This window comes from Gordonia sp. LMA167 (assembly GCF_058130025.1).
Window position 1 is genome coordinate 917471 of the sequence record NZ_CM176708.1, and the last position, 114687, is coordinate 1032157.

A 114687-nucleotide genomic window follows, 5' to 3' on the forward strand; every position below is an offset into this window, starting at 1 on the left:
GACGATCGGTTTGATCGCCAGCCCGATGATCGGGAACGCCACGAATGTGAACGACAGGATCGTCAGGTGCAGCCGCCAGTGCTTGAGGCCCTCGAGCGCCTCCCGCGGGTGCAGGCGGGTGCCGTACAGGAAGAACAGCAGCGCGATGGCGATGACGACGACCCAGTCGAGCACGTCGGCGGCATCACCGCGGGCGGGCAGGAATGCGGCGACGATGACCGCGGTCAGGATGGCGAGGATGAAGCCGTCGATCGGGGAGCGGTTGAGGAGGTCGCGAGCGACCTTCAGCGGTGACGACACAGAGGCTCAGGCCTGGGCCGATTCGGCCGAGCACACGCCACGGAGGGTGCATGCGCCGCAGCTCGAGGTCCCGCAGTCGGCGGCATGGTCGGCGTCGGTGGCCTTCGCTGCGGCGGTGTCGCCGGCGGGATCTGCCGCGCTCTCGTGTGAGGAACAGCACACACAGCCGTCGTCCTCGGCGGGGACGGCTGCGGCGGCACGGACGCCGTAGGCGCTGACCAGGCCGACGACGAACACCGCGGCGACGAGCGCGACACCAGCGAACACCAGGGACCACAATCCGTCGATGCCCAGCGTCAGGATTCCGCCCAGGACCAGCAGGGCGGCAGCGGTCAGCAGACCGGGTGCGGCGACCCGGTTGGCGACGGTGAATGCCTGCTCAGAGCGCATGGACTCGTCGGCGCGGACACCGAGGAAACGGTTGCGGCGCAGTCGACCGGTGATGCCGAGCAGCCCGACCACCAGCCACATCGCAGCCAGCACGAAGACGATCACGGCGGCGACAACAGGCAGGACGTTCACATCGACAACCATACGACCGACCGTCGTAGCTGCAGAATTCACCGGTCGGCGCTCACTCGTGGCGACCACCCGTTGGCTCGTGGTTCACGCCACGATTTACGCTGGTCGGGTGACTTCAGCTGATTCTGCCCGTACCGCGACGGCCCCCGGCGCGGTCGGCGTGCCCGGCCACCGCTACACCGCCGAGCTCGCCGGTGAGATCGAAGCCCGGTGGCAGCGCAACTGGGCAGACCAGCACGCCTACGAGGCGCCCAACCCGGTCGGACCGCTGGCCGGCGACCTCTCTGCATTCGGCGGGGCAGGCGCCGACGCCGACGACAAGCTCTTCATCCAGGACATGTTCCCGTACCCGTCGGGCGCGGGACTGCATGTCGGACATCCCCTCGGCTTCATCGCCAGTGACGTCTTCGCCCGCTACCAGCGGATGACCGGCAAGAACGTTCTGCACACCATGGGCTTCGACTCCTTCGGTCTGCCCGCCGAGCAGTACGCGGTCCAGACCGGTACGCACCCGCGCACCACCACCGAGGCGAACATCGAGCGCTACCTCGGCCAGATCCGACGGCTCGGGCTGGGACACGACGAGCGGCGACGGGTCGCGACCACCGATGTCGAGTTCTATCGGTGGACGCAGTGGATCTTCCTGCAGATCTTCAATGCCTGGTACGACGCCGATCAGGGCAAGGCGCGTCCCATCGCCGAGCTGATCGGCGAGTTCGACTCGGGCACGCGGACGCTCGACGGCGACGAGAAATTCGCCGGGCGCGACTGGTCGTCGCTGACCAGAACAGAACGCAACGCGGTGATCGACTCCCACCGGCTGGTGTATCAGAGCGACTCGCTGGTCAACTGGTGCCCGGGGCTGGGCACCGTGCTCGCCAACGAAGAGGTCACCACGGACGGCCGCAGCGATCGCGGCAACTTCCCGGTGTACCGCAAGCATCTGCGGCAGTGGATGATGCGCATCACCGCCTACTCCGACCGTCTGCTGGACGACCTGGATCTGTTGGACTGGCCGGACAAGGTCAAGACGATGCAGCGCAACTGGATCGGACGCTCGCGCGGCGCGCAGGTGGCCTTCCCGGTGCCGGGAGCGGGCCGAACAGACACGGCCGCGGGCGGACACGCCATCGAGGTCTTCACCACCCGACCCGACACCCTGTTCGGCGCCACCTACATGGTGTTGGCTCCCGAGCACGAGCTGGTCGACTCGCTCACGGCCGAGGCCTGGCCGGACGGTACCGACGATCGGTGGACCGGCGGCGCCGGGAGTCCGGCCGAGGCGATCAAGGTGTATCGCGCACAGATCGCGGCGAAGTCGGATCTGGAGCGGCAGGAGAACAAGGAGAAGACCGGTGTCTTCACCGGTTCCTTCGCCACCAATCCGGTGAACGGCGAGCAGATCCCGGTGTTCATCGCGGACTACGTGCTGATGGGCTACGGCACCGGCGCGATCATGGCGGTGCCCGCCCACGACCTGCGCGACTACGAGTTCGCGACCGTGTTCGGGCTGCCCATCCGCGAGGTGATCGGTTCCGAGCAGGGCATCGAGACCGAGGCCTACATCGGCGACGGTCCCGCGGTGAACTCCGGCTTCCTCGACGGTCTGGCGGTCGAGGAGGCCAAGGCCGCCATGATCGAGTGGCTCGAGGCCCAGGGAGCGGGCACCGGCACCATCCAGTACAAGCTGCGCGACTGGCTGTTCGCGCGTCAGCGATATTGGGGCGAACCGTTCCCGATCGTGTACGACGCCGACGGTGAGGCCCACGCTCTGCCGGAATCGATGTTGCCGGTGGAACTTCCGGAGGTCGACGATTACGCGCCGGTCTCCTTCGACCCGGAGGACGCGGACAGCGAGCCGTCGCCGCCGTTGGCGAAGGCCACCGACTGGATGACCGTCGAACTGGACCTGGGCGACGGGTTGCAGACCTACACCCGGGACGCCAACGTGATGCCGCAGTGGGCGGGCAGCTCGTGGTATCAGCTGCGCTACATCGACCCCACCAACTCGGACACGTTCTGCGCCAAGGAGAACGAGGCCTACTGGATGGGTCCGCGGCCGAAGCTGCACGGTCCGGACGATCCGGGTGGCCTCGACCTGTACATCGGCGGCGTCGAGCATGCGGTGCTGCACCTGCTGTACTCGCGCTTCTGGCACAAGGTGCTCTTCGACCTCGGCTATGTGACCAGCCGCGAGCCGTACCGAAAGCTGTTCAACCAGGGCATGATCCAGGCCTACGCGTATACCGACTCGCGGGGTGTCTATGTGCCGGCCGAGGGTGTCGAGGAGCGCGACGGCGGGTATTTCTACGACGGCGAGCCGGTCACCCAGGAATACGGGAAGATGGGCAAGTCGCTCAAGAACTCGGTGACGCCCGACGACATCTGCCGCGACTACGGGGCCGACACCCTGCGTGTCTACGAGATGTTCATGGGTCCGCTGGATCAGTCGCGCCCGTGGGCGACCAAGGACGTCGTCGGCTCCCAGCGGTTCCTGCAGCGGATCTGGCGCCTGGTGGTCGACGAGGAGACCGGGGCGTCCCGCTGCACCGACGCCGAGCTCGACGACGACACGAACCGCCTGTTGCACAAGACGATCGCCGGTGTCCGCGAGGACTATGCCGAGCTGCGCAACAACACCGCGGTGGCGAAGCTGACGGTGCTGACCAATCACCTGACCAAGAACTTCGAACGCTCGGGCGCACCCCGCGCGGCCGTGGAGCCGCTGGTCGTGATGCTGGCCCCGCTGGCGCCGCACATCGCCGAGGAATTGTGGCACCGGCTCGGCAAGCAGTCACTGCTGGCGCGCGGTCCGTTCCCGGAAGCCGACGCGAAGTGGCTCGTCGAGGACACCATCGAGATCCCGATCCAGGTGAAGGGCAAGGTGCGCAGCCGGATCGTCGTCGCCGCGGATGCCGACGAGGCGACCGTGCGCGCCGTCGCTCTGGCCGACGAGAAGATCGTGCCCCTGCTCGACGGTGAACCCCGCAAGGTGATCGTGGTGCCCGGGCGGATGGTCAACGTCGTCCCGTAGCGATCGGGACCGGGTCTCGGTACGCAGGCTCGCCCCGGGGGCTCGCTCGCTACTCGACGAGCGGGGGTGAATCCTGCCGAGCGTCCAGTGGTGGGTGACTCCCGCCTGGACTCGCTGATCTAGGTTCCGAGCTCCGGGCGAGGGGCCGTGTCGAGATCTACTTCGGCGGCAGCTTCCGGGCGTAGTCGGAGCCGATGGTGACCCATCGCTGCAGCTGGCGTTCGGTGCGGATGCCGTCGTCGGAGACGCGCAACCAGCCGCGGGCCTCGCGGCCCGACATGACCATGGGCGCGGTGTGGTCGAACTCGAGGAGCACCTCGGTCTGATCGGGCGGGACTCGCACCATGAGGCCGCCCTGCCCGCTGGCCGCGATGGCCATGTTGCCGTTGATGAGGAAGGCCAGACCCCCGAACATGGACTTCTCGTCCACACCGCACTCGGCTGCCAGCATGCCGCGAATCCGGTAGGCGAGATCGTCGTCGTAGGTCACCGGTTCAGGGTATGTCCTCAACGGGGGTTGGAAAAGAACTTACCGCTGAGTAAGGTAGGGTCATGGCGATCAACCTGGAGCTGCCGAAGAAGTTCGATTCGACCCTCGAGCGAACCCACCTGGCGGCCGAGCACATCTTCCGGCCGATCTCGCGCAAGTACGACAAGGCCGAGCACGAATACCCGGTGGAGCTCGACGAGCTGGGCAAGCTGGCCAAGAAGTCGCGTGACCAGGAACGATCCTCCGATACCGACGAGCCCGCCTCCGACGTCGTCAACGGTCCCAACATGCGCTCGCTCATCTCCGCGAGCGAGATGAGCTGGGGCGACGTCGGCCTCCTGCTCTCGATCCCCGGTCAGGGCCTGGGCAACGCCGCCATCTCCGCTGTCGCCAACGACGAACAGCTCGAGAAGTTCTCCGGTGTGTGGGCGGCGATGGCGATCACCGAACCCAGCTTCGGCTCCGACTCGGCAGCGGTGTCGACGACGGCTACCCGGGACGGCGACGACTACCTGATCAACGGCGAGAAGATCTTTGTCACCGCCGGCTCGCGGGCCGACCACGTCGTGGTGTGGGCCACCGTCGACCGTAGCGCCGGGCGGGCGGCGATCAAGAGCTTCGTGGTGCCGATGACCACCGAGGGTGTGACCGTCGCGCGGCTCGAGCACAAGCTCGGCATCAAGGCGTCGGACACCGCGGTCATCCGTTTCGAGAACGCCCGCGTGCCCGCCGACAACCTCCTCGGCTCGCCCGAGGTGGACACCCGCAAGGCGTTCGCCGGGGTCATGCAGACCTTCGACAACACGCGCCCGTTCGTCGCGGCCATGGCCATCGGACTCGGGCGGGCCGCGCTCGAGGAACTGCGGCGCATGCTCGAAGAAGCCGGACACACGATCGACTACGACAGGCCCGCCGCCGCCCAGCACGCGACGGTCTGCGAGTTCATCCGTCTCGAATCCGACTGGGAGGCATCGTGGTTGCACACGGTGCGGGCGGCATGGATGGCCGACAACAAAGAGCCGAACTCCAGCGAGGCGTCCATGTCGAAGGCCAAGGCCGGTCGCATGGTCACCGACGTCACCAACAAGGCCGTCGAAGTCGGTGCCACCGCAGGCTTCTCGGAGACCATGCTGCTGGAGAAGTGGGCGCGTGATGCCAAGATCCTCGACATCTTCGAGGGCACTCAGCAGATCCAGCAGCTCATCATCGCGCGTCGGGTGCTGGGGAAGTCGAGTGCGGATCTGAAGTAGATCAGTCCCGCTTCACCTCATAGCGCAGCAGGACGATGCCGCCCGGAAAGGTGCGATTCTCCACCAGTGACATGGAGATCCACGACGGCAGCGTCGGGAAGAACCGAAGGCCACCGCCCACGGCGGTGGGTGAGACCACCATCCGGAACTCGTCCACCAACCCGGCCTGCACGATCGGCGCGGCCAGCGTCGCGCCGGCCACCTCCATCTGGCCGTCCGTCTCGGCTTTCAGCTTCGTCACCACCTCGACCGGGTCGCCGCGTTCGAGGCGGGAGTTCCAGTCAACGGACTCCAGGGTCTGCGAGAACACGACCTTGGGCATGTCTCGCCAGACCTGTGCGAAGTCGACGATGATCGGACCCGCGTCCGGGTCCTGGTCGGCGGTCGGCCAATACTCCGACATCAGTTCGTAGAGTCGTCGCCCGTACAACGACAAGGCGGTGTTTCGCTCGAAATCGTTCCAGTACTGATGCAGTTCGTCGCTCGGTTCGGACCAGTCGAAGTTGCCCTGCGCGTCGGCGATGTACCCGTCCACCGACACGTTGAAGCCATAGATGAGTTTGCCCATGTAGGTCAGACTGCACCCGCGGGCAGAACTCATCGCGACTTTCAGCGGAACCGCCGCGCCACCCGCACATCGACGTCGTCGACCTCGGCTCCCGACGTTGTCCGCACATCGACGGTCACCGACTCCCCGGTGGCGTTGTCGCTCAACCGCAACGGCGCGCCGTCGGGCTGTAGATACCGGTTGCCCCACTGCATCAGGCCGACGACCACGGGCATGAGATCGCGACCCATCTGGGTCAGCCGGTATTCATACCGAACCCGCTGGCCGGGCTCCTGGTAGGGCACCTTCTCGAATACGCCGGCCTCGGTCAGCTCTTTCAGTCGCGCCGATGCCACGGCGTCGGTGATGCCGACCCGTCGGGCGAACTGGTCGAACCGGGTCGCCCCGTAGAACGCCTCGCGCAGGATCAGGATCGCCGACCGCGTGCCGATGATGTCGAAGGCCTTCGCGATCGAGCATCCGGTTGCCTGCCAGGAGTCCCGGTCGGCCAACGCACCCGTCAACGTCATCATGTGAACCATCCTACATCTGACTTGACAGGACCATAGTCAGCGGCGTATCACGTGACTATGGCCGACAAAAGTCAGCCCTGACTTGGAGGTAGTTCCATGACGAATGCAGTCATCGTCGACGCGGTCCGCACGCCGATCGGAAAGGGTAAGGCCAGCGGCGCGCTGCATGACGTCCACGCCGTAGACCTGCTGGCGCACAGCCTGTCCGCCTTGGTCGACCGCACCGGAATCGATCCGGGGCTCATCGACGACGTCGTCACCGGTGTGGTCAGTCAGGTCGGGGAGCAGAGCTTCAACATCGCCCGCAGAGCGCTACTCGCGGCCGGGTATCCCGAGTCGGTCCCCGGCGTGTCTGTCGACCGCCAGTGCGGTAGCGGGCAGCAGGCCATCGCGTTTGCTGCGCAAGGCGTCCTCTCCGGGGCCTATGACGTGGTGGTGGCCGCCGGCGTGGAGTCGATGTCGCGCATACCCATGGGGTCGGCCGTCGCGGGTACCAGCGATCTCAACGGTGTCGCATTCGACGAACGCTATCCGGAGGGTCTTGTCGGACAGGGCATCTCCGCCGAGCTGATCGCGGCCAAGTGGGGCATCTCGCGCGCGGAGATCGACGAGTTCTCCCTGCGGTCGCATGACCGCGCGGCCGTCGCGACGAAGAACGGTCTGTTCGAGAACGAGATCGCGCCGATCGCGGGACTGACTGCCGATGAGGGCATCCGTGTGGGCAGCACCCTCGAGGACCTCGCCCGGCTGCGCCCCGCGTACTACGACGAGGCGATGGCGGCACGCTTCCCGCAGATCGGCTGGAACATCACCGCAGCCAACGCCAGCCAGATCAGCGACGGATCCGCCGCTCTGCTCATCATGTCGGAGGACAAGGCGCGTGAACTGGGTCTGCAGCCGCGGGCGCGGGTCCATTCGTTCGCGGTTGCGGGCGACGACCCGCTGCTGATGCTGACCGCGATCATCCCTGCCACACGCAAGATCCTCACCCGCAGCGGACTCGATCTCGGCGACATCGGGCTGTTCGAGGTAAATGAGGCGTTCGCGCCCGTGGTGCTGGCGTGGGCCAAGGAACTGGGCGTCGACCTCGACCGCGTCAACGTCAACGGCGGCGCCATCGCGCTCGGCCACCCGCTCGGTGCCAGCGGCGCGCGGCTGGCGACGACCGCGGTCAACGCGCTCGAGCAGCGGGATGAGCGGTTCGCCCTGCAGACGATGTGCGAAGCCGGCGGTCTGGCCAACGCCACCATCTACGAGCGGGTCGATGCCTGACGGTGCTACCGTCTCGAAATAGAACACGTTCTACTTCGACGAAAGGCGCATGATGACGGTGGAGCAGGGAACCCTCAGCGAGAAGATCAACGCGACGGTCGACGCATATGTCGATCTCCTGAACTCGGGCACGGCCGAGCAGATCGCCGATCTGTACGCACCGGACGCGACCGTCGAGGACCCGATCGGCGCAGACCTGCGCACCACCCGTGAGCAGCTGATCGAGTTCTACTCGGTCATCACCGGGATGGACGAGCGTACGGCGACGCTCAAGTGGCGCAAGATCGCGGGCGATACCGCGGTCTTCGAGTTCACCCTGGTCACCGGGACGTCGGGGATGAAGTTCGAGATCACCCCGATCGACATCATGGTGTTCAACGCCGACGGCAAGGTGTCGTCGATGCGTGCGGTGTGGGAGCAGTCGGACTTGAAGCAGCTGTAGCGCGTCACCCGCGCCCCGTCGGCCGCAGCACGATCTCCTCGGGATGTGCGTCGGCCGACGTGGTGATGGCGTGCACCACGGCCGCGGCCACCGTCGACGTCTTCAGGAACTTGGACGGGTCGTACTCGTTGCCCTCGATCGCGACGAGGTCGCGCTGCATGTCGGTGTCGATGCGGCCGGGGAACACCGACGTCACACGTAGCGTGGGTTCTTCGGCACGCAGTGCGTCGGCAAGGGCGCGCAGGCCGAACTTGCTCGCCGCATACGGTGCCCAGCGCGGATTCGCACGGCGGCCGGCGCCGGAGTTGATGAACACCACGTGCCCGTGCGCCTCGCGCAGTGCGGGGAGCAACAGTCGTGTCAGTTCGGCCGCCGCCACCAGATTGACCTCGAGGACCTGATGCCATTCCTCGACCGGGGTGTCGGCGATGGTCTCGAGGCTGCTCCCGACGCCGGCGTTGTGTACCAGGACGTCGAGCGAGGAGATGGCCTCGACCGCCGCCTCCACCTCCTCATAGTCGGTGAGCTCGACTCCGAATGTGCTGGCACCGTCGAGCTCGGTGGCCAGTGCGTCCAGTTCGGCCGACGGGCGACCGCCGAGCAGCAGGTCATGGGTTCCGGCGAGTTGGCGGGCGATCTCCGCGCCGAGGCCGCGGCTGGCCCCGGTTATCAAAGCAGTCGACACACCGCCAGGCTACAAGGGCGTCATCCTCGCACACTCGGTGCGCGACGACGTCGTCAGCAGGGCAGAATCGACGCGTGGCACGGTATGGATTCACCCCGACGCAGTTGTCAGCCCGAGCGGCGTACCTGCTGCGCGGCAATGACCTGGGCACGATGACCAGCGCCGCACCCAAGCTGTACCCCCACATGTGGAGCTGGGACGCCGCGTTCGTGACCGTCGGGCTGGCGCCGCTGTCGGTGGAGCGGGCGGTCATCGAGATGGATACGCTGCTGTCGGCGCAGTGGGCGAACGGCATGATCCCGCACATCGTGTTCGCCAACGGTCGCGACGGCTACTTCCCGGGTCCGGCGCGATGGGAATGTGCGCGGCTGGCCAATTGCGCCCCGGATGCCCCGGACACCTCCGGCATCACCCAGCCCCCGGTGCATGCGATCGCGGTCCAGCGCATCCTCGACCATTCCCGCCGTCACGGGCGCACGACGCGCGCGGTCGCCAACGAGTTCATCGACCGGCGCTGGGCGTCGCTGGTGCGGTGGCATCGATGGCTCGCCCACGCCCGTGATCCGCACGGCAACGGCCGCGTCACCATCTTCCACGGCTGGGAATCCGGAATGGACAACTCGCCGCGCTGGGACCGCCCGTACGCGAACGTGGTGCCCGGCGCCGATCTGCCGTCCTACGTCCGCGCCGACCTCGATCACGTGGGCGGCGATCTGTCGATGCGGCCGTCGAACCTCGAATACGACCGGTACCTGTGGCTCGTCGAACAGATGAAGCGGGCCAACTACGACGACGATCTGTTGCCGAAGGTGATGGACTTCGCGGTCGAGGACGTCTTCGTCAGCGCGATCTTCGCCGTCGCGTGCGATGTGCTCGCCACCATCGGCGAGGACTACTCGAAGCCTCGTTCCGATGTGCGTGACCTCCGTGCGTGGGCGGATCGTTTCCGCGCCGGCGTGGTGGCCTCGGCAAACGAACGCAACGGTGCCGCACGGGATTACGACCTACGGACGGATTCCTGGATCAATACCGAGACCATCGCGGTCTTCGCGCCGCTGATCTGCGGTGGGCTCTCCCGGGAACGTGAACGCGCGCTGCTGCGGCTGTTCGACGGCCCACGCTTCTGCGGTCATCCCGACCTGCGCTACGCGGTTCCACCGTCGACGTCGCCGATCTCCATGGACTTCCGTCCGCGCGAGTACTGGCGCGGGCCGGTGTGGCCGGTGATGACCTGGCTGTTCAGCTGGGCGTTCGCGCGCCGCGGCTGGACCGAACGGTCCGCGCGGCTGCGTGAGGAAGGGCTGCGGCAGGCCACCGACGGTGCCTTCGCGGAGTACTACGAACCGTTCACCGGCGAACCGCTGGGCAGCATGCAGCAGAGCTGGACCGCGGCATCGGTGCTGGACTGGCTGGACTGACTCGGGCTGGACTGACTCAGGCTGGACTGACTCAGGCTGGACTGACTCAGGCGGGACTGACTCAGGTTGGCCTGACTCAGGCGGCCCGGCGCCACTCGCTCGGGCTCTGTCCGAATCGCTGCCGGAACCACCGGGAGAAGTTGCCGGGGGAGGAGAACCCGAGGAGGTCGGCGATCTCGGTCAGCGAATGGCGATCGCTGCCGACCATGTGACGGGCCAACCCGACCCGGGTCGAGTCGAGGACCGACGAGAACGTCTCGCCCTCGGCACGCAGCCGCCGGTGGACGGTGCGGCGATCCACGCCGAGACTTCGGGCGACCTGATCGACCGAGCAGCGTCCCGTCGGTAGCAGTAGTTCGATGAGTTCACGCACCCGATACGCGGTGTCGGGCTCGGGGGAGGCTGCGAAGTCGTCGAGGAGTTCCTGCGTGTAACGGTGCAGCTCCGGATCCGCCATCGCGTTGGGGATATCGAGATCCTTTGTGTACAAGGTGATCCCGTTGAAGTCCTGATCGAACCGGACAGTGGTGCCGAAGAACTGATCGTGCGCGCGGGGATCGTCGGGCGCAGTGTGGGTGAACGCGACGCCCAGCGGACGCCACTGCGGGGAGATGAATCCCTGCAGCAGCCCGAACAGGACGGCGACGGCGAGCTCCACCGATTGCCGGACGTCACCGCTACCGCCGACATCGACGGTGGTGGCGAGTGTGGCGACACCGCCCACTTCGCTCAGGCGCGTTCGCAGCGCCTCGTTGTACATGTGCTGATGCCTGATCAACACCCGCAGCGCACTCCGTACATCGGGCTCCTCGCGGATGACGAGGCTCAACGGACCCAGGTTGCCGAGGCGGCGATACCGGGCCAGCGCGAGACCGAAGTCGGCACGGCCCGAGGCGGCGGCGGATCGTTCGAGTAGTTCGGCGATCGCCTCGGCGGGCACCCACCGATCTTGCAACGCCAGACTCGCGGGATCGAGTCCGACGTCCCGCACGAGCTGTGCCGGATCGAGACCCAACGAGTGCCCGAGTTCCACGTAGTTGTTCAGTGCGGCGTAGCGGGCGAGGGGTTTCACAACCGCCAGTGTATGTCCCGAAATGCACAGCGGGGTGTCCCTTGAGGAAAAGCAATGGCGGTCGAACTCTCGTAATGTTGTCTCCATCACAGTGAGCGGTCGGACGAAATGGCCGCCACAAGATGGGCCCCGATCAAGGCGTTCCAACCAGACGCGTTCGAACGATGAGGGCCGAGAGGAGAAGAGAAAACATGGCGAAGGCCGTACGCTTCCACGAGGTCGGCGGACCCGACGTATTGCGCTGGGAGACAGTCGAGGTCGGAACACCGGGCCCCGGTGAGGTCCGCATCGCCCACGAGGCGGTGGGCCTGAACTTCGCCGATACCTACTTCCGTACCGGGCTGTACCCGGCGCCGCTGCCGGCCGGAATGGGTGTGGAGGCTGCCGGCGTGGTGCAGGAGGTCGGTTCGGGAGTCACGTCGGTGTCCGCCGGCGATCGGGTCACCTACACCGGAAGCCCCCTCGGGGCCTACAGCACCGAACGGGTCATGCCGGCCGAGCATCTGATCCCGTTGCCCGACGACGTCGCTTTCGACACCGCCGCGGCGATGACCATGCGCGGACTGACCACCGGGTACCTGCTGCGCCGCATCTGGCCGCTGGCCGCCGGTGACACGGTGCTGCTGCACGCCGCTGCCGGCGGAGTAGGACTGATCTTCACCCAGTGGGCGAAACTGTTGGGGCTGAGGGTGATCGGGACCGTCTCCAGCGAGGAGAAAGCTGCCGTTGCCCGCGAGCACGGGTGCGACGAGACCATCATCTACACCCGCGAGGACGTCGCCGGCCGGGTCCGGGAGCTGACCGACGGTGCCGGTGTCCCGGTCGTGTTCGACAGTATCGGCGCCACCACCTTCGAGTCATCCCTCAAATCGGTTGCGCGACGCGGACTCCTCGTCTGCTTCGGCACCGCATCGGGCCCGATCCCGCCGATCGACGCGATGCAGCTGGCCGTCAACGGCTCGGTGTTCGTCACCCGGCCGGCGCTCGCCGACTACATCGCCGATCCGGCCGAGCGGGCCGCACTCGCCGGCGAACTGTTCTCCCATGTCGGCGCCGGACGAATCACCATCGACATCAACCAGCGCTACGACCTCGCCGACGCCGTGACCGCACATCGCGATCTGGAAGCCGGCCGCAGTGTCGGGTCGTCGGTCTTCACCCTCTGATACTCACCAGCCAATTCGCCTGAACCGAAAGGACGAATCATGACAACCGCACTCCGTGAGTCGGTCGAGACCCCGTTTCGGGTCCAACCGCTCACCTGCTCCCTCGGGGCGGAGGTGTTCGACATCGACCTCGGCGAGGTCTCCCGCGACGACACTCAGTTCGACCGGCTCCGCTCGCTGCTGCTCGAACACAAGGTGCTCTTCTTCCGCGACCAGGACATCACCCGCGCCGAGCATGTCGCACTCGCCGAGCGGTTCGGGCCGCTCGAGGATCATCCGGTCCTGGGCAGCGACCCCGACCATCCCGGTCTGGTTCGCATCTACAAGGACCTCGACAGTCCGCCAGAGCATTTCGAGAACGCCTTCCACTGCGACGCCACCTGGCGGGAGAACCCGCCGTTCGGATCGGTGTTGCGCTGTGTCGAGGCGCCGCCGGTCGGTGGCGACACGATCTGGGTCAACATGGTGGAGGCCTACCGCCGGTTGCCGGCGGCGGTGAAGCACCAGATCGCCGGGTTGCGTGCACGGCACAGCATCGAGGCCAGCTTCGGCGCCCGGATGCCGATCGAGCAGCGACACGCGCTGCACAGCCGATTCCCGGACGCCGAACAACCGGTCGTCCGTACGCATCCGGAGACCGGCGACCCGATTCTGTTCGTCAACTCGTTCACGACGCATCTGGTCAACTACCACACCTCCGACCACGTTCGCTTCGGCATCGACTACGCCCCCGGGGCGGGAAATCTGTTGCAGTACCTGATGAGTCAGGCAACGATCCCGGAATACCAGGTGCGCTGGCGCTGGACCGAGAACAGCATCGCCATCTGGGACAACCGCTGCACCCAGCATTACGCCGTCCAGGACTACTGGCCGGCCGTCCGCAAGATGGAACGCGCCGGGATCGTCGGCGACCGACCGTTCTGACACGTCCTCCCCAAACCCCCAAACAACCACCTCCATAACCTGATCCAAGGAGAAACCAATGCATTTCCACGACGACGCCCTCTTCCCCGAAACCCAGGAGAAGCTGGTCATCACCGCAGCGCCCTACGGCCCGGAATGGGAGCTCGACGACTTCCGTGAGGATCTGCCGCTGACCATGGATGAGCACGTCCAGAAGGCGGTCGACTGCTACGAGGCCGGCGCCACCGTGCTGCACATCCACGTGCGTGAGCTCGACGGCAAGGGCAGCAAGCGGATGTCGAAGTTCAACGAGTTGCTGGCCGGACTGCGCGAAGCGGTGCCGGACATGATCCTGCAGGTCGGCGGATCGATCTCGTTCGCCCCCGAAGGTGATGGCGCGGATGCCAAGTGGCTCTCCGACGACACCCGCCACATGCTGGCCGAGCTCGACCCGGCGCCCGACCAGGTCACCATCGCCATCAACACCAGCCAGATGAACATCATGGAACTGATGACCGACGACGACATCGCCGGCACCTCGCTGCAGCGGCCGGAACTGTCGGCCACCTACCGCGAGATGACGGTGCCGGCCGGACCGGAATGGGTCGAGGAGCACCTGCGCCGCCTGCAGGCCGCGGGCATCCAGCCGCACTTCCAGCTGTCCAGCATCCCGCAGCTGGAAACCGTCGAACGCCTCATCCGCCGTGGCGTCTACACCGGTCCGCTGAATCTCACCTGGGTCGGCATCGGAGGCGGCTTCGACGGCCCGAATCCGTACAACATCATGAACTTCATCCAGCGGGTCCCCGACGGTGCCTGCCTGACGCTGGAGACGCTGATGCGGTCGGTGCTCCCGGTCAACACCATGGCCATGGCGATGGGCCTGCACACCCGGTGCGGTAACGAGGACACCATCTGGGGCCGCGTCGGCCAGAAGTTCACCTCGGTCGAGCAGATCCAGCAGCTGGTCCGCATCGCCGGTGAACTCGGACGCGAGGTGGCCACCGGCAAGGAGGCCCGCGAGATCTACCGCATCGGCGACACCTACCGCGACGCCGACGAGACGTTGGCCAAGCTCGGCTACGCCCCCAACCGCCGCCCCGGCCAGGTCGGCTTCACCCAGCACGGCTGACCCGGCCTCTCTCCCAGCCCACCCCAGGAGCACCCCATGACCACCCCCGCCACCGTCACCGACCAGGTCGACGACGCCACCCCGGCGCCGGCCTCGTCCCGATCCCGGAAGTACCCGTGGATCGTCTTCGCGCTCACGTTCGGACTGTTGCTGTCGGACTACATGTCCCGGCAGGTGCTCAGCGCCGTCTTCCCGTTTCTCAAAGAGACATGGTCCCTCGCGGATTCCCAACTCGCATCGCTGACCAGCATCGTCGCCCTCATGGTGGGTCTGTTGACCTTGCCGTTGTCGCTGCTGGCCGACCGATGGGGTCGGGTCCGGAGCCTGGTGGTGATGGCAGCGTTGTGGTCGGTGGCCACGGTGCTCTGTGCGGTCGCCGCCAACTACGAGCAGATGCTGGGTGCACGGTTCCTCGTCGGGGTCGGTGAGGCCGCGTACGGCAGTGTCGGTATCGCGGTGGTGCTCAGCGTGTTCGCGCCGCGTGTGCACGCCACGCTCAGCGGTTCGTTCATGGCCGGCGGCTCGTTCGGCTCCGTGCTCGGCGTCGCGCTCGGCGGAGTGATCGCCGTTCACCTGGGCTGGCGCTGGTCGTTCATGGCGATGGCCATCCTGGGACTGATCCTGGTGGCGCTCTTCCGTGCACTGGTCACCGAAGACAAACTGGCTCGCCATGCCGCCGACGACCCGGTGGCCGGGACGTCCGCGGCACCGCCCAAAGGCTTCCGTGCACCTGTGTCCAGCCTGTTCACCAATCCCGCCGTGCTGTGCGCCTACATCGGCGGCGGTCTGCAGATGTTCACGGCCGCAATCCTGCTGGCCTGGATGCCGAGCTTCTTCAATCGGTACTACGGTCTCGCGCCGGACAAGGCCGGAGTCGCGGCCGCGGCGGTGATCCTGCTGATCGGCAGCGGCATGATCGTCTGCGGCATCGTGACCGACCGGATCGGCCGCGATGACATCACCCGCAAATGGTTCGCCGCCATCGGCTTCTGCACCATCTCACTGATCTGTCTCACCGTCGGTTTCGGTATGGCCAGCGGTACAGCGCAACTCGTGTTCGTCGGCATCGGAGCGTTCTTCTCCGCCGGATCGTCGGGGCCAACCGCGGCGATGGTCGCCAACCTGACCCACTCTTCGGTGCGGGCCTCGGCCATGGGCACGCTGACCGTCGCGAACAATCTGCTCGGACTCGCGCTGGGCCCGTTCATCGTCGGCGTCCTCGCCGATCGCCTCGGATTGATCGGGGCGCTGCAAGTGGCTCCGTTCGTCTACGTCATCGCGATCGCCGCGCTCGTCCTCGGACGACGACTGCATCCGCTGGGCCTGCGGAAGCTCGCAGCAATCGGCGGTGCCGCGTGAACGCGAAGCAGCCGACCGTGGTCATCGTGCCGGGACTGCGTGACCATGTCGCCGATCACTGGCAGACGCACCTCGCCGCCGAGCTCGACGACGTGCTGACCGTACCGCCGCTGGAGCGTGACAAGCTCAGCCGCGCCGCACGTGTGACTGCGCTCGACGACGTCCTCCAGCAGGTCGATGGGCCGGTGTTGCTCGTGGCACACAGCGCCGGCGTGCTGACCACCGTCCATTGGGCCCAACGACCCAGCCGACGCATCCAGGGGGCACTGCTCGTGACCCCGGCTGACCTGGAACTCCCACTGCCCGAGGGCTATCCGACACTCGCCGACATCGAACTCGGTGGATGGCCACCGATCCCGCGTCGGCGGCTACCGTTCCCGAGCATCGTGGCCGCGAGCCGCAACGACGCACTCGGCGGATACCGGCGGGTCACCGGCATGGCCGAGACCTGGGGGAGCAGGCTGGTCGACCTCGGGGAGGTGGGCCACCTCAACCCAGCAGCCGGCTACGGTCGCTGGCCACGTGCGGTGGAGTTGGTACAGGAATTGATCGAGCACAGCACGGCCGAAGTTCCTGCGTGACATGGCGGAGCCGGGCATCGTCGAGCAAATGAAGGCCGACGGCACGTGGAACGAGCTGTGGACAGGATTGGACGAACTCGATCCCGCGTGGACCGAGAACTACATGACGTCGGTGATGGAGCCCTACGAGAGCGGGGTGCTGTCGCCCCGGGAGGTTCAGTTGCTCTGCATCGCCGTCGACGCCGCGTGCACCCACCTGTACGCGCCGGGCCTGCGTCGCCACATCCGAGCCGCACTCGATCTCGGCGTCACCCGGCGGGAGGTCCTGGAGGTGCTGAAGTTGGCGACCACGGTCGGCATCCATTCGCTCAACGTCGGACTGCCGATCCTTCTCGACGAGAGCGAGTAGGCAGCGGGAGGCCGACGATCAGTAGTCCTACTGATCGTCGGCCTCCCGTCGTCTGCGGTTGCGTATCCGTTCTTGTCGTCTGCGGTTGTGTTTGGCTGCCAGTCGGGTGATCGGTCGGGTGGGTGGGGTTGGTGGTGGGGTCGGGTGGTCCGCCGATGCCGCGGGTGCGCCGGGTGGGTTGGGTGTGGCGAATCCGATGCGGAGTAGGCCGGGGAACAACGGTTCCATGGTGTGGGGGTCGCCCTCGATGATCAGGCCTTCGGGGGTGGTGAACTCGGTGCGTAGCCGGCCACACCGGTCGCGGTACTGGTCATCGATCCAGGTGCCGAACGTTTTGATGAGGTGGAAGAACCTGTCTTTGATGTTCAGATTCTCCGGCCTGGTTTGCCCGCCGGCGGCGGGGTGGGTGTGGTCGTATTCGGCGACATGCTCCACATCAGCCCCCGGGGCGAAGGAGGGGGTGTCGTTGCCGGGGACCACGCTGTAGCCATCCCGGATCCGGATGTAGGTGTCCAGCGCGGTTGAGGGCCGGTACGGGTTCGACGGTAGATGTGCGGGCAGGGTGTAGGTGCCGTCCGGATTCTGCGGGGTGCCCGTGGGCACCAGATGTTTGACGATCGCGTCCGGGCGGGCCGCCAACTCGCGGACGTGCTCATCGGAGATGACTCCGTGCCCGGCCATCCACCCGGCATGCGCGGCGTCACCGGTGAGGGTGGATTCGTCGCAGACGACGTGGATGACGATCGTGGCGTCCACCGGCGGCACCATAGCCCGGCTCGGGGATCTGCGCGGCACAGTCCTCACGCCCACACCGGCATTCGAACCGGGTTCCGGACAGCAACGCGAACATCGCATCCGAGGCGCGTTGCTGTGTGGTGCGCGGATCGTGCGCACAGGCGGCCGCGGCGAGCGCGGTGACGGCGGCGGCGGCGATGCGCACATTCTCCGCCGCCATCGAGGCGGTGATGGTTGCCATGCCGTCGGGTTGGGGGGTGGTCCACATACGCCGCTGGGCCAGGGCGCGGCGGCGGTGTTCGCGGACCGCGTCGGGGTCGTGGCGGAACACGATCCGATCGACCATGTCGCGCAGCCGTTCGGCCGACCAGGCGCCGCGGTGCAGGTCGAGTTCGGCGGCGATCTCGGCATCCACGTCGGGCATGGCGTCATGGCCGGTGAGGAGGTCGGTGCGGGCGATGATCGAGGCCACCCGCGCCGGCGAGATCTGGCCCTGGCGCAGCCGGTCGGCCACCTGGGGGAGCCGATCACGCAGGGCCAGTGCCTCACGCACCAGCTGTTCGGCTGTCGTCTGGGAGATGCTCAACGCCAACGCGATCCGGGCGGCGCAGTCGGCGAACCCGTCGACCACCAACAGATCCTCGGGGCGCGGCTGTTCACCGACCACACGCTGGTGTAGTTCGGCGGCCAGCTGATAGTTGTGCCAGGCCAGATACGCCACACCCCGCTGGGTGGCGGCCATCGACCCCAACAGGTCGTTGGTGTCGGCGGCGGCGATGTCCTCGGCGTGCAGACGGCCGGTGAAGATCGGCGCGAGGTCGGGCCAGGGGGAGGCCTCACCCCACCACGACGACAACGCCCAATCCGAACCCGACACCGCACAACACCTTTCAGAGAGATGGACACGGCGAAACCACACGTCCCACATATCTCTGAAAAGTGACCGACCCCCTACAGGGCCGATCCGGCATCACATCACTGCTTCGATTTCGCTGGTTGCCAATCTACGACACCGGTCCGACAAGAATGATCGACGCAGCTCAGGAGGGTCGGAGGGTTCAGTACTCCTCGGCCCCGATCAGCGCGGCCTGCTCGTCGACCTCATGGCTGTCGGCGGCTTGGCTGCGGACGAAGCTGACGGCCGCGACAGCGACCACACAGTAGGCGGCGGCGAACCAGAACGGCGCGGCGACCGAGCCGAACCAGTCGGCGAGGTGGGCGACGAGCACCGCGGACACGGCCGCACCGCCCCAGCGCAGGAAACTGTAGCCGGCGCTCGACACGGAGCGTGGGGTCGAGGCGTCGCCCGACGACATCGCGACGCCGGTGAAGAGTGTGTTGAGCACACCGGACGGCAAGCCGGACAGGATCACGGCCAGCCCGATCAACCAGACGTGGCCGGCGAGAACGCCGATCGCGGCCAGCGACATCACGACCGCATAGACCGCGATCGCCGACATCACGCCGCCCTTCTGGCCGATCCGGTCGGCGAGTCGAGGTGCGATGAACACCCCGGCGAGTGCGGTCAACAGACCCCAGCCGAAGAAGACGAGGCCGGCGTAGATCGGCCGCAGACCCATGGCGATCGGCGCCCAGGCGATGACGGTGAACAGGGCTCCCGTGTAAAACGCCGAACCGATGGAGGTGATCAGCAGGGTGCGGTTACGTAAAGCCTTGAGCGGGTCGACGATCCGTACGGGGACGCGGTTGGTCCGTGGTCCATCCGACGGGAGCATCACGGCACACAGGATGGCGCCGATGAGCATGAGGATCGCCGTGCCTGCGAACGGTGCACGCCAACTCCATTCGCCCAGTACGGCTCCCAGCAGCGGGCCGACGGCGAGGCCGACGCCCAGGGCCGCCTCGTAGAGCATGATGGCGCCGTGCTGGCTGCCCTTGGCCGCCGACACGATGAAGGCGAGAGCGGTCGCGATGAACAACGCGTTGCCCAGGCCCCACAGCACCCGGTAGATGATGAGCTGATCGATGCCGCTCGCGAAGGCCGAGACACAAGCGGCGATCACGATGAACGTCAGACCGACGCTCAGAGTCCGCTTGGGCCCGAATCGATAAGCGGCCCAACCGGTCAGCAGCATGGCCACGCACTGGACGCCGACATAGACACCGAACAGCAGGGTCAGCTTCTCCGGCGGCGCATTGAGCGCTTCAGCGATGGAGTTGAGGATCGGGTCGACGAGACCGATTCCCATGAAGGCGATGACAGCGGCGAACGCGGTCACCCAGACCGTGCGCGGTTGCTGACGAAAGGTCTCCATCAGGGATGGCTCGTGGTGTTCGGCCGGTGGTGTCGGTGACACCCCACGGTTGTCGATGACTGTCATGTGTTCCTCTGGATCATTCGGTCGATGTCGTCGCTCCGGCGTGTGCCGGGAGGGCATCGAGTTGTTCGCGGAGTGCTGCCAGCGCGGGGGCGGCGGCGGCCAGCGCCGCGCGGTCGGCGTCGCTGAGCTCGGCGAGGGCAGCGGTCAGGATGCTGTCGCGACGTCCGCGCACCTGGTCGAGAACAGCGCGGCCATGGTCGGTCAGATCGACGATGACGGCGCGGCGGTCGGCGGGGTCGGGACGACGTTCGACGAGTCCGTTGCGGGTGAGACCGTCGATCAGCGCGGTGGCGGTCGGCATGCGGATCGACTCGCGTTCGGCGAGTGCTCCCATGCGCATCGGTCCGTCGTCGAGCAGAACGGACAGCGCGGACGCCTGCGCGGCGGAATACTCCTGGATGGGAGTGCGACGTCGCAGGGACAGGTAGAGCCTGGTCACTGTCGGTCGCAGTGCGACCGCCAACGCGGAGACCTCGGAATCAGACACATTCGCAAGCCTAATACTTAGGCTCTCGAAATAAAAGCGACGACTACTGTGAAGTGCATGACAGGTCCGAAGAAGCGGTTCTCCGAGCTCCCGCCCCGTTCGCGCGCGTTGATCATCGTCGGCGCAATCGTGCAGTTCGCCTTGCAGGGCGCGGCCCTGCGCGATCTCAAGCGTCGCCCGGCAGCGCAGGTCAAGGGCCCGAAACCGCTGTGGGTGGGCCTGAGCTTCGTGAACTACTTCGGGCCGATCGCTTACTTCGTCATCGGGCGCAAGGGCGACTGAGCCAAGTCTGACCGAGGGTTGCCCTTCGTGACGCATCCTCGCAGGCTCGGAGGCTCCTCAGGGATCGGGTGGTGACGCATCCTCGCAGGCTCGGAGGCTCCTCAGGGATCGGGTGGTGACGCACGGTGGTTCAGGCTCCGGTCACACCCCGATCGGGGTGCCGCCGTCGCGCCACACCGCCACCACTGCGGGACGTGGCTGCGTGGTGCCGCCGTCCGGCCAATGCGACCCCGGGTTGTCTGCGGAATGGTCGTCGAGTTCGCCGGGATGCTGCACGCAGACCATCACGCGATCCTGATCGACGATCGGGCCGCAGGTCTCCGCGCCGATCGGCACGGTCAGGAACTGCTTGGTCATGCCACGCTGCTCACCGTCGAGAGCCACCGCGAAGAGGCCGTCGTTCGTGTCGAGCGCATTGCCGTCGGTGGAGATCCACAGGTTGCCGTGCGGATCGAAAGCGACGTTGTCGGGGCAGGAGATCGGGCTGACCTTCGTCTTGTCGAACCCACCGAAATACGTGTCCGCCTCGGCCGGGTCGCCGCACACCAGCAGTAGGTCCCAGGTGAAGTCGGTGCCGGCGTGGTTGTCGGTGATCTCGATGATCTGGCCGTTCTTGTTCTCGTTGCGAGGGTTGGCCGAGTCGGCGGCGGCCTCGCCGTCGGTGCCGCGCTTGGAGTTGTTGGTCAGTGCGCAATAGACCTTGCCGGTCCGGGGGTGCGGTTCGATGTCCTCGGGGCGGTCCATCTTGGTGGCACCGGCCTTGTCGGCAGCCATCCGGGTGAAGACGGCCACCTCGGTGGGGCTCATGCCGGCGACATGCGAACGTGCCGAACCGTCGGCGTTGACGGTCAGCAACGGATGCCACGTGCCACTGCCCGCGAAGGAGCCGCTGGGTGGGAGGCTCCCGCTGCCGTCGATGGCGGCCGGGTCGTTGCCGGTGAACGACGCCACGTACAACGTTCCCTCGTCGAGGATGCCGAGGTTGTGCGACCGTGCCGCCGCAGACAGGCCGGTCTTCATCTTCCGGCCGGAGACGAACTTGTAGATGTACTCGAACCTCTCGTCGTCGCCGCTGTAGGCGACCACCGTGCCTTCCTCGGGCCCGGAGCCCACGACGTGGATCGTCGCCGATTCGTGCTTGAGACGGCCCAGCGCGCTGTGCTTCACCGGCGTCGAGGCGGGGTCGTGGGGATCGACCTCGACGACGTAGCCGAAGCGGTTGGCCTCATTGGGTTCCTGGGCGAGATCGAACCGGCTGTCGAAACGACCCCACTGGTGGTAGTCGGCGTCGTCGGTGAAGGAGTAGCGGTCGAGGCGCTCCTTGGTGGTGGCATCGGTCACCGCGGAGACGTTGCTGAAATAGTTGTTGAAGTTCTCCTCGCCCGAGAGCATGGTGCCCCACGGAGTGAGTCCGCCCGAGCAGTTGGCGATGGTGCCGAGGACCGTCGTACCGGTGGGATCCGCGGCTGTCCGCGTGTACTCGCTGCCGGCGGCCGGGCCGGTCAGTCGGATCGGCGTCGTCGCCGTGATACGCCGATTACGTTGTCCGACAACCGGAGTCAATGCTCCGCCGCCTGGCGTGGCGGCGACCTCGACCACCGTGACGCCGTGCGCGGCCATCGAGGTGCGGGCCTGCTGTTCGGTGGGTTCGCCCGTGTAGCCGGGGAACATGAATTCCTCGGTCGTGTATTCCTGGTTGCAGACGAGGTAGTGGTGTCCCGAGACGCCGTCGACGGGGATCAGGCCGGCGAAGTCGTTGTTGTAGCCGAACTGCATCGCCTGGGCCTCGGGCGTCTGGTTCGCGACGTCGAACGCGGGCGCGCCGGGGAGCACCGGGTCGCCCCAGGCGATGACGACCTGCTGTCGGTACCCGTCGGGAATAATCAGGGCATCCTTGGTGTTCGGTTGCACCGGTGTGAAATTCATTCCCGGGGGTGCGGACGTGTCTGCCGGCGACGACGAGGTCGGCGAGGTGTCCGACGAGTCGCCTGCACCACATGCGGCGAGCACGGATGTGGCGCCGACAGCGACGGCCGCACCGGCCGACGATCGCAGCACTGCTCGACGAGATGCGCTGGCGCGCAGCATGTTCCGAAAGTATGGATTGTCGCTGGTGTTGCCCGGCTCATGCCAGCACGCCTCGCCGCACTTGTAGCGACAGGTGGCCCGCGCACGCGCGGAGCGGCCGACCTGTTCCCCTGATGATGCGAACAACTGCAACGGAATACGCACGATAGAGCCTTCCCGGGCGCTTTCTGTAGGCTGGACGAGACTGCCCGAACGTTAGGTATGCGAGTGAAACGCACGGGCAGGTGCGCATGAACCTGAAGCAAACAGGGCGTGGCGGGAGACCGCCGCACCCCGGGTTCAACCAAGCGCAATCAGGAAACACCGACCGTCAACGGAAAGGACGGTGTTCTGTGAGTACATATATGACGGCCAATCCCACCACCGGCACGACCGAGCGCGAATTCGCGGGCCTGCCCGACAACGAGGTCCACGCCGTCGCGGAACGTTCGCTCGCCGCGTACGCCGACTGGAGTCAGACCCCGGTTGCCGACCGGGCCGCCGCGCTCACGCGCACAGCCGAGCTGTACGAGAAGCGCGCCGACGAACTCGCCGCGACGATCACGACCGAGATGGGCAAACCTGCCGCACAGGCGGCCGGCGAGGTGCAACTCGCCGCCGACATCTACCGGTGGTACGCCGAGCATGGACCAGAACTGCTCGACGATGAGCAACTCGATCCGCAGGGAGCACAGGAATCGCTGGTACAGCGACGTCCCGTCGGCCCGCTCGTCGGCGTGATGCCATGGAACTACCCCTACTATCAGGTCGCGCGGTTCGTGGCGCCGAACCTGTTGCTGGGCAACACCATCATTCTGAAGCACGCGTCCATCTGCGCCGCCTCCTCCCAGCTGATGGCCGACGTCCTGCACGACGCCGGCGTACCCGAGGACGCCTACGTCAACGTCTACGCATCGAGTGACCAGATCGCCGAGCTACTGGGCGATCCGGCTGTTCGCGGTGTCTCGCTGACGGGCAGCGAGGCGGCCGGAGCTGCGGTGGCGAAGGTTGCCGCGGAGCACCTCAAGAAGTCCGTGCTGGAGCTGGGCGGGTCGGATCCGTTCGTGGTCCTCGACACGGAGGACATGTCGCGGACGGCGAAAATAGCTGCGGCGGCGCGTCTTTCGAATGCCGGACAGGCGTGCAACTCACCCAAGCGCTTCATCGTGCTCGACGAGTTCTACGACGACTTCGTCGAGGCGCTCGTCGCCCGGTTCGAGTCCGCGACCGTGGGCGATCCGTCGGATCCGGACTCCGACATGGGGCCGCTCTCGTCGATCTCCGCCCGTGACACCATCGCCGACCAGGTCAGCAACGCCGTCGAGCAAGGGGCGACCCTGCGGACCGGCGGACGGCCGGTCGAGGGTGACGGTGCGTTCTTCCAGCCGACCGTGCTCACCGACATCACGCCCGACATGGATGCCTACGCCGAGGAGATCTTCGGTCCGGTCGGCATGGTCTACCGGGTGTCGTCGGTCGACGAGGCGGTGGCGTTGGCCAACGACGTCGGGTTCGGACTGAGCGGATCGGTGTGGAGCACGGATCTCGATAAGGCCAAGCAGGTGGCCGACCGCCTCGACGTCGGGATGGCCTTTGTGAACGAGCACGGGACCACGTTGCCCGGCCTTCCGTTCGGCGGGGTCAAGCGCTCCGGCTACGGACGTGAGCTGGGCCGTTGGGGCCTGGGCGAGTTCGTCAACACACGGCTGCGCCGCACCTCGCGGCGGTAGCCGACCGTCAGAACCGCCCGCCGACCCCGATCCGGCCGGACGAGCCTGACCCACCGAACGAGCCGGGGCTGCGGCCACCGCTGCCGTAGCCCCCGCCGAAGCCGCCCCCGCCCCAGCCGCGTCCGCCGCCCCCGAGAGTGCCGCGCAGGAAGCTGTCGACGAGGATGCCTCCCAGGACGGCGCCGCCGACCGACGGTCCCGACTGGTGCGGGGTCTGGCTCTGCTGCCACTGTGCGACGTCACCCTGGGCCGCCATCAACGCCTGGTCGGCGAGAGAGCCCGCCCGGCGTGCGGTGGCGGCCGCGCCTGCCGGGTCGGTGGCGGCGGTGTCGGTGGCCACCCCGAGCAGGCGCTGCGCCTCGGCGAGCCGGGTACGGGCCACGGATTGGATGGCGCCGCGCCGGGTCGCGATGAAATCGCTTGCGGCCGAGACCCTGGCCTCCGCCGAGGTGATGGCCGCGTTCAGCCGCTCGGTACGCCGCTGCCGCTCCGCCGAGGCCGACCGTGCGGCGTCGAGTGCATCGTCGAGATCCGCGTCGGCATCGGCCAGGGCGGTGAAGGTGCCCAGCGGATCGTCGTGAAACCTGTCACGGGCATTGGCCAGTGCGGTCGTCGCGGTCGACACCGCGGTCGCCAGATCCGGCCCGCCATCGGTGGTGAGCGCGGCCGCCTCGGCGAGCTCGCCGTCGACCTCCTCGATCAGCGCGGGCATCCGGGTGTGCGCGGCAGCGATGTTGCGATCGGCGTTGTCGATGGCGTCGAGCAGCTTGTTCGCCTGGTCGATGGCTCCTTCGGCCGAGCGGATGGCGGCCACCGCCGGCCCCTGCTCGCCCGCAGGCGCAGCGGCCGCCTCGCGTCCCTGGTCGGCACTGTGCTCGGCGAAGTCCACTTCCTCACGGGCCAGCGCGACATTGTGCTCGATCGAGGCCAGCACCGTCTCGCCGTGTTTGGCGATCAGCTCGTCGAGCCTGGTCTGCGACGTCTCGATCCGTGCGCGGACCGCGACGAGCTTCTGTGTCAGCTCGGCGAGTCGGCTGTCGGCGTTGATCAGCAGGTTGCGCATGGCGTCGAAGCTCTCCACCTCGGCGTCGAGTCCGGCGTCGACGTCGGTGCAGGTGGTGATGATCTGTACGAGCATGGCGCGCTGTTCGTCCGGTGTCTCGGGGATCGCGTCGTCGAGGCGCTGGCGCACCGCGAACGAATCCGCCAGACCCTTCTTGGCCTCGGCGAGTGCCGCCGAGAACGGAGCGGTCTCGGCCTCACCGAACTCACCGATCGCGAGCGCCAGCTCCTCCTCGCTGGTGCGGATCGCGTTGTCGGTGTCGGTCAGGACCTCCCGGGACCACGGGTCGAGTACCTCGAGCGGCTGTTCGACGAGCTGGTCGCCGGTGAGTTCCTGTTCCCGCATGGCCTCGACACCGGCGTCGATGCGCCGCTGTCTGCGACGGCGGGTGTACAGCAGCGCCCCCGCTCCGCCGACGATCGCGACCCCGCCGACGGTTGCCGCAGTGATGAGTCCGGTGTGCGAGGGTGTCATGGCCGACGAGATCCCGGTCACGGCAGCCTCGCCGGCACCGGCCCAGTTGTTGTCCTTGAGCGCGGGGACGATGTCGCCGCGGGCGATGTCGTCGAGCGCGTTCTGGTCGAGTTCGTCGATGGCCTCGGCCGAGTTGAAGTAGTAGGCGCGATCGTCGGTTGCCACCGCCAACAGAACGTCACGGTCGCCGAGATCGCTTGTGGCTGCGGTCTGTTGCGCCCACTGCTCGGCCGACATTCCCTCGAAGTTGCGCACGTACACAACCCAGAGTTGCACCTCGTGGTCGGTGTAGAGCTGATCGATCGAGTTCTGCAGGTGGTTGCGTTGCGCGGTGGTGAGCACGTTCGCCGAGTCGACCACCTGTGTGGGTAACCGGGTGGGCGGTTCGGCGTGCGCAGGGACGGAAGCGAACAGACCGGGGGTGATCAGGGCGACAAGACCGAGGACGACGAGGGTCAGGCCCAGCCGACGGATGAGCGTGGCAGAGGCAGGCATGCGTACCAATCTATCGGCCGGACATGACAGGCTCGGACCCCCGTCATCCGGTCGCGCTACCCGTTCTGCGAATCGCGCCACTTGCAGACGGCCTCGAGTGCCGACAGGTCGTAGTCGGGTCCGGACGACCCGACGGTGATCAGCGAGATCCCGGCGTTGACGAGTTCATCGGCCTCCCGAACCGCATCGTCGGCGGTGCGTGCTCGGACACCGGCGGAATGTTCGATGGCCGAGGGGTCGCGGCCGACGGCCGCGCAGTGCTCATCGAGGATCGCGGACTTGCGCTCATAGGTCGGCACGTCGACGAAGTAGTGCCAGATGTTCGCGTACTCGGCGACGTGCCGCAACGTCTTCTTCTCGCCACCGCCACCGATCAGCACCGGGATGTCGCGCGTCGGCTTCGGATTGAGTTTGCCGAAACGGTCGGCGATCCGCGGCAGTGACTCACCCAGGTCGTTCAGGCGACTTCCGGCGGTCCCGAACTCGTAGCCGTATTCGTCGTAGTCCTTCTGGAACCAGCCTGACCCGATGCCCAGGATGAGGCGGCCACCGGACATGTGGTCGACTGTGCGCGCCATGTCGGCGAGCAACTCCGGGTTGCGATAGGAGTTGCACGTGACCAGGGCGCCGATCTCGACGCGACTGGTCTGCTCGGCCCACGCGCCCAGCATGGTCCAGCATTCGAAGTGCTCGCCGTCGGGAGCGCCGTACAGCGGATAGAAGTGATCCCAGTTGAAGGCGATGTCGACGCCCATGTCCTCGGCGCGGCGCACGGCGTCACGGATCATCGAGTACTCGGGAGCGTGCTGCGGCTGCAGCTGGAGGCCGATACGGACGGGGAAATCACGTGCGGTGAAGGTCATGTGCCCAGTCTGCCCAAAGTCGGCGGACCCGTCACTGTCCGATTCGGGTGGGAGTGCGCGATCGCCGGTGGTAAGCAGGGACTGGTGACGAGAGCAACGGTGACACCCGAACTCGCCGAGTTGCGACGGCGCAGAAGCGCGAAATGGCGGACCTACTCCGACGACGTGATCCCGATGTTCGTCGCGGAGATGGACTTTGCGCTCGCCCCTGTGGTCGCCGACGCGATGACGGCGCAGATACGAACATCCGACGTCGGTTATTGCGGCGGCACCGGCGAGGTGGGGACGGCGTTCAGCGGTTTCGCCAGACGTCGCTGGGACTGGCACGTCGAACCCGCCGACGTGCGGCTGACCACCGACGTCAGCGTGGTGATCGTGGAGGCGCTACGTGTGGCGATCGAGTCGGGAGATCCGGTCATCATCACTCCGCCCGTCTATCCACCGTTCTTCGAACTGATCCCCGAGGCGGGCGGCCAGTTGTGCGAGGTGCCGCTGTGCTTCGACGCGGACGGGGAAGATGCTGCCCGCTGGCACCTGGATCTACCGGGGATCGAGCAGGCGTTGCACGCCGGTGCGCGGGCGGTGCTGTTGTGTCATCCGCACAATCCGCTGGGCCTGATTCATCCGCCCGACGACCTCGCGCGGCTGGCAGATCTGGCCGCCGAGTACGACGCCGTCGTGGTCAGCGACGAGATCCACGCCCCGTTGGTCCACCCGGGCACCGAGTACACGCCGTTCCTCGCGGTGAGTGACGTGGCGCGCGACGTCGGCGTCGCGGCGCATTCGGCGAGCAAGGGATTCAACATCGCGGGCGCCAAGTGCGCCTTGACGGTGACGGCGTCCGAACGCGCCCGGGCACTGATCGACCGGCAGCCGGAGGAGGTCGGGTTCAGAACCAGCATCATCGGCCGCGCAGGTAGCGAGGCGGCATTCGCCGAGGGCGACGACTGGCTCGACGACACCCTCGACGTCATCGTCGGCAATCTGGACCTTCTCGAGGAACACATCGCGCGGCATCTGCCCGGTGTGCTGCTGCACCGTCCGTCGGCCTCCTACCTCGCGTGGCTGGATCTGCGCGCGACCGGGCTCGGCGACGACCCTGCGACCGCCATTCCTCGAGCGCGGCCGCGTCGCGCTGCATTCGGGACCGGCGTTCGGCAGCCAGGGACGCGGGTTCGCGCGGCTCAACGTCGGGTGCTCACCGGAGTTGCTCACCAAGGCGCTGGAACGGATCACGTCGGTCGTCGCGCCACGATCACGCCTCTGACCAGCGCGTAGGTCTGGTTGCAACGTTGCGTACGTCGCTGCAACGCAGGTGCAACCACCCCGCTCCTAGTGTGTGCACCAGATCACATGAGGGTCCGCTCGTGGCCCGTGTGACAACCCGTCACCTCAACTCGGAACACACTGAGGAGCACAACAGATGACCGTCTACACAAAGCCCGGAACCGATGGATCGGTGATGAGCTACGAGTCCCGCTACGACAACTGGATCGGTGGTCAGTGGACCCCGCCGGTGAAGGGACAGTATTTCGAGAACCCCTCCCCGGTGGACGGCAAGACGTTCTGCGAGGTCGCCCGCTCGACCGCCGAGGACATCGAACTCGCCCTCGACGCCGCTCACAAGGCCGCACCCCAGTGGGGCAAGGTCTCGGTTGCCGAGCGCTCGCTGGTGCTGCTCCGAATCGCTGATCGCATGGAGGCCAATCTCGAGAAGATCGCCGTCGCCGAGACCTGGGACAACGGCAAGGCCGTCCGCGAGACCCTGGCCGCCGACATCCCGCTGGCGATCGACCACTTCCGCTACTTCGCCGGTGCGCTGCGCGCCCAGGAGGGCTCGATCTCCGAGGTCGACGAGGACACGGTCGCGTATCACTTCCACGAGCCGCTGGGCGTCGTCGGCCAGATCATCCCCTGGAACTTCCCGATCCTCATGGCCGTGTGGAAGCTGGCCCCCGCGCTCGCCGCCGGAAACGCGGTCGTGCTCAAGCCCGCCGAGCAGACGCCCGCGTCGATCCTCTACCTGATCAGCCTCATCTCGGACCTGCTGCCTGCCGGCGTCCTCAACGTCGTCAACGGGTTCGGCGTGGAGGCCGGCAAGCCGCTGGCATCGAGCAACCGAATCCGCAAGATCGCATTCACCGGTGAGACCACCACCGGCCGCCTGATCATGCAGTACGCGTCGGAGAACCTCATCCCGGTCACGCTGGAGCTGGGCGGCAAGAGCCCCAACATCTTCTTCGACGACGTGATGAGCAGCGACGACGGTTTCCTCGACCGTGCGCTGGAAGGCTTCTCGATGTTCGCGCTCAACCAGGGCGAGGTCTGCACCTGCCCCAGCCGCGCGCTCATCCAGGAGAACATCTACGACGAGTTCATCGCCAAGGCAGTCGATCGGGTCAGTCAGATCAAGCAGGGCGATCCGCTCGACACCGAGACGATGATGGGTGCCCAGGCGTCCAACGACCAGTTCGAGAAGATCAGCTCCTACCTCGCGATCGGCAAGGAGGAAGGTGCCAAGGTCCTCATCGGTGGTGAGCCGGCCGACCTCGGTGGCCACCTGTCGGGCGGCTACTACATCAAGCCGACCGTGTTCGACGGGCACAACAAGATGCGGATCTTCCAGGAGGAGATCTTCGGCCCGGTGCTCGCGGTGACGACGTTCAAGGATTACGCCGACGCCATCCACATCGCCAACGACACCCTCTACGGTCTCGGTGCCGGTGTGTGGAGCCGCGACGGTGCGACCGCATACCGCGCGGGCCGCGAGATCCAGGCCGGTCGCGTGTGGACGAACACCTACCACGACTACCCGGCCCACGCCGCATTCGGTGGCTACAAGCAGTCCGGCATCGGTCGCGAGACCCACCTCATGATGCTCGAGCACTACCAGCAGACCAAGAACCTGCTGGTCGGATATGCGCAGAATGCGAAGGGCTTCTTCTGATCCGAGACTCACCCGGTCCCTGAGCAGCGAGCTTGGGAGGATGCGCTGCCCCGGTCCCTGAGGAGCCTCCGAGCTTGCGAGGATGCGTCACGAAGGGCCCTTCGTGACGGTCCTGCGCTAGCGCAGCGCTAGCGCTCCGGACCTCCTCAGGGATCGGTTGGGGGAGCTTGCGCGGGCAGCCCCACGGTCCCTGAGGAGCGAGGCGCCAGCCGAGCGTCACGAAGGGCCGCAACGTGACAGAAAGCAGAGGTTTGATCCCCGTGTCAGAACAGAACGGTCCTGATCGGGTGGTCGCCACAGACGCCGCCGTGCAGCTCCTGACGAAATTGTCGGAGCTGCACGGCGGACTCATGATCCATCAGTCCGGTGGGTGCTGTGACGGCTCTGCCCCGATGTGTTATCCCGCAGGCGAATACCGTGTCGGGCAACGGGATGTGCTCGTCGGCGAGATCGAACTCGCCGAGCCGATCCCCGATGTCCGGGTCTGGATCAACGGCGACCAGTTCGAGCTGTGGAAGCACACCCAGATGATCATCGACGTGACCAAAGGGCGCGGCGCCGGCTTCAGTCTCGAAGCGCCGGAAGGCGTTCGGTTCCTTGCCCGTTCGCGGGTGTTCGATGAGACGGAGAATGCCTGGCTCGAGGCGTGCCCGCCGCGACGGGGTGCCGATCTGAGCTAACCGGTCGGAACGTCGTCGAGCCACCAGCCCCGCACCATGCCGGGTGGCCGGCCGGGTTCGATGTAATGCTCGGTGCCGAATCCGATCGGGAAGGCCTCGACCGGAATGGCCAGGATCTGTTTGACGTCGCTCTGACTGGCGTGGCAGGCGAGCGCCTCGCGTTTGGTCATCACGTCATCGCCGAGGTCGACGGCCCAGTGCAATTCGGCCTCGGGTGTGCCGATCGGATTGCCGTCGTCGCCGGCGGTGTCGGGGTCGAATCCCTCCATGCCCATCTCGGTGGTGAGGATGAAGAGCTGTCGCATGAGATCCCGGTTCATCGTGACCTCGAGGTAGCGGGGTCGCTTCGCCGCGAGTTCCACCGCGGCACGCGTGGTGTGGTGCAGCATGATGTGGTCGGGATGGCCGTAGCCGCCGTGCCAGTCATAGCCGACGACGACGTCGGCGCGCTCGTCGTCGAAGAGGTCGGCCAGACGTTGCGCTGCCTCGTCGATGTCCGCGCGCGCGAAGACCCCGTCCGTGTTGTTCTGGGCCCAGCCCGTCATCCCTGAGTCGGCGTAGCCCAGCCACTCCACCCGTGCCGTGCCGGTGATGGCCGCCGAGGCCTCTGCCTCACCGCGTCGTCGGCTGGCCACCGTCTCGCCGGGCGCGAGATCGTCGGGGACGTCGCCCGGATCACCGTCGGTGCAGTAGATGACGACCACCCGGTGACCCTCGCGCGACGCTCGGATCATGCTGCCTGCGGTGCCCGTGCCCTCATCGTCGGGATGGGCATGGACGAAGACGATTGTGCTCACGGCTCGATCATTCCACCCGTGCCTTTTGTTCCCGGGGTCGGTCGGGCGGACGATCGGTCGCGTGAACGATGCCGCTGCCGCGCCGCCGCCGCTACGGTCATTCCCAGATGATCGGCGGTCCGCCGGTATCCGGCATGCATCATCCAAGATGCCTCTGCCGCAATACTTCTGAATCGAAGAGGTGGCTCAGGGTGACTCGTCGTGTGTGGGTGGTCGTACTCCTGTTCGTGGGTCTGCTGTGTTCCGGTGCGCCGACGGTCGCGGCCGTCGCGGATGCCGCGCCGTCTGCGTCGTGTGCCCAGCAGGGGCAGTCGTTGGCGGCACGCATACAGGCGCACAACGCGCGGCCGCACGTTTTCCGCATACCGCAGCAGCAGGCGCAGTCAGATGCCTACAACGCGGAAGCCGCCGCGCTGCGGGCCGAACAGGCGAGATGGCGGGCCCGGTGCATGGCGCTACCGCCGGCCAAGCATCGTCCGGCGCTACCGCCGGCCGCGCCCAAGCAGATCACCGGCTACACCGAACACGGTCAGCAGAACCGACTCGGTCGCGACGGTCACGGTGTCAACGACGCCGCACTCCGCGATGCGGTCCGTCATCCACAGCGGGTCGTGCGGCAAGGCGGCCGACACGGAACGACCTTTCGGTACATCGGCCGCAATGCGACGGTGGTGCTGAACAATCACGGCCAGGTCGTGACATGCTGGCCCCGCAACCGGGCGGGATGGAGGCACTGATGCGGTTTCTGGAACCTTTCACCGATGACCAGCGGGCACGTATCCGCACGAGTGTTCTCGCACACGCAGGTCCGGACGCCGTCGCCGAATTGGAGTCCCGGGCCGACCCTGACCAGCGGTACGCCGAACACATCATCGACCTGCTCGGGGAGGACGTTCACGTGCAGGCGGACGGTGCGCCGGACGCTGACGCCGATGCCATCATCGCGGTGATCGAGGCGATCACGGAGCACTGGACGTGAGCGTCTCCGGCGTTACAGACGGCAGCAACTGATGCAGGCGGCGCAGGTACGGTTGGCTCAGGTGTGTGGTTTCGGTTGTCCTGTCGCGCATTTCTCCACAGGCGGTCGCGGATGGGCCGAGCGGACCGATCTTGTCGGTGGGTGCCGATAACTTGGTGTCATGCAATCGAGCGCACCGGTGTTGGCCCAGATGGCCGACGATGAGCAGCACTCGGCCACGGAGTTGGTCGAGGTGCTCCATCACAGCAACGCCGTGCGCGCGGCCGCCGATTACCGTATGTTGCAGGCCGCCAGCCTCATCCACGACGAACGCGAACAAGATCACCTCGTGCGGCTCGCGGCAGGGCTCGGTGAGGGGTCGACCTCACTCGCCAACCTCGAGCGCCTCGCCCAGCGGGCTGCTGCCGGGGAGAACCCCCGCGCCCGTTTCGGTCCCACTGGGCTCGAGGCGGCGATCGCCGAGGTCGGCGCCGCACTGACCGTGCCACCGGCGCGGGCGCGGGAACTCATCGAAGCCGGTAGCGTACTGCGCCACCAGCTGCCGTTCATCGGTGGCACTCTCGGCGCCGGCCGCATCGACCTCACCCGCTTTCTGGCAGTCGTGCGTCGCACCGCGCTGTGCGACCCGGAGAAACTCGAGGTGCTCGACAAGATCATCGCCGCCGACATCGAAACCCGCGAACCGATGTCGATGACGCGGTTCCTGGCGATGATCGACAAACACATCGCCACCCACGATCCCGCCGCCACCCGTCGGCGCCGTGACCTGGTGGACTCCGACCGCAACATCAGTGTGCGCCCGGACCGCCACACCCCCGGGCAATCGCGCATCGGCGGTGCCCTACCCGCCGAGCAGGCAGCCGCCGTCGACGCTCGCTTGAGCGCGATGGCTGCTTCCGTGCACCCCGACGATCCCCGCAGCGCCGGCCAACGCCGCGCCGATGCGCTGGTCGCACTGGCGAATGGTGCTGCCACTCTCGCCTGCCGGTGCAAGGCGTGCACGCCCGACAACGAGAACACCGCCCCTGACAGCGACTCGGGGGCCGACACCGGCACCGATAGTGGCTCGGACACCGACACCGGCGCCGGCACGAGTATCGAGACAGGCGCTGAGGCCCAGACCGAAGCCGAAGCGGCCGACGCACATCCGCCTGCCGCGTCTGACTCCGGGGCCGATCCGGCTGATTGTGCTGTGGCACCGCGCCCGGCTTTTCACATCGTGGTCAACTTGAGCACCTTGCTCGGCCACGATGACGACCCCGCGTTTCTCGACGGTCACGGGGTGATCGACGCCGATACCGCCCGCGCGCTGCTGGCCGAGGCGCGGCGTTCCTATGTTGCGCCCGGTCTGACATCGGATGTGGTGCAGATCGATCGGTATGCCCCGAGCAAGAAGGTCGCCGACGTGATTCGATCCGGCGAACTGTGCTGCAGTTTCCCCGGCTGCAACAACCCCGCCTTCCACACCGACGTCGACCACGACATACCCTTCGCCGACGGCGGGCGGACTGAACCTCGAAACCTCAAGCCGCTGTGCCGATTTCATCACCGAATGAAAACGTTCGCGGTCGGATGGCGGGACTACCACGATCCCCTCGGCGAGGTGTTCTTCCAATCACCCACCGGTCACACCTACCTGGGCAACGCCTTCACCGGAGCCGACCTGTTCGCGTCCCTGTCCCGCAAGCCCCGACCGCCGGATGACCCGGCCCGTCAACGCATCGACGCCATCCGCTCCCAACGCGCAGCGAAGATCAAGCGTGCGGAGAAACGTGAAATGGACCGCTGGAACAAAGAGAACCCACCACCGTTCTGAGTTCCGGGGTCAGCTCAATGGGTTTCTCACTGCCCGTACGTGTATCGCAGGGTGGCGTTGATCAGGGTGCCGATGCGCTGACACAAGTGGCGGAACTGGCGATCGTCAGGAACCGGAGGTTCGACGAGCAACGTCCACCGCAGGTCCGTGCCACCACGGTTCTCACTCAGGTCGAACACAACTTGCGCATCAAGCCGCATCGTCCACAGCGACGACCACACCACATGCGAGGGTCGTTCTGAACCCAGCACGACAGGAGGGATCTCGTCATCGAGCAGATGCAACCAGTGCCGACTCGGCTGCCTGTTCGGTGAGATCAGGTCGTCGAACACCACGGCCGGCGGCGCAGGCTGGTTACGTTGCTTCGAAGCGATCGCATCCATCCAACGGACCTTAGCTGGAAGTCCTTTGGCTGGAGATCATTGTGGTGCGCGAGCATCCCCGCCGGCGATCGCCAATCCGAACCCGATCACCGCGAGCACTCCCACATACGCCGCGACGCCCGCCCACCCGAATGCCGAGAACGCCAGTCCGCCAAGCGCACCCACCACGGAGCTGCCGAGGTAGTAGTGGAAGAGGTAGAGCGATGACGCCTCGGCGCGATGCTCGGTGGCCCGCGCGGACACCCACCCGCTGGCGACCGAGTGGGCGCCGAAGAAGCCTGCGGTGAACAGGAGCATCCCGACCAGCACCAGCGAAAGATGATCCGGCACGGTGAGCGCGAGACCGCCGAGCATGGTGGCGACCGAGACGATCAGGACCTGCCGCCGACCGAGGCGATCGGCCATTCGTCCGGCGTACGTCGACGAGAACGTACCCGCGAGATACATGAAGAAAACCGCGGCGACGACCCCCTGGCTGAGGTCGAAGGGTGCCCGCAGCAGGCGATAGCCCAGAAAGTTGTAGACCGTCACGAATCCGCCCATCAGCACAAAGCCCAGGACGAACAGCGGCAGCAGGCCGGGGTCGCGCAGGTGGGTAGCGAGGTTACGTAAGGTCGACTTCGGGGAAACCGGCTGTGGGGTGAAGAACCGCGACGCGGGCACGGTGCGCCAGAAGGCCAGGGCGAATCCGAGCGATACCAAGCACGCGATCTCCAGTGCCCATTGCCAGGAGACGATGTCGGCGGCGAAACCCGGAATGAGTCGGCCGGTCAATCCGCCGATGGTGGTGCCGGCGACGTAGCGGCCCATCGCTGTGCCGAGCGCCGCGCCGTCGACCTCTTCGGCGAGATAGGCCATTGCGACCGCCGGAACCCCGGCGCACAGGGCACCCTGCAGGGCACGTCCGGTCAGGAGCACCTCCATCGTCGGTGACCACGGCAGGGCGATCCCGATGACCGACGCGGCCAGCGCCGAGGTCACCATCACCCGCACCCGGCCGTACCGTTCGGACAACACGCTGGCCGGGATGATCGCGACGGCCAGGAATCCGGTGGTCAGCGACACGGCGAGTGCTGAACTTGTTGGTGAGACGCCGAAATGATCCGACAACTCCGGCAACAGTGCCTGTACGTAGTAGAGCGCCATGAATGTCGTCATCCCGGCGGCGAACAGTGCGATGGTGGCGCGACGGTATCCCGTTGACCCGAGTGCGTGCCGGGTGGTCGGGTGCTGAACAGAGGCGGTAGTGGTCATCGAGATCCAGCGTCACACCGACCGGCTGTTGCTCAAAATGAATCGATGGTGCTCAGTTCATTCATATCTGAATAGCAGCAGGTAGCATCGCTGGATGCACGACGAACTGGACTGGTTCATCGCGATCGCCGAGGCGGAGAACCTGACCGCCGCCGGCGAGCAGATCCACGTGTCGCAGCCGACGCTGTCCCGGTTCGTCGGCCGCCTCGAACGTGACGTCGGGGTCGCGTTGTTCGATCGGCACGGGCGCCGCCTCGTGCTCAACCGCTTCGGCCAGATCTACCTCGAGCGCACGCGCCGCGCCCGAGTGCAGTTGGACACGGCGCGACGAGAGATCGACGACCTCCGCACGCCCGCCCACGGTGCGGTGCGGCTGGCATTCCTGCATTCGTTCGGGATCGCACTCGTGCCGGACCTGATCAAGCGCTTCCGCGACACCAATCCGCGGGCGCGGTTCACCCTCACCCAGGATGCGGCGGCGACGGTCGTCGATCATGTGGCCGGCGGCGATGCCGACCTGGCGATCGTGTCGCCCAGACCGATGCGCACCGACATGGCGTGGTTTGCGATCGCCCAGCAGAAGCTGGCCCTCGTCGTCCCCCGGGGCCATCGCTTCGCCGATCGGGTGGGCATCGGACTCGCCGAGGCCGCCGGTGAGGAATTCATCGTCATGCAACGCGGATACGGCATGCGGCGCATCTTCGACGAGCTCTGCGCCGCCGCCGACATCGCGCCGACGATCACGTTCGAGTCGGCCGAGCTGGCGACCATCACCGGGCTGGTCGGCGCCGGGCTGGGCATCGGTGTGGTGCCGGTCGACGACGCCGATCGCAGCGGTGACGTCGTGCTGATCCCGTTGGCGGGGGAGTCCCGCGAGATCGGGCTCACGTGGTTCCGGCCGCGGCCGTTACCCGATGCGGCAGCCCGGTTCCGGGACTTCGTGATCGGCGGAGTCGGCTGACGACGCAGGCCCGCGACGGTGATCGTCGCGGGCCTGCGTTCCGGGTGTGGCAAGTGGGCGTCCTCCTCTCACCACAGGTCGAAGCCGACGTTGGTGGCCGGGTAGTGGCTGGTGAAGTGATGGTCCAACGAGTACTGGGCGGCGTGTGGACCGGAGATGCCGCTGGTACCGGTGTTGGTGTTGGACTGCGAGTTGAGGACTTCGTAGGTGGCGGTCGGGCCGCCGACGCCGATCCGGTAGGCGACGTTGACCGCGAGCTTGGTGCCCTGCGGGGCGACCGCGGTGATGGTCTCGCTCGCACCGGGCGCCAGCGTCTGCTTCGGTCCGTTGACCCAGACGCCGTTGCCGCTGGTACCGGAGCTGATCAGGTGTTCGGGCTTGTCGGTGTGGTTGGTGATGGTCATCGCGATCGTCGGCTCACCCGGGTGGGTGACAGGCATCGTGCCGGCATTGGCGGCGCCCGCTCCGGCGAGCCCGATGCCGACGACGGCGGCGATTCCGGCGACTCCGGCGGTGGTGGCGGCGATGCGGCGGGTGGTGGTGTTCATGGTGTTCTCCCTCGGTGGTGTGTTGATGTCCGGTGTGGACTGGGTTGTCCTGGTGACACCTAGAACTCTCCCGTGAACAGGTCCTCGCGAAACTCCGCCGACCAGCGGATACACCGGTTGACGCCGACGTCCACCGATCGGGGGACACCGGCAGCGGTCGGGTGCCTCGCCTGATCCGGTTTCAGCGGGGCTCGGGCAGCGGCATCTCGGCGATGGCGACCGTGCCCCCGGCGGGGTGACGGGCGACCGACAGCGAACCGCCCTGCCCTTCGAGCCGCACCCGCCGCGACGCCAGACCGATGTGCCCGTCCGCCAACCGCCCGTCGAGAACTCCGGTGTCGATGCCGACACCGTTGTCGATCACCACGACGCGCGCCCGGCCATCGTCGACCTCGGCGGTCAATTCGACCGTCGTGGCCCGCGCGTGCTTGACCACGTTGGTCAGCAGCTCGCGCGCTGACGCGAACAGCACGGCGTCGGCCGACGATCGCAAACCCTGCGGCCAGCCGACCGTGTCGACGGAGATCGTCAGCGCCGTACGGGCTTCCACCGACGCGGCCAGGTCGCCGAGCGCGCCGCCGAGTCCCGCCTGCTCCAGAACCGCCGGATGGAGCTCGCCGAGTGTGGAGCGCAGCAACCGCGCCGACGTCCGCAGCGCTTCGTCGATCCGCTGCACGATCTCCGGGTCGGGAGGCCCATCGGTCAGCGAGGCGAGTTCCTGACGGGCTCCCAGCACGTACTGGAGTGCGCCGTCATGCAGGTGTTCGGCCAGCTCGAGACGCTCGCGCTCCTCGATCTGCATCACATCGTCGAGCAGTCGGCTGCGTTGCGCCGCCAACGAACCGATGGTCACGACCCGCGAACGTTGCAGCCGCGACAACAGGACCGCACCGAGTGCGAGAGTCGCGATGACCAAGGTGTCGAGCAGGATCACCGACCACGGGCGCCCATTGGGGACGCGTGCGATCACGTTCGCCACGAAATAGGCCACCACCGTCGGGACCACCACAGCCGCACAGACCAACGGACGCATACCGATCGCGGCGATCATCGGGACGATGGCGAATCCGGTCACCAGAACATCGGTGGTCCAGCTGATCTGGTCCGACTGACTGGCCACGGCCGTGACGGTGATGAGCGCCAGCAGATCGACGAGCAGAGTGAGCCAGGAGAATCGGATCGCGAGCATTCCGCCGCGTGGCACGAGGACCGCACCCAGGCCACACCACACGAGGTAGGCGATCGCGATCGCAATGCAGAGTTCGGCCGAGTAGATCGGCGGCTCCAACGCCACCGATGCGACCACGAACCCGGCCAACAGCAGGCGCAGCAACACCTGAATCCGGATGCCCTGCAGCGCGTGAGCGACAAGGATCGTGTCGATTCGTCGTTCGTCGGCGAGCTCGGCGAGGCCGAGCAGCGGCGCCGGGCTATTCGAGGAGGCCACGACGCATCGCCTCGGCAACCGCCGCGGCGCGATCGGACACCCCGAGCTTCTCGTACAGGCGCTGGGTGTGGGTCTTCACCGTCGACGCGCCGATGTAGAGCTCGGCGGCGACCTGCGGGATCGACAGCCCGCGGGAGAACCCGTTGAGCACCTGCCGCTCTCGCTCGGACAACGCAGGCGCGTCCGACTGTGACCGCATCCGGATCTCGCCGACCAACCCCGCGGCCAACTCGGCGGGAACCACCGTCTCGCCCTTCGCCACCCGGGTGACCGCACCGACGATCTCGTCGCGGTCCGCGTCCTTCGCCAGGTACCCCGCGGCGCCTTCCTGCAGCGCCTGGAACACGATTGGGCCGTCGGTGATCGCCGACAGCAGCAGCACTTTGGTGCCGAGCGCGTCGCGGGCGACCGCATGCGCGACCTCGACGCCGGTCATGCCGGGCATCTGGTAGTCGACGACCGCCACGTCGGGTTGCTCGCGGCGGATCACCTCGAGTCCGCTCGCTCCGTCGCCGGCCTCGCCGACGATGCGTACCCGTCCGCTCTGGGCCAGGCCGCGCGCCACCCCGTCGCGGAAGAACGGATGGTCGTCGACGACGACCACGGTCACGAGGCGGTCCATCGGCTCAGAATAGGGTGGTCGCGGCCCGATCGGCGCTGAATCAGCCGCCATCGGATTCACCGGCCCGATACCGTGCCGCGCAGTAGGGTTCCACCATGGGCGCCTGGTTCGATCGGACGATCGTCGAGAGCGGGCGCCTGCCGCTGTTCTTCCTGCTGGTCGCCTTCATCCTCACCTTCCTGTTCATCCGGTTCAGCGTGCGGATGATCCGCGCGGAGGTGAGTTGGTGGCCCGGCAACGTGACGCCCGGGGGTGTGCACGTACATCACGTGTTCTTCGGGATGATGCTGATGCTGCTGTCCGGTTTCGGATTCGTCGCCGTGGACCCGTTCCGCACCCCGGTCGTCGACTGCATCCTCGCAGCGCTGTTCGGTATCGGGGCAGCGCTCGTCCTCGACGAATTCGCGCTTCTGCTGCACCTGCGCGACGTCTACTGGGCCGAAGAGGGCCGGACCTCGATCGACGCGGTCTTCGTCGGCATCGCCATCGGTCTGCTGTTCCTGGTGGGGCTGCAGCCGTTCGGGGTGAACGACGCGGTGGGACAGTTCAACGATGCGGCGGACGCCGCGTCACGTGTGGGGGTGATCCTCGGTGTCGGCGTGAATGTGGCGCTGGCGATCATCACCCTCCTGAAGGGCAAGATCTGGACCGGCCTGGTCGGTCTGTTCTTCCCGCTCCTGATCCTGGTGGGCGCGATCCGCGTGGCCCGGCCGCATTCACCGTGGGCGCGGTGGCGCTACCGCACCCGGCCACGGAAACTGGCGAAGGCGACCGATCGGGAAGAGCGCTTCCGAAAACCGCTGATGCGTTGGAAGATCGTCGTCCAAGAGGCGGTCGCAGGCCGGTTCGGGGTACCCGACACACCGCCGGCACCCCTGCCGCAGCCCATCGAGCCGAAGGCGCCCGAACATGTTCCCGGCGCTATCGCGTCGGCGATCCGCTGGCGCCGCACCCGAAAACAGCTGCGGACCGTGCCGACCTGGCGGCTCCCGGTGTTGCTCGTGACCCTCGCGATCGTCGCCGCATGGGTGACCATCGGTTTCGACGAGTTCCTGGAACTCCAGGTGGATTCCGGGACGCTGGCGACGCTGCTCAGCGTGATCGCCGGATCGATGGCGACACTCACCGGTCTGGTGTTCACGGCCGTGACGCTCGCGATGCAGTTCGGCGGCACATCGATCTCCGTGCGGGTGATCCCGATGTTGCAGCGGGAACCCGTCATGCGGTGGTCTATCGGATTCTTTCTGGCCACCTTCGTCTACAGCGTGATCATCGCGATAGAACTGTCGGTGGGCGATCCCGCCGACCCGACGCCCGGGCTGTCCACCGCGATCGCGTTCGGGATGACCACGGTGAGCGCCTACCTGTTCATCGCCCTGGTGGTGAAGGTCGGCCGGTTGCTGAACACGGCGCATCTGCTGCGGTGGATCGCGAATGACGGGCGGGCCGCAGTTCGTCGGCAGTACCCCGACGACGGACTCGACGTCGATTCCGCAGCCGATGACCCGGTCCGGTCGACACCGCCGGATGAAAGGCACGAAGGGGAGTCGGCGATGGTGGTGGCGCTGCGGGAGATCCCGTCGCGCGGCCGGGTCCTGCTCGCTGTGAACGTGGATCGGCTCCAGCGATATGCGGCCGCTTGGGGCGTGCAGATCGATCTCCTCGTGTCGGTCGGCGACCATGTGCCGCACGGTGTCCCGGTGATCGAGGTCCGCGGTGCCCTGTCCCGGGTGAGCACGGCGCGGCTGCTGCGCTGCCTCTACTTCGGCGATGCCCATCAGCCGTCCGTGAGTCCCACCGCCGCGCTCCAGACGATCTCCGACATCGCGCTCAAGGCCCTGTCGAGCGCGGTCAACGATCCGAGTACGTCCGTTCATGCTCTCGATCACACCGAGGACCTGCTACTGATGCTGGCACCGCGTGTGCGTGCGGAATCGGCTACGCCGCTGACCGGCGTCGGCGGAATCCGCCGGACCTGGTCGGACTACGTGGCGATCGGGACCGACGAGATCCGCAGGCAGAGCAGAGGGCAGGCGCAGGTTCAGAGGCGCTTGCGGGCGCTGTTCGAGACCCTGCTCGCCGAGTGCGCCGACGACCAGCGAGAGCCGGTGTGTCGGCGCCTGACCGAACTCGACGAACTGGCCCAGCGGGATTGGCCTCCCGGGCTCGACCGGCGGCTCGCGTCGACCGCCGACCGACAGGGATATGGATCGGAGTGGGGGCGCGACGTTCAGTCCTGAGGTGACAGCCCGATCATGAATGCGGCGGCCTCTCCCAACGCCTGCCGTGACTCGGGGGAGAACAACGGGAACATCTGGAACACATGGCCCTGTCCGGGCCATTCCTGTAGTCGCACATCACCTCCGGCGTCTCGCAGCGCGCGATGGGTGGCGCGCGCGTCGTCGCCCATCACCTCGCGCGCACCCACTTGGATGAGGGTGGGCGGAACCGCCATCTCCGGGGCCAGCGTGATCCGCATCCGTGGGTGATCGGCCGCCGCGCCACGGGTGTAGAGCCGCAGAATCCGTTGGGACGAAACAGCTTCGATGATGGGATCATGTACCCCGCGGCGCTGGTTCGCGACGGCCAGCTCGAACGTGGGGTCATAGAGCGGAGAGAACAGCACCAGCCCGCGCGGCTGGCCGATCCCACCCCGATGATTGTCCGCGAGCAGATCCAGGGCCAGATGTCCGCCGGCCGAATCACCCGCCACGATGATCCGTTCGGGCCGGTACCCCTGTGCCAGCAGCCAGTGGTAGCCGCGGATCGCATCGTCACCGGCCGCCGGGAAGGCGTACTCGGGCCCGAGGCGGTAGTCGAGGCTGAAGGCCGAGAAACCGGTCCGCTTGCACAGCCGTGCGACCAGTCCGCGATGCGTGCGGGCCGAACAGACGACGTAACCACTTCCGTGTAAGTAGTAGACGATCGTCGAATCGGCCGGCCGGTCCGGTGTCAGTGACCCGGGATGAGCCGCCACCCACTCCCCGCGCACCTGGCCGTCGTCGACGATCTCCCGAACGGTCTCGATCCTCGTTCCGGCGGGAACGGGGGACAGCGCCACCAGGGAGCGGTTCAGACCGGGTCGCATCGCGGAGATCATCGCCGGTGAGGGTCCCGAGCGACGCATGCCGGCCGCCATCATCGGCGCGGTGACCCGGGTGAGGTAGCCGTTGACGGCACGGGACCGGAATGACCCCGGGCCGACCGGTTGCCAACGTTGTTCGGGCATGGACGCGACCACAGCGTCGACGGTAGACGATCGGGCACCCGCGGGGCATCGTTTCACCCAGCATGAGCTGCGCAATTGTCACAGTTGTGCTATCCGGATTTCGATACTCGGTACCCGCCGTGAGAAAATGGCTGACAATGCTTTCGCGTAAGCAGGGTGGTGCCGGGACGAGCCGATCGGACCGGGTGCGCCGCCAGCAACGGCGCTGGCACGGACACGACCATGTGACCCCGGGAACTCCCAGGTCAGCCCTAGGATTCGGGAGGGTTTCACCAGGGCCGATGGTCGGCGTCCCCAACAACAGACGTGAAGTGTCCTCGAGGAATGAGGACACACGAGGGTGAATGCGTGCGCAGCGTCGCGCACAGAGTGAGGCGAACTTATGAAGCATGCTCCGGGCCCCGTGGGGCTGTATGACCCGGCGAACGAGCACGACTCCTGCGGTGTCGCCTTCGTGGTCGACATGCACGGGCGTCGCAGCCGCGACATCGTCGACAAGGCGATCACCGCGCTGGTGAACCTCGAACACCGCGGGGCCGCCGGCGCCGAGCCGAACACCGGCGACGGTGCGGGGATCATGATCCAGGTGCCGGATCGGTTCCTGCGCGAATCCGTCGACTTCGAGCTGCCCGCCGAGGGCTCGTATGCCACCGGCATCGCGTTTTTGCCCCAGGGCTCCGAGGACGCCAAGGCCGCGACCGAGGGTGTGCAGAAGATCATCGAGGCCGAGGGCCTGAGCCTGCTGGGCTGGCGCGAGGTGCCTACCAACGAGAACTCGCTGGGTGCTCTCGCCCGCGACGCGATGCCGACGTTCCGCCAGGTGTTCATCGCCGGGGCCGAGGGCATGGACCTCGAGCGCAAGGCGTTCGTCGTGCGCAAGCGCGTGCAGGCCGAACTCGGCAACAAGGGTGCCGGCGCCGACGGCCCGGGCCGCGAGACCGTCTACTTCCCCAGCCTGTCGGGCCAGACCTTCGTCTACAAGGGCATGCTGACCACGCCGCAGCTGCGCGAGTTCTACCTCGACCTGCAGGATTCGCGGGTGGAGAGCGCGCTCGGTCTGGTGCACTCGCGCTTCTCGACCAACACGTTCCCGTCGTGGCCGCTGGCCCACCCGTTCCGGCGCATCGCGCACAACGGTGAGATCAACACCGTCACCGGCAACGAGAACTGGATGCGCGCCCGTGAGGCGCTGATCGACGCCTCATCGTTCGGCGCCACCGGGAGCGCAGCGAGCGGGGCAAATGTCACAGCCGCCGACGTCGCCGACAAGATCTTCCCGACCTGCACCCCGGGTGCCTCGGACACCGCGCGGTTCGACGAGGTCCTGGAGCTGCTGCATCTCGGTGGTCGCAGTCTGCCGCACGCGGTGCTGATGATGATCCCCGAGGCGTGGGAGCGTCACGAGTCGATGAAGCCCGAGCACCGGGCGTTCTACGAGTACCACTCGGCGCTGATGGAGCCGTGGGACGGCCCGGCGTCGGTGTGCTTCACCGACGGCACCGTCGTCGGTGCGGTGCTCGACCGCAACGGTCTGCGTCCCAGCCGCATCTGGGTGACCAAGGACGGTCTCGTCGTGATGGCGTCGGAGGTCGGTGTCCTCGACATCGACCACGCCGACGTCGTGCAGAAGTTGCGTCTGCAGCCCGGCCGCATGTTCCTGGTGGACACTGCAGCCGGCCGTATCGTCGACGACGAGGAGATCAAAGACGAGCTCGCCGGCGAGCACCCGTATCAGGACTGGCTGGACAAGGGCCTGGTGCACATCGACGACGTCGAACCGCTGCCGCACGTGCACATGGCACACGACCGCGTGACGCTGCGTCAGCAGGTGTTCGGGTACACCAACGAAGAGCTCAATTTGCTGGTCGCGCCGATGGCGAAGACCGGCGCCGAGGCCATCGGATCGATGGGCACCGACACCCCGGTCGCGGTGCTGTCGGCGCGTCCCCGCATGCTGTTCGACTACTTCCAGCAGATGTTCGCGCAGGTCACGAACCCGCCGCTGGACGCCATCCGCGAAGAGGTCGTCACCAGCGTCGGCGGCACCATCGGTGCCGAGGCCGACCTGCTGCATCCGGGCCCGGAATCGTGCCGCCAGATCGTGCTGCCCGAGCCGGTGCTGGACAACGACACCCTCGCCAAGCTGGTCCGCATCGAGGAAAACGATGTGCACGGCTTCCGCAGCGCCCACATCCACGGCCTGTATCCGGTCGCCGAGGGTGGCGCAGGGCTGCGCAAGGCCCTCGACGAGATCCGGGCCAAGGTCAGCGCCGCCATCGCCGACGGTGTGACGATCATCGTGCTGTCGGACCGCGAGTCCGATGAGACCTACGCGCCGATCCCGTCGCTGTTGCTGACGTCGGCGGTGCATCACCATCTCGTGCGGGAACGCAACCGCACCCGCGTGGGCCTCGTCATCGAGTCCGGGGACTGCCGTGAGGTGCACCATGTTGCCGCGCTCGTCGGCTTCGGTGCGGCGGCGGTCAACCCGTACATGGCGTTCGAGTCCATCGAGGACATGGTCGAGCGGGGCATGCTCGGCGACCTCGACTTCGCGACCGCCCGCAAGAACTACATCAAGGCTGCCAGCAAGGGCGTGCTCAAGGTCATGAGCAAGATGGGTATCTCCACCCTCGCCTCGTACACCGGCGCCCAGCTGTTCCAGGTCATCGGCCTGTCGCAGTCAACCGTCGACGAGTTCTTCACCGGCCTGAACAGCCAGCTCGGTGGCATCGGGCTCGACGAGATCGCCGACGACGTCGCGACCCGCCACGCCCTGGCGTTCAGTGACCGCCCGACCGAGCGCGCCCACCGCGAGCTCGAGGTCGGCGGCGAATACCAGTGGCGCCGTGAGGGTGAATATCACCTGTTCAACCCGGACACCGTGTTCAAGCTGCAGCACGCCACCCGCACCGGGCAGTACAAGGTGTTCAAGGAATACACCAAGATGGTCGACGACCAGTCGGCCAAGATGGCCTCGCTGCGCGGGCTGTTCGACTTCAACTTCGGTGACCGCGACCCGATCCCGATCGACAAGGTCGAACCCGTCAGCGAGATCGTCAAGCGGTTCTCCACCGGCGCGATGAGCTTCGGCTCCATCTCGGCCGAGGCGCACGAGACCCTCGCGATCGCGATGAACCGGCTCAAGGGCCGGTCCAACTCCGGTGAGGGCGGCGAGGATCCGCGTCGCTTCCACCACGACGAGAACGGCGACTGGCGCCGCAGCGCGATCAAGCAGGTCGCGTCCGGCCGGTTCGGTGTCACCTCGCACTACCTGACCAACTGCACCGACATTCAGATCAAGATGGCGCAGGGCGCCAAGCCTGGTGAGGGCGGCCAGCTCCCGCCGCACAAGGTCTACCCGTGGGTGGCCGAGGTGCGTGGTTCGACCCCGGGCGTGGGACTGATCTCGCCGCCGCCGCACCACGACATCTACTCGATCGAGGATCTCGCCCAGCTGATCCACGACCTGAAGAACGCGAATCCGCAGGCTCGGATTCACGTGAAACTTGTCTCCGAGGTCGGTGTCGGCACCGTCGCGGCGGGCGTCTCCAAGGCGCACGCCGACGTCGTGCTCATCTCCGGACACGACGGCGGTACCGGTGCGACCCCGCTGACGTCCATGAAGCACGCCGGTGCGCCGTGGGAGATCGGTCTCGCCGAGACCCAGCAGACGTTGCTGCTCAACGGTCTTCGCGACCGCATCGTCGTGCAGGTCGACGGTCAGCTCAAGACCGGCCGCGACGTCGTGATCGCCGCGTTGCTCGGTGCCGAGGAGTTCGGATTCGCCACCGCGCCGCTGGTGGTGTCGGGCTGCATCATGATGCGGGTCTGCCACCTCGACACGTGCCCCGTCGGTGTCGCGACCCAGAATCCGCTGCTGCGTGAGCGTTTCACCGGCAAGCCGGAGTTCGTGGAGAACTTCTTCCTGTACATCGCCGAAGAGGTGCGGGAGCTGTTGGCCCGCCTCGGCTTCCGGACGCTGCAGGAGGCCGTCGGCCACGTCGAGGCCCTCGACACCGAGAAGGCGCTGGCGCACTGGGGTTCGTCGAAGGCGGGCAAGCTGGATCTGACGTCGATCCTGTCGACGCCGGAATCGCCGTTCATGAACCAGGATCTCTACTGCTCGGGCGTTCAGGATCATTCCCTGGACAAGGCGCTCGATCAGCAGCTGATCGCGCAGAGTCGGGAGGCGATCGATCACGGAACGCGGGTGTCCTTCAGTTCGAAGATCACCAACGTGAACCGGACCGTCGGCACCATGCTGGGTCACGAGGTCACCAAGGCCTATGGCGCACACGGACTGCCGGACGGCACCATCATGATCGACTTCACCGGGTCGGCCGGCAACAGCTTCGGCGCCTTCGTCCCGAAGGGCATCACGCTGCGCCTCGAGGGTGACGCCAACGACTTCGTCGGCAAGGGACTCTCCGGCGGTCGGATCGTGGTGCGTCCGGCCCGCAACGCCCCGGAAGGCTTTGTCGCCGAGGACAACATCATCGCCGGTAACGTCATCGGCTTCGGTGCGACCAGCGGCAAGATCTTCCTCCGAGGTGTGGTCGGCGAGCGGTTCTGTGTCCGCAACTCCGGCGTGACCGCGGTCGTCGAAGGCGTCGGTGATCACGGGTGCGAGTACATGACGGGTGGTCGGGTCGTCGTGCTCGGCGCCACCGGACGCAACTTCGCGGCCGGCATGTCGGGCGGCGTCTCCTACGTGTACGACCCCGACAACCAGCTCGCCGCGAACCTGAACGCCGAACTGGTCGAGATCGAGCCGCTCGAGGACGAGGACGTGGAGTTCCTGGCCGCCATCGTCAACGAGCATCGCGCCGAGACGGATTCGCCCGTCGCCGCCGCGATCCTCGACGACTGGGACGAGGCGAAGTCGCGGTTCGCCAAGGTGATGCCGCGCGACTACAAGCGTGTGCTGCTGGCGATCGACGCGGCCGAACGCGATGGACGAGACGTGAACGAAGCGATCATGGAGGCCGCACGTGGCTGACCCCAGAGGATTCCTCAAGCACCCCGAGCGGGACCTGCCCGACCGCCGCCCGGTCGAGCTGCGACTGCTGGACTGGAAAGAGGTCTACACCGACTTCGACCACAAGGACCTGCAGACGCAGGCCAGTCGGTGTATGGACTGCGGTATCCCGTTCTGCCACAACGGTTGCCCCCTGGGCAACCTGATCCCCGAGTGGAACGACCTGGTCTACAAGGACCGGTGGCAGGAGGGCATCGAACGGCTGCATGCCACCAACAACTTCCCGGAGTTCACCGGGCGGCTGTGCCCGGCGCCCTGTGAGGCGTCGTGCGTCCTCGGCATCAACCAGCCGGCCGTGACCATCAAGCAGGTCGAGGTCGAGCTGATCGACAACGCCTTCGAGAACGGCTGGGTCACCCCGATCCCGCCGTCGATGAAGACCGGCAAGTCGGTGGCGGTCGTCGGTTCGGGACCCGCCGGTCTCGCCGCCGCCCAGCAGCTCACCCGGGCCGGGCACGACGTGACGCTGTTCGAGCGGGCCGACCGGATCGGCGGGCTGCTGCGCTACGGGATCCCCGAGTTCAAGATGGAGAAGCGCCACATCGACCGCCGTCTCGAGCAGATGGAGGCCGAGGGCACCGTCTTCAAGACCGGCGTCAACGTCGGCGTCGACATCACCGTGGAACAGCTGCGCGCCGACTTCGACGCGATCGTGCTGGCCAACGGGTCGACCATCGGCCGGAACCTGCCGATCCCGGGACGCGAGCTCGACGGTATCCACCAGGCGATGGAGTTCCTGCCGCAGTCCAACCGGATTCAGCTCGGCGACACCGTCGACGGCCAGATCACCGCGAAGGGCAAGAAGGTCGTCATCATCGGCGGTGGCGACACCGGTGCCGACTGCCTGGGTACCTCGTTGCGTCAGGGTGCCGAGATCGTGCACCAGTTCGAGATCATGCCCAAGCCGCCGATCGAGCGTGCCGAGTCCACCCCGTGGCCGACCTACCCGCTGATGTACCGCGTGTCGTCGGCGCACGAGGAGGGCGGCGAGCGCGTCTACTCGGTCAACACCGAGGAGTTCGCTGGCGAGAACGGCAAGGTCACCCACCTGCGTGCCCACGAAGTGGCCATGCGCGACGGCAAGTTCGAGAAGGTCGAGGGCTCTGACTTCGAGCTCGAATGCGACCTCGTGCTCCTCGCGATGGGCTTCGTCGGACCGGAACGCGCCGACCTGCTGGACAAGCTGGGCGTCGAGTACGACCAGCGCGGCAACATCAAGCGCGACGACAACTTCGCCGCGGTCGGTCAGCCGGGTGTCTTCGTCGCCGGTGACGCCGGGCGGGGCCAGTCGCTGATCGTGTGGGCCATCGCTGAAGGCCGCGCAGCTGCTGCGGCGGCGGACGCGTTCCTCGCCGGCCACTCGGACCTGCCGGCACCGATCTATCCGACGCAGGTCGCGCAGCGCTGATCCCAGCCAGACGATGACGGCATTCGCCACGACGTTCGGTGTGGCGTTGCTGGCTGCGGTCCTGCTGTCGAACCTGTCGGCCCGCAGCCCGCTGTCGACATCGGGCATCTTTCTGGCGGCCGGACTGGTGGCCGGACCGCTGGTACTCGACGCCGAACACCTCGGGACCGACGCGGTGCGCGACATCGCGTCGGCCACCCTGTTCGCCGTGCTGTTCGCCGACGGCCAGCGGGCGCCGCTGTCGAAACTGCGCACGCAGTGGGCCGATCCCACTCGCGCCCTGCTCATCGGCATGCCGCTGACCTTTCTCGTCGTCAGCGCACTGGCGTACTGGCTGGTGGGGCTGGACTGGACCACCTCGATGCTGCTCGGTGCGATTCTGGCGCCGACGGACCCGGTGTTCGCAGCGGCACTGGTGGGCCGCGACGACGTGCCCGGGCGGCTGCGCAGCCTGCTGAACATCGAGAGCGGCTTGAACGACGGGCTCGCACTGCCTGTGGTGCTGGTGCTGATCGGGACGCTCGGCGGTGAGCTCACCGGCGAGGAGACCTCGGTGGGTGCGGTTGTTCTCGAGATCCTGCTGGGCGTGGCGCTGGGTGTTCTCGCGCCGCTCATCGGGGCGGCGCTGGTGCGTCTGCCGGTGTTCGGGGTGACGCCGCGTGCCGCGTCCGTGGGGCCGTTGGCCATCGCGGTCTTGCTGTATGTCGCCTCGATGCAGTTCGGGGCGAATCCCTACATCGCGGCCTTCACCGCCGGGATCACGCTGGCCACGGTCAGCCCGGCGGCGTCGGAGTCGTTCGCTCCGGTCGGCGAACTGGTGAGCGAGCTGGCGAAGAACGCGGCGCTGTTGGCCTTCGGTGCGTTGATCACGGCGGAGTTGCTGCGATCCGTCGGTGCCTCCGGGTGGGTGTTCGCTGCCCTCGTGCTGCTGGTGGGACGTCCCGTCCCGGTCATGCTGGCGCTCATCGGCACCCGTCTGCCCCGCAACGAACGACTGGCCGCGGCGTGGTTCGGGCCCAAGGGTTTCGCCAGCGTGGTCTACGGACTGCTGGTGTTGTCGTCGGGAATCGACTCGGCAACCGACGTTTTCGCGCTGGTGACCGCTACGGTCATCCTCTCGATCGCGGCGCACAGCGCCACCGACACCCCTGTCGCCAAGTTGTTGCACGAGGAACCTGTGGCGCCCCCGCATGCCGGGGCCCGGTAGCAAAGTCGCGCCGATACACCACCGGTGGGCAACGCGGAATCAATAGTCTGGAATAGTTATCGACCTGCAACGAGGCCGCCGGCAAGATGCCGATTTGGTCGCGGGCGACACAGGATCCCTCTCGGTCGTACCCGAAATGCCAAAACTAGGGCACAGTGGTGAGGATGACCCCAGTTCTGGGGGCATGTAGGGCGTTCGACCGACAGGAAATCAATTGACCACAGCGCCCGCGGACCGTACGGACCGGCGTACCCGTCCGAAGGACCGTAAACAGCGTATTCTCGCCGCCGCGGCGGAGTTGTTCGAGACGTCCGGGTACCACGCCGTGGGGATGAGTGACATCGCGGCGCGAGTGGGCATCGTGCCGAGCGCGCTGTACCGCCACTACCGCAACAAGCACGAGTTGCTGGTCGCCGCATTCGACGAATCCGTGGGCCGGTACGAGGACGCCATCGCCGACATCGACGACCCGTTCGAGATGACCCGCAGCCTCGTGTATGTCGCGACCGACTCACAGGCCCTCGATCTGCTCTGGAGTAGGGACAAGGGCCATCTGTGTCCCACCGAACGAGACGCACTCCGTATCCGCATCAAACGAATCGCCGAACGGTTGACCCAAGTCACCGCACGCGACGCCGAACTCGACTCGGTGACGCCCTATGTCACGGCGTGGGCGGTGCTCTCGGTGGTGAACTGGCCCGGCCACCGGGAGCTGCCGGTGCCGCCCGGGGACAGTCCGCGAATGCTGCTGTCGGCTGCCAATGCCGTTGTGCGAGCCGGCCAACGCCGCGGTCCAGTGCATCAGTCGCCGGCGTTCTTCGACAGCCGTCCGACACCCGTGGACGGAGTCGGACATCTGTTGCCGCTGGCCAGGCGCGAGGCGCTGCTGAACACGGCGATCACGATGTTTGCCGTGCACGGGTACGCCAATGTGAGCCTCGACGACATCGGTGAGGCGGTCGGGATCGCCGGACCGAGTGTCTACAACCATTTCGACAGCAAACGCAAGATCCTGGTCTGCGGACTCCATCGCGCCTTCGATGCGATGTGGTTGGAGTTGGGCCATGTCCTTGTCCAGACCGCCGATCCTCTCGAGGCTCTCGACGAACTGCTGGCCGGCTATGCCCGTTTCGCACAAGCACACTGGGATCTCATCGCGGTGTGCTTGTCGCACACCATCATGCTCGACGGCGAAGAACTGGCGGCGCTGACCCGAACCTATCTGGACTACATCGGCGAATGGCGCAGGCTCCTCCAGATGTGCCGCCCGGAATTGAACGGGGACGAGGCGCAGACACTCGTCGACCTCGCGCTCGGAGTGGTCAACGGACTCGTCCGCGTCGACGTCCTGCGCGGCCCGACTCTGCCTGCCGATGCCCATTACCTGGCCAAGGCGGTGCTCGAGTCGCCGGTCATCGACTGACGGACGCCTCGTGTGCGACCTGTCGGTCAGACGCGCGTCAACGCCCGTCGCATCTGCTGCTCGACCGAGTCGGCAAGGCGGGTGAATGCGAGTTGTGCCAGCGGGTCGCCCAACCGGGCCAGACCATTGAACTGCACATGTGCGTGATAGGTGATGATCGTCGCCGCATCACCGGCGGTGCCGAACATCAGGTCCTCGGTCGACGTGGCCGTTTTGTTCCGGCCGGTGAACACCAGGCGGTCGGGTTCGTCGCGCATCAGCTCGTAGGTGAGAGACGTGGTGACGCCGTACAGCTTCGACGTGTTCAGCCACTGGGTGCCGAGGCCGATCGGGTCGGTACCGATCTGCTCGCACTGTTGGGTTCCGGGGTCCCAGTCGGCGGCATTGGCGAAATCGCGGAGGTACGCGACGACGTCCTCGCGCGTGCGTTCGACGGTGAACGTCCGGGTCACGTCGACCACAATGGCTCCTTTGCATCAAGACGACCAGCAGCTTTCTCTGATCATTCGGCACCGCGCCGACAGCGGATGGGTCACGCCCTAAACTCTGGAGACGACGCGTGCCGGCGCGACTGGGAGGGGCGACTATGCGTCTGCTGCGAATACTCGTGACAGCGGCGATGGCCGTGGTGGTGGCGATGGGAACCGCAGTGCTCGTGGCGCCGACGGTGAGCGCTGCACCCGGTGGATGTCCGAGACTCTATGTTCTGGCGATCCCCGGCACCTGGGCGAACGGCGCGAGTCCGGGCATCATGGGCGACGTCACGTCCGGCCTCGGACCCGAGACGCGTGTGCAATTCGTCGGATATGACGCGACGGCGTTTCCGTGGGAGAAGGCCGTCTACGGCAAGTCGAAGGCGCAGGCCGTGGCCAATGCGACCGGATTGGCGGTCACCATGTTGCGGCGGTGTCCGCGCACGCGAATCGCACTCACCGGCTACAGCCAGGGCGCCGACGCCGCGGGTGACCTGGCGTCCGAGATCGGCACCGGTCGTGCGGCGATCCGACCGGGGCAGGTCGCCGGGGTCGTGCTCATCGCCGATCCGCGGCGCTCCACACGTGACAACCTGATCGGTCCGCCACTGACCGGGCAGGGCAGCGGCGGCCCCAGGTTGAACGGCATGGGATGGCTCGCACCGCGGGCGTTCACGATCTGTGAACCCTCCGACCTCTACTGCAACGTCCCTCGCGACTACTACATCACCCGCATCGCCGGCTATCTCGCCGAGACGAGTGATCCCACGCCCAGCCAGATCGCGCAATACCAGCGCGAGGCCGGGGTCATCGTCGCCGAGCTCATGACGCTCGGTGGGCCCGGCAAGATCGTCGAAGAACTCGGCAACGCCCGCGCACGCGAGCAGATCCGGTCGTTCAACCAGTTCCTGCAGTCGGGGGCACACGGAAACTACGCGGCGTTCGGAGTGCGACCGGGCGTGACCGCGGTCGGGTGGGCGCACAACTACCTGGCACGGCTCGCGTAGCACACCGCGAGATCATCCGGGGCGCCGGAGGATCCGTGTTCCGCTCAGCGGGCGTCGCTACCAGCGAGGTAACGCTGTGCGTGCGATCATCGATGTACATGAATGACTGACATCACTGGTCGTAGAGCTTGGGTGCGGACCTCCGAGCCACTACAGTAAGCCGAAGATCGAGTCCGATGTAACAAACAGGGAAGTGATTGGTCATGAGGTTGTCCAATGCGTCCTCAAGTCCCCGCCGAAGCTCGAAGCTGAGCTCGATCGCCGTAGGCCGACTCGGTCGCGGACGTTCGGCACGAATGTTCCCCGCCGAAGCGGAACGCCTCATCACCCCGGCCGAACTCCGCCGGCTTCAGGCCTGATCATCCGAATGCTGGACGCGTAGCGCCTCACCCGCGGGTGACGCGCACCTGCAGGCCGCCGACCTCCACCACATCCCCGGGCGTCAACTGCCGACCCCGACGGGTCTCCACCTCGCCGTTCACCGACACCAATCCGTCGGCGATCACACCCTTGGCCTCCGCGCCCGACTCGATCAGATTGGCCAATTTGAGGAACTGGCCCAACCGGATCGAGTCGTCACGAATCGGAACGTCATCCATCCCCGACATCTTGCCCAACCTCGGCCGGTTGAGCGAGCCGGGACCTTAACGTTTAGGCCATGACGTTGGATATCCCGCCCGGGCCGGACGTCGTCGAGCACGCACTCGACGACTCGCCTCCTGAACGCTCCGCGGCGGAACGCCGTTCACGCGACCTCATCGAACAGATCCGGTCGCCCCGCGGCTTCGGCCGCGCGGCTCCCCGCGTCGCCGGAACCGTCGTGGGGGTGATGGCGACCGTCGCGCTGCTGACGAGCCTGTTCCCCATCATCCGGCGTCTCATCCACGTCCCGCGTGACTACGTCGACACGTTCATCGTCACGCTGCCCGACACCAGCTTCGCGTGGGCCTTCGTGCTGGCGCTGGTGGCCTTCTCGTTGTCGATGCGCAAGCGGATGGCGTGGTGGATCTGCGTCGTCTACCTCGCGCTGTTCATGATCGGCAACGCCATCTATCTGGTGCCCGCGCTCGCCGACGAGCTCGACGTCACCGGCAACGACCGCATCAACCTGTGGATCGGCCTGGCCATCGACCTCGCCGCATTCGTGTATCTGCTACTCGCCCGCCGCCAGTTCTACACCCGGGTCCGACGCGGCGCGGTGCTGCGGGCGCTCGGCGTGCTCATCGTCGGCCTCGTCATCGGCTCGCTGCTGGGGTGGGGTCTGGTGTGGCTGTTCCCGCACACCCTGACTCGCGCCGACCGGCTGCCCTACGCGGTGAACCGGGTCGTCGCATTCGGTGCGGTGGATCAGGAACCGGCGTTTCAGGGCAGACACGCGCTCCCGTTGGTCAACGGGCTGCTCGGACTCTTCGGAGCGCTCGCGCTGATCGCGGCGGCGATGGTGCTGTTCCGGTCGGTGCGCCTGAAATCACTCATCACCGCCGATGACGAGCGACTCATCCGCGCGCTGATCACCCGATTCAACGACGACGACTCGTTGGCCTACTTCTCCACCCGGCGAGACAAGGCGGTGGTCTTCTCGCCGGATGGTCGCGCCGCGATCACATATCGCGTCGAGCTGGGGGTGGGGCTGGCCGGTGGTGATCCGATCGGAGACCCCGAGTCGTGGGGGGACGCGGTCGCCGAGTTCCTCGCGCTCTGCGAACGCTACGGCTGGCATCCGGCCGCCATGGGCTCGAGCAGCCGCGGCGCGGAGGCCTTCGACGCGGCCGGGTTCGGTTCACTCAACATCGGCGACGAGGCGATCATCTACACCCGCGGCTACAGCATCAACGGTCCCGCGATGAAGGGTGTGCGCCAGGCGGTGTCCCGCACCAAGCGAGCCGGCATCACGATGCGGGTCCGCCGGCACAGCGAACTGTCGGAGGCGGAGATGGCCGAGGTGGTCGCCCGAGCAGACGCCTGGCGCGACACCGACGAGGAGCGCGGGTTCGCGATGGCGCTCGGCCGGCTGGGCGATCCGTCCGACGGTGACTGCCTCCTCGTCGAGGCGGTCGACGGAGAGGGGACCCCGGCGGAAAAGGTCGTCGGGATGCTGTCGTTCGTGCCGTGGGGCCGCAGCGGCGTGTCACTCGACGTGATGCGGCGGGACCGGGGTTCGGTCAACGGGATCGTCGAGACCATGGTGACCGAGCTGGCCAAGAACTCGGAGCAGTACGGCATCACCGAGATCTCGCTCAACTTCGCCACGTTCCGGGCCTTCTTCGAGCACGGCGCCGAGATCGGGGCGGGGCCGGCGATGCGTGCGACGTATTCGGTCCTGATGTTCGGATCGCGGTTCTTCCAGATGGAGTCGCTCTACAAGTCCAACGCCAAGTATCGGCCGGAGTGGCAGCCGCGCTACCTCTGTTACGAGGACAGCCGGATGATGCCGCGGGTGGGTCTCGCCGCGATCGTCACCGAGGGATTCGTCCGGCTCCCGCGATTCGGGCGTGCCCGCCACTACACCGAGGGGACGTCGGCGATCCCGGCGGGCATCGACGTGGACGCCCTCGTCGCCCAGCTGGCGGCCGAGGCCGATCAGACCACCGTCGACGTGCATCGTCCCGAACAGGTACGGGTGCGCCTGGCCAAGATGGAACGGCTGATCGACGAGGGTTTCGACCCGTATCCGCCCGCGGACGCGCCGACGCACTCGATCGCTGCGGCGGTCGCCGCGCCGGAGGGCACCGTGGTCACCATCGCGGGGCGCGTCACGCGGTTGCGTGACTTCGGCAAGGTGGTGTTCGCCGACGTACACGACTGGACGGGGCAGGTGCAGGTCCTGGTCGAGAATGCCCGATTGATCCCCGGTACACCGGATTTCGGAGCCGACGTCGATCTCGGCGACCTGATCGAGGCGCGGGGTGTGGTGGGGGCTAGCCGCTCCGGTGAACTGTCGATCCTCATCGACGCGTGGCGTTTCAACGGCAAGTGTCTGCGGCCGCTGCCGGACAAGTGGAGTGGTCTCACCGACCCCGAGGCGCGGGTGCGGCAGCGCTACGTCGACCTCGCGATCAACCCACGCACCCGCGAACTACTCGCGACCCGAAGCGCGGTGGTGAAGTCGATGCGCGACTTCCTCTCCGCGCGAGGGTATCTCGAAGTCGAGACGCCGATTCTGCAACAGATCCACGGCGGTGCGAACGCGACGCCGTTCCAGACCCACATCAACGCCTACGATCTGGACCTCTACCTTCGGATCGCGCCGGAACTCTATCTGAAACGTCTCTGCGTCGGCGGTGTGGAGAAGGTCTTCGAGATCGGCCGCAACTTCCGCAACGAGGGTGTCGACTTCAGCCACAACCCGGAGTTCACCAGCCTGGAGGCATATGAGGCGCACAGTGACTACCTGAAGATGCTCGACCTGACGCGGGAGATGATCCAGCACGCCGCCACCGTGGCCTACGGTGCACCGGTCATCGTGCGCACCGACGCCGACGGAAACGAAGAACGCATCGACATCTCCGGAGAGTGGCCGGTGCGCACCGTGCACGACGTGGTGTCCGAGGGCGCCGGCGAAGAGGTGACGCCGGAGACGTCGGCGGAGGTGTTGCGCGCGATCTGCGATCGCCTCGACATCGCCCATCGACCGGACTGGGACGCCGGACAGATCGTGCTCGAACTCTACGAACACCTCGGTGAGGACCGGACCACCTTCCCGACCTTTTACACCAACTTCCCGACATCGACGTCGCCACTCACACGGGCGCACCGATCCATTCCAGGTGTCGCCGAGCGGTGGGATCTGGTGGCGTGGGGAGTGGAGCTGGGTACTGCCTACACCGAGCTGACCGATCCGGTGGAGCAGCGCAAGCGGTTGACCGACCAGTCGATCCTGGCGGCCGGTGGTGATCCGGAGGCGATGGAGCTCGACGAGGACTTCCTGCAGGCGCTCGAGTACGCGATGCCGCCGACCGGCGGCCTCGGCGTCGGCGTGGACCGGGTCGTCATGCTGATCACCGGACAGTCGATCCGCGAATCGCTGGCGTTCCCGCTGGCGAAGCCCCAGGAGTGATGCCGGCGAACCGATCAGCGTTCGACCTGCGCCGGACCGCACAGATGGGCCGAGGCGTCGGAGTCATGGGTGGGGACGACGCGGGCGAGATGTCGGGCGAGGTGCAGGCGATGAAGCGTCGCGAAGGCAGCGTCGCGATCCTCGTCGAGGAACTCGCCGGGAAGCGCCGGCTTCTGTCGCACGCGGTCGACCTGTTCGGTGTGCCAGGCGGCATCGCCGGCCAGCAGAACCCATCCGTGCTCGGTGCGGGCGAGGACCCCGACGCTGCCGCGGGTGTGTCCGGCCAGGTCGACGACGAGCACCGAGCCGTCGTCGAACAGGTCGTGGCTCGAGGTGAAGGTCGCCACCGGGGGACCGTCGAGGTCGTAGGTGATCAGCGGGCGCCCGTCGGTCAGAGCGGGCCGAACGCCACCCGCCGGAGGCCGGTCTCCGGCGAGGATCCAGTCACGTTCGACGGCGTGCAGATGGACCGCGAGGTCCGGCAGGTCGAGCAGTCCGCACACGTGATCCCAATGTGCGTGGGTGGGTAGCGCGAAGTCGGGTGGTCGCAGCGGTGGGTGCGTCGCGAGTCCGTCGGCCGTGGGGACCGTTCCCGACGGCGGAGTCACCAGCAACCTGGTCAGCAGGGGGAGCTCGGCGAGCGCCCGTCGGCCGGCGTCGCGGCAGTAGCCCGGGTCCACGAGGAACGTGGCCTCGGGATGCTCCACGACGTAGGTGGTCATCGCCGAAGGCAGCCGCCGCAGCGGCGTGGCGCCCTCCACGATGCCCGTCGCAGGGATGTGGCGCGCCACCTGCGGAAGGGCACGGACGGTGACCGTGGGGGCGCCCGTGGGCAGCCCGGCATCGGTGATCGACTCGATCAGGCGCCGATCGGGTTGCCGGGGCCGCAGTGCACCGCGGATGGAATGGGCTGCGGCGTAGACGATCTGTCGGGCGCTCGGTGTGGGTTCACGATTATCCGGCGGGGCCATCGGGTGCACTCCTCGGGGCGCGTGCTGCCGTGTGGAGACTGACGGCCTCGACGCTACCCGCCCGTGCGCGCAGGTCACCGGGGAAGGGGTAAGTGTGGTTGGTCGTCACACGTAATTGCGCGCCTGCCTAAACTGGGCACCATGACCGAGTTGACCTTCACGCCGACCGCCGACCTCGTGGACGAGATCGGCGACCTCGTGCGCAGCTGCGATACCCAGTTCACCCAGTACGGCGCCCGCCACGAGTTCGTCGGCCGGGTGACCACGGTGAAGTGTTTCCAGGACAACGCCCTGCTCAAGTCGATCCTCTCCGAGCCCAACCCCGGCGGCGTGCTGGTGGTCGACGGCGCGGAGTCGGTACACACCGCACTGGTGGGGGACATCATCGCCGAGCTCGGCCGCTCGAACGGGTGGGCCGGGATCATCGTGAACGGCGCGATCCGTGACGCCAAGGCGATCGGCGAGATGGAGATCGGGGTGAAGGCGCTGGGCACCAACCCGCGCAAGTCCAGCAAGACCGGCGTCGGCGACCGCGACATCCCGCTGACCATCGGCGGAGAGACCTTCCACCCCGGCGACATCGTCTACTCCGACGATGACGGGATCGTGCTCGTCACCGACGAGACCGCTGCCGGTGAGAACGCTGCCGACGAGACCGCTGCCGACACACCTGTCGTCGAGACCCAACCCGCCCCGAGCGAGAGCTGAGGAAGAACCCATGCCGAAGCCCACCGGAGACTACTTCCGTCGCCTCGCAGCCATCGTCGCCATCGACGATGCTGACGCCCGCCCCACCCGCCCGGTGCTGGAGGCGTTCAGCGGAGCGGAAATGGCCACCATCCCGATCGGTACCGCCGAGGATCTCGAGGCCGCGGTCGCGCGGGCCCGGGCCGCCCAGGAGGGCTGGGCGAAGCAGACCCCCGAGCAACGGGCGGAAGTGCTCGGCCGGTTCTCCGAACTGGTGCACCGCAACGCCGCCGCGCTGATGGACATCGCGCAGGCAGAGACGGGCAAGGCGCGCATCTACGCGCAGGAGGAGGTGCTCGACGTCGCGCTCACGGCGCGGCACTACGCCACCACCGGCCCCAGGACACTGGCCGAGCGCAAGGTCAAGGGCATGTTGCCCGGTGCGACGAGTGTGCGGGTGCGGTATCAGCCCAAGGGTGTCGTCGGCGTGATCAGCCCATGGAACTACCCGCTGACGCTGGCGGTCTCCGATGCGGTGGCAGCGCTGCTGGCCGGCAACGGTGTGGTGATCAAGCCCGACAGCCAGACCCCCTACTGCGCACTGGCATTGGCCGAACTCCTCTACGAGGCGGGTCTGCCGCGCGAGCTGTTCGCGGTGGTTCCTGGGCCGGGAAGTGTTGTCGGACAAGCGATCGTCGCGAACACAGACTACGTGATGTTCACCGGGTCGTCGGAGACCGGCGCGGCATTGGCCGAGCAGGCGGGACGCCGGCTGATCGGCTTCTCGGCCGAACTCGGCGGCAAGAACCCGATGATCGTGACCGCGCGGGCCGACATCGACCGGGCGGTCGAAGGTGCTGCGCGGGCATGCTTCTCCAACTCCGGTCAGCTGTGCATCTCGATCGAGCGTCTCTATGTGGACAAGGAGATCGCCGACGAGTTCACCGCGAAGTTCGCCGCCCACGTCTCCGCGATGACGCTCGACGCCACCTATGACTTCTCCGCCGACATGGGATCGCTGGCGTCCGCGGCTCAGGTGGACACGGCCGAAGCACACGTGCAGGACGCGGTGGGCAAGGGCGCGAAGGTGCTCGCCGGGGGACGTCGGCGCGCCGACCTCGGTCCGTTCTTCTTCGAGCCGACGGTGCTGGCCGACGTCTCCGACGACATGACCTGTTACGCCGACGAGACCTTCGGGCCCGTCGTGTCGATCTATCCGGTCGACTCCACCGACGAGGCGATCAAGCTGGCCAACGCCACCCGTTACGGACTCAACGCGTGCGTCTTCGCCGGCAGCAGTGCCGAGGCGAACGAGATCGCCGACCAACTCCGGGCCGGCACGGTCAACATCAACGAGGGCTACGCCGCCGCATGGGGTTCCACGGCGGCCCCGATGGGCGGCATGGGTATCTCCGGTGTCGGTCGCCGCCACGGCGAGGAGGGTCTGCTCAAGTACACCGAGCCGCAAACCGTCGCCGAGCAACGCTTCATCGGCATCGACCGGGCCCCCGGTGTCCCGCAGGGCATCTATCGCGCGGTGACCCCGTACGCGGTCCGCGCACTGAAGTACCTGCCCGGTCGCTGAGGCTAGCCCGCCCGGAAAACCGCCCTCAGCAGGCACCCGCCCCCGAAAACCACCCTCAGCAGGGCCGAGGTCGGCGATTTGCCGACCTCGGCCCGCTCACGGGTGGTTTTCGGCCGCGGGTGCGAGCGTTGGGGGGTTACGGTGGCTGCGTGACCGCCTAGGGCCCTATGGGCGGTTCCGCGGACTCGCCATCGATCGAGACGGCTCGCTGTTGGTGACCACCGACAACGGTGGCTCCGACCGGATCCTGCGGATGCGATTCGCAGGCTGAACAGAGGCGGAAACATGTGTGACGACGAGGTGGTTCGGCAGGCCCACGAGGAGGCTCGACGCTTTTCGCGACGTGACGCATTGCGGATGACAGGTGGTGTCGCCGGTGGCGTGGCCGGGATGGCCGCAATCGGATCGTCGTCCGGTCGCGCGAACGCGGCTCCGTCGGTACAGGTTGTCGATCTGACTCACGTCCTGTCGAACGACTTCCCGCTCTGGCCGGGGAGCGCGCCGGTGGTGTCGCTGCCCACGTCGAGTGTCGGTCCCGGCAATTCGGGATTCGCGACGCGGTGGATGTCGTTCTCCGAACACTCTGGAACGCACGTGGACGCGCCCGCACACAAGATCGGTGACGGGATCACCGTCGACCGTATTGCTGCTCGAGATCTGCTCGCACCTCTCGCCGTGATCAGCATCGCCGCACGTGCGCGGAGAAATCGGCGGACCACGCTGACCGAGAAGGACATCGAGGCCTACGAGTCGAAGCACGGCCGGATTCCGGCGGGCGCTCTGGTCGCCTTGTACAGCGGATGGCAACCACGGACCGGCGGCGTCGATGCGCCGGGATTCGATGCCGACGCGGTGACGATGCTCGTTCGCGAGCGCGGGGTGGTGGCGATCGGGACCGACACCTTGAGCATCGACCTCGAGGACTCGGTTGGTGCTCATACCGCGATCTTGGGCGCCGGTCGTTATGCCGTCGAGGCGATGGCGAACCTGTCATCGGTGCCCGCCGTCGGGGCGACCGTGGTGGTCGGGGCGCCCCGCTTCGCCGGCGGAACCGGTGGCCCGGCCCGGGTGTTGGCTGTGCACTGATCATTTCTCCCCGCAAAGTTCGCCGAAAACCACCCGTGAGCGAGCCGAGGTCGGCGATACGCCGACCTCGGCCCTGCTGAGGGCGGTTTCAGGGGCGGACGGACGGGCAGGGGCGGACCGGCAGCGCTCACAGACTTCTCCCAGGCACCGCCCAGCCTGGCGGGAGGCCCGGGGCCCACTGTGGGATCAAGACATCCGATACAGGAGGACCCCATGACCACAGTGCTGGAACGTCCGGGCGCATCGACGCCCGGCGAACCGCCGCCCCCGGCCGGGACTGCAGGCCGACGTGTCGCGGACAGGCCGCGACCCAAGCGCGCCGTGGGCTGGAGCCCGTTCGCGCTTACCGGCCTGCTGGTGGCGACGGCCGTGCTCTACCTCTGGAACCTGGCGGCCAGCGGGTATGCCAACACGTTCTACGCGGCCGCCGCCCAGGCCGGATCGCAGAGCTGGACGGCGTGGTTCTTCGGCTCGCTCGACTCGTCGAACTTCATCACCGTGGACAAGCCGCCGGCCTCACTGTGGGTCACCGGCCTATCGGTGCGGCTGTTCGGGATGAACAGCTGGGCGGTACTCGTGCCGCAGGCACTGATGGGCGTCGCCGCGGTGGCGCTGGTCTACTGCGCGATGCGACGCACCTTCGCCGATCCGCGGCACGGCACCGCCGCGGGCCTGATCGCCGGTGCCGTGCTCGCCTTCACCCCGGCGGCCGCACTGATGTTCCGGTTCAACAACCCGGATGCCCTGCTGGTGCTGTTGATGGTGGCCGCGGGCTATGCGTTGACCCGGGCGATCGGGACCAACTCGGGCCGCTGGCTGGCCCTGGTGGGCGTGGCGTTGGGCTTCGCGTTCCTCACCAAGATGCTGCAGGGGCTGCTCGTGCTGCCGGCCTTCGGCCTGGCCTACCTGCTGTTCGCGAACAACGGCTGGCTCAAGCGGATCGGTCATCTGATCGCTGCGACCGTCGCCCTCATCGCGTCCGCGGGCTGGTTCGTGCTGGCCACGATCCTGGTACCCGCGTCGGCGCGTCCGTACATCGGTGGGTCGACCGACAACACCTTCATGGACCTGGTCTGGGGCTACAACGGCGTGGGACGCATCAGCGGTGGAGCTGCCGGGGGCGGTCCCGGCGGTGGCGGGCAGGCCGGTGGATCGTTCGGTGGCTCGACCGGACTCGACCGGCTGTTCAGCTCCGAGATGGGCAACGAGATCTCCTGGTTGCTGCCGGTGGCGCTGCTCGCGCTCGCCTTCGCCGTCTACCTGGGATTGCGCAGCTTCCCGATCTTCCGGTTCACCAACGGACTCACCCGCGTGGAGGGCGGCGCGGTCGTCGCCTGGGGCGGCTGGCTCGTCGTCACCGGACTGATCTTCAGCTTCATGAGCGGCACCATCCACCCGTACTACACCGTGGCCCTGGCACCGGCGATCGGTGTGCTGATCGGGATGGGCGGCGTGTTCGCGTGGCGCCGTCGGGACAACTGGGATGGCCGGATCGCCCTCGCCGGAATGATCGGGCTCGCCGGTTGGTGGTCGATCGTCTTGTTGAACCGCAACGACTTCGGACCCGAGTGGTGCCGCTGGCTCATCGGCGCCGCCACCGCGATCAGCGTGATCGTGATGCTGGTCGGGAGCGTGATGGCATGGCGCAAGGCCGTGGCCGGAGCGATCATCGTCGGTGCGCTGGCCGGAGCCGGTGGCAGTGTCGGGTTCGCCATCGCCACCGCCGCGACCCCGCACAGTGCATCGATCCCGACCGCGGTGCAGACCTCGACGGAGAGCGGCGGTATGGGTGGTCCGGGCGGCGGAATGCCCGGCGGCACAAATGGACCGGGTGGAAACGGCACCACGTCGTCGACGACCGGGCACTCAGGCTCGTCAACAGATCAGGCACCGACAGGTCAGGCCCCGACGGGTCAGGCCCCGACGGGTCAGGCCCCGACGGGTCAGGCCCCGACGGGTCAGGCCCCGACGGGTCAGGCGCAAACCGGCACGACGCAGGACGGCCGGCGTGGCGGTGGTATGGGTGGCGGCGGTATGGGTGGCGACATCTCGTCGAACACCGAACTGGTGAACCTGCTGAAGTCGACCAACACCACCTGGGCGGCGGCGACCAATGGCTCGCAGTCCGCGGCCGGCATCGAGATCGCCACCGGCACAGCGGTGATGGCCATCGGCGGATGGAGCGGAGACCCCGCACCGACGCTGCAGCAGTTCATCCAGTACGTGCAGGACGGCAAGATCGCCTACTACGTCGGTGGCGGCCAGGGCGGCCCCGGCGGCAACTCCGAGATCGCCACCTGGGTTGCGCAGAACTACACCGCGACGACGGTCGGCGGGACCACGGTCTACCAGCTGATCTGATCCCAACAGACGTAACCGCCCGTGACGCATGTGCGTCACGGGCGGTTTCGGTGTGTGGTCAGCGTCGTCGGCGCAGGACCGCGACGACGATCAGCAGCAGACCGCCGAGCACACCGGCGGCGAGGATCGGCAGGGTCCGGTTCTCGCGCGGCAACTCCGACGGAGCGCCGGCGCGTAACTGGGCGAAGGTGGCCTGCCGCGCATCCGATTCGGCGACCACGTCCACCACGGCAGGCGACGGTCGCGAGGGCGGCGACGCCGGTGCCGTGGATGCGGGCCCGGACGGCCCGGTCGAGGCGGACTTCTTCGCCGGCGCCTTGTTGGCTGCCGCCTTGTTCGCGGTGGCCTTGCTCGCGCCGGCCTTGTTCGCGGTGGCCTTTGCGGCCGGTGCCTTCTTTGACGGGGCCTTTTTGGCCGGCGTCTTCTTGGCTGCGGCCTTCTTCGCGGGCGCCTTGTTTGTCGCGGCCTTCTTCGCAGCGGCCTTCTTGGCGGGCGTCTTCTTGACCGGCGCGGGTGTGGGCGCGCCGACGTCGCTCGCGTCTCCGGCCGGCCCGTTCTGCTCGGCGGCCCCCGAGGTCGCGGGCGGCGCAGTCGCGGACGTCCCCGTCACCTCGCTCGACGTCTCTCCGGCCGATTCACCGTCGGAATCATTCTCGTTCGGGGTGTTGTTCGGGCCGGGGTTGGTCATCCGTGTCACGCTCCCTTGCGCGTTTGATCGTTGCGGCGGGTCAGGGCCTCATCCTATGTCGAGGATCGAGGGCCTCACCTGCCGACCGCGGATCAGGCGTGAACGCCCAGTCGCGCCAGGATGTCGGCGTCGATGGCCTCGAGCTCCGACTCGATCGACTGGTGCGCGGTGCGGCGCTGAGACGACGGCATCGCCTCGGCGGCGTCGACCGCGATCGCCAGGTTGTCGAGGCGGGTGCCCATCGCCGAGACGAACGCCGCCCCCTCGTCGGAGGAGTCCTTGGTGGCGACCTTCTCGAGCGCCGACCGGGTTGTGCTGATGCGTGCCGACAACGTGGCGCCGTGCCCGGAGAACTGCCGGAGCACCTCCGGTGACACGCCGGCCCGGCTCGCCTGCAGCGCGGTCAGTTGGCCCCGCGCGGCCACCGCGGCACGGTAGGCGATCGGCACGACGATCGGTGACACCAGACGGGCGACGGTGAGATAGCGCTTGACGCTCACCGGACTGAACCGTTGGGCGTCGGCTGCCGCCTTGGCCTTGGCGGCGGTGGCCTTGGCATCCGCCTTGGACGCCTTGACCTGCGCCTTTCCGGCCGCCTTCGTGTTCTTTCGCTCCTGCTTGAGCTCCTTGGTCCGGAACTTCCGCTCGGCGCGACGACGGGCCTTCTCCGACTTCCGTGCGCCCTTGGCCTCGAGCTTTGCCTCCAGCTTCGCCTTGGTCTTGAGCGCCTTGGCCTCGGCCTTGCGCTGGGCACGGGTCTTGCCGTCCGACGAGAAGAATCCCATCTGAGGACCTACCTCCTGTGTGGTTTCGGGGCTCTGTGGACCCGACGGTCGGGGAAACACCGAGCGGGCGTCGAGTGCATCGCTACAAGCATTACATAGGCTCGTACGGGGCGGACCCGCGCGAACACGTCGGTGCACGCGGAGCGCAGACGCGCGGCGAGTGGGTCGGGAAAGGACGGGCGAGTGGCCACGGTGGTGCTGCATGCGCGCGATCTCGCCGGATGTGAACATCGGCTGTCGCTGGACCAGTCACATCCCGACATGGTCCGGGCCCGGCCCGACACGCCGGAGGCGCAACGCCGCAAGGACGCGGCCGCCGACCATCGTGCCGGCGTCCGCGAGATGGTGCGCGGCCTGCACAGTGATCAGCCACCCGGCACCGTCGTGATCATCGATCCCGAGTCCACGCACTCCGAGCGGGTGGAGGCGACGCTGGCCGCGTGCGCCGACAAGGCGGCCTGGATCTGGAACGCCACCCTGCCCACCGACCGGGACGTCGGGCGTCGGGGCCACGCCGAACTGCTGATCCTCGACGGTGCGGGATACGTGCCCGTGATCGTCGTGAACCATCGCGTGAGCTACGAGGCCAAGGCGGGCAACGGCAACGGCAACGGGACCGTCACCAGCCCGGTGTGGACGTGGGCACCCGCGTTCGACCCGACCCGCAACGGTCGCAACAATCGTCGCGACCAGCTACGACTCGCGCAGCTGACCGCCATGATGGTCGAGCTCGGACTCGCGACGTCGACACAACCGCAGGAGCTGCGGGCGGGGGTGATCGGCCTCGACGCCGACTGCATCGTCGTCCATGAGATGGCGCCCCTGCTCGCCGACTACGCCGAGACCTTCCGGCGACGCATGGCGATCGCCGAACAGCGCATCGCCACCACACCCCTGCGGATCGGGGAGTGCCGAAGTTGCCCGTGGTGGGCGCGATGTGGACCCGAACTCGAGCAACGCCGAGATGTGAGTCTGGTGGTCGGCGGCAACCAGAGCCGCATCCTGGCCGACGCCGGCATCACCACGATCGATCAGCTGGCCCACTACGACGGACGCCCCCCGGCCGAATGGCCGGGCAACGCACGGTTCGATGACGCCGTGCTCAACGCGATCGCTTGGCTGACCGGCATTCCGCTGATCCGTCGGCTCGACGAACCTGATGTTGCGCGCGCCGACGTCGAGGTCGACGTCGACATGGAGAGCTACGGCGAGCTGGGTGCATATATGTGGGGCACCTTGCTGACCGACAACACCGATCCGTCGCGCCCCGTTCGCTATCGGGCGTTCGTGACCTGGCAGCCCCTGCCGACGGCCGATGAGGGCCGATCGTTCGCCGAGTTCTGGACCTGGTTGTCCGCGGAACGCGAGGCCGCCCGAGCGGCAGGGAAAACCTTTGCCGCATACTGCTATTCGCAACAGGCCGAGAACCGGTGGCTGCTCTCGTCGGCCACCCGGTTCGCCGGCGCACCCGGAGTTCCCAGTCGCGACGACGTCGAGGCGTTCATCGCGTCGGACGATTGGGTGGACATCTACGAGGCGGTGGGCCGCAACTTCGTGTGCCCCAACGGCAAAGGCCTCAAGCGTGTGGCACCGGTCGCCGGATTCGGCTGGCGCGACGCCGAGGCCAGTGGCGAGGCGTCGATGGACTGGTACCGCGAAGCGGTCGGACTCGGTGGTACACCGGTCGATCCGTCACAGCGTGAGCGTCTGCTCGAATACAACGAGGACGACGTCCGGGCGACGAAGGCGCTCCGCGAGTGGATCGATCTGCGCGCGCGAGACGAGGTCCCGCACGAGGATCAGGTGCTCGAGTTCCGGAGGCACGGCACCGCGTGACCCGGTCACGGCCGGGAGGACCGGAGAGCCTCCAGGAACGACCCGCTGCCCAGGAGTGCCACCGCGCCGAGGAGGAGCAGCGCGCCCGGCGCCAGCCCGACGATGATGCGACGTGCCGTGGTCGCCGGATCGGCGTGCACGGTCGGCACCGGCGCAGGAGCCGGTGCCGCGCGAGTCGCGCCCGCGGAGTCGGGAGCGGGCGGCGCGAGTGGTGGATCGACCGCTGCGGTTCCCGGTGACGTCTCGCCCGCGGTCGGTACGGTCGGCACGGCACCCGTGTCTGAGCCGCCCGTGTCGGATCCGCCCGGGCCCGATCCGCCCGCACCTGATCCGGCGGCCGTCGGATGAGTGGTCGAAGGGCGGGGGATCGTCGACGTCGCGGTGATCGTCGATGTCGGCTCCCCTCCGCCGGTCCCTGGCATCACCCCGCGAGTCGGTGGATTCGGGGTGAACAGCGGTGGTCGGGGCGGGATCACGACGTCGCGTCCCGTGTCGGCGTCGTCGGTGGTCGGGGACTGGCCGGTGGTCTCCGGAGTTGTGGGCCCGGCGGAACCGGTCGGCTCGGTGGTGCCGCTTGGTTCCGTCGGGTCGGCGGTGCCGGTCGGTTCCGACGGCGGGTCGTCCTTCCCGGGATGATCCGCATGCCCGCCGTGGCCACCGCTGCCATGGCCGCCGCTGCCGTGCCCGCCAGAACCCTGCCCGCCAGAACCGTGCCCGCCAAAACCGTGCCCGCCGCCCGCACCGTCCTCACCTGAACGGGACGAATCCGACCCGGTTGCCGGAGACGAGAAGGCAACGCCCACGCCAAGACTCAGCAGTGCGACCACCATCACAGCGACGACGGCACCCCACGCCCCCGCACGGCGGCGGCGTGCTGTGGTCTGCGTTACGCGATGTGTCATTCCGCCCCCTGCTCTGGTTACATACACGAGAACGCGCGGTGCCGGACACCCCCTGGAGTTCACCTACCGGCAACGTCCGATTTGCCCCACCAAACGATCTTTACGATCGAGTGTGAACAATGCCACACTAGGTAATCGTTACATCGTTGGCACAGGTGATACGCATGCACGATGTGGTCGGGTACGTTCTGAGCGTAGGCGAGCGTTGCATTGACGATGCACGCCGGTCTTTAATGTTTGCAAGTTCAAGGAGCTTTGAATTTGCCGGGGAGAACAATGACATCACGAGGTGCGGAAATGCCTGTTCATGGCGAACGTCGAACCGAGGGTGGGGCGGTCGGCGACGAGCAGATCGGAACGGTTGATCCGGGTCTGTTTGCCCGCCGCCTCGAGGAACTGTTCCGTACCGTTCCCGGACCGAACGGCCGGGCGTACAGCGCCAAGGCGATCGCGGCGCGATCGACCGAGCGTGGTTTCCGCCTCGGCGAGTCCTATCTGAGCCAATTGCGGTCGGGCAAGGCGAAGTCGCCCTCCTTCCGCACGGTTGAGGGAATCGCCGCTGCATTCGGGGTCGATGTCCACTACTTCCTGGAGGATCGCGCGGCCCAGCGGACCCGCGACGAGATCGACCTGATGCGTCTACAGGCGGACACCAATGTGCAGCTCGCCGCATTCCGCCTGGCGGGGCTGTCGAGCGACTCGGTGACCATCGTCAACGAGTTGATCAAGGTGCTGCGTGAGCAGCAGGGCCTGCCGAAGGATCCGCCCGACATCATCGCCGCCGGGATCGCCGACGCGTCCGAGGACGCACGCCTCCGTGTCGTCGGCGGGCAGTCGAGAAACAGCTGAGGCCGTAGCGGCCGAACTCCGGGTGGCATGCGAAGTCGACGCGCACTCCGGGCGCTGTGTCGTGACACGCTGAGGGGTCTCGACCTCGATCTACCACTGGACGTGACGCAGCTCTGCGATCGCCACGGCGCACGCCGCGGACGTCCCATCCGGTTGATCGCCCATCCGCTTCCCGCCGGGATGCCGAACGGTGTCTGGCTGGCCGCCGAGGACGCGGACTACTTCTTCTATCAGGCGAACACCTCGCGCCTGCATCAGGATCAGATCGTGATCCACGAGTTCGCCCATCTCATCGCCGGGCATCAGATGCTGGGTGCGGTGTCCGCGTCGGCTCTCACAGCTCCGTCCGACAGCGACTCCGACGACGCCCTGCGCCGCACCTGCTATGCCGACGACCGGGAGTGGGAGGCCGAGATGCTCGCGACGCTGATTCTCGGTTGGGCCGCCGACGCCGCCGACACCGTGGGCACCACGACCGACAACGCCGATCTCCGCGGCATCCAGCGGCTGCTGGGTGGCCACAAGGGGTGGTTGTAGCGTGATCGTCGTCGGTGTACTCAACACGATCGCCGCGGTGATCTTCGCCGCCGCACTGTGTTGGCGACTGGAACAGATCCGCCGGGATGGCGGCGGCCTGCAAGCGGTGGCGATGACGGTGGCGATCGCCGCATTGACCCTCGCCTTCGTGGTGTCCGGCGACGACGTCACCGCAGCCGTCGACGACGTCGTCTTCACCGGCGCCGCGCGCGTGCTCTTCCGCGGTCTGCTCGCCGTCGGGGTTGCAGCGCTGATCGTCGTGTTCTTCTTCCCGGCGCCGGGAGCGAAGCGAGCGGGCCGAATGTTCGCGGCGCCGGGAGCGATGCGAGCGGGCCGAATGTTCGCGGCGCCGGGAGCGATGCGAGCGGGCCGAATGTTCGCGGCGCCGGGAGCGAAGCGAGTGGGTTGGACGCGGACCGGCCGTTCCAGCCGGGAGCGCCGCGCGGGGATCGAAGCGGTGCCGCTCGTGGTCGCCCTCGTCGGTCTGCAGATCACGATGCTGGTGATGCCGGTGGGCCTGCGCACCGAGGAACTCTCGGCGTGGACGGCCCGCAACGTCGCCTACGCGCTGTTCGTGCTGATCGCCAGCGGATATCTGACCTACGGGTTCATCGCGTGCGTGCGGAGCATCAGACGTTTCCTGGACCTGGCGACGGGTTATCTGCAGACGTCGCTGGCGGTGCTGTTGGGCGGACTGGTGTTCCTCACCCTGGGGGTCGCGCTGCAGATCGTGTTCATCGTCGGCGCCGCCACCAGGTGGTATGTGGCCGGGTGGCTGCTGAGTGTCAGTCAGGTGTGTTCGGTGGTCGGGGTGGTCGCGTTCCTCATCGGGATCAGCTACCCGATGCTGCACGCCCGGTGGCGGACCATCACGTCGAAACGGCGACATCTTCGCGATGCGCAGGCCCTGCTCCCGCTGTGGGAGCTGGTCACCGACGCCGTACCCGAGGTGGTGTTGCCGCTCGGTGCGTCGCCGCCGCCGTCGATGGTGTTCCATCGGCGGGTCGTGGAGATCCGGGATGCGCTGACTCAGCTCAGTCCGTACCTCACCGAGGATTTCGAGATCGTCGACGACGCCGCCCGAGCAGACATGCTCTGGGCGGCGGTCGAGGAGTATCGGATCGTGGGGCGGGCCCGTGGGCCGGTGCGTGACGTGGTGCCGGGCGGCGCGGACCTCGAGGCCGATGCGGCGCCGCTGAAGCGGTTGTCGAGCGCGGTCGCCGCGCAGCCGGTCGCGTGACCGGTCAGCGCGGGGCCATGCGGATCGCGCCGTCCATGCGGATCGTCTCGCCGTTCAGATAGTTGTGCGCGACGATCATCTCGGCGAGCTGCGCGTATTCGTCGGGCTCACCGAGGCGCTGCGGGAACGGGATCGCCTCGGCGAGTGTCTGCTGGAACTCCGGGGTGACGCCGGCGAGCATGGGTGTCTTGATGGTTCCCGGCGCGATGGTGCACACGCGGACGCCGGCGCGGGCCAGGTCGCGGGCGGCCGAGATGGTCATCGCGTGCACACCGCCCTTGGATGCGGCGTAGGCGATCTGGCCGATCTGTCCTTCGAACGCGGCGACCGAGGCGGTGTTGATGATGACGCCGCGCTGGCCGTCGTTGTCGACGACCGACTCCTTCGACATCTGCTCGGCGGCCAGTCGCATCACGTTGAAGGTCCCGACCAGGTTGATGTTGATGATCTTCTGGAAGAGGCTCAGGTCGTGCGGTCCGCCTTTCCCGAGGATGCGCGCGGCCCATCCGACACCGGCACAGTTGACCGCGACGCGCAGCGGTGAGCCGGAATCGGAGATGGTGTCGATCGCGGCTTTCACGTCGATCTCGCTGGTGACGTCGGCGGCCAGGAGCGTCACCCCGCCCACCGGTTCGGCCTTGTCGATCCCGGGCTGTAGGTCGAGTCCGTACACCTGGGCCCCGGCGGCGGCGAAGTGAGCGGCGGTGGCGGCGCCGAGCCCCGACGCTGCGCCGGTGACCAGTACGGATGAGCCGGTAACGTCCATGAGGAGTCCTTTCGGGCGGCACCGGCCGGGGTGGCGTGGCGGGTGCGGGGTGTCGTGTCACCGATCACCCTAGACACGTCGACGTCACGGTCGGGTTGCAGCCCCCGAAATCACCGAGCGATCGTTCGGGAGTCCTCGTCGGCCGCAGGAGAACGATCGTCGGCGGCCGCATTCCGGCGCAGATGCCGGATGTAGACCGCACCGATGCCGATCAGCACGACCACCGCGCTCAGGGTGGCGATCACGGTGACGGTCGCGGCGTCGGAGAGTCCCTCCCACAGCAGCCAGGCGGCGAAGGCGAAGAACAGGACGGCGGCGCCGCGGGCGATGATCCGCTCCGGCAGATGCTTGCCGAGCAGGGCGCCGATCGCGATGGCCAGGGCGTCCGCGGCGACCATCCCGATGGTCGAACCGATCCACACGCCGAGCCAGTCGTTGTTGGTCGAAAGGGTGATGGTCGCGAGCATCGTCTTGTCGCCGAGTTCGGCGAGGAAGAACGACGACATGACCGCGAAGAACACCGACTTGCCGACCCGGTCGGCCTTGCTCGATTCGTCGTCGTCGAGGTGATCGCCACGCAGCGTCCACAGACCGAAGACCAGCATCGCCAGCCCGGCCAGGATCGACATGAGGTCCGACGGGATGGACATGCCGAGGAAGTGGCCGAAGAACACCGACACCGCATGCACCGCGGTGGTGGCGACGGTGATGGCCGTCAGCACCACCCACCACCGGTAGCGCAGGGCGTAGGTCATCGCCATCAGCTGTGACTTGTCGCCGAGTTCGGCGACGAAGATCACGCCGAAGCTCAGCAACAGGGCAGCAATCATGTGGACCAGGTTAGGGTGCCCACACTCGGCTCTGCAACAGATTGCATGGCCGTATTTCCGCAGGTGGGAGGCTCAAATTTGAAAGTTTGGCGACCCTAACTCTCTCTGCGCAGGTCAGGCGGCCAGAAGCATCGCGAGGACGGCCGTGTCGGGGTCGGCGTTGGGATCGATACCGACTTGGTTGCGCAGGTTCACCACCGTGCCGTCGGCCTCGGCCTCGGCCCACCCGGCACGGTGTTCCAGACCGAGCTCGGGGAGGCCGGGCAGCAGCACACAGCCGGACGCGACCTGTGAGCACTCGGGCAGCGACGGCCGGGTCTGTGACGGGGGATGCAGCATGACCAGCGCCGGCGGGTTGGTCAGGAAGCGTCCGGCCTCGACGAAGCTGTCGTCGACGACGTTGCCGACCGCGACCATCATCCCGACAGCGTCGGCCTCGGCATCGTCGGGACGCTCCTCGACGACGCCGAAGATCGTGGTCGTCGGGAGAAATCCGGGGCGGCACGCGATCCGCACCGACGCGACCAGCGTCTGCGTCCACTCCAACGTGGACTCGGGCCAGCGTCCCGAGATCAGGATGCCGTTGAGTTCCCCCTCGAAGTGGAACGGCGTCAAACCGATCGGAATGGAAGTCGTCATCTCTGATCTCCCTCTGCCACAAGGCCCGAACCCAGGATCGAACTCCGAGACGAGGACCCACAGATCGCAGTGGATCCTGTGGAAGAAGAATCCACCCCGGCCGGGCGGATGACAACTCGAACACGGTTCTTGTGACGGTTCTTTTACACGCCGTAACCCGGGCCGCGTCCGAACGAGCGGATGAGCCACGTCACCGCGCGCGGATGTGTCGGCGGCACCAGGCACACTGGATGAGGTGAGAAGTTCTGCACCGCTGCGCCCGATGGAGATGGCATCGATCGCGATCTTCGGCGGATTGACGGTCGCGGCGATCGTCGTGGCGGCGGTCGTGCCCCTGGCCACGGCGGTCGGACTGCTGGCGCCGGTGCCGCTGGCACTCGTCGCGGCCCGCACCCGCCCCCGGGCGCTGATCGCGGCGTCGGTGGCCACCACCGGCGTGAGCTTCGCGATGGCGGGCACCGGTGCCGCGGCCACCGTGCTCGGCTCGGCGATCGTCGGCGGCATCGTCGGCGACATCAAACGACGCGGACGTGGCCTCGGGACCTTCATGCTCGCCAGCCTGGTCGCGGCGCCGTTCATCGGTGGGCTGTCGGTGCTGCTGCTGCTCGTGCTGGTCCCGTTGCGCACTCTGGCCCTCGAGGCGCTCGGGAACACCATCGGCGGCCTGGTGAAGCTGCTGGACAGTGTCCCCGCACTCGGCGGTGTCGCCGACGCGGTCGACCGGCTCGGCACCAGCATGGTCGACTACTGGTGGGTCTGGATGTGGGTGTCGGGTTCACTCGGTGCCGTGCTCTCGCTCGCGGTGGCGTGGTGGCTGCTCGGTGGTGTGATCGGGCGTCTGGCCGACGTGCCGAGCGAAGACACCCTGGACGCCGGCGACACCGACATCGGCGCGTCCGACGTGGCGCCGTTGCCGTTGACCCTGTCCGGCATCGGTTTCCGCTATCGACCCGACGGGCCCCTGGTGCTCGACGACGTCACGGTCGCCGTGGCCGAGCGCGAGTTCGTCGCGGTCGTCGGCGCCAACGGTTCGGGGAAGTCGACGCTGGCCAAGGTGCTGGCAGGCCGCGCGCCGACGAGCGGTTCGGTGCACCGCCCCGGTGCGGCCGGGCTGGGACGCCACGGTGGCACGGCGATGGTGCTGCAGCGGCCGGAGACCCAGATGCTCGGGTCACGCGTCGCCGACGACGTCGTCTGGGGCCTGCCGCCCGGCGTCGACGTGGACACCGAGGCCCTGCTCGCCGAGGTCGGACTCGCCGGACTCGGGGGCCGCGAGACCTCGGATCTCTCGGGTGGCCAGCAGCAACGGCTGGCGATCGCGGCCGCGCTCGCCCGTGACCCCGCGCTGCTGATCGCCGACGAGGTGACCTCCATGGTCGACCCGACCGGCCGCGAAGAACTCCTCACCCTGCTCGCCGACCTGCCCCGCAGGCGCGGGATGTCGGTCGTGCTGATCACACATCGCGGCGCGGAGGCGGCCGCCGCGGACCGCATCATCCATCTCCATCAGGGCCGGGTGATCCCGCATCCGCCGGATTGGGTTCCACGGCCCGGCGCGGTCGAGGAACCGGTGGTGCCGGCACCACTGGATCGTCGCGGCCACCGCGCCCCACCGGGGGCCGGGGAGCCGCTGCTGGCGCTCGAGCACGTCGGGTACACCTATCTGCCAGGATCACCGTGGGCCGTCGACGCGCTGCGGGATGTCTCGGTGACGGTGAACCGGGGCGACGGTGTGCTGGTCGTCGGCGGCAACGGCTCCGGCAAGACCACCCTCGCGTGGGTGATGGCCGGCCTCATCACGCCGACGTCGGGTAGCGCGACCCTTGCCGGGAAGCCCGTCGCGGGCCGGGTGGGCGATGTGGCACTGGCCTTTCAGCACGCCCGGCTGCAACTGCAGAAGCAGACCGTCGGCGACGAGATCATGGCGGCAGGCGGCATCGAGGTCGGCACCGCCGAGGTCGCGCGGGTACTCGAATCCGTCGGGTTGCCGCGCGAGATGGCCGCACGGCGGATCGACGCGCTCAGCGGCGGGCAGATGCGTCGGGTGGTCCTGGCCGGACTCCTGGCCCGGCGGCCGAAGGTGCTGATCCTCGACGAGCCGCTGGCCGGTGTGGATCCGTACGCGCGCGCCGAGATCGTCGGCATGCTGGCACGGATGCGCGCCGACGGGTTGACCATCGTGATCATCTCCCACGACTTCACCGATCTCGATTCGGTGGTGAATCGCCGCGTCCAGCTGTCCGACGGCACGCTCGCGATGCTGCCGCAGCCGCGACCGGCCGAATCGTTGCGACCCGGTTCCAGGGAGGCAGTGGAATGAGCGTGCAGACGGTTCCCTTGCGGCAGGTGCCCGGCGACTCGCTGATACATCGCTTGTGGGCGGGCACCAAACTGCTCGTCGTGATGGCGCTCGGGCTGATGACGTGGGTGTTGCCCTCGTGGCCTGCGCTGGGGCTGGTGGCAGCGGTCGTGGTGCTGACCGCGATCACCGCGGGAATCCCGCTGGGCGCCATACCCCGTCCGCCATGGTGGTTTTGGGGCCTCATCCTGGCCGGCGGCGTCCTGAATCTGATGTTCGGGCCTGCGGCGCTGGTGGTCTACCTCCGTGCGGTCACCCTGGGTCTGGTGCTGCTCGCGAGTTCCATCCTGGTGATCTGGACGACGCCGATGGCCGAGGTCGCGCCGGCGATCGCCACGTTGATGCGGCCGTTGCGGTGGCTGCGCCTGCCGGTCGACGAGTGGGCGGTGGCCATCGCGCTGTGCCTGCGTGGTCTCCCGCTTCTGATCGACGAGTTGCGGATGCTGCGGGCGGCGCATCGGCTTCGCCCGTCGGCCCCGGCCCGCAGCGGCCACCCGGCTGCCGAGATGGGTGTCGTCGACATGGTCACCGCTGCGATGTCGAGCGCGCTGCGGCGCAGTTCGGAGATGGCCGAGGCGATCACGGCCCGTGGCGGTACAGGCCGCCTCACCGCCTATCAGTCGCGCCCCGGACGGGTGGACGCGCTGGTCCTCGTGATCGTCGGGATCGCCTGTGCCGGAGCGATCACACTGACGATCGTGCTGTGAGCCATCCGGTCGTCGCTGATCAGCGGGTGACCGATACGCGAGACCTTCCAACCGCTCTCTGCGGAGCCTCGCGAGGAACGAGCGATGCGCCACCACCCGATCCCTGAGGAGCCTCGCGAGGAACGAGCGATGCGTCACGAAGGGCGCGCAACCCTGCGGACGGTTCCGGGCCTTCTCACTGATCGGTGACATAACGCAGAACCGCCGTCGTGCTCGGTGTCCGAACGCGACGGCGGTTGTGCGGTACGAGATCAGGCCGGGACGACGAGTCCCTTGCCCTGGCTGCTCGCGGTGGCGAAACGCTCTGCGGCGTCGGCCCAGTTCACGACGTTCCACCAGGCCTTGACGTAGTCCGGCTTCACGTTCTGATAGTCGAGGTAGAAGGCGTGCTCCCACATGTCGAGCATGACGACCGGGATGATCGCCGCCGGGATGTTGCCGCTCTGATCGGTGAGCTGCAGGACCACCAGGTTGCCGCCGATGGTGTCGTAGCCCAGGATGGCCCAGCCACTGCCCTGCAGGGTGGTGGCGGCTGCGGTGAAGTGGGCCCGGAACTTGTCGAAGCTCCCGAACTGGTCGTCGATGGCGGCCGCGAGGTCGCCTTCGGGCTTGTCGCCACCGTTGGGAGACAAGTTCTTCCAGAAGATCGAGTGATTGGTGTGACCACCGAGGTGGAACGACAGGGTTGCCGAGAGTCCGTAGACCTTGCCGGCGATGCTCTCGTCGTCGCGGGCCGCGGCCAGCTTCTCGAGGGTGTCGTTCGCGCCCTTCACATAGGTGGCATGGTGCTTGTCGTGATGGAGCTCCATGATCCTGCCGGAGATGTGCGGCTCCAGTGCCGCATAGTCATACGGGAGATCCGGCAAGGTGTATTCAGCCACGATATTCCTCTCTGAGGTTTTGCTCGTTACTCACTCTGCGCGCTCAATCGCGGCGTCCGAACGCCGGTCACGCGAGTACTTCCACCCTTACCCACTACATGGGGGATTGCAAACACTGCGGCACAATCGGGTTCAAGTGCGGTTGAAGTATCGGTCCGCGGACCGAGGTGTGGGACGGGCGCTCAGATGGCGATCAGCACGATGAGCAGAGCGATGAGTCCGACGATGCTGGCTGCGGTTCCGATGCACGCAGACCGGACATCGTAGTTCGCACGCGGGATGTTCTGCCGCGGCCCGAGGGCCCGGCGGAGATCAGAACTCGCGTGCGTTGCCATGAACACCCTTCGTCGGCAGAGATCGTGGCGCGGACGCCGCGTACTGGACTGGCCGGCGCCGGCGAGTGATCACGATCACAACCCCGGCGTGGGGGTCATGATAGGCAGACCAGCGCAGATCCATCAACCCGTGGCAGCCGGCAGCGAGCGTACGATTGGCGCCATGTCTTTCATTTCCGCCGACGAGGCGTTGCCGGGGAGGGCGAGCGGTGTCCCGGTGGCCGATGAACACCTGCTGCTGCACCATCCGCTGCGGGGGGCGGGCGATCCGGCGGACAACGGGATCGGTGAGTTCGCCGACGGTCTCTCGGCGGTGATCCTCGCGGGGGGCTGCTTCTGGGGGGTCGAGGAGATCTTCTGGCAGGTGCCCGGGGCGTACACCACCGCGGTCGGCTATGCCGGCGGCCATACGCCCAACCCCACCTACGAGGAGGTCTGCACCGCGCGGACCGGCCACACCGAATCCGTGCTGGTGGTCTTCGATCCGGCGGTCATCGACCTCGAGGCCGTGCTCAAGATCTTCTGGGAATCACACGATCCGACCCAGGAGATGCGACAGGGCAACGATGTCGGGACCCAGTATCGGTCGGCGATCTACACACTGTCGGACAAGGACGCCGAGCTGGCCTCCTCGACGGCCGAGAAATTCGGCATGGTGCTCCACGATGCGGGTCTGGGCCCGATCGCCACCGAGATCACGCCCCTCGCCGGGGCCGGAGACGGCCACTTCTACTACGCCGAGGACTATCACCAGCAGTATCTGGCGAAGAATCCCCACGGCTATCGATGCCACGCCGCCACCGGTCTGCACTACCCGGCCGCGTGATCGGTGGCCGAATCGATCACACTGCGTCAGTGGAACCGGACGCTGCTGCGACGTCAGTACCTGCTCGATCGCGTGGACGAGGATGCCATCGAGGTGCTGGACCGCTGTGTCGGCCTGCAGGCACAGGAACCGAAGGCGCCCTTCTTCGGATTATGGTCGCGTATCGATGATTTCGACCCGAACGAACTCGACGATCTGCTCGCGGGCCGTGAGGTCGTCCGGATGGCGTTGCTCCGGTCGACGGTCTTCGTGTTGGACGCCGAGGACGCGCGGTGGATTCGGCCGGTCGCCCAGCCGGTTCTCGACGCGGGGATGGCATTGCACGGCCGTCGACTCACCGGCACCAGCGTCGATCGGGTGCTCGGCGCGGCGCAGGAACTGCTGGCCGGACGCGCGGTTTCCGGTGCCGATCTCGGACGCGAACTGGCGCAACGCTATCCGGGAAACCAACCGTCGACATTGGCAACCGTCGCGCGGTGTGGGCTGTCGCTGGTGCAGATCCCCCCGCGAGGCCTCTGGCGGGGTGTGGGAGCGCCCACCTACCAGCTCTTCGACGACTGGGCCGGACCGGGCGAGCCCGCCGTGGTCGGGGATGAGGCGCGCAAGGACCTGATCCGGCTCTATCTGCGGGGTTTCGGTCCGGCGACGGTGAAGGGCATCCAGACGTGGTGCGGCCTGACCCGGCTGCGCCCGCTGATCGACGAGATGGCGGCGGACTGGGAGCTCGTGGAGCTGACCGGCCCGGACGGTGAACAGCTCTTCGACCTCGACGGCCTCGACGTGGTGGACGAGGATGTGCCGGCTCCCGTCCGGCTGCTCGCTCCCTATGACAATGTCCTTGTGGCACAGGCTGATCGCCGACGGATCGCCGACGACGACCGCTACGACAGTATCCGCACCCCGAACGGCCGTTCGCCCGGATTCGTCCTCGTCGACGGACGTCTCGCCGGGACCTGGGCGATCGTCGACGGATCGATCACCACGGACATGATGATCGATCTGCCGCACGGGGTCAGTGCCGAGCTCGAGACCGAAGTCGAACGGCTGCAACGATTCTGCGCGAAGGGGGAGTGATCTGCGCGGGCCGGGGGCGCACTCACTCCCCGGTCCGGGGGTTGCGGCTGGTGATGCAGTATCTGCGCCCCACCGGATCTCGCATCACGGTCCAGTCCGGGAGACGTTCGAGCACCTGCGCACCCCAGTCCTCGTGCCGGATGACCTCGTCTTCGACGGCGGTGGCGGCCAGGTCGAGATGGCCGGAGGCGGTCGTCGCGGTGTCCTCTGCTCCGTTGCGTTGCAGCAGGATTCCGATGGCGAGCGCGGGGTCGCGGGTCAGGCGGACGAGTTCGGGGTGGCTGGTCGATCGGGGCTCGCGCCCGGTCAGGCGCGACCAGAACCCGATCTCGTCCTCGAAGAGGTCGTGGGGGACGTCGATGCACACCTGGTCGATGAGGCTGATCGTGTCGCCGGGCCAGCGGATGGGTCGGGACCGTTCGGATTCGCCCTGCCATTCGACCAGGCAGAACACAAAGCCGGACGGCGACGCCAAGGATACGTACCCGGCTCCGGGGATCTCGCGAACCATGGTGGCGCCCAGGGCGATCGTCTCGTGCGTGGCGGACGGCAGATCCTCGACATGCAGATCGAGGTGGATTCCGCCGGGTCCCTTGTCGATCCGTTGCACCCGCAGGTGCGGGTCCCCGTTGAACGGTTCCAGCGATGCGAACTCGCGGTGGTCGCCTCGGGGTGGTGAGACGGTACTGCCCGCGATCGCCCGCCAGAACGTGACCTCGGCACCGAACTGTGCGGCCGGAAAGTCCAAGAAAGCGGTGAGCCATCGGATCTGCACGCGCAAAGTCTAGAGTCCGGGCCCGGTCCTGTCGGCGCATTACACTCGGCGCTATGACAGGTGGACCGTGGCAGAAGCTGGCCAAGCGCGTATCCCGGTCGCGTGCCGACCAGGTCGCCGTCGTACGTCTCGACGGTCCGATCGGGGCCGGTGGGATGGGCCGACACGGGCTCACCACCGACAGCCTCGAGCCCGTCCTCAAGCGGGCGTTCGGCACCGAGCACGTCCAGGCGGTGGTCGTGGTCATCAACTCGCCCGGTGGATCGCCCGCCCAGTCCGAGTACATCGCCGAGCGCATTCGTCAGCTGTCCGCGGAGAAGGGTGTTCCGGTACTCGCCTTCTGTGAGGACGTGGCCGCCTCGGGTGGATATTGGATCGCGTGTGCCGCCGACGAGATCTTCGCCGCCCACACCTCGATGATCGGTTCCATCGGGGTCGTGTCGTCGGGGTTCGGTCTGTCCGACGTCCTGCAGCGATTCGGCGTCGAGCGCCGGCTCTACACCGCCGGCGACAACAAGGCCCGCCTCGACACGTTCTCGCCGGAACGGCCCGAGGACGTCGAATGGCTCAAGGGGCTGCAGGGGCAACTGCACGAAGCGTTCATCGGCTGGGTGCGGCAGCGGCGCGGTAAGAAGCTCCGTGCTCCCGACGAGGAGTTGTTCAGCGGCGACATGTGGGTCGGTGGGCGCGCGGTGGAAGTCGGCCTCGTCGATGCGATCGGTGTCATGCGCTCGGTCATCGCCGAGCGCTATCCGGATGCGGAGATCACCGTCGTCGAGGCGCCGAAGCCACTCCTGGCGCGCCTCGTCGGCGGGCAGGTCAGCGTGAACGGGGTCGTGGAGAGCGCGGTCGCAGGCGTCGTCACCGCGCTCGATCGCGGAATCGTGACCCACCTGCGCTGAGCGTGTGCGGGACCGCGAGACGGATGTGCGGGAATGGTTCTCCCCAAGTTATCCACAGGCGTTGTGGCGATCGGAAAAATCCTTTGGTTGTGACGCATGTCTGCACTCTGCTGAAGAATGTGTTGTCGCGCGCAACTGAACCGGTGAGCCGCATCACATCTGGTGTGAGGGCGATCACACACTACCCGCTGGTAGTCGGCGGTTTCTCCACAGTTTCCACAGTCTCATCCACAGCTTGACAGTCATCGATGCACACTTCGGGCCAATTCTGCAAAGCGGCATGTGGATAGTTATATGCAGGTCTGCATAGTGGTGTGGGGCCGGTGTTCGGCCCGTCAACTCGACATCGCGCGGATCGGGGTTGTGCACAGGCGGTGCCGTCCCCGGCGTCGCTGTGCCACCATGGTTCGGTGAGCATGGGCGACATCCGGCAAGTACCGGTGACGGAGCTTCCGAACGATTTCACCGACGAGGTCGACCGGGTCCTGCTCGATGTCCGCGAGGACGATGAGTGGGATTCGGGCCATGTGCGAGGCGCGTTGCACATCCCGCTCGGGGACGTACCGTCCCGCCTCGGGGAGATCGACCTCGACGCCGACCTCCTCGTCGTCTGCCATTCCAGTGGACGGTCGATGCGCGTGCTGCAGTACCTCGATCAACTGGGCTACGAGGGCAGCTGCGTGCGCGGCGGCATGCTGGCGTGGGTGGAGCACGGCAAGCCCGTGGAGACGGGGAGCACAGGGTCGGAATGATCGACCTCTGTCCGCGGTGCCGAATCCAGGCGCCGCATCGTCCGGGCCGCGAACACTGTCCACGATGCGGTGGGCTGTTGCGCGTGCTCGATTCCGAGCTGCTCGGCGCGTCGTCGGCACCCCCGGTCCCTCGGGATGCGGCACCCGTCCGCGATGACGTTGCGCGCCCGGTTGGGCCGCCTCAGCGGCCCATGCCGCCGCCCAGCGGTCCCCGCAGCGGCCGGCTGTATCGCAGCCGACATGTTCGGTGGGTCGCCCGGCGTCCTCCGGAGGCGATCCCGGCGCGCCGCCGCACGGGTGCCGGCGAGGGCCCGCGACCCATCCCGCGCTATGTCTATGTCCCGCGGTGGGGTCTGCGTGACGCGCCGGTGCCGGCCGACGTGACCGAGTCGCGTGGCGAGACGCTCATGGCGGCGCTGGTGCGCGCTCTGCAGCTGCTCGCCGCCGCCCTCGGGGTGGCGGCCCTCGCCCATCTCGCGCGGTACATCCTGCTCGTGGTGAACAGGTCGATGCCGGTGCCGGCGTGGAGTGACTGGCTCACCTCGACGCTGGTGATCTTCGGGGGACTGCTGTCCTTCGGATTCTTCGTCTACACCAGCGTGGTGTTCGCGCGCTGGGTGATCGACCTCCGCCGCGACGCCTACGCACGACACGATCGGCGGGATCCGCGGCCACGATGGCAGATCGCGATCCTGGCCGCGGTGCCCCTGGTGAATGTCGCGGGTGTGGGTCTCCTGCTGCACGAGGTCGCGATGCTGCGTGACGACCTGGAGGCCGAACGCACCCGACGCCGACTCACCCGAGTGTGGGTGGCGTGGACGCTGGTGAATGCCATCGCGATCCTCGCCGTGGTGACCCGGATCGTGGCCCGGTTCTCCGGCTCGATCCAGACCGGCGCCAATGGCCTGGCCGCCGTGACGTTCTCGGCGCTGTGCTCGGCCGTCTTCGCGTGGTGGTTCGCCGAGCGACTCACGGCGACATTCGGGTCGGCCGACGAGGAGCCGGTGCCATCGCGCCGATGGGTGGCGGTCGCGTGACCGGGGCCGAACAGATCTCGCGGTCGGGCAAACCGGCGGTCGTCGCACATCGCGGCGCCTCCGAGGAATTGCCCGAGCACACGTTGGCGGCCTACGAGCTGGCGCTCACCCAGGGCGCCGACGGACTCGAATGCGACGTCCGGCTGACCAGCGATCACGAACTCGTGTGCGTCCACGACCGCACCGTCGACCGAACCTCCGACGGCACCGGCGCGGTCAGCGAGATGTCGTTGCCGCAGCTGCGTGAACTCGACTTCGGCAGCTGGCATCCGTCCGGGAAACCGACGTCGGTGCTGACCCTGCGCGAACTGATCACCCTCACGCTCGACTGGCGTCGGCCGGTGCGGCTGTTCATCGAGACCAAACACCCGGTTCGCTACGGAAGCCTGGTCGAACAGAAACTCCTGGCACTGCTCCACGAGTTCGAGGTCGGCACCCCGCCGTCGGCCGATCACAGTCGCGCCGTCGTCATCTCGTTCTCCTCCGCCGGAGTCTGGCGGATTCGTCGGCACGCACCGATGCTGCCGACGATCCTGCTCGGCGACACCGCCCGGCTGCTCGGGGGTAGTGCCGCCACGGCGGTGGGCGCGACCGGGATCGGACCGTCGGTGGAGACATTGCGGCAGTATCCCGATCTGGTCGACCGCGCCGCGGCCGCGGGCCGGGTGACGTACTGCTGGACCGTCGACGAACTGCCCGATGTACAGCTGTGCGCAGATCTCGGTGTCCGCTGGCTCGCCACCAACCGGCCGGCGAAGGTCCGCGACTGGCTCGTCACCGTCGACTGAGCGAAGCTGCGCCGACGGAACCCGGGATCGCGCCGAGGGAACCCGGGATCGCGCCGAGGGAACCCGGGATCGCGCCGACGGAACCGGGGATCGCGCCGAGGGAACCCGGGATCTGCTCGAGAGCACCCCATGAGAAGGTGGTGCCATGGGCAAGAAGAGCAAACGGGGCAGCGGTCCGCGGCCGGGAAGCAATCGCGCCGAGCGGGTCGCCGCGCGCAAGGAACGCCAGCTGGCGGCCATGGCGCCACCACCGCGACCGTTCGCCGGGATGGATGCCGAATGTGACCTCGTTGCGCTGCGGGCGTTCGTCGCCTCGGCCACCGCGACCCTCGACGCGAAGTCCCTGACCGACGACGTGGATCGCGACATCGTCCTCGCCACCATCCTTCCGGGAGCGGTACGGGCTCTGGTCCGGGAGACCGATGACGGACCGGAAGCCATCGTCGCACTGCAAACCGACTGGGAGTCCGACGATGTCGCCGGCGAGCTCGCCGACGCGGTGCGATGGGCCGAGACGGCCGAGCCGAACACCGACTACGTGCCACTGGGAACAGCCGATCCGCTGACCGACGTGATCGCCCCCGACGCCCGGCTCGACATCATCGTCCACGACGACTTCGGATGGTGGTTCCCGCCGGGCACCGACGTTCCCGGCGAGATCTCCGAGATGCTGCAGCGGGCCAACGACTCGATCATGCCGAGCGCACGCCTGACCGCGAAGAGCGGCATCGGCGCCCCGTGGTGGGTCGACGCGGGTGAACGCGCCCACCTCCGCTGGGTTCGGCCGGAGCCGGAGGACGACCTGATGAACGCGCTGGCCCGGCTGCATGCCGCGGGGCACCTGACCCTCGGTGAGGGCTCTCGATTCGCCGGCTCGTTCCGGACCCATGGGCTGCTCGTCCCGGTGTTCGACCTCGACAACGAGCTCCACCACGAGGAGTGGGCGGCCGGGCTGGATCAGTTCGACGAATGGCTCAGCGACGCGCTCACGGTGACCGACGATCTCAGCACGGCCGAACTCCGGTCCCGCGACGGCATCCGGGGCCGGCAGGTCACCCTGCGCTGACCCCGGGATGCCCGGGGGAGACCTAGAGATTTCCCCCGGCCGCCGCCGGCGGTGCCGCGGATCCCGAGGTGGCACTGTTGATCTCGCGTTCCACGAAGTTCTCGAGGTCGAACAGATTGCCTTGTGCGCGTTCGGCGATCGTCTGCAGGGTGGTCATGGTGAAAACCTCCTCCACCTGTTCGGCGAGGAACCAACCCATGAACTGCTCGCCGAGGTAGTCGCCGCAGTCGCGTGCGGCCCGTGCGAGGTCCACGATCTGCTCGGTGACCGTCTTCTCCTGTTCGAGGGCGAGTTCGATGGGAGCCCGGTAGTCGGCGAAGCTGTTGCACGGCACAGGAATTCCGGGGATGTCGACCGCGATGTCGCGGTCGAGGAAGTACTGCACGATCATCATTGCGTGATTGCGTTCCTCGACGGCCTGCGCATAGAAGTGCTTGGCCAACTGGGGCATGTCCTGGCCGTCGTAGTAGATCGCGACCGCGATGTACTGCTGGGCGGCGGCGAATTCGTTGCCGATCTGGTCGTGGAGAAGCTTGTGGAACACGGACTCATCGGTGGTGGCGGTCATGGACCAGCCTAGGAAACCGGAAATCGTCCGATCAGCTCAGTTCAGGCTAACTGAGTTGAGCCTCACCATCATTCCGCGACGGACCGATCCGTCACGACCAGTGCTCAGCCGCCGATGACCCCACCCTGATCGGAGATCAGATCCTCGGGGACGGACACGCCTTTGCGGATGAAGGTGAAGAACTGCTCGGTGTTGTCGCCGACGGCGAGCGAGTCACCGTCGGAGGTGTACTGGCCACCACCGGTGGGTGTGGTGGTCCTGATCGGGTGGCGCAGCATCCAGGCCAGGCCCAGCAGATTCCAGATGTGGTCGTGCTCATCGACGGTGACGGCATCGACGGCACCGTTCACGAACGGGATCAGCCGGAACGGGTTCAGCAGCACCCCCGGACTGGTTGCCTGGGCCATCAGCGCGCTGAGGAACTTGCGCTGGTTCTCGACGCGTTCGAGGTCGGCGTTGGGGAAGGCCCGGGTCCGGACCACCCCGAGGGCCTGCTCCCCGTTGAGATCCTGGCATCCGGCCGGCAGGTTCAATCCGGCTTTGGGGTCGTTGAGCGCCTGGTCGAGGCAGAGATTGACGCCGCCTACCGCGTCGACCACCGAGGCGAATCCGCCGAAGCCGATCTCCGCGTAGTGGTCGATGTGCACACCGGTGAGCTGCTCGACGGTTTGGACCAGCAGTTGCGGGCCACCGAAGTTGAAGGCGGCGTTGATCTTGTGCGATCCCTGCCCGGGGATCGGGACATAGAGGTCGCGCGGGATGCTGATGAGCATCGGATCACCGCTCGACGGCTTGTACGCCATCATGATGGTGTCGGTGCGCGAGCCGTCGCTGTCGCCGGTGGACAGCTGGGAACGTTGTTCGTCGCTCAGATCGGCTCGCGAGTCACTCCCGACGATCAGCCACGTGGTGCCTGGGGTGTCGCCGGGGCGACCGGCATAGGAGGCCAGCGCGTCGGTGCGGTTCAGCTTGGAGTCGTAGTAGAAGACCAGGCCGACAGACGCGACCACCAGGAGCAGCAACGCGACCAACAGCAGACGCCCGACCCGCAGTCGGCGTCGGCGCCTGCGCGGCTTGCTCGGCGCGGCAGTCGCGGACCGGGAACCCGGTGTGCGAGGTGGGGCGCTCCCCGAGGAGCGGCGTGGGCGTGAGTCGCTCGGCGCCGGTCGGTGCGGCGCCTGCTGTGACCGCTGACCCGCCGGGATGGGTTCGGGCTTCTGGGGTGGGGCATACCTCGAGCCGCCTGCCTGACGCGGCCCTGCCCCGGGCGCATCCGACCACGCCTGGGGCGGCTGATAGCGCACGTCGCCGGGCCGTCGGTCGCGCAGGTGGGCGGTCTGCTCGGGCGGGACCGGGGGTGCGGACGTGCGCGGCCCGGGCGCCGGATTGCGGCGCGGCGGAACTCGACGGGTCGGGTCGTTCTCGCTGCTGGGAGGGGGCATCCGGCGGGGTGGAGGGGCGCCACGTCGAGCAGGGTCGCCACGCTGCGGGGCGGGGCCCGGAGGGACCTCGCGCCGGCGCATCATCGGCGGCTCGGGCTCGTTCATCCCAACCAATGTACGCACCAATCGCACGCACGTTCCCGATCCCGCCGACGGAACCGCACGCCCTGACGACAACAGTACAGAGTGTGACAGTGATTGTTGACACATAGACCAGCCGCTCCTAGTGTCGGAGGTCACAGGGCTTTCCTGAATCAGGAGGTGCGAGATGAGTGTGGCCACGCAGTGGGGCAGGGCCGGCCGGCGCGACGCAGGTGCGGCGAGCAGCGATACCGGCGGGCGGGAGGCGATTGCGCAGCGCCTGATCAACGGGTCGGTGAAGAGGTCGTACGACCCCATCGTCGATCTGGAGTGGGATCGTGACCCCGAGGCGGGCCGCTACTTCCTGCCGCCGAAGGTCCTGACGCTCGTCGGGACAGAGATCTGGGACGGGCTCTCCGAAGAGCAGCGCATCGAGGTGTCGAGGCAGGAGTTGGCCAACATCCTGTCCGTCGGTATCTGGTTCGAGAACCTGCTCAACCGGACGTTGCTGACGCGGTTGATGGCCGCCGACCCGGCGTCGGCCGCCACGCATTACGCCCTGACGGAGATGGGCGACGAATGCCGGCACATGGTGATGTTCGGTCGCGCCATCGAGTGGTCGGGCGCGCGTCCGTTCTCCATGCGGTTGTGGGAACGGACCGCGATGGCGCTGCTCCCGTACGCGCTGCGCGGCAGCCTGTTGTGGGTGGCCGCGCTCGTCGGGGAAGAGATCTTCGACGCGCTGCAGCGCGAGATGCTCGACGACCCCCAGATGCAGCCGCTGGTCGCCCGGTTGATGCAGGTTCATGTCGCCGAGGAAGCACGCCACATCGGGTTCGCTCGCGACGGCATCATGCGCCGTAAGCCGACACGATCCCGTTGGGAGACATTCGTGGCGAGCAACGGTCACGCGATCGCGGGTGCGCTGTTCCGGCGACTGTTCACCAATCCGTCGATGTATCGACGGGCCGGGCTCGACGGTCGCGCCGCCGCCCGGGCGGCTCGGTCCAACCCGCACTTCCACGAGGCCCAGGTGCGCGGATTCGCCTCGCTCGCTGCATTTCTGGAGGAGGCGGGACTGATGAGTCGGCTCTCCCGGATGTGCTGGCGGCGTGGCGGTTTCCTGCCATGACGCCCGACGCGACACGGGTCGCACTCACCGGTCACGGTCCGCTGACGCAGCGACTGCGTGCCCGGATCAGCCGCAGTCCGTTGGCGATCGAGGTCGTCGACGAGGGCCGCCACAGCGGTCTGGCGATACACGAGAAGGTGGCACCCTCCGGCAGCTACCTCGGCGTCGCCACGGCCGACCGTCCGGGGGAGTTGTTCCTCGCCGACGACGCAGCCCTCGGCTACGTCGTCGCGACGATCGAGTATCTCGCGATGTCGGGTGCGCGGTCGGTGGCCATCCGCCGGCCCATCGAGGATGAATGGGTCATGCGCCGCTCCCCGAGGGAACTCCGGCGTCGCCTACGCCGATTCCGCCCCGACGATTACGACTGGCCCGGTGCGCCGTCGATCGATGACGAGGTCTTCGACGGCGAGGCCGTGCTCTCCGGCGACGGGGGAGACGAGATCGTCACGCGCGTGCGAATCGTCGGTCACGTCAACCCACTTGATGGCCGATATCACTGGGCCGGAACCGTTTTCGGTGAGCAGGCGCGACGGTGGAAGGAAGATCGCGTCGTCACGGTCCAGGTCTCGGTGGATGGCGGTGAGCCCGTCGATGCGCGACTGTCGGAGATCACCCCGTCCGGCGCGGTACGGATGGTCGGGGTCGGGGACCCGCCCTATCGGCGGGAGCCGTTGGTGGTCTGATCCGGATCGGACCCGGTGAGTGCTCAGGTCACCCAGCCGAGGTGATCGGCGAAGAGCGCGTATCCGACGAAGGCCACGATGTCGATGACCGCGTGCGCGATGACCAACGGCCAGACACGCGAAGTGATCTGGAAGAACCGGCCGAAGACCAGCCCCATCACGATGTTGCCCACTCCGCCGCCGACGCCCTGGTAGAGGTGATACCCGCCGCGTAACACGGAACTGGCGGCCAGCGAGACGTTCTCGGATGTGCCGAGCTGGCGTAGTCGGGTGATGAAGTAGGCGACGACGATGATCTCCTCGGCCGCCGCGTTGCCGATGGCGATGAGGATGAGGATCGGCCAGCGCCACCACACTCCGTCGACCTCGCTGGGCACGAGATGAGCGTTGGCGCCCAGTGCGCGGGCGATGGCGACCAGCGCGAGGCCCGGCAGTCCGATCAACGCCGCGAGCCCCACGCCGGCCGGAATGTCGCGTCGCGGTGCCCAGCGACCGAGCCCGACGCGCCCGAGGCCGATCCCGCTGCGCCACAGGAGGTAGATGCCGAGGCCGCCGATCGCGAACAGTCGCAGGGCACTCATCAGCTGGCGGGTGAAGTCGATCCAGCCCAGGTCGGACCTCGACGGATTGAGTGCCACGGTGGTGTTCCCGATGCCGCCGGACAACTGTGCCTCGATCAGCGACAGCGCCGCGGAGAGCGCCGAGAATCCGAAGGTGAGTACGCCGACGATCACGAGCTCGATGACGATCGCGCGACGTTCGGTTCGGTCGGTGACGACGGCGACGGCGTTCGAACGAGGCGGGTTCAGCACCGTTCGCAGCGAGGCACGCATGGGGCACAGCGTACTTCGGGCTGGTGGGAGGGTCTCACTCCGGCAGACTGTTGAGAAACGGGCATCCGGCGAGACTGCGCAACGCCATGGACAGTTCGTAGACGTCGGCCACCGGCCTCGGAAACGGGATGCGGACATCGGAGTCGCCTGTGGGCCCCTCGATGCGGAACCGGATTCCGAAGCGGTCCAGTCCGAGCGGCCGGACGCGTCCGTCCCGAAGATCCCGAGGCAGTCGGCGCGTCAGTTGGCCGACGAGGTCGGCGTGGTCGGAGTCGAGATGTGCGATCCAGTCGCCCTCGTACTCCCAGAACGGGTCCGGCGCCGCATCGGCGAGTTCGGTGGCCGACACCGAGGCCGCGCCCGACGACGTGGCGATGACGGCATTGCCGACCTGCAGGCGCAGCATCGAGAAGCCGTGTCCGATGTCGAGGAGACCGTCGTCGGGGTGTTCGGAGGCGATCTCCAGCGCGAGATCGCGCTCGAGGTTGACGGGCACGGCATGTAGATGGCCATTGAGCCAGACCAGCGACCGCACGCGTTCCCGCAGATCGATCGGGGCACAGTCGGTGACCTCGACCATGGCCGGTAGCCCATCGGAGCACTCTCCGGCGAGAAGCATCGCCTCGCCGTCGGACGGGACCAGCACAAACGCCTGGGACTCGAACAGATGGACCACGTTGACCGGGGTGGTCTCGGCACCCTCGACGGCGAGGGTTGCGCCGCTCATCCGGCGGCACGCGGTCTGGATCAATTCGGCGTCCGAAGGACTGTCGGTGACTGCGTGCGTCATCTCGTTTCTCGCTCTCGGCTGTGCAAAACACTGATCGGGTTGTGCAATGAAGGTAACCCTAACCTAAGTGGCATGTCCGAGTGCGTCAATACTTCGAACCGCACCGATCCTGACCCGGACTGTGCGCACCGCGCGCTCGACTAGGATTCTGTCGTGTCTGTGTTCGCCTATTTCGGTCCTTCGGGGACCTTCACCGAGATCGCCCTCGACGAACTGTTGGCGACCCGCCTGCCCGCGCAGAGTGCGCCGCGGCCGGTGGGTGACGTCGAGAAGATCGCGGCCGGCAGTCCGGCCGCGACCATCGCCATGGTGCGCAGCGGCAGGGCGGACTTCGGCTGTGTCCCGATCGAGAGCTCCGTGGAGGGTGCCGTCCCCGCCACTGCCGACGGCCTGGTCCCGCCCGGGCCGGGGACCGCGGGACGCGTGCAGGTGTTCGCGGAGGTGATCCTCGACGTCGCGTTCACGATCGGCGCGCGGACTGCGATGGCGGCGACCGAGGTGCGTACCGTCGCGGCCTATCCGGTGGCGGCGGCGCAGGTACGCGAATCCGTCGAGAAGCTCTATCCCAATGCGCAACTCGTCACCGCGGCGTCCAACGCGGCGGCCGCTGCCGACGTCGCCGAGGGCCGCGCCGACGCCGCGGTGACGACCTCGCTCGCAGCGGAGCTCTCCGGACTCACGGTCCTCGCCGACGGTGTCGCCGACGTCGACGACGCATACACCCGTTTTCTGCTCCTCGGCGCCCCCGGTGCGCCGCCGGCCGCCACCGGCTCGGACCGCACCTCGGTGATCCTCGATCTCCCGAACGTGCCGGGCAGCCTGATGACTGCGATGGATGAATTCGCCTCGCGTGGAATCGATCTCACCCGAATCGAATCGCGGCCCCGCCGCGACGTCCCCGGGTCGTACCGCTTCTACCTCGATGCGGTCGGGCATATCGATGACGACGCCGTGGGGGAGGCCCTGCGTGCGCTGCACCGGCGGTGCGAGCGGGTGGTCTATCTCGGATCGTGGCCGACCCACCGCGGTACGGGTGCGCGTCCGCCGGACACGTCGGAGAGCGTCGAGTGGTTCGCCCGGCTGCGGCGGGGGGAGGTCGACTAGTGGCGCGTCTTCATCTGGTCCGCCACGGTGAGACCACCTCGAATGTGATGCGGCGGCTCGACACGGCACTGCCCGGTGCGGCGCTCACGGATTTCGGTGTGCGCCAGGGTGTTCGATTCGGTCTGGAGAATCCGCCGCGCGGCGAGGTGGCGCTGGTGAGTTCGATGGCCCGTCGCGCCCAGCAGACCGCGGAGCTCATCGGGTCGGTCTGGGATGTGGATCTCGAGGTCGTCGAGGGGATTCACGAGGTGCAGGTCGGCGAGCTCGAGGATCGGTCCGACGACGACGCGCACGGCGTGTTCAAGGACGTCGTCGAGCGGTGGCACAACGGTGATCTGGAGGCACGCATCCCGGGCGGGGAGTCGCTGGCGATGGTCTATGACCGGTATCTGCCGGTGATCGAGGACCTGACCGGCCGTCACCTCGTCGGCGGAAGCGAGCGCGACGTCTACGTGGTGAGCCATGGCGCAGCGATCCGGTTGATCGCGGCCCGGCTGGCCGGCGTCGACCCGTCGTTCGCTGCGGGCACCCACCTGCGCAACACGGGCTCCATCGAACTGGAGTACGTCGACGGACTGTGGCGGCTGCACCGGTGGGGCGCGGTCACCGGCCCGTTCGGCCCGCGCATCGATGAGCCGCTGGTCACCGACCCGATGGGCTGACCCGTCAGCCCCACCCGTTGGCGTGCAGCCAGTCGTCGCTGATCCCGAAGTGGTGTGCGATCTCGTGGATCACGGTCACCGCGACCTCGTGGACGACCTGATCGCGCGTGTGGCACATGGCCAGGATCGGTTCGCGATAGATGGTGATGGTGTCGGGCAGGAAACCGCCGTACTCGTGATCGCGCATCGTCAGTGCCACACCGTGGTAGAGGCCGAGGATCGAGGGCTCCTCGGGGTTGTGGGGCTCCACCAGGATCACCACATTCGACATGTTGTCGGTCAGCTCGGACGGGATGGTGTCGAGCGCGTCGGACACCAGCCCGTCGAAATCCTCGTCGGACATGCGCACGGCCATCACGTCACCCGGCCGGTGCCGGCACCTCTTCCGGATTCGGCTGGACTCCCGGCGGCAGCGGGACCGGGGTGGGCAGCGCACGACCCGGCGGCGCCTGGGGCGGCGGGATGGGCAGCTTGCCGTTGATCAGCAGGGTGGAGCGGGCATCGCCGACGAGCGTGGCGAAGCCGCCACCGTCGGGCAGACCCAGATAGCAGACGACGGTGCGACTGCCCGCCAGCCAACTCGGCTCCGACAGCACCGACCACTGCACGTTCAGTGTGGTGGCGTCCAGCTTGTCCTTGCCGCCGACGAAGCGTGTGGCCTGGACCGGGCAGATCGATCTCAGGTAGTCGTTCTGTGCCTCGACACCGGGCCACGGCTTGCCCGACACCGCGTTGCCGAAGCGTGGGGCGAGCACCACCGTGCCGGTGGTCTGGAACGCATGCGCCTCGGTGCAGTTCACGGTGATACCGGTCGGTTTCTTGGTCGCCGGATCGATCCCGATGCAGGTGCCGGGTGGCCACTGGAACGACTGATCCTGCTCGGCGACCCGCCCGACGAACTGGTCGGCCGTCCCGTCCTTGCCGGTCTGTTGCAGGCCGCAGCGCAACTCGCGGGCGCCCTTGTCCCATTGCACCTGCGACGGGTACATCATCCCGACCGAGAATCGGCCCTGCGGGTCGAGCCGGCCGTCGAGGTAGCCGTCGACGATGACCGGGCACTGCTCGTCGCGGATGGCGGCGAAACGCTCGGTACCGGGCCAGACCGCGCTCTCACCGAACTCCGAGCCCGGCAGCAGCGACGTGTCCAGCGGGCCGGCCACCTCGAAGCGGTGTGTGGCGTCGCACGCGACCTTGGTCGGATTGCCCGGATCGCCGGCCGGCCAGTCGAGGCAGTCGCCGCGCACCGACTGGGTGAAGGCGTTCTCGGCCAGCCGCTCGTTCTCACCGATGTCGGTGCCGCCGACGCTGCCGCTGTCGTTGAAGACACCCATGGCCAGGGCGACCGCCCCGGCGACGATGGCTCCGATGACGACGGCCGACAGCATCAGACGAACCGGGTTGGCCAGGAGCGAACTGCGCCAGCCGCGCTGTCTCGACCCCTCGTCGCCGTGTCCGTCGGCGTCCGTGGGTTCTGCATCCGGTGGGACGGTGTCGTGTGCGGTCGGGTCGCTCTCGGTGCTGTCGCTGCCGGTGCTGTCGCTGCCGGTGCTGTCACTGTCGGTGCCGTCACTGTCGGCACCTGCGCCATCGGTGTCGGCTGGCACGTTCACCCAGTCGTCGTCGGCCCCGGGCGGTGGGGTGTCGTCGTCGGCGTTCATCGGGATCCATCATGCCTGCTGTCGGCCGGGCTGAGTACCTCGCCGGCGGGCGAGAGGTCACTAGGATGGCGGTGGTGACCCCGCAGACCCCCGACGACCGCGCAGGCGCCGACCCGGCCGTACCCGACGACATCGCCGAACTCGCCGGCCGACTCTTCGACATGGCCCGCGCCGGAGACGCGGAGACCCTCGGTGCCTACCTCGATGCCGGGGTGCCGGTCGACCTGCGGAACCAGGCCGGGGACTCGTTGCTGATGCTGGCCGCGTACCACGGTTCGGCACCCACGGTCGCGGTGCTGCTCGCCCACGGTGCCGCCCCCGACGTCGCCAACGACAAAGGCCAGACGCCGCTGGCCGGCGCCGTGTTCAAGGGCCACGACGAGGTGGTCGCGGCCCTGGTGCGGGCCGGCGCCGATCCGTATGCGGGGGCCCCGACCGCGCACGCCGCCGCCCAGATGTTCGGGCGCGCCGACTACGTGCGGTTCTGGCAGCCCGACGGCGAGCCGGCCGGCGACGAGCGGGTCGAACCCGGGCCTGAGCGCCTCCAGTAGGGTTTCAGACGTGATCGACCTCAAGATTCTTCGTGAGAACCCCGACCTCGTGCGCCAGTCGCAGCGAACCCGAGGTGAGGATCCCGGCCTGGTCGACGCGCTGCTCGACGCCGACGCGGCACGCCGCGCAGCCATCGTCGACGCCGACGCGTTGCGGTCCGAGCAGAAGGCGCTCGGCAAGCAGGTCGGCAAAGCGCAGGGCGACGAGAAGACGGCATTGCTGGCCAAGGGCAAGGAACTCGCCGAGCAGGTGAAGGCCGCCGTCGCACGCCAGCACGACGCCGACGCCGCGGCCGCCGAGGCACACCGCGCGATCTCCAATGTCGTCGCCGAGGGCGCGCCGGCGGGCGGTGAGGACGACTACATCGTTCTCGAGCACGTCGGTGAGCCGCGTGAGATCGAGAACCCCAAAGACCATCTGGAGCTCGGCGAGGCGCTCGGCCTGATCGACATGGAACGCGGCGCCAAGGTCTCCGGCTCGCGGTTCTACTTCCTCACCGGTCAGGGGGCCCTGCTGCAGCTGGGGTTGCTCAACATGGCCGCGCAGAAGGCCGTCGCCAACGGCTTCACGCTGATGGTCCCGCCCGTGCTGGTCCGGCCGGAGATCATGGCCGGGACCGGCTTCCTGGGCGCGCACTCCGACGAGATCTATCACCTGGCCGACGACGACCTGTACCTTGTCGGGACGTCCGAGGTGCCACTGGCCGGCTATCACTCCGACGAGATCCTCGATCTGTCCGCCGGACCCAAGCGCTACGCGGGTTGGTCGAGCTGCTTCCGGCGTGAGGCCGGCAGCTACGGCAAGGACACCCGCGGCATCATCCGCGTCCATCAGTTCGACAAGGTCGAGGGTTTCATCTACTGCAAACCCGAGGACGCCGAGACCGAGCACCAGAAGCTTCTCGCCTGGGAGAAGGAGATGCTCGCCGCGATCGACGTGCCCTACCGGGTGATCGATGTCGCCGGAGGCGATCTCGGATCGTCGGCGTCGCGCAAGTTCGACTGCGAGGCCTGGGTGCCCACGCAGAACACCTACCGTGAGCTGACGTCGACATCCAACTGCACCACGTTCCAGGCGCGCCGACTTGCCATCCGCTATCGGGACGAGAACGGCAAACCGCAGGTCGCGGCGACGCTCAACGGCACACTGGCGACCACGCGCTGGCTGGTCGCGATCCTCGAGAACCATCAGCAACCGGACGGCTCGGTCCTACTCCCACCGGAGCTCGCCCGGTACGTCGGCACCGAACGCCTCACCCCGCAGTGAGCCGGCGCCGGCCATGACCGCGGGGATCATCGTCGCGGTGATCGGGTCCTTCTCGTTCGCCGCCGCGGCGGTATTGCAGGCGTTGGGCGCCGATCAGGTGGCCCAGCGCGCAGCCGTCCGTGAGGAACGCCGGCTGTCGTCGAAGGCGCATCCTTCACTGCGGTCGACCCTCGCGACGATGCTCACGGTCCCGTTCCTCATCGGATTCGTCTTCGACATCGTGGGATTCGTGTCGACGATCCTCTCGGCGCGCCTGATCCCGCTGTTCCTCTCGCAGACCATCATCTCGGCGCGACTGGTCGCGACCGCGTTGCTGGCGATGGTGGTCCTCAAGGTCTCACTCACGATGCGCGACTGGATCGCGGGTTCGGTGGTGGTGGGGTCGCTTGTGCTGCTCGCCGTTTCGGCCGGGCGCGAGGGCACGGAGAACGAGCGGTGGATGCACTGGGCCGTGCTGGTCGCCGGACCGATCCTCTTCGGGCTCGGCCTGCTGTGTATGCGCATGCTGCACAAGCACATCGCCGCCGCCACCGGATTGATGGCCGGCGCGGTGTTCGGCTGCATGGCGATCGCGTCCCGGATCGTCGACGGTCTCGGGCCGTTCGACGTCGGTGCGCTGTTCACCGACCCGGCCCTGTATGCGTTGTTGTTCAGCGGAATCGGCGGCTTCTACCTGTTCACGGTGGCGCTGCAGACCGGATCGGTCAACGGTGCGGCCGCGGCCCTCGTGGTGGGCCAGACCGTCCTGCCCGGAGCCGTCGGCATTCTCGTGCTGGGCGATCTCACCCGCGCCGGGTGGGGTCCGGTCGCGCTGATCGCGTTCGTCGCGGCGGTCGCCGGCGGAGTCGTGATGGCGTCCTCCGGTGCGGTCACCGCGGTGGAATCGGCCGACGCCGTCAATCTTCCGGCCGGCTACGGGCATCCGCCGAGGGAGATCGCTCCGCCGCGGTGAACCGGTCGCCCCGGATCAGGGCTGTGCAGGTGTGGTCGTGATGTCACCCGAGAAGGCGAACGGGGTGGCCGTCGGCGAGCATCCCTGGAAGCTGCTCGTCATCATCGGTCCATTGACACCCACCATGTCGCTCTTGCCGTTCATGCCCTTGCGGACGGTGATCTGGACGGCCGCGACATCCTTGAACTGGGCGGGCAGGCCGAGCGGCTTGATGTCGCTGATCGGATACACCAGTGAGGCGGTGTCACCCTTGACGTAGATGCAGGTGATCGGCCCGGAGACCTCGATCGGTGTCGGATCGCTGCCGTTGAGCACGGTGGCCTTGTAGTCACCCGAGGTCTGGCCGTTGCCGGTCCGATTGCCGGTGGCGTCGATACGCAACAGGTGCAGCGTCGGCGTCAGTTCCAGGTCGCCCTTGATGCTGAGCGAGGCGGGTTCGGCCGCGGGTGCGGTGGCTGCCGACAGCGTTGTTCCGGCGACGGCAAGGCCCGAGGCGGCGAGCAGGGTGGCGGTGAATCGAGCTGATCTCTTCATGTCATGCCTCCTTGTTGTGTTCCCGACCGTGTGGTGTTCCCGACCTTCTTCCGAGTCCCGACCTGGCGCGGTTTCCCCAGGGTCCCGCTCTCTCCACCGTAGGCGCTGAAACCGACGTCGACGGGTCCCCGGGCCGAGCGGATGCCGCCCACCCGGCTGATCGTCCGGTGTCCGCGCAGGTGAGGCGCGGTGTGTCGGACCTGAAAAGACGCTGAAGATCGGAGCCTGGACGGAGAGTCGCGGCGCGCCTATGCGTCTGTTCGCTGCGTGGCGACCGACGATGTGGCGAATGTCGTTCGGTGGCCGACAGTTTCGGTCATTTGCGACATATCGGCCAGGGTGGCCGTGTTGTCGACGTCACCGCAGGCCACCGCCGGCACGAGGAGCACCGGGATGTCGGAGTGTGCCGCCACGGCTGCTGAGACGCTGCCCTGGAGGTGCCCGATGAAACCACTGCGACGATGTGGCCCGATCACGATGGCATGCGCACCCGCATCACGGGCGGCACGCACGATGCCCTGCCATATCGGTGCGGACTCGACGGTGACACCGCGCGCCCGGAAGCCGGCCTGCTCGGCCAGACGCGCACCCCGGGCGGCGGTCCGCTCGGCGACCTGAGCGACCTGGTGGGCGTCGTTGGCATCGAACGGTTCGCCGACGTCGGGGGTGAAGCCGACGTCGGCGGGTTGCCAGACACAGACGACCACGGCGTCGCGCCCGGGCGCGACCAGATCGGCGGTCGCGGTGATCGCCGACTTCGCGAGGTCGCTGCCGTCGTAGGCGAACACGATCGGTCCTGCCGACCCGAGATCGCGAACAGTGTCTGCCGTCGCGGCCACGGCGCGGTCGGTCCTCGGCGCGACCACGTGGGGTTCGGATGCACTCGTCCCGCGCAGTCGTGCCAGCAAGGGCGGTGAATACCAGGCCGGTGCGTCGCCGTCGAGGAATCGATCGAGGTCAGGGGTCTGGGGCCGGGCACCGCTGAACGCGTAGATCGCGAAACCGAACACCGCACCGGCGATGGCGAGTCCGAATCCGATCCAGAGGGCGTAACCGGTCCCGACGGCGGGATCCGGGGCCGCCGTCAATGCGATATGGGCCAGGATGGGCGCCACCAGGAACGCGGCCACGGCGCGCAGGAGCTCGATGATCGCGAACACCCGCTGCAGGCTGTTGGATTGCAGGGAGAAGCCGGTCACGAACAGCGCAGGAGCCACCGTCGCACCGAGCGCGAGGCCGGTCAGCAACGCACCGAGCAGGACCAGTGGCTGGTTGCCGGGAAGGGCGAGCTGGAAGACCAGGATGCCGGCCGCCAGCAGCACCATGCCCACCAGTGGGAGGTAGTGCATCGCGCGCCGGGTGATGACGATCCCGAAGACCACCGCCATCACGATCGCGCCACCGAGTTCCGGCAGGTACAGCAAGCCGACCCGGAACGCGCTCAGGTCCTGCATCAATGCGTTGGCGGTCAGGGCGGTGGCGGCGACCGACGCCGCGGCCGCGAACAATGCCAGACCCACGCCGGCCACCGGGATGGAGCTGGTCAGCACCGCCCGCACGGTGAGCAGCGGTCGACGGGCGCGGAACTGGTACACGATCAGCCCGACGATCAGAGCCAGGCCGAGCAGCATGGGGACGAACACCGCGACATCGGTGAGTGCGTGACTCGTCAGTTGCGACGCACCGACGAACGCGAGTACGCATCCGGCGGCGGCCAGGCCGATGGCACGGAGATCGCGCGGCGCGCTCGGGTCGGCCGGCGGAGCGTCGTCGAAGGTCAGCACCGCCATGACGAGAGCGAGGAGCGCGACTCCCGCGATGATCCAGAACAGCGGTCGCCATTCATTTCCCGCCGACTGGACACCGCCGATGAACGGGCCGATCGCGACCGCCCCGAAGACACACATGTTCATGATCATCGCCGTGTGCCGCAACTGCTTCTTCGGGAAGCCGATCGTCAGCGACGGCGCCGCGGCGATGAGCAGCATGCTCGTCGCGAGACCGAGGAAGATCAGGCCGACGGTGAGCATCGCGCCGTTGACGGCGCCGGCCGACAGTACGGCGCCCACCACCAGCACCACCGCGTAGACAAGGAGCATGCGTCGCTGTGGGAGGTGTTGGGCCAGTTGCACCGCCAGGACGGTCCCGGCCGCATAGGCCGCATTGCCGAGACCGGTGGCGAGGCTCATCGCCTGTGCGGACATGTCGAGTTGTCCGGTGATCGTCGGGATCAGGGGCTCGATCGCCGCCGACAGTGCCAGGTACGGGATGAGCGCGAAGGTGACCATGATGGCCACGGCCGGATAGCGCCCGGCGAGGGGACCCTGGCGCATCAGAGGTCCCCACCCTCGTCGCGTGACCGTGGCTTCTCGCATGGAACGACCGCTGATCGAGGGGGACAAGTCATGTTCACCGGCAACCGGTTCCCGAGGGCCGTTGTTCCCGACCCGCCGATTTGTGGTGTGCGTCTCAGATCACCGCGGTGGTGGCCGAGGCGGGCAAAACGGAAGTCAATCGGTGATCGTGAACTCCACGCCGTCGATGGTGTTCTCGAGGATCCGTCGATAGGAGTGGCTGAGCAGGGCGAGGAGAACCGTCCTGTCGGTGGCGTCGACGTCGGCGAGGTAGAGGCATGCCCGCCCGGTGTCGTGGGGCCCGAGTGCGGCCAGTTGGTCGGCGTGCGCGTCGAAGCCGTCGAGCAGGTAGACGGTGGTCGCCTTCTTCCGCGCCGCGAACCCGATGATGGGCGAGTCCCCCTCGGTTCCGGTGGGGTAGCGGTAATGGCACGAACCGAAGCCGACGATCGATCCCCACAGCTGTGGTTCGTGGCCGGTGACGTCGCGGAGGAGCGCCGTCATTGTCTCCGCGTCCCGGCGGCGCTTGGCCGGGGTCACCGAGGCGAGAAAGTCGGCAGGGTCACCACCCGTCGGTTTCATGACTTTCTCCTGGCCAGCTTCACTAGGTGTCGGTCTGACGCTATCGCAGATGGCGTGGCGCCATTGCGGAGTAGCGGTGTCCGCCGCAGGTGATACTGATCCGATGATCATCGGCATCCTCGCGGCCGTGCTCGCTGCGCTGGCCTACGGCACCGCATCGGTGTTGCAGGCGTACGGGGCGAACAGTGTCGCCGAGCCGGAGACGCATCCCGGTGGGCCGGAGTCGCCACCGACCATGCAATCGACCCTGGCCGCAGTGGTCACGGTCTGGTTCCTGACGGGTATGGCCCTCGACCTCCTCGGGTTCGTGGGCAATCTCGTGGCCGCACGCGAGCTGCCCCTGTTCCTGGCGCAACCGATCGTGTCCGCGAACCTCGTGGTGACGGCCGTGCTGGCCGCCGTGTTCCTGCGCATCCGCCTCCGCGCGCGCGACCGCGTCGCCGTCGCGGTGGTGGTGATCGCCCTGACCGTGCTGGGACTCGTCTCCGCCGACGAAGGGCATGGCCACGACGGCGCTTGGCTGCACTGGACGGTCCTGCTGGTGGGCGTGGTGTTGCTCGCCGGCGGACTCGCACTGATCAGGTGGGTGGGAGCTCGGATCGCGGTCGTCGCCGGACTGCTCGGCGGTGTGTTGTTCGGCGTGATGGCGGTTGCGGTGCGGATCGTCCATGGCCTCGACCCGTTCTCGGTGTCGGATCTGCTCGGCGACCCGGCCGCCTACGCCGTGGCGATCTGCGCCGCCGGTGGCTTCTACCTCTTCACCGTCGCGTTGCAGACCGGTTCGGTGAACGGGGCGGCCGCCGCATTGGTCGTCGGGGAGACGGTGGTGCCGGGCGCCGTGGGCATCGCGTTGTTGGGTGATACCACGCGGGCCGGGTGGCAGCCCGTCGCGGTGATCGCGTTCATCGCGGCGGTCGTCGGCGCCGTCGTGGTGGCGTCGTCGCCGGCGGTGCCGCAGGGCTGACGGGCGTCCGGTTCACCCGGCAGGCGGGGGTGCCTGTCGCGCGGCCAGCGCCACCAGGATGGTGACGAGCATGTCGACGACGGTGTCGCGGTCGGGACGGCGCTGGCTGCTCGCCCAGAGGTGGCCCGCCTCGGTCAGCGCGCCGATGAACGCGGCGGCCTCGTAGGCGAATCCGTAGTCGGACCCGTTGCCGTCGAGACCCACGAACTCTTCCGCCGCCGTCGCGAAGAACTCGGTCCACCCCTCGCGGGTCTGCATGCGGTGGGATTCCACGCGTGCGCTCACACCCCCGACCTCCACGAACGCGATGCGCATGCGCCGGGGATCGGTCGCCACCGAATCGAAGAACGCGGCGACGGCCGGTCGCGTGCGATCCCCGATCGAGCGTTCCGGATCGTCGGCGGCGGTGAAGGCAGCGATGACGGCGCGGCGGGCCTCGGCGTGGATCATGTCGTAGACCGCGAGCAGCAGGTCTTCCCGGCTGTCGAACAGTTCGTAGAACTGGCGTCGCGACAGGCCCGCGGCCGCGCAGATCGCCGAGACGGTGCCGCGGACATACCCCTGGGTCCCGAACACGTCCAGTGCCGCGGCCATGAACCGATCCCGACGGTCGGTCTGCCGTTCGGTCACTGAACGGCCCCGATAAGAGCGTTGCGCCACTGGATGACTCGTTGTCTTGTTCTTCTTCGGCGGTCAGGGTCCGAGTCGCTCGGCCCGTAGTTCGTGTCCCTTGGACGTCAGGCACCGCCCGGTGGGCAGATCCCACTGCCAGCCGTGCAGATTGCACGTGAGTTTCTCACCCTCGATAACACCGAATTTAGACAAGTCCGCCTTCAGATGCGGGCAACGTCGCTGAAGTTCCCAGCCGTCCTTCTCGATCGATGCCGAATCGTCATGTGCCTCGGCGAACCAGCCGTCGGCGTAGGCGATCCGCTCGTCGGTGAGGCACTTGAAGAAGGTGTAGAGGTACTCGTTGTAGCCGCCGATGCGCCATGTGCTGAACCGGGTGGACAAGAAGATGGTGTTCACCCAGTCGGGTTCGTCGTCGCGCAGCACCGTCCGCACCAACTCCGGCGCGATCCGGAACCCGTAGCGGTACTTGCCCTCTCCTTCCTTCGGCTCACGAACGATCCGGTTGGGGAAGTCGAGGACGACGGTCTCGGCGCCGGTCGCAGCCGGCCCGCTCCCGGCGCTCAGCACGAGTCCGACCGGGTAGCCGATGCCGTCGCAGATGAGGTCCGACTGGGCCATGATCGGCTCGAAGAGTTCCTTCAGCGCGGGCAGCAGCGGATCACCGTCGGCCGACGCCCAGGTGGCCTTCTCGGCGGCGATGACCGGCGCGAACTTCTCCTTCATCTTCTCCAGGTAGGCCTGCTTGTTCTCGCCGAAGACCTCGCCGGGCGGATACGGGTGGGAGATCTCGTTCAGCGTGGACCCGGTGAAGTCGGCGACAGAGCCGGAGATCATCATCAGCCCGCGATGCTTCTCGCCGTCGTCGGTGCCGTGGATGCGCATCTGCTCCAGGAACGTCTCCTGGTCGGGGAAGATCGATGTGACGTCGCCGGGACGTGCGCTCTCGCCGTCGGCGACACCGGAACCGAAATCGTTGAGGGCGAACAGATCGTCGTCGAGGAACATCGGCGGCCCCGCCGACGGCACCACCCAGCTCGCACCGACCTGCTCGATGTAGGAGCGTGCCCGGTCCATGCCACGCTGGCGCTTCTGCGCCGCGAAGTTCGCCTTCGACTTGCGTGGGATGTCGTAGACCATCGGGTACCAGATGGCGCCCGAATACTGCAGCAGATGGACGTCGACGGTCCCGAACGCGTCCCCGATCACGTCCAGGTCGATCGGGCGGGCGTCGTTCATGTTGAAGCATGTGGTCTCACCGTCGGAGACGACGAGACCGCTGTCGCCGATCGGGCCGTCGGCCGGTGCGCGCAGCGCGATGATCATCACCTCGAGCGAACCCTTGTCGCCCGTGACGGTGGTCTTCACCGAGTCGGTGGTCTCGACGAAGGTGTGGAAGCCGAGGGCCTCGAGTTCGCGCTTGAGATCCGGCACCGGGTAGTCCGGCAACAGGACCGTGGCGTCCTTGTTGATGTTCTCGCGCAGATTGCGCTCGTCGAAGTGATCGCGGTGCAGGTGCGAGACGTAGAGGTAATCGCAGTCGCCGAGCGTCTTCCAGTCCAGCTCCGAGTTGTCGGGGAACGGCACCCACGACGCGAAATAGGCGGGATTGACCCACGGATCGCACAGGATCGAACCGGCGTTGGTCTGGATGTGGAAACCGGCGTGTCCGACGCTTGTGATCTGCAACTTCTCGCCTCCTGAACGCTCGGACCGGGTCAGGTGGTGGTCCGAGACAAATCGCCCCACCACACTAGCGCCGGTGGCAGGCGAACCGAGAATCAGGCGGGCGGGGGACCGTCCGCGGATATCGGTTGAATTACCGCGGGTTACCTGCGTGTTTCCGACGTCGCCGCTGCGACTGTCGGTCAAGATTTGCGACACACGCAGACAAATCGGGGCCGAATTCTCGGGCTAGTTTCGGTGTCGCAGCCGATCAGGCCATCGAAAGGAAATCCCATGTCTCTCGGTCATCCCGCCTACCGCGTCGGCGCGGTCCAGGCCTCACCCGTATTCCTCGACCTCGACGCCACCATCGACAAATCCATCGGATTGATCGAGCAGGCCGCAGCCGGTGGTGCCCGATTGGTCGCGTTCCCGGAGACGTTCCTCCCCGGCTATCCGTGGCAGATCTGGCTGGATGCGCCGGCCTGGAGCCTTCAGTTCACCCAGCGGTACTTCGACAACTCCCTGGAGTACGGCAGCGCCGAGGCGCAGCGTCTGGCCGACGCGGCGCGCGACAACGACATCACCGTGGTGATGGGTTTGAGTGAACGGCGAGATGCCAGTCTGTACATCGCCCAATGGATCATCGGAGCTGACGGGCAGACCGTCGCCACCCGTCGCAAGCTCAAGCCGACCCACGTCGAGAGGACGGTGTTCGGCGAAGGAGACGGGTCGGACCTGAGCGTTTACGAGACCGACCTCGGACGACTCGGTGCCCTGTGCTGTTGGGAACACCTCCAGCCGTTGTCCAAATATGCGATGTACGCGCAGAACGAGCAGGTGCATGTCGGCGCCTGGCCGAGTTTCTCGCTGTACGAAGGTGCCGCATACGCACTCGGTGCCGAGGTCAACACGTCCGCGAGCCGGATCTATGCCGTGGAGGGCGGGTGCTTTGTGGTCGCACCGTGTGCAACGGTCTCCGACGAGATGATCGACCTGTTGTGCACCGACGAGGCCAAGCGGGCGATGTTGACCGCCGGCGGCGGGCACGCACGGATCTTCGCACCGGATGGCCAGTCGATCGCCGAACCGCTTGCCGCCGATGCCGAGGGAGTCCTGTTCGCCGACATCGACCTCGGCATGATCTCGCTCGCGAAGGCCGCGGCCGACCCTGCCGGGCACTACTCGCGTCCCGATGTGACCAGGTTGTGGCTCGACAAGACTCCCGGTGACCGTGTGCTGACCGCCGGTGTCGCGGTGCCGGAGCGTCGGGGGAGCGGACTGGTCGACGTGATGCCGGAACTGCAGGCGGTCGAAAGTGCCTGATCCGCGACTCGACAGTGCGATACCCGCGCACCTGCGGCGGAGCCGGACGTGCCCGGTACACCAGCCCGCCGGATTCGCGCCGCCCTATCCGTCGTATTCGGCCAGGTTCGCGCCCGAGCTCGGTCAGATGGTGATGGCGGTGCTCGGTGTCCAGTACCGAGGTGCACGTCCGCCATCGGTCATCGCCGCCGTCGAGACCCTCGACTCGCTCGTGTCCGGGCCGGATGGCCCCGGACACATCGACCGCGCGACACGTACCGACCCCGAGGGCCATATCGAGGAGATCGTGATCGCGTACTGGTCCGAGCCCCGTGTTCACGATCGGTGGATGTGCGCCGGCGGCGACGATTGGGTCCGGCTGGAACGGTCGTCGGATGCCGGGTTCTTCCTGGAGGTCATACGACCCCCGAGCGATCGCTTCGAGACACTCTTCTCGTCGACGGCGCGGAGAGACGGCGTCGCCCACCTCGCCCTCGGGCTCAGTGACGAGATCGCCGATCACGGGTATTGGGGCGGGATGCGTGACCGCATCCCGGCTGCCCAGACAGACCAGCTGGAAAGCTCGAGCGTCGACCTCCGGGTGCACGAGGTCGACGGTGTCCGACACGTCGCGGGTCTCGACAATCTCTGCCTCATCCGATCCGGGCAGGACTGGACCGACACCGATGCCGGCGAGCGGGCGATGTACCTCGAGGACGTCGAACCGTCGCTACGTGCCGGCATGGACTTCCTCGCCGGCCGCGGCGGTCGTGAGGTCGGTTGCCTGACAAACCGGTACATGACCGTTCTGGACGAATCGGGTGGTCCGACGGAGAAGACGTTCGGGTTGAGCATGTGGCGCGGGCTCGACGACCTGGAGCGCTGGGCCCGGTCACATCCGACCCATCAACGGATCTTCGCCGCCGCACTGTCCCATCTCGGTCGGCTGGGGCCGGATGCGCGGCTGCGTCTCAATCACGAGGTGGCAGTGGTGGCCGCCGCGGATCAACGTTTCGAATACCGGAACTGCCACCCCCGATCCGGGTTGCTGGCCGGCGTGGGCGGCGGGATACTGGCACGATCCGTCGAGTGATCGAGGCACGTGATGATTGCGAACAGCACACCCGCGTCCCGACCGAGCGCGGTGCGCACCGACGATGTCGACGTCGCCGATCGCCTCGACTTCTGGACCGACGCGATCAGTCAGACGTACGTGTCGCTGGACTGCACGGCGCCCGACGGCGGTCGGTCGCTGCAGGGCCAGATCGACTCGCACTCGCTGGCCCAACTCGGCGTCTCGCACGTGCGCGGGACACCCCAGCACGTCATCCGGACACCACGGGGGATTTCGCGGGCGGCCGACGATTTCTTCCTCGTCAGCGTGCAGCTCAGGGGTTGCGGGCTGATCGTCCAAGATGACCGTGCCGCGACACTGAACCCCGGTGACTTCGCGCTCTACGACACCACCCGGCCCTATCAGCTGCTGTTCGATGACCAGTTCGCCCAGTTCGTGCTGATGCTGCCGGGAGCGTCGTTGCGCACCGTCGTCGACGACGCCGCCGATCTGACCGCACGGACCGTGAGCGGCCGACGCGGTGCGGGGCGCCTGCTGGTCGACATGATCGACACGATCATGACCGACGAGGAACTGGGCCCGACCTCGGCGGAGGCCGTTGCGCGGAGCGTCGAGTACCTGTTGATCGCCGGGCTCACCGACCTCGCCGGGCGAGACGACGACGGTGGGTTCGGGAGCACCGAGCGGCTCGAGCGGATCAAGAAGGCGATCATGTTCCGGCTGCATGACCCGGATCTGTCGGTGGCGTCTCTGGCAGAGCAGCTCCACATGTCGGTGTCGTCGATCCATCGCGCGTTCGCCGGTGAGGCCCACACCCCCGCCGAATGGATGTGGGCGCAGCGCCTCGACGGCGTCCGCAGGGATCTCGAGGATTCTCGATACGCCCACCAGACGATCGGCTATCTGGCGTCGCGGTGGGGATTCGTGGACTCGGCCCACTTCAGCCGCGCGTTCAAGAATCGTTTCGGTTCCACGCCCAGTCATTGTCGCAACGGCCGCCGATGACAGCCTTCCCCGCTCGCTAAGCTCGACGCATGGAACCCGTCTACGACACTGTGATCACCACCGCACGCCTGTTGTGGCTGGCCGAAGGACTGAAATTCAAGGTGTCGGGTGTGAAGAACGTGCCCAAGGACGGTGCGGGTGTGATCGCCATCAATCACACCGGCTACCTGGACTTCACCTATGCGGGCATCCCCGCGTTCCTGCAGGGGCGGCGCAAGGTGCGCTTCATGGCCAAGAAGGAGGTCTTCGACAACAAGATCACCGGACCGATCATGCGGTCGCTCAAGCACATCCCGGTGGACCGGGGTGCCGGCGCGGAGAGCTACCGGGCCGCGGTCGACTACCTCAAGCGGGGCGAACTCGTAGGCGTGTACCCGGAGGCGACGATCAGTCGTAGTTTCGAGCTGAAGGCGTTCAAGTCCGGTGCGGCGCGGATGGCACTCGAATCCGGTGCTCCGATCATCCCGACGGTGATCTGGGGAGCACAGCGGGTGTGGACCAAGGGGCATCCCAAGAATCTCGGCCGCAGCAACGTCACGATCATGATCGGAGTCGCCGAACCGATCCAGCCGGTGGGCGATCCCGACGCGATCACCGCACAGCTGCACGAGACGATGAACGCGAAACTCCTCGAGTTGCAGGACGCCTACGGGGAGCATCCGAAGGGCGAATACTGGGTGCCCGCGCGGCTGGGCGGCTCGGCCCCCACGCTGGAGGAAGCCAACCGGATGGATGCCGAGGAGCAGGCGGAGCGCGCGGCCAAGCGGGCGCAGCGGGAAGCCCAGGAGGGGAATTCCTGAGCCGGCGGGCAGATATTCTTGCCGCTATGGAACCGGTTTACCGGACCCTGGAGGTCATCGCGCACGGCTTGGCACGGGCACAGGCCGTGGACCTGCGGTTCTCGGGACTCGAGAACATTCCGCGGACGGGTGGTGCGGTGCTGGCGGTCAACCACACCGGCTACGTCGACTTCCTGCCGGTGGCGCTCGGACTGTATCGGGCGGGTCGTCGCACGCGGTTCATGATCAAATCCGAGGTGATGGACGTCGCGATCATGCGGTTCCTGGTCAACCACACCAAGACGGTCCCGGTGGACCGGTCGGCGGGCGCCGATGCCTATCGCAGTGCGGTGCGCGAGCTCGTGGACGGGGAGATCGTCGCGGTCTATCCGGAGTCCACGATCAGTCGCAGCTTCGAGCTCAAGGAGTTCAAGACGGGCGCGGTGCGAATGGCCGCGGAGGCGGCGGTACCGATCGTGCCGGCCATCGTGTGGGGCGCGCAGCGGCAGTGGACGAAGACCACCACCGGCAAGCGTCAGATGGGACGCGCCCACATCCCGATCTCGGTCCGCTACGGTGAGCATCTCACCGTGAGTCCGGACGAGGATCCGCACGAAGCCACCGACCGTCTGCGCGATGCGATGACGACCTTGCTGATGGAGGTCCAGGACGCGTACGGGCCGCACCCGGCCGGGGCGTTCTGGGTACCGTCGCGGCTCGGTGGAACCGCACCGACGCCAGAGGAGGCGCATGTGATCGAGGATGCCGAAGCAGCAGCGAAGGCAGCCGCTCGTGCGCAGAAGGCGCAGGGTCGCCGGTGAGCGAATCATTGGCGACAGCAGAAGGTTTCGGCCCTCCGACGCTGATCGCATCGGACGTGGACGGAACGCTCATCGACGACGAGAATCGGGTGTCGCGCCGCACCATCGACGTGCTGGGTGCGGCCGTCGACGCGGGAGCCGAGTTCGTGCTCGCCACCGGACGTCCGCCGCGCTGGATCGCCGAGATCACCGACCAGTTCACCGGCACGGCAGCGCGTGTCCGGTATGCGGTCTGCGCCAACGGCGCCATCCTCTACGACGTCGAACATGATCGGGTGATCTCCGCGGCGACCCTGGAACCGGCCACGCTGGAGAAGCTCGTGGAACGCGCCTACCAGCGGATACCCGGGTGTGGCATTGCCGCCGAGCGGGCCGGTCGGTCGGCCTACGACGCCGCGACCCCGCCGTTCGTCGCGACCTCCGGGTACCGCCACGCCTGGCTCAACCCCGACCACATCGAGGTCGGTGACGACGAGGTGTACACCGACCCGGCGGTGAAACTGCTTGTCCGGCAACCGGATATGCGCAGCGACGAGATGGCTGCACTGCTGAAGGACGCCGTCGGCGACCTTGCCCAGATCACCTTCTCCACCGACAACGGGTTGATCGAGTTGTCGGTGCCAGAGACCCACAAGGCATCGGGGCTGCGGGAGATCATCGGTGTGGCGGGTCTGTCCGCTTCTGCGACCGTGGCATTCGGCGACATGCCCAACGACGTGGAGATGCTCACCTGGGCCGACCACGGGGTGGCCATGAGTCACGGTCACCCGGCTGCGCTCGCCGCCGCCGACGAGATCACCGTCGGGAACAACGACGACGGAGTCGCGCAGGTGCTCGAGCGGTGGTTCGGGTAGCGGCTGTACCGGCAGTCACTCCCCAGGCTGGTCGATCTCGATACGCAGCAGTAAGGGCACCCACGTGACTGGTCGGGGTGCCCCTTTCCGCCGGGGGGGTCGCCGATTCGGGCACGTCCTTTTTCCGGTGGGGGTGCCGTTTCGCTGATTCGGGCACGCCCTTTTCCGGTGGGGGTGCCGTTTCGCTGATTCGGGCGCGCCCCTTTTCGCTGGGGGGTGCCGTTTCGCTGGTCGAGGGCACCGTTTCGCTGGTCGAGTAGCCTCCGAGCCGCTAGGCGAGGATGCGTATCGAGACCCCGATACCCGCCCTGACCTGCGTCGATCATTCTTGTCGGACCGATGTCGTAGATTGGCAACCAGCGAAATCGAAGCAGTGATGTGATGCCGGATCGGCCCTGTAGGGGGTCGGTCACTTTTCAGAGATATGTGGGACGTGTGGTTTCGCCGTGTCCATCTCTCTGAAAGGTGTTGTGTGGTGTCGGGTTCGGGTTCGGGTTGGGCGTTGTCGTCGTGGTGGGGTGAGGCCTCCCCATGGCCCGACCTGGCGCCGATCTTCACCGGCGGTCTGCACGCCGAACAGATCGGCGCCGCCGACACCAACGAGCTGCTCGGGTCGATGGCCGCCACCCAGCGGGGTGTGGCGTATCTGGCCTGGCACAACTATCAGCTGGCCGCCGAACTACACCAGCGTGTGGTCGGTGAACAGCCGCGCCCCGACGATCTGTTGGTGGTCGACGGGTTCGCCGACTGCGCCGCCCGGATCGCGTTGGCGTTGAGTCTGTCCCAGACGACAGCCGAACAGCTGGTGCGTGAGGCACTGGCCCTGCGTGATCGGCTCCCCCAGGTGGCCGAACGGCTGCGCCACGGCCAGATCTCGCCGGTGCGGGTGGCCTCGATCATCGCCCGCACCGACCTCCTCGCCGGGCATGACGCCATGCCCGACGTGGATGCCGAGATCGCCGCCGAACTCGACCTGCATCGCGGGGCGTGGTCGGCCGAACGGCTGCGCGACATGGTCGATCGGATCGTGTTTCGCCACGACCCCGACGCGGTCCGTGAACACCGCCGCCGCGCCCTGGCCCAGCGGCGTATGTGGACCACCCCTCAACCCGACGGCATGGGCCAGATCACCGCCTCGATGGCGGCGGAGAATGTGCGGATCGCCGCCGCCGCCGTCACCGCGTTGGCTGCGGCGGCCTGTGCGCACGATCCGCGCACCACACAGCAACGCGCCTCGGATGCGATGTTCGCGTTGCTGTCCGGAACCCGGTTCGAATGCCGGTGTGGGCGCGAGGACTGCACCGCCCAGATACCGGAACCGGCCACGGTGCCGCCGGTGGACGCGAAGATTGTCATCCATGTCGTGTGCGACGAATCCACCCTGACCGGTGAGGCCGCGCATGCGGGGTGGATGGCCGGGCACGGGGTGATCTCCGATGAGCACGTCCGCGAGTTGGCGGCGCGTCCGGATGCGGTGGTCAAACCTCTGGTGCCCACGGGCACGCCGCGGAATCCGGACGGCACCTACACCCTGCCGGCGCATCTGCCGTCGAACCCGTACCGGCCCTCAACCGCCCTGGACACCTACATCCGGATTCGGGATGGCTACAGCGTGGTGCCCGGCAACGACACCGCGGCGTTCGCTCCGGGGGCTGATGTGGAGCATGTCGCCGAATACGACCACACCCACCCCGCCGCGGGTGGGCAAACCATGCCGGAGAATCTGAACATCAAAGACCGGTTCTTCCACCTCATCAAAACGTTCGGCACCTGGGTCGATGACCAGTACCGCGACCGGTGTGGCCGGTTACGCACCGAGTTCACCACCCCCGAAGGCCTGATCATCGATGGTGACCCCAACACCATGGAACCGTTGTTCCCCGGCCTACTCCGCATCGGATTCGCCACACCCAACCCACCCGGCGCACCGGCGGCCCCGGCGGACGCCCCGACCCCACCACCAACCCCACCCACCCGACCGATCACCCGACTGGCAGCCAAACACAACCGCAGACGACAAGAACGGATGCGCAACCGCCGACGACGCGAGCGCGACGAGACCGACTGATTGCTCAGGCGGCGGGCGGTGCGACCGGTTGCGCCGGTTCCGGCGCGGCCGGCTGCGTGGCGGGCGGCGCGGGCTCCGGGGCCGGCGCACCGCCGGCCATCGCGCGGATCGCGGTCAGTGCGGCGTGCCCGAATTCGCCGGGGCAGCTGGTGTTGTTGTAGTCGCGGTGCCCGCTGATGGCGGGGAGGTTGGTGACGGCACCGGCCGGAAACTTGCTGTCGGTGAACGGTTCCGCGGTGAGCTGCGCACTGCCGAGACCGTTCACCCCGGCCTTGCCGAGCCGCCATCGCAGGAAACTGCCGACCGCGTTGGTCATCGCAGGTGTGGGGGCGACCTGATCGAGGTTGCCGATCATCGACACCCCGACGGTCGACTTGTTGAAGCCGCCGGTGTGCGTGCCCTCGACGTTGCGGTCGAGGCCGCCGAAGGCACCCTCGAAGACTTGACCGTACTTGTCGACCAGGACGTTGTAGCCGATGTCGCACCAGTTCAGGGTGCGTGCGTGGTACGCGTAGATGCCACGTACGATCTCCGCGGACTGCTCCGGGGTGTAGTCGTTGCTCCCCGCGGTGTGATGAACGATCGCACCCCGCACCGCCGGCGAGAACGTCGGCTGCGAACAGCGAATCGATTCGTCGGCGCCCCATTGCGCCCGCGCCACCACTGCGGGCCCGCCCAGTAGGGGTGTCAACAGCGATGATCCGAGCGACAACAACCCCTCCGGACTGATGAGGTTCGCCGACAACGTCGACATCGCGGTGGTGAGAAGCTTGCGGATCACCTCGCTCGCAGTTCCCATCCCCAGCTCGACGAGGTCACCACCGGAAGAATCGGCGGCCGGGATCGCAGCGGGGATCGTCAGGCCCTCGTCGGTCACCGCAACCTGAACTTCCTTGGCATCGCCGACCCACACCGGTTCGGTGCCCATCGGGTGTTCCGGCGATGCCGGACCGGCCGCCTCGACCGGCTCCAGGTCGATCCAGTCACCCCAGGTGTCATCATTCTTCTTGGCGCGCAGCATCATCGACGCATCGACCGGTCGCTCCCAGGTGAATGCGACCATCTTGAGAGGGGTGTCGCGGACGATGTGCTTGACCGCTGCGCCGACCCCTCGGCCGTCCGGTTCGATCTCGGGAAGTCGCACACCCGCGGCCGACAGGCCGGACTCGGCGAGGTCGAGCACCACCGACGGGACGTCGGCGAGCCCCACCTGGTCGATCGAGGTGGGCGGCACCGCGCGATGCCGATCTGTCGGGCGTGGATCGGAACCGGACAGGACCACGGCGAACGGACTCGCGACGATCGCGGCTGCGACCGTCGCCAGCACGACGGAGTGCTTCGGGCGGGCGTTGGGGCGGAAACGGCGCATGGTGTGCCATCGTGGTTGCCTCGACCTCGCTAAGCCCGCAGCGCGCGCCGAAAGGATGTGACTCGTGATGCGGTTGTTATCTGAGGGGCTGGTGTGACCGAGGGCTTGGTCAGCAGGTGGTCCGGTTCGGTGCCACCAGCGCCGCCTCTCAGTTGGCCCCCTGATCCGCCTTCGTCAGGATCACGTACTGCGCCGAGATCTGCTGGTAGGCATCCTCTTTGCTCGTCGAGGCGAGAGCTCCGACGTAGCGGCCCTCCGGGACGATGCAGTAGAACACCTTCCCGCTCTGGCACTTCGCCACGGGCAGTCCCGGCGGACTCGGGATGTCGGTCCAGCCCTGGTTGCGGTTGGACGACAAGAAGGTGTCGACGATCTTGTCCGCACCATCCGGCGTCGTCGCCCGGTAGACGGTCGAGCGCTCGACGGCGTTGGCGGTGGAGCCGACCTCGGTGAGGACGTTGAAGTCGGTCACCGGATCGGTACTGGTGTGCGCCATCCCGCGCGGGCCGTAGACCGCACGGACACTCGCACCCGGCACGTTGCTCTCGGCCTTCTTCAGCTCGGCGTCGGAGTACGGCAGGGCATAGATGAGCACATGATTCTGGTCGACGAGCGGAGCGGACGAGCCGGTGATCCCGCGTGCGGCCGCCTCGGCCTTGGTGGGCGTCGCCGGGAACTGGTCGATGAGCGCGGACTGGAGTCCGAGCGCCTTACGGATCGTCGGCTCGATCTTGTCCTGTTGCGCTGCGGTCGTCTGATACCACTGGTAGAGCACATAGGTCTTGTGCGGGGTGAACGCCATCATCACCTTGCCGTCGGGCGAGTCCCGCGAGATGACGAGGGTGTCCGGAAGCCCGGCCAGCCGGCCGACTTTCGCGCCGCTCTGCGCAGCAGCAGAGTCGGCCATCTGCTGTGCCGCTGCACTGGCGTCCGCCGCCGTCAAGTACCGGACAACCATGTTGTTGATGCTGCGTTTGGTACCGGCGCGCAGACTGTCGTCGGGTGTGGCCGCGGTGGTCACATATCCGCCGATCATCTTCTCGTTGGCAGGCACCTCGGCCGTCTCCTGCGCGAGGACGAGACCCAGATTCCGGCGCCCGGTGATGACCATCGTCGGCAGGATCGATTTGGTGAGGTCCTCGTCGATCTCGAACGGGACCACGATGAACTGGGCCATTCGTTGGCCCTCCACCTGCAGGATGTTGTCTGTGCTCGCCTTGCCGAACGGTGGTCGCGGATCGGTCGGATAGGTGCCGGTGTCCAGCGCGGCCACGTCGATGGAGGGTTCGGCAGCGCTGGTGGCCGCCTTGTTGTGCACCTCGCTCGTCGGCGTGCCGTCGGTGGTGCACGCGGCGATCGCCAAGGCGGCCGCCGCCATCGCCAACCATCGCAGAGTCGTCTGCACACTTGTCATGTGGTCGTTCCCCTCTGGAGCGTCGGCCGGCGAATCGTGGAGCGCCGACCGGTGCGCCGTCCTCTGTAACGTGCTGTCCCCTGTGTGATGCGATGGCCGATGAAAAGGTTCCCGACGCGGCGCGCGGGAACGGACGGGCATTCGGGATGCAGATTAGGGCATGCCCTCGTGCACCGAGCGAATGACCTGGGAGTTTTCGTCTGGGTAGACTACGGGGCCGGTGGATGCCGACAGGGGGAAGTCTTCGATGGGTGAGTCCGCGTCGACCCGGGCGGCCGCCGCGTCCGGTGTGGTGGACGGCGCGGTGAAGGTGCTGCGCGCCTATCAGATGGACACTCTCGCCGACGTCGCGGTGGCCAAGCTGAACCGAGATGTGCAGGAGCGCACGGTGGTCGTCGTGGGAGAA

Annotated in this window: 105 protein-coding genes and 1 pseudogene (2 of these 106 only partly in view); 60 read left to right on the forward strand and 46 right to left on the reverse strand. The window is 67.5% G+C overall.

The genetic code is table 11. The features are described 5' to 3' along the window. A protein-coding gene (locus tag ACVT6V_RS04125; protein ID WP_489898542.1) for a bile acid:sodium symporter family protein crosses the window boundary here: on the reverse strand, window positions 1-300 show its 5' portion. It extends 711 nt beyond the left edge of the window; 300 of the gene's 1011 nt are visible here — the first part of the coding sequence; the start codon lies at window positions 298-300; the stop codon falls past the left edge of the window. A gap of 6 nt (window positions 301-306) precedes the next feature. Beyond that, entirely contained in the window at window positions 307-834 is a 528-nt protein-coding gene (locus tag ACVT6V_RS04130; RefSeq protein ID WP_489898543.1) for an SdpI family protein, read from the reverse strand. 97 nt (window positions 835-931) lie between these two features. Here ACVT6V_RS04130 and leuS point away from each other — a divergent pair, with 97 nt between their 5' ends. Beyond that, the gene (gene leuS, locus ACVT6V_RS04135; protein ID WP_489898544.1) at window positions 932-3856 is read left to right on the forward strand and encodes a leucine--tRNA ligase; all 2925 of its coding nucleotides are present in this window, start codon (window positions 932-934) and stop codon (window positions 3854-3856) included. 157 nt (window positions 3857-4013) lie between these two features. On the opposite strand, the gene ACVT6V_RS04140 is transcribed toward leuS, so the two are convergent. Then, window positions 4014-4346, reverse strand: coding sequence for a TfoX/Sxy family protein (locus tag ACVT6V_RS04140; protein ID WP_489898545.1), 333 nt, complete (start codon window positions 4344-4346; stop codon window positions 4014-4016). A gap of 62 nt (window positions 4347-4408) precedes the next feature. Between ACVT6V_RS04140 and ACVT6V_RS04145 the strand changes: the two genes are divergently transcribed. Then, window positions 4409-5596, forward strand: a complete 1188-nt coding sequence (locus ACVT6V_RS04145; protein WP_489898546.1) for an acyl-CoA dehydrogenase family protein — start codon at window positions 4409-4411, stop codon at window positions 5594-5596. A gap of 1 nt (window position 5597) precedes the next feature. On the opposite strand, the gene ACVT6V_RS04150 is transcribed toward ACVT6V_RS04145, so the two are convergent. Together ACVT6V_RS04150 and ACVT6V_RS04155 are read right to left on the reverse strand one after the other, a co-directional pair. After that, window positions 5598-6164: a dihydrofolate reductase family protein gene (locus ACVT6V_RS04150; protein ID WP_489898547.1), complete on the reverse strand. Its 567-nt coding sequence runs from the start codon at window positions 6162-6164 to the stop codon at window positions 5598-5600. Window positions 6165-6205: 41 nt separating this feature from the next. Then, window positions 6206-6676: a winged helix-turn-helix transcriptional regulator gene (locus tag ACVT6V_RS04155; protein WP_489898548.1), complete on the reverse strand. Its 471-nt coding sequence runs from the start codon at window positions 6674-6676 to the stop codon at window positions 6206-6208. A 96-nt stretch (window positions 6677-6772) separates the two neighbouring features. On the opposite strand from ACVT6V_RS04155, the gene ACVT6V_RS04160 reads away from it, so the two are divergent. After that, on the forward strand, window positions 6773-7948 hold the full coding sequence (locus ACVT6V_RS04160) for a thiolase family protein (RefSeq protein ID WP_489898550.1): 1176 nt from the start codon (window positions 6773-6775) through the stop codon (window positions 7946-7948). A 52-nt stretch (window positions 7949-8000) separates the two neighbouring features. Then, window positions 8001-8390, forward strand: a complete 390-nt coding sequence (locus ACVT6V_RS04165; RefSeq protein ID WP_489900701.1) for a nuclear transport factor 2 family protein — start codon at window positions 8001-8003, stop codon at window positions 8388-8390. 4 nt (window positions 8391-8394) lie between these two features. Here the strand turns inward: ACVT6V_RS04165 and ACVT6V_RS04170 are convergent, their stop codons facing one another. Then, a complete protein-coding gene (locus ACVT6V_RS04170; protein ID WP_489898551.1) occupies window positions 8395-9075 on the reverse strand; it encodes an SDR family oxidoreductase in 681 nt (226 codons plus the stop codon). Window positions 9076-9149: 74 nt separating this feature from the next. On the opposite strand from ACVT6V_RS04170, the gene ggh reads away from it, so the two are divergent. Continuing rightward, window positions 9150-10493 (forward strand): glucosylglycerate hydrolase, encoded by a 1344-nt coding sequence (gene ggh / locus ACVT6V_RS04175; protein WP_489898553.1) that lies wholly within the window; start codon window positions 9150-9152, stop codon window positions 10491-10493. Between the two features lie 76 nt (window positions 10494-10569). On the opposite strand, the gene ACVT6V_RS04180 is transcribed toward ggh, so the two are convergent. After that, a complete protein-coding gene (locus tag ACVT6V_RS04180) occupies window positions 10570-11565 on the reverse strand; it encodes an AraC family transcriptional regulator (RefSeq protein WP_489898554.1) in 996 nt (331 codons plus the stop codon). 191 nt (window positions 11566-11756) lie between these two features. On the opposite strand from ACVT6V_RS04180, the gene ACVT6V_RS04185 reads away from it, so the two are divergent. The 6 genes from ACVT6V_RS04185 to ACVT6V_RS04210 are packed head-to-tail and all read left to right on the forward strand — an operon-like array spanning window position 11757 to window position 17055. Then, window positions 11757-12731: a quinone oxidoreductase family protein gene (locus tag ACVT6V_RS04185; RefSeq protein WP_489898555.1), complete on the forward strand. Its 975-nt coding sequence runs from the start codon at window positions 11757-11759 to the stop codon at window positions 12729-12731. 39 nt (window positions 12732-12770) lie between these two features. Then, window positions 12771-13655, forward strand: a complete 885-nt coding sequence (locus ACVT6V_RS04190; protein WP_489898556.1) for a TauD/TfdA dioxygenase family protein — start codon at window positions 12771-12773, stop codon at window positions 13653-13655. Window positions 13656-13713: 58 nt separating this feature from the next. Beyond that, entirely contained in the window at window positions 13714-14766 is a 1053-nt protein-coding gene (locus tag ACVT6V_RS04195; protein WP_489898557.1) for a beta-keto acid cleavage family enzyme, read from the forward strand. 36 nt (window positions 14767-14802) lie between these two features. Further along, the gene (locus ACVT6V_RS04200) at window positions 14803-16125 is read left to right on the forward strand and encodes an MFS transporter (RefSeq protein ID WP_489898558.1); all 1323 of its coding nucleotides are present in this window, start codon (window positions 14803-14805) and stop codon (window positions 16123-16125) included. Next, a complete protein-coding gene (locus ACVT6V_RS04205; RefSeq protein WP_489898559.1) occupies window positions 16122-16706 on the forward strand; it encodes an RBBP9/YdeN family alpha/beta hydrolase in 585 nt (194 codons plus the stop codon). The genes ACVT6V_RS04200 and ACVT6V_RS04205 overlap by 4 nt, the downstream gene beginning before the upstream one ends. A gap of 1 nt (window position 16707) precedes the next feature. Further along, window positions 16708-17055, forward strand: a complete 348-nt coding sequence (locus ACVT6V_RS04210) for a carboxymuconolactone decarboxylase family protein (protein WP_489898560.1) — start codon at window positions 16708-16710, stop codon at window positions 17053-17055. Window positions 17056-17082: 27 nt separating this feature from the next. On the opposite strand, the gene ACVT6V_RS04215 is transcribed toward ACVT6V_RS04210, so the two are convergent. From ACVT6V_RS04215 to ACVT6V_RS04230, 4 genes are all read right to left on the reverse strand, one after another. Next, window positions 17083-17811 (reverse strand): hypothetical protein, encoded by a 729-nt coding sequence (locus ACVT6V_RS04215; protein ID WP_489898561.1) that lies wholly within the window; start codon window positions 17809-17811, stop codon window positions 17083-17085. Further along, complete coding sequence (locus tag ACVT6V_RS04220; protein WP_489898562.1) at window positions 17756-18667, reverse strand: DUF222 domain-containing protein; 912 nt, start codon at window positions 18665-18667, stop codon at window positions 17756-17758. Before ACVT6V_RS04220 ends, ACVT6V_RS04215 begins: the two co-directional genes overlap by 56 nt. 181 nt (window positions 18668-18848) lie before the next feature. Next, window positions 18849-20132 (reverse strand): MFS transporter, encoded by a 1284-nt coding sequence (locus tag ACVT6V_RS04225; protein ID WP_489898563.1) that lies wholly within the window; start codon window positions 20130-20132, stop codon window positions 18849-18851. Window positions 20133-20145: 13 nt separating this feature from the next. Further along, window positions 20146-20619: a MarR family winged helix-turn-helix transcriptional regulator gene (locus ACVT6V_RS04230; RefSeq protein ID WP_489898564.1), complete on the reverse strand. Its 474-nt coding sequence runs from the start codon at window positions 20617-20619 to the stop codon at window positions 20146-20148. Window positions 20620-20676: 57 nt separating this feature from the next. On the opposite strand from ACVT6V_RS04230, the gene ACVT6V_RS04235 reads away from it, so the two are divergent. Next, a complete protein-coding gene (locus ACVT6V_RS04235) occupies window positions 20677-20901 on the forward strand; it encodes a PLDc N-terminal domain-containing protein (RefSeq protein ID WP_489898565.1) in 225 nt (74 codons plus the stop codon). A 141-nt stretch (window positions 20902-21042) separates the two neighbouring features. Here ACVT6V_RS04235 and ACVT6V_RS04240 read toward each other — a convergent pair whose 3' ends face one another. Continuing rightward, window positions 21043-23133: a PhoX family protein gene (locus ACVT6V_RS04240; RefSeq protein ID WP_489898566.1), complete on the reverse strand. Its 2091-nt coding sequence runs from the start codon at window positions 23131-23133 to the stop codon at window positions 21043-21045. Window positions 23134-23321: 188 nt separating this feature from the next. On the opposite strand from ACVT6V_RS04240, the gene ACVT6V_RS04245 reads away from it, so the two are divergent. Then, a complete protein-coding gene (locus ACVT6V_RS04245; RefSeq protein ID WP_489898567.1) occupies window positions 23322-24698 on the forward strand; it encodes an NAD-dependent succinate-semialdehyde dehydrogenase in 1377 nt (458 codons plus the stop codon). A gap of 7 nt (window positions 24699-24705) precedes the next feature. Here ACVT6V_RS04245 and ACVT6V_RS04250 read toward each other — a convergent pair whose 3' ends face one another. Together ACVT6V_RS04250 and ACVT6V_RS04255 are read right to left on the reverse strand one after the other, a co-directional pair. Continuing rightward, complete coding sequence (locus tag ACVT6V_RS04250; protein ID WP_489898569.1) at window positions 24706-26730, reverse strand: TPM domain-containing protein; 2025 nt, start codon at window positions 26728-26730, stop codon at window positions 24706-24708. Window positions 26731-26786: 56 nt separating this feature from the next. Beyond that, on the reverse strand, window positions 26787-27593 hold the full coding sequence (locus ACVT6V_RS04255; RefSeq protein WP_489898570.1) for an LLM class F420-dependent oxidoreductase: 807 nt from the start codon (window positions 27591-27593) through the stop codon (window positions 26787-26789). Window positions 27594-27677: 84 nt separating this feature from the next. Between ACVT6V_RS04255 and ACVT6V_RS04260 the strand changes: the two are divergent. The 3 genes and pseudogenes from ACVT6V_RS04260 (at window position 27678) to ACVT6V_RS04270 (ending at window position 31220) form a co-directional block, all read left to right on the forward strand. Then, window positions 27678-28860, forward strand: a pseudogene (locus ACVT6V_RS04260) (MalY/PatB family protein). A 156-nt stretch (window positions 28861-29016) separates the two neighbouring features. Then, window positions 29017-30540 (forward strand): acetaldehyde dehydrogenase ExaC, encoded by a 1524-nt coding sequence (exaC, locus tag ACVT6V_RS04265; RefSeq protein ID WP_489898571.1) that lies wholly within the window; start codon window positions 29017-29019, stop codon window positions 30538-30540. 260 nt (window positions 30541-30800) lie between these two features. Further along, the gene (locus tag ACVT6V_RS04270) at window positions 30801-31220 is read left to right on the forward strand and encodes a DUF779 domain-containing protein (RefSeq protein ID WP_489898572.1); all 420 of its coding nucleotides are present in this window, start codon (window positions 30801-30803) and stop codon (window positions 31218-31220) included. On the opposite strand, the gene ACVT6V_RS04275 is transcribed toward ACVT6V_RS04270, so the two are convergent. Continuing rightward, a complete protein-coding gene (locus ACVT6V_RS04275) occupies window positions 31217-32017 on the reverse strand; it encodes a PIG-L deacetylase family protein (RefSeq protein WP_489898573.1) in 801 nt (266 codons plus the stop codon). The genes ACVT6V_RS04270 and ACVT6V_RS04275 overlap by 4 nt on opposite strands. Before the next feature lie 191 nt (window positions 32018-32208). Here ACVT6V_RS04275 and ACVT6V_RS04280 point away from each other — a divergent pair, with 191 nt between their 5' ends. The 3 genes from ACVT6V_RS04280 (at window position 32209) to ACVT6V_RS04290 (ending at window position 34812) form a co-directional block, all read left to right on the forward strand. Continuing rightward, window positions 32209-32754 (forward strand): hypothetical protein, encoded by a 546-nt coding sequence (locus tag ACVT6V_RS04280; RefSeq protein WP_489898574.1) that lies wholly within the window; start codon window positions 32209-32211, stop codon window positions 32752-32754. Further along, window positions 32754-32996, forward strand: a complete 243-nt coding sequence (locus ACVT6V_RS04285; protein WP_489898575.1) for a hypothetical protein — start codon at window positions 32754-32756, stop codon at window positions 32994-32996. The genes ACVT6V_RS04280 and ACVT6V_RS04285 overlap by 1 nt, the downstream gene beginning before the upstream one ends. 160 nt (window positions 32997-33156) lie before the next feature. Continuing rightward, complete coding sequence (locus ACVT6V_RS04290) at window positions 33157-34812, forward strand: HNH endonuclease signature motif containing protein (protein ID WP_489898576.1); 1656 nt, start codon at window positions 33157-33159, stop codon at window positions 34810-34812. Window positions 34813-34838: 26 nt separating this feature from the next. On the opposite strand, the gene ACVT6V_RS04295 is transcribed toward ACVT6V_RS04290, so the two are convergent. Together ACVT6V_RS04295 and ACVT6V_RS04300 are read right to left on the reverse strand one after the other, a co-directional pair. Further along, on the reverse strand, window positions 34839-35195 hold the full coding sequence (locus ACVT6V_RS04295) for a hypothetical protein (RefSeq protein WP_489898577.1): 357 nt from the start codon (window positions 35193-35195) through the stop codon (window positions 34839-34841). Window positions 35196-35231: 36 nt separating this feature from the next. After that, window positions 35232-36449 carry an MFS transporter gene (locus ACVT6V_RS04300; RefSeq protein WP_489898578.1) on the reverse strand — a complete coding sequence of 406 codons (1218 nt, stop codon included), beginning with the start codon at window positions 36447-36449 and terminating at the stop codon, window positions 35232-35234. A 94-nt stretch (window positions 36450-36543) separates the two neighbouring features. Here ACVT6V_RS04300 and ACVT6V_RS04305 point away from each other — a divergent pair, with 94 nt between their 5' ends. After that, complete coding sequence (locus ACVT6V_RS04305; protein ID WP_489898579.1) at window positions 36544-37410, forward strand: LysR family transcriptional regulator; 867 nt, start codon at window positions 36544-36546, stop codon at window positions 37408-37410. A gap of 68 nt (window positions 37411-37478) precedes the next feature. On the opposite strand, the gene ACVT6V_RS04310 is transcribed toward ACVT6V_RS04305, so the two are convergent. From ACVT6V_RS04310 to ACVT6V_RS04320, 3 genes are all read right to left on the reverse strand, one after another. Next, window positions 37479-37958 carry a hypothetical protein gene (locus ACVT6V_RS04310; RefSeq protein WP_489898580.1) on the reverse strand — a complete coding sequence of 160 codons (480 nt, stop codon included), beginning with the start codon at window positions 37956-37958 and terminating at the stop codon, window positions 37479-37481. Between the two features lie 181 nt (window positions 37959-38139). Then, window positions 38140-39405, reverse strand: coding sequence for a sensor histidine kinase (locus ACVT6V_RS04315; RefSeq protein WP_489898581.1), 1266 nt, complete (start codon window positions 39403-39405; stop codon window positions 38140-38142). Next, the gene (locus tag ACVT6V_RS04320) at window positions 39389-40027 is read right to left on the reverse strand and encodes a response regulator (protein ID WP_489898582.1); all 639 of its coding nucleotides are present in this window, start codon (window positions 40025-40027) and stop codon (window positions 39389-39391) included. The genes ACVT6V_RS04315 and ACVT6V_RS04320 overlap by 17 nt, the downstream gene beginning before the upstream one ends. A gap of 95 nt (window positions 40028-40122) precedes the next feature. On the opposite strand from ACVT6V_RS04320, the gene ACVT6V_RS04325 reads away from it, so the two are divergent. Beyond that, a complete protein-coding gene (locus tag ACVT6V_RS04325) occupies window positions 40123-42267 on the forward strand; it encodes a DUF2254 domain-containing protein (RefSeq protein ID WP_489898583.1) in 2145 nt (714 codons plus the stop codon). On the opposite strand, the gene ACVT6V_RS04330 is transcribed toward ACVT6V_RS04325, so the two are convergent. After that, window positions 42258-43256 (reverse strand): alpha/beta hydrolase, encoded by a 999-nt coding sequence (locus ACVT6V_RS04330; RefSeq protein ID WP_489898584.1) that lies wholly within the window; start codon window positions 43254-43256, stop codon window positions 42258-42260. The two genes, ACVT6V_RS04325 and ACVT6V_RS04330, sit on opposite strands and share 10 nt — an antisense overlap. Window positions 43257-43638: 382 nt before the next feature. Between ACVT6V_RS04330 and gltB the strand changes: the two genes are divergently transcribed. The 4 genes from gltB to ACVT6V_RS04350 all read left to right on the forward strand — a co-directional run bounded on the left by gltB (window position 43639) and on the right by ACVT6V_RS04350 (window position 52335). Beyond that, entirely contained in the window at window positions 43639-48258 is a 4620-nt protein-coding gene (gltB, locus tag ACVT6V_RS04335) for a glutamate synthase large subunit (RefSeq protein WP_489898585.1), read from the forward strand. Further along, window positions 48251-49705 (forward strand): glutamate synthase subunit beta, encoded by a 1455-nt coding sequence (locus tag ACVT6V_RS04340; protein WP_489898586.1) that lies wholly within the window; start codon window positions 48251-48253, stop codon window positions 49703-49705. The genes gltB and ACVT6V_RS04340 overlap by 8 nt, the downstream gene beginning before the upstream one ends. Window positions 49706-49718: 13 nt before the next feature. Then, window positions 49719-50912, forward strand: coding sequence for a cation:proton antiporter (locus ACVT6V_RS04345; RefSeq protein ID WP_489898587.1), 1194 nt, complete (start codon window positions 49719-49721; stop codon window positions 50910-50912). Window positions 50913-51126: 214 nt separating this feature from the next. Further along, entirely contained in the window at window positions 51127-52335 is a 1209-nt protein-coding gene (locus ACVT6V_RS04350) for a TetR/AcrR family transcriptional regulator (RefSeq protein WP_489898588.1), read from the forward strand. Between the two features lie 26 nt (window positions 52336-52361). On the opposite strand, the gene ACVT6V_RS04355 is transcribed toward ACVT6V_RS04350, so the two are convergent. Beyond that, entirely contained in the window at window positions 52362-52796 is a 435-nt protein-coding gene (locus ACVT6V_RS04355) for an SRPBCC family protein (protein WP_489898589.1), read from the reverse strand. Window positions 52797-52972: 176 nt separating this feature from the next. On the opposite strand from ACVT6V_RS04355, the gene ACVT6V_RS04360 reads away from it, so the two are divergent. Next, window positions 52973-53815, forward strand: a complete 843-nt coding sequence (locus ACVT6V_RS04360; RefSeq protein WP_489900702.1) for a cutinase family protein — start codon at window positions 52973-52975, stop codon at window positions 53813-53815. A 386-nt stretch (window positions 53816-54201) separates the two neighbouring features. Here ACVT6V_RS04360 and ACVT6V_RS04365 read toward each other — a convergent pair whose 3' ends face one another. After that, on the reverse strand, window positions 54202-54414 hold the full coding sequence (locus ACVT6V_RS04365; protein ID WP_489898590.1) for an RNA-binding S4 domain-containing protein: 213 nt from the start codon (window positions 54412-54414) through the stop codon (window positions 54202-54204). A gap of 59 nt (window positions 54415-54473) precedes the next feature. Between ACVT6V_RS04365 and lysX the strand changes: the two genes are divergently transcribed. Further along, the gene (gene lysX / locus ACVT6V_RS04370) at window positions 54474-57872 is read left to right on the forward strand and encodes a bifunctional lysylphosphatidylglycerol synthetase/lysine--tRNA ligase LysX (RefSeq protein ID WP_489898591.1); all 3399 of its coding nucleotides are present in this window, start codon (window positions 54474-54476) and stop codon (window positions 57870-57872) included. 14 nt (window positions 57873-57886) lie between these two features. Here the strand turns inward: lysX and ACVT6V_RS04375 are convergent, their stop codons facing one another. After that, entirely contained in the window at window positions 57887-58843 is a 957-nt protein-coding gene (locus tag ACVT6V_RS04375) for an MBL fold metallo-hydrolase (RefSeq protein ID WP_489898592.1), read from the reverse strand. A gap of 141 nt (window positions 58844-58984) precedes the next feature. Between ACVT6V_RS04375 and rraA the strand changes: the two genes are divergently transcribed. The 4 genes from rraA to ACVT6V_RS04395 all read left to right on the forward strand — a co-directional run bounded on the left by rraA (window position 58985) and on the right by ACVT6V_RS04395 (window position 64562). Then, window positions 58985-59551, forward strand: a complete 567-nt coding sequence (rraA, locus tag ACVT6V_RS04380; protein WP_489898593.1) for a ribonuclease E activity regulator RraA — start codon at window positions 58985-58987, stop codon at window positions 59549-59551. 10 nt (window positions 59552-59561) lie between these two features. Next, window positions 59562-61115 (forward strand): succinic semialdehyde dehydrogenase, encoded by a 1554-nt coding sequence (locus tag ACVT6V_RS04385; RefSeq protein ID WP_489898594.1) that lies wholly within the window; start codon window positions 59562-59564, stop codon window positions 61113-61115. Window positions 61116-61400: 285 nt separating this feature from the next. Further along, window positions 61401-62201, forward strand: coding sequence for a cyclase family protein (locus ACVT6V_RS04390; protein ID WP_489898595.1), 801 nt, complete (start codon window positions 61401-61403; stop codon window positions 62199-62201). 213 nt (window positions 62202-62414) lie between these two features. Continuing rightward, window positions 62415-64562 (forward strand): ArnT family glycosyltransferase, encoded by a 2148-nt coding sequence (locus ACVT6V_RS04395; protein WP_489898596.1) that lies wholly within the window; start codon window positions 62415-62417, stop codon window positions 64560-64562. A 58-nt stretch (window positions 64563-64620) separates the two neighbouring features. Here the strand turns inward: ACVT6V_RS04395 and ACVT6V_RS04400 are convergent, their stop codons facing one another. Continuing rightward, window positions 64621-65250, reverse strand: a complete 630-nt coding sequence (locus ACVT6V_RS04400; protein ID WP_489898597.1) for a histone H1-like repetitive region-containing protein — start codon at window positions 65248-65250, stop codon at window positions 64621-64623. Window positions 65251-65342: 92 nt separating this feature from the next. Beyond that, window positions 65343-66035 (reverse strand): DUF6474 family protein, encoded by a 693-nt coding sequence (locus ACVT6V_RS04405; RefSeq protein ID WP_489898598.1) that lies wholly within the window; start codon window positions 66033-66035, stop codon window positions 65343-65345. 183 nt (window positions 66036-66218) lie between these two features. On the opposite strand from ACVT6V_RS04405, the gene ACVT6V_RS04410 reads away from it, so the two are divergent. Beyond that, on the forward strand, window positions 66219-67871 hold the full coding sequence (locus ACVT6V_RS04410) for a TM0106 family RecB-like putative nuclease (protein ID WP_489898599.1): 1653 nt from the start codon (window positions 66219-66221) through the stop codon (window positions 67869-67871). A 5-nt stretch (window positions 67872-67876) separates the two neighbouring features. Here the strand turns inward: ACVT6V_RS04410 and ACVT6V_RS04415 are convergent, their stop codons facing one another. Next, complete coding sequence (locus ACVT6V_RS04415) at window positions 67877-68773, reverse strand: hypothetical protein (protein WP_489898600.1); 897 nt, start codon at window positions 68771-68773, stop codon at window positions 67877-67879. A 276-nt stretch (window positions 68774-69049) separates the two neighbouring features. On the opposite strand from ACVT6V_RS04415, the gene ACVT6V_RS04420 reads away from it, so the two are divergent. From ACVT6V_RS04420 to ACVT6V_RS04430, 3 genes are read left to right on the forward strand one after another with little or no spacing between them, the layout of a single operon-like run. Further along, entirely contained in the window at window positions 69050-69622 is a 573-nt protein-coding gene (locus tag ACVT6V_RS04420) for an XRE family transcriptional regulator (RefSeq protein ID WP_489898601.1), read from the forward strand. Between the two features lie 27 nt (window positions 69623-69649). Next, window positions 69650-70159 carry a hypothetical protein gene (locus ACVT6V_RS04425; protein ID WP_489898602.1) on the forward strand — a complete coding sequence of 170 codons (510 nt, stop codon included), beginning with the start codon at window positions 69650-69652 and terminating at the stop codon, window positions 70157-70159. Between the two features lies 1 nt (window position 70160). Next, complete coding sequence (locus ACVT6V_RS04430; protein WP_489898603.1) at window positions 70161-71399, forward strand: MAB_1171c family putative transporter; 1239 nt, start codon at window positions 70161-70163, stop codon at window positions 71397-71399. A gap of 4 nt (window positions 71400-71403) precedes the next feature. On the opposite strand, the gene ACVT6V_RS04435 is transcribed toward ACVT6V_RS04430, so the two are convergent. The 3 genes from ACVT6V_RS04435 to ACVT6V_RS04445 form a co-directional block, all read right to left on the reverse strand. Next, complete coding sequence (locus ACVT6V_RS04435; protein ID WP_489898604.1) at window positions 71404-72165, reverse strand: SDR family NAD(P)-dependent oxidoreductase; 762 nt, start codon at window positions 72163-72165, stop codon at window positions 71404-71406. Between the two features lie 110 nt (window positions 72166-72275). Then, window positions 72276-72995: a TMEM165/GDT1 family protein gene (locus ACVT6V_RS04440; RefSeq protein WP_489898605.1), complete on the reverse strand. Its 720-nt coding sequence runs from the start codon at window positions 72993-72995 to the stop codon at window positions 72276-72278. A 114-nt stretch (window positions 72996-73109) separates the two neighbouring features. Beyond that, window positions 73110-73634: a peptidase gene (locus ACVT6V_RS04445; protein ID WP_489898606.1), complete on the reverse strand. Its 525-nt coding sequence runs from the start codon at window positions 73632-73634 to the stop codon at window positions 73110-73112. 262 nt (window positions 73635-73896) lie between these two features. On the opposite strand from ACVT6V_RS04445, the gene ACVT6V_RS04450 reads away from it, so the two are divergent. Then, window positions 73897-75954 (forward strand): ABC transporter ATP-binding protein, encoded by a 2058-nt coding sequence (locus ACVT6V_RS04450; protein ID WP_489900703.1) that lies wholly within the window; start codon window positions 73897-73899, stop codon window positions 75952-75954. Beyond that, a complete protein-coding gene (locus ACVT6V_RS04455; protein ID WP_489898607.1) occupies window positions 75951-76700 on the forward strand; it encodes an energy-coupling factor transporter transmembrane component T family protein in 750 nt (249 codons plus the stop codon). Before ACVT6V_RS04450 ends, ACVT6V_RS04455 begins: the two co-directional genes overlap by 4 nt. Before the next feature lie 251 nt (window positions 76701-76951). Here the strand turns inward: ACVT6V_RS04455 and ACVT6V_RS04460 are convergent, their stop codons facing one another. Together ACVT6V_RS04460 and ACVT6V_RS04465 are read right to left on the reverse strand one after the other, a co-directional pair. Continuing rightward, entirely contained in the window at window positions 76952-77581 is a 630-nt protein-coding gene (locus ACVT6V_RS04460) for a superoxide dismutase (RefSeq protein ID WP_489898608.1), read from the reverse strand. A 182-nt stretch (window positions 77582-77763) separates the two neighbouring features. After that, complete coding sequence (locus ACVT6V_RS04465; RefSeq protein ID WP_489898609.1) at window positions 77764-77916, reverse strand: hypothetical protein; 153 nt, start codon at window positions 77914-77916, stop codon at window positions 77764-77766. A 163-nt stretch (window positions 77917-78079) separates the two neighbouring features. On the opposite strand from ACVT6V_RS04465, the gene msrA reads away from it, so the two are divergent. Both msrA and ACVT6V_RS04475 read left to right on the forward strand, forming a co-directional pair. Then, complete coding sequence (gene msrA, locus ACVT6V_RS04470) at window positions 78080-78742, forward strand: peptide-methionine (S)-S-oxide reductase MsrA (protein ID WP_489898610.1); 663 nt, start codon at window positions 78080-78082, stop codon at window positions 78740-78742. A 3-nt stretch (window positions 78743-78745) separates the two neighbouring features. After that, the gene (locus tag ACVT6V_RS04475) at window positions 78746-79816 is read left to right on the forward strand and encodes a winged helix DNA-binding domain-containing protein (RefSeq protein ID WP_489898611.1); all 1071 of its coding nucleotides are present in this window, start codon (window positions 78746-78748) and stop codon (window positions 79814-79816) included. A gap of 22 nt (window positions 79817-79838) precedes the next feature. Here the strand turns inward: ACVT6V_RS04475 and ACVT6V_RS04480 are convergent, their stop codons facing one another. Then, window positions 79839-80591, reverse strand: coding sequence for a VOC family protein (locus ACVT6V_RS04480; RefSeq protein WP_489898612.1), 753 nt, complete (start codon window positions 80589-80591; stop codon window positions 79839-79841). Window positions 80592-80644: 53 nt separating this feature from the next. Here ACVT6V_RS04480 and ACVT6V_RS04485 point away from each other — a divergent pair, with 53 nt between their 5' ends. The 5 genes from ACVT6V_RS04485 (at window position 80645) to ACVT6V_RS04505 (ending at window position 85136) form a co-directional block, all read left to right on the forward strand. Next, entirely contained in the window at window positions 80645-81493 is an 849-nt protein-coding gene (locus ACVT6V_RS04485) for a S49 family peptidase (protein WP_489898613.1), read from the forward strand. Window positions 81494-81909: 416 nt separating this feature from the next. Continuing rightward, on the forward strand, window positions 81910-82245 hold the full coding sequence (locus ACVT6V_RS04490; protein ID WP_489900704.1) for a rhodanese-like domain-containing protein: 336 nt from the start codon (window positions 81910-81912) through the stop codon (window positions 82243-82245). An 83-nt stretch (window positions 82246-82328) separates the two neighbouring features. Beyond that, window positions 82329-83282: a DUF4328 domain-containing protein gene (locus ACVT6V_RS04495; protein WP_489898614.1), complete on the forward strand. Its 954-nt coding sequence runs from the start codon at window positions 82329-82331 to the stop codon at window positions 83280-83282. Next, window positions 83264-84070, forward strand: coding sequence for a glycerophosphodiester phosphodiesterase (locus tag ACVT6V_RS04500; protein WP_489898615.1), 807 nt, complete (start codon window positions 83264-83266; stop codon window positions 84068-84070). The genes ACVT6V_RS04495 and ACVT6V_RS04500 overlap by 19 nt, the downstream gene beginning before the upstream one ends. A gap of 145 nt (window positions 84071-84215) precedes the next feature. After that, window positions 84216-85136, forward strand: coding sequence for a DUF5926 family protein (locus ACVT6V_RS04505; protein WP_489898616.1), 921 nt, complete (start codon window positions 84216-84218; stop codon window positions 85134-85136). Between the two features lie 22 nt (window positions 85137-85158). Here ACVT6V_RS04505 and ACVT6V_RS04510 read toward each other — a convergent pair whose 3' ends face one another. Beyond that, the gene (locus ACVT6V_RS04510) at window positions 85159-85704 is read right to left on the reverse strand and encodes a ferritin (RefSeq protein ID WP_489898617.1); all 546 of its coding nucleotides are present in this window, start codon (window positions 85702-85704) and stop codon (window positions 85159-85161) included. 104 nt (window positions 85705-85808) lie between these two features. Beyond that, window positions 85809-87251, reverse strand: coding sequence for an LCP family protein (locus ACVT6V_RS04515; RefSeq protein ID WP_489898618.1), 1443 nt, complete (start codon window positions 87249-87251; stop codon window positions 85809-85811). Between the two features lie 163 nt (window positions 87252-87414). On the opposite strand from ACVT6V_RS04515, the gene ACVT6V_RS04520 reads away from it, so the two are divergent. Then, window positions 87415-88359 carry an AurF N-oxygenase family protein gene (locus ACVT6V_RS04520; RefSeq protein WP_489898619.1) on the forward strand — a complete coding sequence of 315 codons (945 nt, stop codon included), beginning with the start codon at window positions 87415-87417 and terminating at the stop codon, window positions 88357-88359. After that, complete coding sequence (locus ACVT6V_RS04525; RefSeq protein ID WP_489898620.1) at window positions 88356-89045, forward strand: DUF4873 domain-containing protein; 690 nt, start codon at window positions 88356-88358, stop codon at window positions 89043-89045. The genes ACVT6V_RS04520 and ACVT6V_RS04525 overlap by 4 nt, the downstream gene beginning before the upstream one ends. Window positions 89046-89068: 23 nt before the next feature. Here ACVT6V_RS04525 and ACVT6V_RS04530 read toward each other — a convergent pair whose 3' ends face one another. Continuing rightward, window positions 89069-89878 (reverse strand): CPBP family intramembrane glutamic endopeptidase, encoded by an 810-nt coding sequence (locus ACVT6V_RS04530; RefSeq protein ID WP_489898621.1) that lies wholly within the window; start codon window positions 89876-89878, stop codon window positions 89069-89071. Window positions 89879-89912: 34 nt separating this feature from the next. Then, window positions 89913-90668 (reverse strand): DUF2470 domain-containing protein, encoded by a 756-nt coding sequence (locus ACVT6V_RS04535; protein ID WP_489898622.1) that lies wholly within the window; start codon window positions 90666-90668, stop codon window positions 89913-89915. A gap of 153 nt (window positions 90669-90821) precedes the next feature. On the opposite strand from ACVT6V_RS04535, the gene pheA reads away from it, so the two are divergent. Further along, window positions 90822-91772 carry a prephenate dehydratase gene (gene pheA / locus ACVT6V_RS04540; protein WP_489898623.1) on the forward strand — a complete coding sequence of 317 codons (951 nt, stop codon included), beginning with the start codon at window positions 90822-90824 and terminating at the stop codon, window positions 91770-91772. Then, the gene (locus ACVT6V_RS04545; protein WP_489898624.1) at window positions 91772-92434 is read left to right on the forward strand and encodes a histidine phosphatase family protein; all 663 of its coding nucleotides are present in this window, start codon (window positions 91772-91774) and stop codon (window positions 92432-92434) included. Before pheA ends, ACVT6V_RS04545 begins: the two co-directional genes overlap by 1 nt. Before the next feature lie 4 nt (window positions 92435-92438). Here ACVT6V_RS04545 and ACVT6V_RS04550 read toward each other — a convergent pair whose 3' ends face one another. Continuing rightward, entirely contained in the window at window positions 92439-92789 is a 351-nt protein-coding gene (locus ACVT6V_RS04550) for a metallopeptidase family protein (RefSeq protein ID WP_489898625.1), read from the reverse strand. A 4-nt stretch (window positions 92790-92793) separates the two neighbouring features. After that, window positions 92794-94092 carry a septum formation family protein gene (locus ACVT6V_RS04555; RefSeq protein ID WP_489898626.1) on the reverse strand — a complete coding sequence of 433 codons (1299 nt, stop codon included), beginning with the start codon at window positions 94090-94092 and terminating at the stop codon, window positions 92794-92796. A 65-nt stretch (window positions 94093-94157) separates the two neighbouring features. Between ACVT6V_RS04555 and ACVT6V_RS04560 the strand changes: the two genes are divergently transcribed. The 3 genes from ACVT6V_RS04560 to ACVT6V_RS04570 are packed head-to-tail and all read left to right on the forward strand — an operon-like array spanning window position 94158 to window position 96862. Continuing rightward, a complete protein-coding gene (locus tag ACVT6V_RS04560; RefSeq protein ID WP_489898627.1) occupies window positions 94158-94643 on the forward strand; it encodes an ankyrin repeat domain-containing protein in 486 nt (161 codons plus the stop codon). A gap of 10 nt (window positions 94644-94653) precedes the next feature. After that, window positions 94654-95910 carry a serine--tRNA ligase gene (gene serS, locus ACVT6V_RS04565; protein WP_489898628.1) on the forward strand — a complete coding sequence of 419 codons (1257 nt, stop codon included), beginning with the start codon at window positions 94654-94656 and terminating at the stop codon, window positions 95908-95910. A 13-nt stretch (window positions 95911-95923) separates the two neighbouring features. Next, the gene (locus ACVT6V_RS04570) at window positions 95924-96862 is read left to right on the forward strand and encodes an EamA/RhaT family transporter (RefSeq protein ID WP_489898629.1); all 939 of its coding nucleotides are present in this window, start codon (window positions 95924-95926) and stop codon (window positions 96860-96862) included. 15 nt (window positions 96863-96877) lie between these two features. Here ACVT6V_RS04570 and ACVT6V_RS04575 read toward each other — a convergent pair whose 3' ends face one another. The 3 genes from ACVT6V_RS04575 to ACVT6V_RS04585 form a co-directional block, all read right to left on the reverse strand. Then, window positions 96878-97396, reverse strand: a complete 519-nt coding sequence (locus ACVT6V_RS04575) for a hypothetical protein (protein ID WP_489898630.1) — start codon at window positions 97394-97396, stop codon at window positions 96878-96880. 248 nt (window positions 97397-97644) lie between these two features. Beyond that, window positions 97645-99729 (reverse strand): MFS transporter, encoded by a 2085-nt coding sequence (locus tag ACVT6V_RS04580; RefSeq protein ID WP_489898631.1) that lies wholly within the window; start codon window positions 99727-99729, stop codon window positions 97645-97647. Window positions 99730-99906: 177 nt separating this feature from the next. Next, window positions 99907-100332: a DUF1801 domain-containing protein gene (locus tag ACVT6V_RS04585; RefSeq protein ID WP_489898632.1), complete on the reverse strand. Its 426-nt coding sequence runs from the start codon at window positions 100330-100332 to the stop codon at window positions 99907-99909. A 103-nt stretch (window positions 100333-100435) separates the two neighbouring features. Here ACVT6V_RS04585 and ACVT6V_RS04590 point away from each other — a divergent pair, with 103 nt between their 5' ends. Next, window positions 100436-101296 (forward strand): DMT family transporter, encoded by an 861-nt coding sequence (locus ACVT6V_RS04590; protein ID WP_489898633.1) that lies wholly within the window; start codon window positions 100436-100438, stop codon window positions 101294-101296. Between the two features lie 12 nt (window positions 101297-101308). On the opposite strand, the gene ACVT6V_RS04595 is transcribed toward ACVT6V_RS04590, so the two are convergent. After that, window positions 101309-101890, reverse strand: coding sequence for a TetR/AcrR family transcriptional regulator (locus ACVT6V_RS04595; RefSeq protein WP_489898634.1), 582 nt, complete (start codon window positions 101888-101890; stop codon window positions 101309-101311). Between the two features lie 99 nt (window positions 101891-101989). After that, complete coding sequence (locus tag ACVT6V_RS04600; protein WP_489898635.1) at window positions 101990-103615, reverse strand: Rieske 2Fe-2S domain-containing protein; 1626 nt, start codon at window positions 103613-103615, stop codon at window positions 101990-101992. Window positions 103616-103885: 270 nt separating this feature from the next. Between ACVT6V_RS04600 and ACVT6V_RS04605 the strand changes: the two genes are divergently transcribed. The 7 genes from ACVT6V_RS04605 (at window position 103886) to ACVT6V_RS04635 (ending at window position 111498) form a co-directional block, all read left to right on the forward strand. Next, a complete protein-coding gene (locus ACVT6V_RS04605; protein WP_489898636.1) occupies window positions 103886-104917 on the forward strand; it encodes a carbon-nitrogen hydrolase family protein in 1032 nt (343 codons plus the stop codon). Continuing rightward, complete coding sequence (locus ACVT6V_RS04610; protein ID WP_489898637.1) at window positions 104910-105989, forward strand: phenylacetaldoxime dehydratase family protein; 1080 nt, start codon at window positions 104910-104912, stop codon at window positions 105987-105989. The genes ACVT6V_RS04605 and ACVT6V_RS04610 overlap by 8 nt, the downstream gene beginning before the upstream one ends. Window positions 105990-106001: 12 nt before the next feature. Continuing rightward, window positions 106002-106976, forward strand: a complete 975-nt coding sequence (locus tag ACVT6V_RS04615) for an AraC-like ligand-binding domain-containing protein (protein WP_489898638.1) — start codon at window positions 106002-106004, stop codon at window positions 106974-106976. A gap of 29 nt (window positions 106977-107005) precedes the next feature. Beyond that, window positions 107006-107776, forward strand: a complete 771-nt coding sequence (locus tag ACVT6V_RS04620) for a lysophospholipid acyltransferase family protein (RefSeq protein ID WP_489898639.1) — start codon at window positions 107006-107008, stop codon at window positions 107774-107776. A 26-nt stretch (window positions 107777-107802) separates the two neighbouring features. Further along, window positions 107803-108576, forward strand: a complete 774-nt coding sequence (locus tag ACVT6V_RS04625; RefSeq protein ID WP_489898640.1) for a lysophospholipid acyltransferase family protein — start codon at window positions 107803-107805, stop codon at window positions 108574-108576. Then, a complete protein-coding gene (locus ACVT6V_RS04630) occupies window positions 108573-109430 on the forward strand; it encodes an HAD family hydrolase (protein ID WP_489898641.1) in 858 nt (285 codons plus the stop codon). Before ACVT6V_RS04625 ends, ACVT6V_RS04630 begins: the two co-directional genes overlap by 4 nt. A 475-nt stretch (window positions 109431-109905) precedes the next feature. After that, window positions 109906-111498, forward strand: coding sequence for a DUF222 domain-containing protein (locus ACVT6V_RS04635; protein ID WP_489898642.1), 1593 nt, complete (start codon window positions 109906-109908; stop codon window positions 111496-111498). A gap of 4 nt (window positions 111499-111502) precedes the next feature. Here the strand turns inward: ACVT6V_RS04635 and ACVT6V_RS04640 are convergent, their stop codons facing one another. Both ACVT6V_RS04640 and ACVT6V_RS04645 read right to left on the reverse strand, forming a co-directional pair. Beyond that, window positions 111503-112867, reverse strand: a complete 1365-nt coding sequence (locus ACVT6V_RS04640; RefSeq protein ID WP_489898643.1) for a peptidoglycan recognition protein family protein — start codon at window positions 112865-112867, stop codon at window positions 111503-111505. Between the two features lie 148 nt (window positions 112868-113015). Continuing rightward, window positions 113016-114281 (reverse strand): DUF7373 family lipoprotein, encoded by a 1266-nt coding sequence (locus tag ACVT6V_RS04645; protein WP_489898644.1) that lies wholly within the window; start codon window positions 114279-114281, stop codon window positions 113016-113018. A gap of 247 nt (window positions 114282-114528) precedes the next feature. Here ACVT6V_RS04645 and ACVT6V_RS04650 point away from each other — a divergent pair, with 247 nt between their 5' ends. Beyond that, window positions 114529-114687, forward strand: partial view of a dynamin family protein gene (locus ACVT6V_RS04650; protein WP_489898645.1) — the start only. The gene runs 1650 nt beyond the window's last position; 159 of the gene's 1809 nt are visible here — the first part of the coding sequence; the start codon lies at window positions 114529-114531; the stop codon falls past the right edge of the window.

What these genes read in the sequence shown, in the direction of transcription:
- ACVT6V_RS04645 (WP_489898644.1), bottom strand. Translation starts at nt 114,281, where the DNA reads ATGACAAGTGTGCAGACGACTCTGCGATGGTTGGCGATGGCGGCGGCC.
- ACVT6V_RS04255 (WP_489898570.1), bottom strand. Translation starts at nt 27,593, where the DNA reads ATGACCTTCACCGCACGTGATTTCCCCGTCCGTATCGGCCTCCAGCTG.
- ACVT6V_RS04615 (WP_489898638.1), top strand. Translation starts at nt 106,002, where the DNA reads ATGATTGCGAACAGCACACCCGCGTCCCGACCGAGCGCGGTGCGCACC.
- gltB (WP_489898585.1), top strand. Translation starts at nt 43,639, where the DNA reads ATGAAGCATGCTCCGGGCCCCGTGGGGCTGTATGACCCGGCGAACGAG.
- ACVT6V_RS04405 (WP_489898598.1), bottom strand. Translation starts at nt 66,035, where the DNA reads ATGGGATTCTTCTCGTCGGACGGCAAGACCCGTGCCCAGCGCAAGGCC.
- ACVT6V_RS04490 (WP_489900704.1), top strand. Translation starts at nt 81,910, where the DNA reads ATGGGCGACATCCGGCAAGTACCGGTGACGGAGCTTCCGAACGATTTC.
- ACVT6V_RS04365 (WP_489898590.1), bottom strand. Translation starts at nt 54,414, where the DNA reads ATGGATGACGTTCCGATTCGTGACGACTCGATCCGGTTGGGCCAGTTC.
- ACVT6V_RS04570 (WP_489898629.1), top strand. Translation starts at nt 95,924, where the DNA reads ATGACCGCGGGGATCATCGTCGCGGTGATCGGGTCCTTCTCGTTCGCC.
- msrA (WP_489898610.1), top strand. Translation starts at nt 78,080, where the DNA reads ATGTCTTTCATTTCCGCCGACGAGGCGTTGCCGGGGAGGGCGAGCGGT.
- ACVT6V_RS04155 (WP_489898548.1), bottom strand. Translation starts at nt 6,676, where the DNA reads ATGATGACGTTGACGGGTGCGTTGGCCGACCGGGACTCCTGGCAGGCA.
- ACVT6V_RS04390 (WP_489898595.1), top strand. Translation starts at nt 61,401, where the DNA reads ATGTGTGACGACGAGGTGGTTCGGCAGGCCCACGAGGAGGCTCGACGC.
- ACVT6V_RS04385 (WP_489898594.1), top strand. Translation starts at nt 59,562, where the DNA reads ATGCCGAAGCCCACCGGAGACTACTTCCGTCGCCTCGCAGCCATCGTC.
- ACVT6V_RS04585 (WP_489898632.1), bottom strand. Translation starts at nt 100,332, where the DNA reads ATGAAACCGACGGGTGGTGACCCTGCCGACTTTCTCGCCTCGGTGACC.
- ACVT6V_RS04160 (WP_489898550.1), top strand. Translation starts at nt 6,773, where the DNA reads ATGACGAATGCAGTCATCGTCGACGCGGTCCGCACGCCGATCGGAAAG.
- ACVT6V_RS04320 (WP_489898582.1), bottom strand. Translation starts at nt 40,027, where the DNA reads ATGGACCGCCTCGTGACCGTGGTCGTCGTCGACGACCATCCGTTCTTC.
- ACVT6V_RS04485 (WP_489898613.1), top strand. Translation starts at nt 80,645, where the DNA reads ATGACAGGTGGACCGTGGCAGAAGCTGGCCAAGCGCGTATCCCGGTCG.
- ACVT6V_RS04185 (WP_489898555.1), top strand. Translation starts at nt 11,757, where the DNA reads ATGGCGAAGGCCGTACGCTTCCACGAGGTCGGCGGACCCGACGTATTG.
- ACVT6V_RS04165 (WP_489900701.1), top strand. Translation starts at nt 8,001, where the DNA reads ATGACGGTGGAGCAGGGAACCCTCAGCGAGAAGATCAACGCGACGGTC.
- ACVT6V_RS04200 (WP_489898558.1), top strand. Translation starts at nt 14,803, where the DNA reads ATGACCACCCCCGCCACCGTCACCGACCAGGTCGACGACGCCACCCCG.
- ACVT6V_RS04195 (WP_489898557.1), top strand. Translation starts at nt 13,714, where the DNA reads ATGCATTTCCACGACGACGCCCTCTTCCCCGAAACCCAGGAGAAGCTG.
- ACVT6V_RS04235 (WP_489898565.1), top strand. Translation starts at nt 20,677, where the DNA reads ATGACAGGTCCGAAGAAGCGGTTCTCCGAGCTCCCGCCCCGTTCGCGC.
- ACVT6V_RS04325 (WP_489898583.1), top strand. Translation starts at nt 40,123, where the DNA reads ATGGGCGCCTGGTTCGATCGGACGATCGTCGAGAGCGGGCGCCTGCCG.
- rraA (WP_489898593.1), top strand. Translation starts at nt 58,985, where the DNA reads ATGACCGAGTTGACCTTCACGCCGACCGCCGACCTCGTGGACGAGATC.
- ACVT6V_RS04130 (WP_489898543.1), bottom strand. Translation starts at nt 834, where the DNA reads ATGGTTGTCGATGTGAACGTCCTGCCTGTTGTCGCCGCCGTGATCGTC.
- ACVT6V_RS04595 (WP_489898634.1), bottom strand. Translation starts at nt 101,890, where the DNA reads ATGGCCGCGGCACTGGACGTGTTCGGGACCCAGGGGTATGTCCGCGGC.
- ACVT6V_RS04500 (WP_489898615.1), top strand. Translation starts at nt 83,264, where the DNA reads ATGGGTGGCGGTCGCGTGACCGGGGCCGAACAGATCTCGCGGTCGGGC.
- ACVT6V_RS04425 (WP_489898602.1), top strand. Translation starts at nt 69,650, where the DNA reads ATGCGAAGTCGACGCGCACTCCGGGCGCTGTGTCGTGACACGCTGAGG.
- ACVT6V_RS04580 (WP_489898631.1), bottom strand. Translation starts at nt 99,729, where the DNA reads ATGCGCCAGGGTCCCCTCGCCGGGCGCTATCCGGCCGTGGCCATCATG.
- ACVT6V_RS04445 (WP_489898606.1), bottom strand. Translation starts at nt 73,634, where the DNA reads ATGACGACTTCCATTCCGATCGGTTTGACGCCGTTCCACTTCGAGGGG.
- ACVT6V_RS04395 (WP_489898596.1), top strand. Translation starts at nt 62,415, where the DNA reads ATGACCACAGTGCTGGAACGTCCGGGCGCATCGACGCCCGGCGAACCG.
- ACVT6V_RS04375 (WP_489898592.1), bottom strand. Translation starts at nt 58,843, where the DNA reads ATGGCCCCGCCGGATAATCGTGAACCCACACCGAGCGCCCGACAGATC.
- ACVT6V_RS04415 (WP_489898600.1), bottom strand. Translation starts at nt 68,773, where the DNA reads ATGACACATCGCGTAACGCAGACCACAGCACGCCGCCGCCGTGCGGGG.
- lysX (WP_489898591.1), top strand. Translation starts at nt 54,474, where the DNA reads ATGACGTTGGATATCCCGCCCGGGCCGGACGTCGTCGAGCACGCACTC.
- ACVT6V_RS04530 (WP_489898621.1), bottom strand. Translation starts at nt 89,878, where the DNA reads ATGCGTGCCTCGCTGCGAACGGTGCTGAACCCGCCTCGTTCGAACGCC.
- exaC (WP_489898571.1), top strand. Translation starts at nt 29,017, where the DNA reads ATGACCGTCTACACAAAGCCCGGAACCGATGGATCGGTGATGAGCTAC.
- ACVT6V_RS04305 (WP_489898579.1), top strand. Translation starts at nt 36,544, where the DNA reads ATGCACGACGAACTGGACTGGTTCATCGCGATCGCCGAGGCGGAGAAC.
- ACVT6V_RS04625 (WP_489898640.1), top strand. Translation starts at nt 107,803, where the DNA reads ATGGAACCGGTTTACCGGACCCTGGAGGTCATCGCGCACGGCTTGGCA.
- ACVT6V_RS04360 (WP_489900702.1), top strand. Translation starts at nt 52,973, where the DNA reads ATGGGAACCGCAGTGCTCGTGGCGCCGACGGTGAGCGCTGCACCCGGT.
- ACVT6V_RS04145 (WP_489898546.1), top strand. Translation starts at nt 4,409, where the DNA reads ATGGCGATCAACCTGGAGCTGCCGAAGAAGTTCGATTCGACCCTCGAG.
- ACVT6V_RS04535 (WP_489898622.1), bottom strand. Translation starts at nt 90,668, where the DNA reads ATGACGCACGCAGTCACCGACAGTCCTTCGGACGCCGAATTGATCCAG.
- ACVT6V_RS04420 (WP_489898601.1), top strand. Translation starts at nt 69,050, where the DNA reads ATGACATCACGAGGTGCGGAAATGCCTGTTCATGGCGAACGTCGAACC.
- ACVT6V_RS04310 (WP_489898580.1), bottom strand. Translation starts at nt 37,958, where the DNA reads ATGAACACCACCACCCGCCGCATCGCCGCCACCACCGCCGGAGTCGCC.
- ACVT6V_RS04465 (WP_489898609.1), bottom strand. Translation starts at nt 77,916, where the DNA reads ATGGCAACGCACGCGAGTTCTGATCTCCGCCGGGCCCTCGGGCCGCGG.
- ACVT6V_RS04250 (WP_489898569.1), bottom strand. Translation starts at nt 26,730, where the DNA reads ATGCCTGCCTCTGCCACGCTCATCCGTCGGCTGGGCCTGACCCTCGTC.
- ACVT6V_RS04225 (WP_489898563.1), bottom strand. Translation starts at nt 20,132, where the DNA reads ATGACAGTCATCGACAACCGTGGGGTGTCACCGACACCACCGGCCGAA.
- ACVT6V_RS04455 (WP_489898607.1), top strand. Translation starts at nt 75,951, where the DNA reads ATGAGCGTGCAGACGGTTCCCTTGCGGCAGGTGCCCGGCGACTCGCTG.
- ACVT6V_RS04345 (WP_489898587.1), top strand. Translation starts at nt 49,719, where the DNA reads ATGACGGCATTCGCCACGACGTTCGGTGTGGCGTTGCTGGCTGCGGTC.
- ACVT6V_RS04620 (WP_489898639.1), top strand. Translation starts at nt 107,006, where the DNA reads ATGGAACCCGTCTACGACACTGTGATCACCACCGCACGCCTGTTGTGG.
- ACVT6V_RS04640 (WP_489898643.1), bottom strand. Translation starts at nt 112,867, where the DNA reads ATGCGCCGTTTCCGCCCCAACGCCCGCCCGAAGCACTCCGTCGTGCTG.
- ACVT6V_RS04590 (WP_489898633.1), top strand. Translation starts at nt 100,436, where the DNA reads ATGATCATCGGCATCCTCGCGGCCGTGCTCGCTGCGCTGGCCTACGGC.
- ACVT6V_RS04295 (WP_489898577.1), bottom strand. Translation starts at nt 35,195, where the DNA reads ATGGATGCGATCGCTTCGAAGCAACGTAACCAGCCTGCGCCGCCGGCC.
- ACVT6V_RS04150 (WP_489898547.1), bottom strand. Translation starts at nt 6,164, where the DNA reads ATGGGCAAACTCATCTATGGCTTCAACGTGTCGGTGGACGGGTACATC.
- ACVT6V_RS04560 (WP_489898627.1), top strand. Translation starts at nt 94,158, where the DNA reads ATGGCGGTGGTGACCCCGCAGACCCCCGACGACCGCGCAGGCGCCGAC.
- ACVT6V_RS04515 (WP_489898618.1), bottom strand. Translation starts at nt 87,251, where the DNA reads ATGAACGAGCCCGAGCCGCCGATGATGCGCCGGCGCGAGGTCCCTCCG.
- ACVT6V_RS04190 (WP_489898556.1), top strand. Translation starts at nt 12,771, where the DNA reads ATGACAACCGCACTCCGTGAGTCGGTCGAGACCCCGTTTCGGGTCCAA.
- ACVT6V_RS04525 (WP_489898620.1), top strand. Translation starts at nt 88,356, where the DNA reads ATGACGCCCGACGCGACACGGGTCGCACTCACCGGTCACGGTCCGCTG.
- ACVT6V_RS04290 (WP_489898576.1), top strand. Translation starts at nt 33,157, where the DNA reads ATGCAATCGAGCGCACCGGTGTTGGCCCAGATGGCCGACGATGAGCAG.
- ACVT6V_RS04435 (WP_489898604.1), bottom strand. Translation starts at nt 72,165, where the DNA reads ATGGACGTTACCGGCTCATCCGTACTGGTCACCGGCGCAGCGTCGGGG.
- ACVT6V_RS04285 (WP_489898575.1), top strand. Translation starts at nt 32,754, where the DNA reads ATGCGGTTTCTGGAACCTTTCACCGATGACCAGCGGGCACGTATCCGC.
- ACVT6V_RS04575 (WP_489898630.1), bottom strand. Translation starts at nt 97,396, where the DNA reads ATGAAGAGATCAGCTCGATTCACCGCCACCCTGCTCGCCGCCTCGGGC.
- ACVT6V_RS04210 (WP_489898560.1), top strand. Translation starts at nt 16,708, where the DNA reads ATGGCGGAGCCGGGCATCGTCGAGCAAATGAAGGCCGACGGCACGTGG.
- ACVT6V_RS04450 (WP_489900703.1), top strand. Translation starts at nt 73,897, where the DNA reads ATGGAGATGGCATCGATCGCGATCTTCGGCGGATTGACGGTCGCGGCG.
- ACVT6V_RS04330 (WP_489898584.1), bottom strand. Translation starts at nt 43,256, where the DNA reads ATGCCCGAACAACGTTGGCAACCGGTCGGCCCGGGGTCATTCCGGTCC.
- ACVT6V_RS04605 (WP_489898636.1), top strand. Translation starts at nt 103,886, where the DNA reads ATGTCTCTCGGTCATCCCGCCTACCGCGTCGGCGCGGTCCAGGCCTCA.
- ACVT6V_RS04550 (WP_489898625.1), bottom strand. Translation starts at nt 92,789, where the DNA reads ATGGCCGTGCGCATGTCCGACGAGGATTTCGACGGGCTGGTGTCCGAC.
- ACVT6V_RS04520 (WP_489898619.1), top strand. Translation starts at nt 87,415, where the DNA reads ATGAGTGTGGCCACGCAGTGGGGCAGGGCCGGCCGGCGCGACGCAGGT.
- ACVT6V_RS04505 (WP_489898616.1), top strand. Translation starts at nt 84,216, where the DNA reads ATGGGCAAGAAGAGCAAACGGGGCAGCGGTCCGCGGCCGGGAAGCAAT.
- ACVT6V_RS04510 (WP_489898617.1), bottom strand. Translation starts at nt 85,704, where the DNA reads ATGACCGCCACCACCGATGAGTCCGTGTTCCACAAGCTTCTCCACGAC.
- ACVT6V_RS04555 (WP_489898626.1), bottom strand. Translation starts at nt 94,092, where the DNA reads ATGAACGCCGACGACGACACCCCACCGCCCGGGGCCGACGACGACTGG.
- ACVT6V_RS04300 (WP_489898578.1), bottom strand. Translation starts at nt 36,449, where the DNA reads ATGACCACTACCGCCTCTGTTCAGCACCCGACCACCCGGCACGCACTC.
- ACVT6V_RS04440 (WP_489898605.1), bottom strand. Translation starts at nt 72,995, where the DNA reads ATGATTGCTGCCCTGTTGCTGAGCTTCGGCGTGATCTTCGTCGCCGAA.
- ACVT6V_RS04400 (WP_489898597.1), bottom strand. Translation starts at nt 65,250, where the DNA reads ATGACCAACCCCGGCCCGAACAACACCCCGAACGAGAATGATTCCGAC.